At 44.2% G+C, this 115343-nt stretch carries 117 protein-coding genes, 1 other RNA gene and 3 other annotated features (2 of these 121 only partly in view); of the genes, 96 read left to right on the top strand and 22 right to left on the bottom strand.

Going from position 1 to position 115343, the window contains the following annotated elements; translation table 11 throughout:
- The 5 genes from tig to yihA all read left to right on the top strand — a co-directional run.
- Positions 1–544 carry the 3' portion of a trigger factor gene (tig, locus tag MHI44_RS04695; RefSeq protein WP_339175001.1) on the top strand. 731 nt of this gene lie to the left of the window's left edge, so 544 of the gene's 1275 nt are visible here — the last part of the coding sequence; its start codon lies off the left edge, out of view; it ends in the stop codon at positions 542–544.
- Positions 545–815: 271 nt separating this feature from the next.
- A complete protein-coding gene (gene clpX, locus MHI44_RS04690; RefSeq protein ID WP_003229613.1) occupies positions 816–2078 on the top strand; it encodes an ATP-dependent protease ATP-binding subunit ClpX in 1263 nt (420 codons plus the stop codon).
- 151 nt (positions 2079–2229) lie between these two features.
- Positions 2230–3888 (top strand): ATP-dependent protease LonB, encoded by a 1659-nt coding sequence (gene lonB, locus MHI44_RS04685; protein WP_004398923.1) that lies wholly within the window; start codon positions 2230–2232, stop codon positions 3886–3888.
- A 180-nt stretch (positions 3889–4068) separates the two neighbouring features.
- The gene (lon, locus tag MHI44_RS04680) at positions 4069–6393 is read left to right on the top strand and encodes an endopeptidase La (protein ID WP_003229618.1); all 2325 of its coding nucleotides are present in this window, start codon (positions 4069–4071) and stop codon (positions 6391–6393) included.
- Positions 6390–6977 carry a ribosome biogenesis GTP-binding protein YihA/YsxC gene (gene yihA / locus MHI44_RS04675; protein ID WP_003229621.1) on the top strand — a complete coding sequence of 196 codons (588 nt, stop codon included), beginning with the start codon at positions 6390–6392 and terminating at the stop codon, positions 6975–6977. Before lon ends, yihA begins: the two co-directional genes overlap by 4 nt.
- Positions 6978–6998: 21 nt before the next feature.
- On the opposite strand, the gene MHI44_RS04670 is transcribed toward yihA, so the two are convergent.
- Positions 6999–7496 carry a hypothetical protein gene (locus MHI44_RS04670; protein ID WP_014477563.1) on the bottom strand — a complete coding sequence of 166 codons (498 nt, stop codon included), beginning with the start codon at positions 7494–7496 and terminating at the stop codon, positions 6999–7001.
- Positions 7497–7725: 229 nt separating this feature from the next.
- Here MHI44_RS04670 and hemA point away from each other — a divergent pair, with 229 nt between their 5' ends.
- The 8 genes from hemA (at position 7726) to cotN (ending at position 16895) form a co-directional block, all read left to right on the top strand.
- Positions 7726–9093 carry a glutamyl-tRNA reductase gene (gene hemA / locus MHI44_RS04665; RefSeq protein WP_004399038.1) on the top strand — a complete coding sequence of 456 codons (1368 nt, stop codon included), beginning with the start codon at positions 7726–7728 and terminating at the stop codon, positions 9091–9093.
- 7 nt (positions 9094–9100) lie between these two features.
- Positions 9101–9931, top strand: coding sequence for a cytochrome c biogenesis protein (locus MHI44_RS04660; RefSeq protein ID WP_003222575.1), 831 nt, complete (start codon positions 9101–9103; stop codon positions 9929–9931).
- Positions 9932–9963: 32 nt separating this feature from the next.
- Positions 9964–10908: a hydroxymethylbilane synthase gene (gene hemC / locus MHI44_RS04655; protein ID WP_015251536.1), complete on the top strand. Its 945-nt coding sequence runs from the start codon at positions 9964–9966 to the stop codon at positions 10906–10908.
- Positions 10898–11686 (top strand): uroporphyrinogen-III synthase, encoded by a 789-nt coding sequence (gene hemD, locus MHI44_RS04650; protein WP_014477560.1) that lies wholly within the window; start codon positions 10898–10900, stop codon positions 11684–11686. Before hemC ends, hemD begins: the two co-directional genes overlap by 11 nt.
- Positions 11683–12657, top strand: a complete 975-nt coding sequence (gene hemB / locus MHI44_RS04645; RefSeq protein WP_339202985.1) for a porphobilinogen synthase — start codon at positions 11683–11685, stop codon at positions 12655–12657. The genes hemD and hemB overlap by 4 nt, the downstream gene beginning before the upstream one ends.
- Before the next feature lie 29 nt (positions 12658–12686).
- The gene (gene hemL, locus MHI44_RS04640) at positions 12687–13979 is read left to right on the top strand and encodes a glutamate-1-semialdehyde 2,1-aminomutase (protein ID WP_033882929.1); all 1293 of its coding nucleotides are present in this window, start codon (positions 12687–12689) and stop codon (positions 13977–13979) included.
- Positions 13980–14109: 130 nt separating this feature from the next.
- Positions 14110–15837: a spore coat morphogenetic protein SpoVID gene (gene spoVID, locus MHI44_RS04635; RefSeq protein ID WP_339202982.1), complete on the top strand. Its 1728-nt coding sequence runs from the start codon at positions 14110–14112 to the stop codon at positions 15835–15837.
- Positions 15838–15869: 32 nt separating this feature from the next.
- Positions 15870–16895, top strand: coding sequence for a spore coat protein CotN (gene cotN / locus MHI44_RS04630; protein ID WP_088467306.1), 1026 nt, complete (start codon positions 15870–15872; stop codon positions 16893–16895).
- An 18-nt stretch (positions 16896–16913) separates the two neighbouring features.
- Here cotN and MHI44_RS04625 read toward each other — a convergent pair whose 3' ends face one another.
- On the bottom strand, positions 16914–17105 hold the full coding sequence (locus tag MHI44_RS04625) for a hypothetical protein (RefSeq protein WP_003222590.1): 192 nt from the start codon (positions 17103–17105) through the stop codon (positions 16914–16916).
- A 165-nt stretch (positions 17106–17270) separates the two neighbouring features.
- Positions 17271–17493 (top strand) — a binding site (T-box leader).
- Positions 17494–17552: 59 nt separating this feature from the next.
- Here MHI44_RS04625 and valS point away from each other — a divergent pair.
- The 16 genes from valS to rpmA all read left to right on the top strand — a co-directional run bounded on the left by valS (position 17553) and on the right by rpmA (position 31979).
- On the top strand, positions 17553–20195 hold the full coding sequence (valS, locus tag MHI44_RS04620; protein ID WP_017697542.1) for a valine--tRNA ligase: 2643 nt from the start codon (positions 17553–17555) through the stop codon (positions 20193–20195).
- A 59-nt stretch (positions 20196–20254) separates the two neighbouring features.
- A complete protein-coding gene (locus tag MHI44_RS04615; protein ID WP_003229640.1) occupies positions 20255–21547 on the top strand; it encodes a folylpolyglutamate synthase/dihydrofolate synthase family protein in 1293 nt (430 codons plus the stop codon).
- Between the two features lie 139 nt (positions 21548–21686).
- On the top strand, positions 21687–22433 hold the full coding sequence (locus tag MHI44_RS04610; protein ID WP_339202980.1) for an A24 family peptidase: 747 nt from the start codon (positions 21687–21689) through the stop codon (positions 22431–22433).
- A 133-nt stretch (positions 22434–22566) separates the two neighbouring features.
- Entirely contained in the window at positions 22567–23565 is a 999-nt protein-coding gene (gene spoIIB, locus MHI44_RS04605) for a stage II sporulation protein SpoIIB (protein WP_181217306.1), read from the top strand.
- Between the two features lie 152 nt (positions 23566–23717).
- Positions 23718–24287: a Maf family nucleotide pyrophosphatase gene (locus MHI44_RS04600; protein ID WP_004398496.1), complete on the top strand. Its 570-nt coding sequence runs from the start codon at positions 23718–23720 to the stop codon at positions 24285–24287.
- A 36-nt stretch (positions 24288–24323) separates the two neighbouring features.
- A complete protein-coding gene (radC, locus tag MHI44_RS04595) occupies positions 24324–25019 on the top strand; it encodes a DNA repair protein RadC (protein ID WP_339202978.1) in 696 nt (231 codons plus the stop codon).
- 91 nt (positions 25020–25110) lie between these two features.
- Positions 25111–26124 carry a cell shape-determining protein MreB gene (gene mreB, locus MHI44_RS04590; RefSeq protein ID WP_003229650.1) on the top strand — a complete coding sequence of 338 codons (1014 nt, stop codon included), beginning with the start codon at positions 25111–25113 and terminating at the stop codon, positions 26122–26124.
- A 30-nt stretch (positions 26125–26154) separates the two neighbouring features.
- Positions 26155–27027 (top strand): rod shape-determining protein MreC, encoded by an 873-nt coding sequence (gene mreC / locus MHI44_RS04585; protein ID WP_003222609.1) that lies wholly within the window; start codon positions 26155–26157, stop codon positions 27025–27027.
- Positions 27024–27542, top strand: coding sequence for a rod shape-determining protein MreD (gene mreD, locus MHI44_RS04580; RefSeq protein WP_004398811.1), 519 nt, complete (start codon positions 27024–27026; stop codon positions 27540–27542). Before mreC ends, mreD begins: the two co-directional genes overlap by 4 nt.
- A 52-nt stretch (positions 27543–27594) precedes the next feature.
- Complete coding sequence (gene minC / locus MHI44_RS04575) at positions 27595–28275, top strand: septum site-determining protein MinC (RefSeq protein WP_017696329.1); 681 nt, start codon at positions 27595–27597, stop codon at positions 28273–28275.
- A gap of 1 nt (position 28276) precedes the next feature.
- A complete protein-coding gene (minD, locus tag MHI44_RS04570; RefSeq protein ID WP_004398624.1) occupies positions 28277–29083 on the top strand; it encodes a septum site-determining protein MinD in 807 nt (268 codons plus the stop codon).
- Positions 29084–29232: 149 nt separating this feature from the next.
- Positions 29233–30027, top strand: coding sequence for a stage IV sporulation protein SpoIVFA (spoIVFA, locus tag MHI44_RS04565; RefSeq protein ID WP_004398684.1), 795 nt, complete (start codon positions 29233–29235; stop codon positions 30025–30027).
- The gene (gene spoIVFB, locus MHI44_RS04560) at positions 30020–30886 is read left to right on the top strand and encodes a stage IV sporulation intramembrane metalloprotease SpoIVFB (RefSeq protein ID WP_014480452.1); all 867 of its coding nucleotides are present in this window, start codon (positions 30020–30022) and stop codon (positions 30884–30886) included. The genes spoIVFA and spoIVFB overlap by 8 nt, the downstream gene beginning before the upstream one ends.
- Before the next feature lie 57 nt (positions 30887–30943).
- Positions 30944–31019 (top strand) — a sequence feature (ribosomal protein L21 leader region).
- Between the two features lie 13 nt (positions 31020–31032).
- Complete coding sequence (rplU, locus tag MHI44_RS04555; protein WP_003229668.1) at positions 31033–31341, top strand: 50S ribosomal protein L21; 309 nt, start codon at positions 31033–31035, stop codon at positions 31339–31341.
- Between the two features lie 2 nt (positions 31342–31343).
- Entirely contained in the window at positions 31344–31682 is a 339-nt protein-coding gene (locus tag MHI44_RS04550; RefSeq protein WP_003229669.1) for a ribosomal-processing cysteine protease Prp, read from the top strand.
- 12 nt (positions 31683–31694) lie between these two features.
- The gene (gene rpmA / locus MHI44_RS04545) at positions 31695–31979 is read left to right on the top strand and encodes a 50S ribosomal protein L27 (protein ID WP_003222623.1); all 285 of its coding nucleotides are present in this window, start codon (positions 31695–31697) and stop codon (positions 31977–31979) included.
- Positions 31980–32099: 120 nt separating this feature from the next.
- Here rpmA and MHI44_RS04540 read toward each other — a convergent pair whose 3' ends face one another.
- The gene (locus MHI44_RS04540) at positions 32100–32222 is read right to left on the bottom strand and encodes a hypothetical protein (RefSeq protein ID WP_003229671.1); all 123 of its coding nucleotides are present in this window, start codon (positions 32220–32222) and stop codon (positions 32100–32102) included.
- A 77-nt stretch (positions 32223–32299) separates the two neighbouring features.
- Between MHI44_RS04540 and spo0B the strand changes: the two genes are divergently transcribed.
- From spo0B to pheA, 4 genes are read left to right on the top strand one after another with little or no spacing between them, the layout of a single operon-like run.
- On the top strand, positions 32300–32878 hold the full coding sequence (spo0B, locus tag MHI44_RS04535) for a sporulation initiation phosphotransferase Sop0B (RefSeq protein ID WP_004399131.1): 579 nt from the start codon (positions 32300–32302) through the stop codon (positions 32876–32878).
- Positions 32879–32911: 33 nt separating this feature from the next.
- Positions 32912–34198 carry a GTPase ObgE gene (gene obgE / locus MHI44_RS04530; RefSeq protein ID WP_003246161.1) on the top strand — a complete coding sequence of 429 codons (1287 nt, stop codon included), beginning with the start codon at positions 32912–32914 and terminating at the stop codon, positions 34196–34198.
- Positions 34199–34258: 60 nt separating this feature from the next.
- Positions 34259–34702: a transcriptional regulator ThrR gene (gene thrR / locus MHI44_RS04525; protein ID WP_003222630.1), complete on the top strand. Its 444-nt coding sequence runs from the start codon at positions 34259–34261 to the stop codon at positions 34700–34702.
- Between the two features lie 16 nt (positions 34703–34718).
- Positions 34719–35576 (top strand): prephenate dehydratase, encoded by an 858-nt coding sequence (gene pheA, locus MHI44_RS04520; protein WP_014477545.1) that lies wholly within the window; start codon positions 34719–34721, stop codon positions 35574–35576.
- A gap of 23 nt (positions 35577–35599) precedes the next feature.
- Here the strand turns inward: pheA and MHI44_RS04515 are convergent, their stop codons facing one another.
- Both MHI44_RS04515 and nifS read right to left on the bottom strand, forming a co-directional pair.
- On the bottom strand, positions 35600–36142 hold the full coding sequence (locus MHI44_RS04515; protein ID WP_004398582.1) for a transcription repressor NadR: 543 nt from the start codon (positions 36140–36142) through the stop codon (positions 35600–35602).
- A complete protein-coding gene (nifS, locus tag MHI44_RS04510; RefSeq protein ID WP_087614642.1) occupies positions 36102–37289 on the bottom strand; it encodes a cysteine desulfurase NifS in 1188 nt (395 codons plus the stop codon). Before nifS ends, MHI44_RS04515 begins: the two co-directional genes overlap by 41 nt.
- A 102-nt stretch (positions 37290–37391) precedes the next feature.
- Here nifS and nadB point away from each other — a divergent pair, with 102 nt between their 5' ends.
- From nadB to MHI44_RS04480, 6 genes are all read left to right on the top strand, one after another.
- On the top strand, positions 37392–38987 hold the full coding sequence (gene nadB, locus MHI44_RS04505) for an L-aspartate oxidase (RefSeq protein WP_088326654.1): 1596 nt from the start codon (positions 37392–37394) through the stop codon (positions 38985–38987).
- Entirely contained in the window at positions 38941–39810 is an 870-nt protein-coding gene (nadC, locus tag MHI44_RS04500) for a carboxylating nicotinate-nucleotide diphosphorylase (RefSeq protein WP_087614640.1), read from the top strand. The genes nadB and nadC overlap by 47 nt, the downstream gene beginning before the upstream one ends.
- On the top strand, positions 39797–40903 hold the full coding sequence (gene nadA, locus MHI44_RS04495) for a quinolinate synthase NadA (RefSeq protein ID WP_003229691.1): 1107 nt from the start codon (positions 39797–39799) through the stop codon (positions 40901–40903). The genes nadC and nadA overlap by 14 nt, the downstream gene beginning before the upstream one ends.
- 116 nt (positions 40904–41019) lie before the next feature.
- Positions 41020–42183 carry a spore coat assembly protein SafA gene (gene safA / locus MHI44_RS04490; protein ID WP_339202974.1) on the top strand — a complete coding sequence of 388 codons (1164 nt, stop codon included), beginning with the start codon at positions 41020–41022 and terminating at the stop codon, positions 42181–42183.
- Between the two features lie 147 nt (positions 42184–42330).
- Positions 42331–42927 carry a spore germination protein SgpA gene (gene sgpA, locus MHI44_RS04485; protein ID WP_003245996.1) on the top strand — a complete coding sequence of 199 codons (597 nt, stop codon included), beginning with the start codon at positions 42331–42333 and terminating at the stop codon, positions 42925–42927.
- Positions 42928–43029: 102 nt separating this feature from the next.
- Positions 43030–43752, top strand: a complete 723-nt coding sequence (locus tag MHI44_RS04480) for a YebC/PmpR family DNA-binding transcriptional regulator (protein ID WP_041339264.1) — start codon at positions 43030–43032, stop codon at positions 43750–43752.
- A gap of 40 nt (positions 43753–43792) precedes the next feature.
- Here MHI44_RS04480 and MHI44_RS04475 read toward each other — a convergent pair whose 3' ends face one another.
- From MHI44_RS04475 to MHI44_RS04465, 3 genes are all read right to left on the bottom strand, one after another.
- The gene (locus MHI44_RS04475; RefSeq protein WP_339202972.1) at positions 43793–45247 is read right to left on the bottom strand and encodes an alanine/glycine:cation symporter family protein; all 1455 of its coding nucleotides are present in this window, start codon (positions 45245–45247) and stop codon (positions 43793–43795) included.
- Between the two features lie 163 nt (positions 45248–45410).
- Positions 45411–45551: a hypothetical protein gene (locus MHI44_RS04470; protein WP_029727127.1), complete on the bottom strand. Its 141-nt coding sequence runs from the start codon at positions 45549–45551 to the stop codon at positions 45411–45413.
- Between the two features lie 6 nt (positions 45552–45557).
- A complete protein-coding gene (locus MHI44_RS04465; protein ID WP_339202970.1) occupies positions 45558–45848 on the bottom strand; it encodes a DUF5412 family protein in 291 nt (96 codons plus the stop codon).
- Positions 45849–45932: 84 nt separating this feature from the next.
- On the opposite strand from MHI44_RS04465, the gene MHI44_RS04460 reads away from it, so the two are divergent.
- Entirely contained in the window at positions 45933–46055 is a 123-nt protein-coding gene (locus MHI44_RS04460) for a hypothetical protein (RefSeq protein ID WP_003229707.1), read from the top strand.
- 45 nt (positions 46056–46100) lie between these two features.
- Here MHI44_RS04460 and MHI44_RS04455 read toward each other — a convergent pair whose 3' ends face one another.
- A complete protein-coding gene (locus tag MHI44_RS04455) occupies positions 46101–46748 on the bottom strand; it encodes a phosphotransferase (RefSeq protein ID WP_003246159.1) in 648 nt (215 codons plus the stop codon).
- A 237-nt stretch (positions 46749–46985) separates the two neighbouring features.
- Here MHI44_RS04455 and iolG point away from each other — a divergent pair, with 237 nt between their 5' ends.
- The 9 genes from iolG (at position 46986) to yajC (ending at position 54434) form a co-directional block, all read left to right on the top strand.
- Positions 46986–48011 carry an inositol 2-dehydrogenase gene (iolG, locus tag MHI44_RS04450; RefSeq protein WP_338730639.1) on the top strand — a complete coding sequence of 342 codons (1026 nt, stop codon included), beginning with the start codon at positions 46986–46988 and terminating at the stop codon, positions 48009–48011.
- 70 nt (positions 48012–48081) lie between these two features.
- A complete protein-coding gene (locus MHI44_RS04445; protein WP_003246197.1) occupies positions 48082–49389 on the top strand; it encodes an MFS transporter in 1308 nt (435 codons plus the stop codon).
- 47 nt (positions 49390–49436) lie between these two features.
- Positions 49437–49949: a sporulation cell-cell signaling protein BofC gene (bofC, locus tag MHI44_RS04440; protein WP_003229715.1), complete on the top strand. Its 513-nt coding sequence runs from the start codon at positions 49437–49439 to the stop codon at positions 49947–49949.
- A gap of 138 nt (positions 49950–50087) precedes the next feature.
- Entirely contained in the window at positions 50088–50693 is a 606-nt protein-coding gene (ruvA, locus tag MHI44_RS04435; RefSeq protein ID WP_003229717.1) for a Holliday junction branch migration protein RuvA, read from the top strand.
- Between the two features lie 10 nt (positions 50694–50703).
- Positions 50704–51708, top strand: coding sequence for a Holliday junction branch migration DNA helicase RuvB (gene ruvB, locus MHI44_RS04430; RefSeq protein ID WP_003229718.1), 1005 nt, complete (start codon positions 50704–50706; stop codon positions 51706–51708).
- Positions 51701–51901 carry a DUF2905 domain-containing protein gene (locus MHI44_RS04425; RefSeq protein ID WP_003222669.1) on the top strand — a complete coding sequence of 67 codons (201 nt, stop codon included), beginning with the start codon at positions 51701–51703 and terminating at the stop codon, positions 51899–51901. Before ruvB ends, MHI44_RS04425 begins: the two co-directional genes overlap by 8 nt.
- A 29-nt stretch (positions 51902–51930) precedes the next feature.
- Positions 51931–52959: a tRNA preQ1(34) S-adenosylmethionine ribosyltransferase-isomerase QueA gene (gene queA / locus MHI44_RS04420; RefSeq protein ID WP_003229723.1), complete on the top strand. Its 1029-nt coding sequence runs from the start codon at positions 51931–51933 to the stop codon at positions 52957–52959.
- Between the two features lie 26 nt (positions 52960–52985).
- On the top strand, positions 52986–54131 hold the full coding sequence (tgt, locus tag MHI44_RS04415) for a tRNA guanosine(34) transglycosylase Tgt (protein WP_003229725.1): 1146 nt from the start codon (positions 52986–52988) through the stop codon (positions 54129–54131).
- Between the two features lie 36 nt (positions 54132–54167).
- Positions 54168–54434: a preprotein translocase subunit YajC gene (gene yajC / locus MHI44_RS04410; protein WP_004398708.1), complete on the top strand. Its 267-nt coding sequence runs from the start codon at positions 54168–54170 to the stop codon at positions 54432–54434.
- Positions 54435–54490: 56 nt separating this feature from the next.
- Here yajC and MHI44_RS04405 read toward each other — a convergent pair whose 3' ends face one another.
- The gene (locus MHI44_RS04405; RefSeq protein ID WP_014477528.1) at positions 54491–54880 is read right to left on the bottom strand and encodes a TIGR04086 family membrane protein; all 390 of its coding nucleotides are present in this window, start codon (positions 54878–54880) and stop codon (positions 54491–54493) included.
- Between the two features lie 197 nt (positions 54881–55077).
- Between MHI44_RS04405 and MHI44_RS04400 the strand changes: the two genes are divergently transcribed.
- Entirely contained in the window at positions 55078–55734 is a 657-nt protein-coding gene (locus MHI44_RS04400) for a DUF421 domain-containing protein (RefSeq protein ID WP_339203520.1), read from the top strand.
- A gap of 3 nt (positions 55735–55737) precedes the next feature.
- Here the strand turns inward: MHI44_RS04400 and spoVB are convergent, their stop codons facing one another.
- Positions 55738–57294 carry a stage V sporulation protein B gene (gene spoVB / locus MHI44_RS04395; RefSeq protein ID WP_014480435.1) on the bottom strand — a complete coding sequence of 519 codons (1557 nt, stop codon included), beginning with the start codon at positions 57292–57294 and terminating at the stop codon, positions 55738–55740.
- Positions 57295–57409: 115 nt separating this feature from the next.
- Between spoVB and comN the strand changes: the two genes are divergently transcribed.
- The 8 genes from comN to dtd all read left to right on the top strand — a co-directional run bounded on the left by comN (position 57410) and on the right by dtd (position 66782).
- Positions 57410–57706 carry a post-transcriptional regulator ComN gene (comN, locus tag MHI44_RS04390; RefSeq protein ID WP_033882954.1) on the top strand — a complete coding sequence of 99 codons (297 nt, stop codon included), beginning with the start codon at positions 57410–57412 and terminating at the stop codon, positions 57704–57706.
- Between the two features lie 38 nt (positions 57707–57744).
- Entirely contained in the window at positions 57745–59958 is a 2214-nt protein-coding gene (gene secDF, locus MHI44_RS04385) for a protein translocase subunit SecDF (protein WP_003245970.1), read from the top strand.
- A 157-nt stretch (positions 59959–60115) separates the two neighbouring features.
- On the top strand, positions 60116–60613 hold the full coding sequence (locus MHI44_RS04380) for a cation:proton antiporter regulatory subunit (RefSeq protein ID WP_339202966.1): 498 nt from the start codon (positions 60116–60118) through the stop codon (positions 60611–60613).
- A 75-nt stretch (positions 60614–60688) separates the two neighbouring features.
- On the top strand, positions 60689–61012 hold the full coding sequence (locus MHI44_RS04375; RefSeq protein ID WP_003229740.1) for a lipopolysaccharide assembly LapA domain-containing protein: 324 nt from the start codon (positions 60689–60691) through the stop codon (positions 61010–61012).
- A gap of 66 nt (positions 61013–61078) precedes the next feature.
- The gene (recJ, locus tag MHI44_RS04370) at positions 61079–63439 is read left to right on the top strand and encodes a single-stranded-DNA-specific exonuclease RecJ (RefSeq protein ID WP_116316480.1); all 2361 of its coding nucleotides are present in this window, start codon (positions 61079–61081) and stop codon (positions 63437–63439) included.
- 5 nt (positions 63440–63444) lie between these two features.
- Positions 63445–63957, top strand: a complete 513-nt coding sequence (locus MHI44_RS04365; protein ID WP_033882959.1) for an adenine phosphoribosyltransferase — start codon at positions 63445–63447, stop codon at positions 63955–63957.
- A 167-nt stretch (positions 63958–64124) separates the two neighbouring features.
- Positions 64125–66329: a GTP diphosphokinase gene (relA, locus tag MHI44_RS04360; RefSeq protein WP_003229747.1), complete on the top strand. Its 2205-nt coding sequence runs from the start codon at positions 64125–64127 to the stop codon at positions 66327–66329.
- Positions 66330–66341: 12 nt separating this feature from the next.
- The gene (dtd, locus tag MHI44_RS04355) at positions 66342–66782 is read left to right on the top strand and encodes a D-aminoacyl-tRNA deacylase (protein WP_004398689.1); all 441 of its coding nucleotides are present in this window, start codon (positions 66342–66344) and stop codon (positions 66780–66782) included.
- Between the two features lie 26 nt (positions 66783–66808).
- Here dtd and MHI44_RS04350 read toward each other — a convergent pair whose 3' ends face one another.
- On the bottom strand, positions 66809–68365 hold the full coding sequence (locus tag MHI44_RS04350) for an SH3 domain-containing protein (protein ID WP_029727135.1): 1557 nt from the start codon (positions 68363–68365) through the stop codon (positions 66809–66811).
- Positions 68366–68497: 132 nt separating this feature from the next.
- Here MHI44_RS04350 and MHI44_RS04345 point away from each other — a divergent pair, with 132 nt between their 5' ends.
- The 5 genes from MHI44_RS04345 (at position 68498) to MHI44_RS04325 (ending at position 73216) form a co-directional block, all read left to right on the top strand.
- On the top strand, positions 68498–68668 hold the full coding sequence (locus MHI44_RS04345) for a YrzK family protein (RefSeq protein WP_004399157.1): 171 nt from the start codon (positions 68498–68500) through the stop codon (positions 68666–68668).
- Between the two features lie 59 nt (positions 68669–68727).
- Positions 68728–68960, top strand: a binding site (T-box leader).
- Between the two features lie 89 nt (positions 68961–69049).
- Entirely contained in the window at positions 69050–70324 is a 1275-nt protein-coding gene (gene hisS / locus MHI44_RS04340; protein ID WP_339202962.1) for a histidine--tRNA ligase, read from the top strand.
- Between the two features lie 13 nt (positions 70325–70337).
- Complete coding sequence (gene aspS, locus MHI44_RS04335; RefSeq protein WP_015251570.1) at positions 70338–72116, top strand: aspartate--tRNA ligase; 1779 nt, start codon at positions 70338–70340, stop codon at positions 72114–72116.
- Between the two features lie 60 nt (positions 72117–72176).
- Positions 72177–72369: non-coding RNA, 6S RNA (ssrS, locus tag MHI44_RS04330), on the top strand.
- 82 nt (positions 72370–72451) lie between these two features.
- The gene (locus MHI44_RS04325; protein WP_070547595.1) at positions 72452–73216 is read left to right on the top strand and encodes a tRNA threonylcarbamoyladenosine dehydratase; all 765 of its coding nucleotides are present in this window, start codon (positions 72452–72454) and stop codon (positions 73214–73216) included.
- Between the two features lie 39 nt (positions 73217–73255).
- Here the strand turns inward: MHI44_RS04325 and MHI44_RS04320 are convergent, their stop codons facing one another.
- A complete protein-coding gene (locus MHI44_RS04320) occupies positions 73256–74521 on the bottom strand; it encodes a replication-associated recombination protein A (RefSeq protein ID WP_015714437.1) in 1266 nt (421 codons plus the stop codon).
- Positions 74522–74723: 202 nt separating this feature from the next.
- Here MHI44_RS04320 and cymR point away from each other — a divergent pair, with 202 nt between their 5' ends.
- The 8 genes from cymR to MHI44_RS04280 all read left to right on the top strand — a co-directional run bounded on the left by cymR (position 74724) and on the right by MHI44_RS04280 (position 81507).
- A complete protein-coding gene (cymR, locus tag MHI44_RS04315) occupies positions 74724–75140 on the top strand; it encodes a cysteine metabolism transcriptional regulator CymR (protein ID WP_003225879.1) in 417 nt (138 codons plus the stop codon).
- An 18-nt stretch (positions 75141–75158) separates the two neighbouring features.
- On the top strand, positions 75159–76298 hold the full coding sequence (locus MHI44_RS04310) for a cysteine desulfurase family protein (protein ID WP_032722251.1): 1140 nt from the start codon (positions 75159–75161) through the stop codon (positions 76296–76298).
- Between the two features lie 30 nt (positions 76299–76328).
- On the top strand, positions 76329–77444 hold the full coding sequence (gene mnmA, locus MHI44_RS04305) for a tRNA 2-thiouridine(34) synthase MnmA (RefSeq protein ID WP_004398509.1): 1116 nt from the start codon (positions 76329–76331) through the stop codon (positions 77442–77444).
- 85 nt (positions 77445–77529) lie between these two features.
- Entirely contained in the window at positions 77530–78150 is a 621-nt protein-coding gene (locus tag MHI44_RS04300) for a tetratricopeptide repeat protein (RefSeq protein ID WP_202926392.1), read from the top strand.
- Positions 78151–78174: 24 nt separating this feature from the next.
- Positions 78175–80571, top strand: a complete 2397-nt coding sequence (locus tag MHI44_RS04295) for an ATP-dependent RecD-like DNA helicase (RefSeq protein ID WP_004398511.1) — start codon at positions 78175–78177, stop codon at positions 80569–80571.
- 55 nt (positions 80572–80626) lie between these two features.
- Positions 80627–81151, top strand: a complete 525-nt coding sequence (locus MHI44_RS04290) for a PRC-barrel domain-containing protein (RefSeq protein ID WP_129138188.1) — start codon at positions 80627–80629, stop codon at positions 81149–81151.
- 11 nt (positions 81152–81162) lie between these two features.
- Complete coding sequence (locus MHI44_RS04285) at positions 81163–81354, top strand: hypothetical protein (protein WP_003225893.1); 192 nt, start codon at positions 81163–81165, stop codon at positions 81352–81354.
- Between the two features lie 21 nt (positions 81355–81375).
- The gene (locus MHI44_RS04280; RefSeq protein WP_003229780.1) at positions 81376–81507 is read left to right on the top strand and encodes a YrzQ family protein; all 132 of its coding nucleotides are present in this window, start codon (positions 81376–81378) and stop codon (positions 81505–81507) included.
- A gap of 34 nt (positions 81508–81541) precedes the next feature.
- Here the strand turns inward: MHI44_RS04280 and MHI44_RS04275 are convergent, their stop codons facing one another.
- The 4 genes from MHI44_RS04275 to MHI44_RS04260 are packed head-to-tail and all read right to left on the bottom strand — an operon-like array spanning position 81542 to position 84497.
- Positions 81542–82198 carry an amino acid ABC transporter permease gene (locus MHI44_RS04275; protein ID WP_003229784.1) on the bottom strand — a complete coding sequence of 219 codons (657 nt, stop codon included), beginning with the start codon at positions 82196–82198 and terminating at the stop codon, positions 81542–81544.
- 16 nt (positions 82199–82214) lie between these two features.
- Positions 82215–82865, bottom strand: coding sequence for an amino acid ABC transporter permease (locus MHI44_RS04270; protein WP_029727139.1), 651 nt, complete (start codon positions 82863–82865; stop codon positions 82215–82217).
- 60 nt (positions 82866–82925) lie between these two features.
- Entirely contained in the window at positions 82926–83747 is an 822-nt protein-coding gene (gene glnH / locus MHI44_RS04265; protein WP_032722249.1) for a glutamine ABC transporter substrate-binding protein GlnH, read from the bottom strand.
- Positions 83748–83768: 21 nt separating this feature from the next.
- Entirely contained in the window at positions 83769–84497 is a 729-nt protein-coding gene (locus tag MHI44_RS04260) for an amino acid ABC transporter ATP-binding protein (RefSeq protein WP_003246180.1), read from the bottom strand.
- Between the two features lie 155 nt (positions 84498–84652).
- Between MHI44_RS04260 and MHI44_RS04255 the strand changes: the two genes are divergently transcribed.
- The 13 genes from MHI44_RS04255 to MHI44_RS04195 all read left to right on the top strand — a co-directional run bounded on the left by MHI44_RS04255 (position 84653) and on the right by MHI44_RS04195 (position 97935).
- Complete coding sequence (locus MHI44_RS04255; RefSeq protein WP_009967889.1) at positions 84653–85714, top strand: AI-2E family transporter; 1062 nt, start codon at positions 84653–84655, stop codon at positions 85712–85714.
- A gap of 330 nt (positions 85715–86044) precedes the next feature.
- Entirely contained in the window at positions 86045–88681 is a 2637-nt protein-coding gene (gene alaS / locus MHI44_RS04250; RefSeq protein ID WP_024573506.1) for an alanine--tRNA ligase, read from the top strand.
- Positions 88682–88765: 84 nt separating this feature from the next.
- Complete coding sequence (locus tag MHI44_RS04245; protein WP_003225903.1) at positions 88766–89032, top strand: IreB family regulatory phosphoprotein; 267 nt, start codon at positions 88766–88768, stop codon at positions 89030–89032.
- 7 nt (positions 89033–89039) lie between these two features.
- Positions 89040–89456 carry a Holliday junction resolvase RuvX gene (ruvX, locus tag MHI44_RS04240; RefSeq protein ID WP_003229795.1) on the top strand — a complete coding sequence of 139 codons (417 nt, stop codon included), beginning with the start codon at positions 89040–89042 and terminating at the stop codon, positions 89454–89456.
- A gap of 17 nt (positions 89457–89473) precedes the next feature.
- The gene (locus MHI44_RS04235; RefSeq protein WP_003246199.1) at positions 89474–89755 is read left to right on the top strand and encodes a DUF1292 domain-containing protein; all 282 of its coding nucleotides are present in this window, start codon (positions 89474–89476) and stop codon (positions 89753–89755) included.
- 130 nt (positions 89756–89885) lie between these two features.
- The gene (gene mltG / locus MHI44_RS04230) at positions 89886–90968 is read left to right on the top strand and encodes an endolytic transglycosylase MltG (RefSeq protein WP_015251577.1); all 1083 of its coding nucleotides are present in this window, start codon (positions 89886–89888) and stop codon (positions 90966–90968) included.
- 151 nt (positions 90969–91119) lie between these two features.
- Positions 91120–91773 (top strand): O-methyltransferase, encoded by a 654-nt coding sequence (locus tag MHI44_RS04225; protein WP_015251578.1) that lies wholly within the window; start codon positions 91120–91122, stop codon positions 91771–91773.
- 5 nt (positions 91774–91778) lie between these two features.
- Positions 91779–92708 (top strand): peptidase U32 family protein, encoded by a 930-nt coding sequence (locus tag MHI44_RS04220; RefSeq protein ID WP_004399094.1) that lies wholly within the window; start codon positions 91779–91781, stop codon positions 92706–92708.
- A gap of 18 nt (positions 92709–92726) precedes the next feature.
- Positions 92727–93995 (top strand): U32 family peptidase, encoded by a 1269-nt coding sequence (locus tag MHI44_RS04215; protein WP_003229802.1) that lies wholly within the window; start codon positions 92727–92729, stop codon positions 93993–93995.
- Between the two features lie 6 nt (positions 93996–94001).
- Positions 94002–94637, top strand: coding sequence for a uridine kinase (gene udk / locus MHI44_RS04210; protein ID WP_003225916.1), 636 nt, complete (start codon positions 94002–94004; stop codon positions 94635–94637).
- A 250-nt stretch (positions 94638–94887) separates the two neighbouring features.
- On the top strand, positions 94888–95361 hold the full coding sequence (gene greA / locus MHI44_RS04205) for a transcription elongation factor GreA (RefSeq protein ID WP_004399078.1): 474 nt from the start codon (positions 94888–94890) through the stop codon (positions 95359–95361).
- A gap of 53 nt (positions 95362–95414) precedes the next feature.
- Complete coding sequence (locus MHI44_RS04200) at positions 95415–97169, top strand: penicillin-binding protein 2 (RefSeq protein WP_339202954.1); 1755 nt, start codon at positions 95415–95417, stop codon at positions 97167–97169.
- Between the two features lie 64 nt (positions 97170–97233).
- On the top strand, positions 97234–97935 hold the full coding sequence (locus MHI44_RS04195) for a YrrS family protein (RefSeq protein WP_003246156.1): 702 nt from the start codon (positions 97234–97236) through the stop codon (positions 97933–97935).
- A 52-nt stretch (positions 97936–97987) separates the two neighbouring features.
- Here the strand turns inward: MHI44_RS04195 and MHI44_RS04190 are convergent, their stop codons facing one another.
- Positions 97988–98191 carry a YrzA family protein gene (locus MHI44_RS04190; protein ID WP_014477495.1) on the bottom strand — a complete coding sequence of 68 codons (204 nt, stop codon included), beginning with the start codon at positions 98189–98191 and terminating at the stop codon, positions 97988–97990.
- A 192-nt stretch (positions 98192–98383) separates the two neighbouring features.
- Between MHI44_RS04190 and MHI44_RS04185 the strand changes: the two genes are divergently transcribed.
- The 5 genes from MHI44_RS04185 to MHI44_RS04165 all read left to right on the top strand — a co-directional run bounded on the left by MHI44_RS04185 (position 98384) and on the right by MHI44_RS04165 (position 102183).
- A complete protein-coding gene (locus tag MHI44_RS04185; protein ID WP_003229807.1) occupies positions 98384–99025 on the top strand; it encodes a class I SAM-dependent methyltransferase in 642 nt (213 codons plus the stop codon).
- Between the two features lie 20 nt (positions 99026–99045).
- On the top strand, positions 99046–99741 hold the full coding sequence (gene mtnN / locus MHI44_RS04180) for a 5'-methylthioadenosine/S-adenosylhomocysteine nucleosidase (protein WP_339202952.1): 696 nt from the start codon (positions 99046–99048) through the stop codon (positions 99739–99741).
- Positions 99742–99805: 64 nt separating this feature from the next.
- Positions 99806–100729: an O-acetylserine dependent cystathionine beta-synthase gene (locus MHI44_RS04175; protein WP_003229809.1), complete on the top strand. Its 924-nt coding sequence runs from the start codon at positions 99806–99808 to the stop codon at positions 100727–100729.
- Between the two features lies 1 nt (position 100730).
- Positions 100731–101870 carry a bifunctional cystathionine gamma-lyase/homocysteine desulfhydrase gene (locus tag MHI44_RS04170; RefSeq protein WP_017696065.1) on the top strand — a complete coding sequence of 380 codons (1140 nt, stop codon included), beginning with the start codon at positions 100731–100733 and terminating at the stop codon, positions 101868–101870.
- An 82-nt stretch (positions 101871–101952) separates the two neighbouring features.
- Positions 101953–102183 (top strand): YrhC family protein, encoded by a 231-nt coding sequence (locus MHI44_RS04165; protein WP_003237358.1) that lies wholly within the window; start codon positions 101953–101955, stop codon positions 102181–102183.
- 35 nt (positions 102184–102218) lie between these two features.
- On the opposite strand, the gene MHI44_RS04160 is transcribed toward MHI44_RS04165, so the two are convergent.
- Together MHI44_RS04160 and fdhF are read right to left on the bottom strand one after the other, a co-directional pair.
- Complete coding sequence (locus MHI44_RS04160; protein WP_003246168.1) at positions 102219–102701, bottom strand: DUF1641 domain-containing protein; 483 nt, start codon at positions 102699–102701, stop codon at positions 102219–102221.
- Between the two features lie 18 nt (positions 102702–102719).
- Complete coding sequence (fdhF, locus tag MHI44_RS04155) at positions 102720–105662, bottom strand: formate dehydrogenase subunit alpha (RefSeq protein ID WP_010886582.1); 2943 nt, start codon at positions 105660–105662, stop codon at positions 102720–102722.
- 315 nt (positions 105663–105977) lie between these two features.
- Between fdhF and MHI44_RS04150 the strand changes: the two genes are divergently transcribed.
- The 7 genes from MHI44_RS04150 (at position 105978) to cypB (ending at position 112979) form a co-directional block, all read left to right on the top strand.
- Complete coding sequence (locus tag MHI44_RS04150; protein WP_004398508.1) at positions 105978–106346, top strand: DUF2294 domain-containing protein; 369 nt, start codon at positions 105978–105980, stop codon at positions 106344–106346.
- Between the two features lie 261 nt (positions 106347–106607).
- Positions 106608–107408 (top strand): formate/nitrite transporter family protein, encoded by an 801-nt coding sequence (locus MHI44_RS04145; RefSeq protein WP_029318168.1) that lies wholly within the window; start codon positions 106608–106610, stop codon positions 107406–107408.
- Between the two features lie 390 nt (positions 107409–107798).
- Positions 107799–107948 (top strand): YrzI family small protein, encoded by a 150-nt coding sequence (locus MHI44_RS04140; protein WP_004399102.1) that lies wholly within the window; start codon positions 107799–107801, stop codon positions 107946–107948.
- A gap of 156 nt (positions 107949–108104) precedes the next feature.
- Positions 108105–108263 (top strand): hypothetical protein, encoded by a 159-nt coding sequence (locus MHI44_RS04135; RefSeq protein WP_003229817.1) that lies wholly within the window; start codon positions 108105–108107, stop codon positions 108261–108263.
- A 187-nt stretch (positions 108264–108450) separates the two neighbouring features.
- The gene (locus tag MHI44_RS04130) at positions 108451–108993 is read left to right on the top strand and encodes a methyltransferase domain-containing protein (protein WP_086344132.1); all 543 of its coding nucleotides are present in this window, start codon (positions 108451–108453) and stop codon (positions 108991–108993) included.
- 221 nt (positions 108994–109214) lie between these two features.
- The gene (gene fatR, locus MHI44_RS04125; RefSeq protein WP_021480200.1) at positions 109215–109799 is read left to right on the top strand and encodes a transcriptional regulator FatR; all 585 of its coding nucleotides are present in this window, start codon (positions 109215–109217) and stop codon (positions 109797–109799) included.
- Positions 109800–109814: 15 nt separating this feature from the next.
- Positions 109815–112979, top strand: coding sequence for a bifunctional cytochrome P450/NADPH--P450 reductase CypB (gene cypB, locus MHI44_RS04120; RefSeq protein ID WP_339203517.1), 3165 nt, complete (start codon positions 109815–109817; stop codon positions 112977–112979).
- Positions 112980–113222: 243 nt separating this feature from the next.
- Here cypB and MHI44_RS04115 read toward each other — a convergent pair whose 3' ends face one another.
- Together MHI44_RS04115 and oatA are read right to left on the bottom strand one after the other, a co-directional pair.
- Positions 113223–113513, bottom strand: coding sequence for a YrhK family protein (locus tag MHI44_RS04115; RefSeq protein WP_029727149.1), 291 nt, complete (start codon positions 113511–113513; stop codon positions 113223–113225).
- Positions 113514–113646: 133 nt separating this feature from the next.
- Positions 113647–115343: the 3' portion of a peptidoglycan O-acetyltransferase OatA gene (gene oatA, locus MHI44_RS04110; protein WP_339202949.1), read on the bottom strand. 208 nt of this gene lie beyond the right edge of the window; the window shows 1697 of its 1905 coding nt (coding positions 209–1905); its start codon lies off the right edge, out of view — the gene reads right to left on this strand; it ends in the stop codon at positions 113647–113649.

The following is a 115343-nucleotide window of genomic DNA, read 5'->3' as shown; positions in this document are numbered from 1 at the left end:
GAAAGAGCTTCCTGAGCTTGACGATGAATTCGCAAAAGATATCGATGAAGAAGTGGAAACACTTGCTGAATTAACTGAAAAAACAAAGAAACGTCTAGAAGAAGCAAAAGAAAACGAAGCTGACGCTAAATTGCGTGAAGAGCTTGTTCTGAAAGCTTCTGAAAATGCTGAAATTGATGTTCCGCAAGCAATGGTCGACACTGAGCTTGACCGCATGCTGAAAGAATTCGAACAGCGTCTGCAAATGCAAGGCATGAACCTTGAGCTTTACACTCAATTCTCAGGTCAAGATGAAGCTGCGCTTAAAGAGCAAATGAAAGAAGATGCTGAAAAACGCGTAAAATCTAACCTGACTCTTGAGGCGATTGCGAAAGCGGAAAACCTTGAAGTATCAGATGAGGAAGTTGAAGCTGAGCTTACTAAAATGGCTGAAGCATACAACATGCCTGTTGAAAATATTAAACAAGCCATCGGTTCTACTGACGCGATGAAAGAAGATTTAAAAGTTCGCAAAGCAATTGATTTTCTTGTAGAAAACCGTTAATATGGTGCATAATAATAGTACTAATAAAACAGGGCGCGAATCATTCGTGCCTTGTTTTGTACAATTATGAGTTATCTCTTTTTCTTGGGGCAATATAGTTAATGCAGGGCTGTTTTTTGTCATACATATAGAATGTGCAAGTCAGAAACACATTGTTACCGTCTTTTTGGAAAGTATGGTAAAATGCAATACATACTCGTTCGTTTCAAGAATCATTTTCTTTTGCTCTGCCGGTAAAAGAAAAAGTGAGACAAGATTAAGGGGTGAAAGAATGTTTAAATTTAACGAGGAAAAAGGACAATTAAAATGCTCGTTCTGTGGAAAAACACAAGATCAGGTTCGTAAGCTTGTAGCTGGACCTGGTGTATATATATGTGACGAATGTATCGAACTCTGCACTGAAATTGTAGAGGAAGAACTCGGAACAGAAGAAGAAGTAGAATTTAAAGACGTACCAAAGCCTCAGGAAATTCGTGAAATTTTGAATGAATATGTCATCGGCCAAGATCAAGCGAAGAAATCACTTGCTGTTGCTGTGTATAACCACTATAAGCGCATTAACTCTAACAGTAAAGTTGATGATGTTGAGCTTTCAAAAAGTAATATTTCATTAATCGGCCCTACGGGAAGCGGTAAAACCCTTCTGGCGCAAACATTAGCTCGCATTTTAAATGTGCCGTTTGCGATTGCAGACGCTACATCTTTGACTGAAGCTGGATACGTGGGTGAAGATGTAGAGAATATTCTCTTGAAGCTCATCCAAGCTGCTGATTATGATGTGGAAAAAGCCGAAAAAGGCATTATCTATATTGATGAAATCGATAAAGTGGCTAGAAAATCTGAAAACCCGTCTATCACACGTGATGTGTCAGGTGAGGGTGTACAGCAGGCATTGCTTAAAATTCTTGAGGGTACAGTGGCAAGCGTGCCGCCTCAAGGTGGACGTAAGCATCCTCATCAAGAATTCATTCAAATTGACACAACAAATATTTTGTTCATTTGCGGCGGAGCTTTCGATGGTATCGAACAAATCATCAAACGCCGTTTAGGTCAAAAAGTGATTGGATTCGGTGCCGACAATAAAGCTGCTGATCTTGAGAAAGAAGATCTTCTTTCAAAAGTGCTTCCTGAAGATTTGCTCCGTTTCGGGTTAATTCCTGAATTTATCGGACGTCTTCCGGTTATTGCAAGCCTTGAAAAGCTTGACGAAGAAGCATTGGTTGCGATCTTAACAAAACCGAAAAACGCTCTTGTTAAGCAATTCAAGAAAATGCTTGAGCTTGACAACGTTGAGCTTGAGTTTGAAGAAGAAGCGCTTTCTGAAATTGCTAAAAAAGCAATTGAACGCAAGACTGGAGCACGCGGACTCCGTTCTATCATTGAAGGCATCATGCTTGATGTGATGTTTGAGCTGCCTTCTCGTGATGACATTGAAAAATGTGTAATTACCGGGGCAACTGTGACACACGGAGAGCCTCCGCGCCTCTTATTAAAAGACGGCACTGAGGTAAGCCAAGATAAAACATCTGCATAAAGATAAGCACAAACCTCCTGAGTGGTAACACTCAGGAGGTTTTTTTGCATGCAACTCTTCCGGAAAAACGTTTATTCCCGTCTTCTATGGGAGATACTAGCAATCAGAGGAATGAATTGGATACATAAATTGTTTTTCAGGAGGGACCACCATGAGTTGGACAGGGATCGCGTTATTTATTCAGCTGTTTTTTGGGATCATCATCGGTTTGTATTTTTGGAATTTGCTTAAAAATCAAAGGACACAAAAGGTCACGATAGATAAAGAATCAAAGAAGGAAATGGAGCAGCTTCGGAAAATGCGCGCTATCAGCTTGTCCGAGCCATTATCTGAGAAGGTCCGCCCCAAAAGCTTTAAAGATATCGTCGGACAGGAAGACGGCATTAAAGCATTAAAGGCTGCTTTATGCGGGCCAAATCCTCAGCATGTGATTGTCTATGGGCCACCGGGAGTTGGGAAAACGGCTGCTGCGCGGCTTGTGTTGGAAGAAGCAAAAAAACATAAACAATCACCGTTTAAAGAGCAGGCTGTCTTTGTGGAACTCGATGCGACAACAGCCCGTTTTGATGAAAGAGGAATTGCCGATCCGCTCATTGGCTCTGTCCATGACCCTATATACCAAGGGGCCGGAGCGATGGGACAGGCTGGGATTCCGCAGCCGAAGCAGGGAGCTGTCACCCATGCCCATGGCGGTGTGCTGTTTATTGATGAAATAGGGGAGCTGCATCCTATTCAAATGAATAAAATGCTGAAGGTGCTTGAGGACAGAAAAGTCTTTTTAGACAGTGCGTATTACAGTGAGGAAAATACACAAATTCCGAATCATATTCATGATATTTTTCAAAATGGGCTGCCGGCTGATTTTCGCTTGATTGGCGCGACCACGAGAATGCCAAACGAAATTCCGCCAGCTATTCGGTCCCGCTGTTTGGAGGTTTTTTTCCGCGAGCTTGAAAAGGACGAGCTGAAAACGGTTGCTAAAACAGCAGCTGATAAAATTGAAAAAAATATCTCCGAAGAAGGACTGGATCTTTTGACCAGCTACACGCGGAACGGGCGGGAAGCCGTCAATATGATTCAAATCGCAGCGGGGATGGCTGTAACGGAGAATCGGAAGGACATTACGATTGAGGATATTGAATGGGTCATTCACTCCAGTCAGCTTACTCCAAAGCACGAGCAAAAAATCGGTGTTGAACCACAGGTTGGCATTGTAAATGGGCTTGCAGTCTATGGGCCTAACAGCGGATCGCTTCTGGAAATCGAAGTGAGTGTAACCGCGGCTCAAGATAAAGGATCAATTAATATCACAGGAATAGCTGAAGAAGAAAGCATCGGCAGCCAATCAAAATCAATCAGACGAAAAAGCATGGCGAAGGGTTCGGTTGAAAATGTATTAACCGTGCTCCGGACAATGGGAATGAAGCCTTCTGATTATGATATTCACATCAATTTCCCAGGAGGGATTCCGATTGATGGGCCGTCAGCAGGCATTGCGATGGCGGCGGGGATTTTCTCGGCGATACACAAAATTCCTATTGACAATACCGTTGCGATGACGGGCGAAATCAGCCTGAACGGTCTTGTGAAACCCATCGGAGGCGTCATTCCGAAAATAAAAGCGGCCAAGCAGTCCGGTGCGAAAAAGGTGATTATCCCATATGAAAATCAGCAGGCGATCTTAAAGCAGATTGACGGGATCGAGATTATTGCAGTGAAGACGTTCCAGGAAGTGCTTGATGAAATTTTAGTGAATCCGCCAACGGAACAAAAACCGTTTCATATTGAAATCAATAAAGAATCCGTTTAAACCCTATTTTGATAATAGGGTTTTTTTCATGAAGGACATCTTTTCCTTTTTCATATCAGAAAGAAAGGGTATACTACGAGGAGACTGTTTTATAGAAAATGGAACCATGCCGTTTATTGTACAAGGATGAAAAAGTTGTATTATAATGGTTCATACTAAAGTCACGGAGGTGTCAGTCACATGGCAGAAGAATTAAAACGCAGCATCCCGCTCCTCCCTTTAAGAGGTTTATTAGTGTACCCGACGATGGTTTTGCATTTAGATGTAGGACGTGACAAGTCGGTTCAGGCTCTTGAACAGGCAATGATGCATGATCATATGATATTTTTAGCCACTCAGCAGGATATTTCGATAGACGAACCTGGTGAAGACGAGATTTTCACTGTCGGCACCTATACAAAAATTAAGCAAATGCTGAAGCTTCCGAACGGTACGATTCGTGTGTTGGTGGAGGGCCTCAAGCGCGCCCATATCGTCAAATACAATGAACACGAGGATTACACGTCGGTCGACATTCAACTTATTCATGAAGATGATTCAAAAGATACAGAAGACGAAGCATTGATGCGGACTTTGCTAGACCACTTTGATCAGTACATAAAAATTTCTAAAAAAATCTCGGCCGAAACGTACGCCGCGGTTACTGATATCGAAGAGCCGGGGAGAATGGCAGACATCGTTGCTTCTCATCTGCCCCTTAAACTAAAGGATAAGCAGGATATTTTAGAAACGGCTGATGTCAAAGACAGGCTGAACAAGGTCATTGATTTTATTAATAATGAAAAAGAAGTGCTGGAGATTGAGAAAAAAATCGGCCAGCGCGTCAAACGTTCGATGGAGCGTACGCAGAAGGAATACTACTTACGAGAACAAATGAAGGCGATCCAAAAAGAGCTTGGCGATAAAGAAGGCAAAACTGGCGAAGTTCAGACGCTGACGGAAAAAATCGAAGAAGCAGGCATGCCTGATCATGTGAAGGAAACAGCGCTTAAAGAATTGAACAGATATGAAAAAATTCCGTCAAGTTCTGCGGAAAGCTCCGTGATCCGCAACTATATCGACTGGCTGGTTGCTCTTCCGTGGACGGATGAAACAGATGATAAGCTTGATTTGAAAGAAGCAGGACGTCTCTTGGACGAAGAGCACCACGGGCTTGAAAAAGTAAAAGAACGTATTTTAGAATATTTGGCTGTCCAGAAGCTGACCAAATCTCTGAAAGGCCCGATTCTCTGTTTGGCAGGACCTCCAGGTGTCGGAAAAACGTCTTTAGCCAAATCAATTGCAAAAAGCTTGGGACGCAAATTCGTCAGAATCTCACTCGGAGGAGTACGGGATGAATCAGAGATACGCGGACACAGACGGACCTATGTCGGAGCAATGCCTGGACGTATTATTCAAGGGATGAAAAAAGCGGGCAAGCTGAATCCGGTCTTCTTATTAGACGAAATTGACAAAATGTCATCTGATTTTAGAGGAGACCCATCATCCGCTATGCTTGAAGTGCTTGATCCAGAGCAAAACAGCAGCTTCAGTGATCACTATATTGAAGAAACCTTTGATTTATCCAAAGTGCTGTTTATCGCAACGGCGAACAATTTGGCCACAATCCCGGGTCCGCTCAGAGACAGAATGGAAATTATTAATATCGCAGGCTACACAGAAATAGAAAAACTTGAAATCGTAAAGGATCACTTGCTTCCAAAGCAAATCAAAGAACACGGGCTGAAGAAAAGCAACCTGCAGCTGCGTGATCAGGCGATTCTTGATATTATCCGCTACTATACGAGAGAAGCTGGTGTGAGAAGCCTTGAACGCCAGCTTGCCGCGATTTGCCGTAAAGCTGCAAAAGCCATTGTTGCTGAAGAGCGAAAACGGATTACGGTTACTGAGAAGAACCTTCAAGACTTTATCGGAAAACGTATTTTCAGATATGGACAAGCTGAAACAGAGGATCAGGTTGGTGTAGTGACAGGGCTTGCTTATACAACCGTTGGCGGAGATACGCTGTCGATTGAAGTATCGCTTTCTCCGGGGAAAGGGAAATTAATCCTGACAGGAAAGCTCGGAGATGTTATGAGAGAGTCTGCTCAGGCTGCATTCAGCTATGTGCGATCCAAAACAGAAGAACTTGGCATTGAACCTGACTTTCATGAGAAGTATGATATTCATATACATGTACCAGAGGGTGCGGTGCCAAAAGATGGTCCGTCAGCCGGTATTACGATGGCAACAGCGCTTGTTTCTGCTTTAACGGGACGGGCGGTTTCGCGTGAAGTCGGCATGACTGGGGAAATCACGCTTCGCGGGCGCGTGCTGCCGATCGGCGGCTTAAAGGAAAAAGCGCTTGGCGCACATAGAGCGGGATTAACGACCATTATTGCGCCTAAAGATAATGAAAAAGATATAGAGGATATTCCGGAAAGCGTCAGGGAGGGGCTGACATTTATATTGGCGTCCCACTTAGACGAGGTTTTGGAACATGCCTTAGTAGGAGAGAAGAAATGAAAGTCACAAAGTCAGAAATCGTGATCAGTGCAGTAAAACCGGAACAGTACCCTGAAGGGGGGCTTCCGGAAATCGCATTGGCCGGAAGATCGAACGTAGGAAAATCGTCTTTTATCAATTCATTAATCAATCGCAAAAATCTTGCGAGAACGTCATCAAAGCCGGGAAAAACACAAACGCTTAATTTCTACATTATCAATGATGAGCTGCATTTTGTGGATGTGCCGGGCTACGGTTTTGCCAAAGTGTCAAAGTCTGAGCGTGAAGCATGGGGCAGAATGATTGAAACCTATATCACGACACGCGAGGAATTAAAAGCTGTGGTGCAGATCGTTGATTTGCGGCATGCGCCATCTAATGATGATGTACAGATGTATGAATTCTTAAAGTATTACGGCATTCCTGTTATTGTTATCGCTACAAAGGCGGATAAGATCCCGAAAGGCAAATGGGACAAACACGCAAAGGTTGTCCGACAAACATTAAATATTGATCCGGAAGACGAGCTGATTCTCTTTTCCTCAGAAACGAAAAAGGGAAAAGACGAAGCTTGGGGAGCGATCAAAAAAATGATAAACCGGTAGAGGATCCTCTACCGGTTTTATTTATCGTATAGATTTTTTTCGTTTTATCAATAATAACAATAAACTGATTCCAATAAAGACAAACGGCCAATACTCCTTCAGAAGCGCTGTTGGAATATGCGCAGACTCAAGCCATGCCATAATTTGTTTGAAAAAGTACAAAAACAGGGAAAAACAAATCATCGACACAGCTTCATATACATATTCTTTTTTTTGAACGGCTGAAACGAGAAGTGAGAAGCCGATCATAAAGAGGAGCATTTCAAAATCATCCGGCCACCATACCCATTTCGGCTTGGCAAAAAAGTGTAAACCGATCCCGAAGAGAAGTAAACCAATAAAAAAATGGGGTGTAACGGCTTCTTTTTTTCCTTGATATACAAAGGCTGCGCCTAACAGCATGAGGAGAACAGGCCATTGATCCTGCCCTGAAAACAGTTCGGCTTGACCGCTTTCTAGCCATGCATATACAGAAGCGGCAAGCAGCAGACAAGGGAATAAAATTGATTTTTGTTTCATGCATATCACCTTCTTGTTTTTTAGAGCTGATGTGTAGTAAATTTCTGCTGTTTTTGGTATTGTCAATAGGAATGCTTCTTTTCCCTGAAGCTTTTTCTAATATAGCATAAGAATTTTAAAATCTGTTCACATTTTGTGAAAGAAACTATGTTATAATTATTATAAATAATGAGTTCTATGTTAGAATGATTATAAATTAAGATTGGGTGTTGGGGGTGTAATTAGAGCGATGCATATACTTGTTGTGGGAGTAGATTATAAATCCGCCCCTATTGAGATACGTGAAAAAGTAAGTTTTCAGCCGAATGAGCTGGCGGAAGCAATGGTGCAGCTGAAAGAAGAGAAAAGCATTCTTGAAAACATCATTGTCTCAACCTGCAACCGCACTGAAATTTATGCGGTAGTCGACCAGCTTCATACCGGCCGTTATTATATAAAAAAGTTTTTAGCTGATTGGTTTCAATTAAGCAAAGAAGAGCTGTCACCGTTCTTAACGTTTTATGAGAGCGATGCCGCTGTTGAGCATTTATTCCGTGTAGCCTGCGGACTTGATTCTATGGTGATTGGCGAAACGCAGATTCTCGGACAGGTACGCGACAGCTTTAAAACAGCTCAGCAAGAAAAAACGATCGGGACTATTTTTAATGAGCTGTTTAAGCAGGCGGTTACAGTGGGCAAACGAACTCACGCCGAAACAGACATTGGCTCAAATGCGGTGTCAGTAAGCTATGCTGCAGTTGAACTTGCAAAAAAAATCTTCGGAAATCTTTCAAGCAAGCACATATTGATTCTCGGTGCGGGAAAAATGGGCGAGCTTGCTGCGGAAAACCTGCACGGACAGGGAATCGGCAAGGTCACTGTCATTAACCGAACATACTTGAAAGCGAAGGAGCTTGCAGACCGTTTCTCAGGTGAAGCGAGAAGCTTGAATCAGCTTGAAAGCGCGCTTGCGGAGGCTGATATTTTAATCAGTTCAACCGGTGCAAGTGAATTTGTCGTGTCCAAAGAGATGATGGAAAACGCGAATAAGCTTCGCAAGGGACGTCCGCTGTTTATGGTCGACATTGCCGTGCCTAGAGATCTTGATCCGGCGCTGAATGATCTTGAAGGTGTTTTTCTTTATGATATCGACGATCTGGAAGGCATTGTAGAAGCGAACATGAAAGAGCGGAGAGAAACAGCTGAAAAAGTTGAACTGTTAATTGAAGAAACCATTGTGGAATTTAAACAATGGATGAATACACTTGGTGTTGTGCCTGTTATTTCTGCATTGCGCGAAAAGGCGCTTGCCATCCAGTCAGAAACGATGGACAGCATTGAGCGTAAGCTGCCTCACTTAAGCACAAGAGAGAAAAAACTGTTGAACAAACACACCAAAAGTATTATTAACCAAATGCTTCGTGATCCGATTTTAAAGGTGAAAGAGCTTGCGGCAGATGCTGATTCTGAAGAAAAGCTCGCGTTGTTTATGCAGATTTTTGATATTGAAGAAGCTGCGGGCCGTCAAATGATGAAAACCGTTGAAAGCAGCCAGAAGGTCCACTCTTTTAAGAAGGCTGAATCAAAAGCGGGCTTTAGCCCACTTGTAAGTGAGTGAAAGCTGAATGATTGATACTGCAATGGCAAGACTTAATGAGGGGACAATCGTCATTTACGCGTTAAGTGTACTCTTTTATTTTATAGATTTTCTTCAACACAACCGGAAGGCTGGAAAAATGGCCTTCTGGTTGCTTTCTATTGTCTGGACTCTGCAAACCGTGTATTTGGCCTATTTTATGTGGGTGACGGGGCGGTTTCCGGTATTAAATGTGACAGAGGCACTTTATTTTTATGCCTGGGTGCTTGTCACGCTGTCACTTGTACTGACAAAGCTTTTACGTGTTGACTTTATCGTGTTTTTTACAAATGTTATAGGATTTTCTATGATCGCCATTCACACATTTTCACCGACAGAGCAGCAATCAGCTGCTTTTTCCGGGCAGCTTGTATCTGAGCTTTTGGTGATTCATATTACAATGGCGATTCTTTCATACGGCGCTTTTTCCCTTTCTTTCGTTTTTTCTGTGCTATATATGTTTCAATATCATCTGCTGAAAAAGAAAAAGTGGGGAAAATGGCTGTTGAGAATTGAAGATTTATCAAAGCTTGATTATATGGCGTATGTTTTAAATGTCATTGGGGTTCCGATGCTGCTGCTGAGTTTGATTCTCGGCGTCATTTGGGCGTATGTCTCACTAGAAACGCTGTATTGGTTTGACGCCAAAGTGCTTGGTTCGTTTGTCGTCCTGCTGCTGTACAGCTATTATCTTTATATCAGGCTGATTAAAGAACTGCAAGGAAAGGTCGCTGCACTGTGGAATACGGCTTGTTTTCTGGTGCTGATGATCAATTATTTCCTGCTTGGAAGCCTGTCGCAATTCCATTGGTTCAGTTAAACGATGTCCCAAGCAGATTCGGGAGGAAAGAAATGATGAGAACGATTAAAGTAGGTTCCAGACGGAGCAAACTCGCTATGACTCAAACAAAATGGGTTATTCAAAAACTGAAGGAAATCAATCCTTCGTTTGCTTTTGAAATTAAAGAGATTGTGACAAAGGGCGACCGGATTGTCGATGTTACACTCTCAAAAGTGGGTGGAAAAGGGCTGTTTGTCAAAGAAATTGAACAGGCGCTTTTAAACGAAGAGATTGATATGGCAGTGCACAGCATGAAGGACATGCCTGCTGTTTTGCCTGAAGGCCTTGTGATCGGCTGTATTCCTGAACGGGAAGACCCGCGTGATGCCCTTATTTCAAAGAATCGCGTAAAGCTTTCAGAAATGAAGGAAGGTGCTGTCATTGGCACAAGCAGTTTAAGAAGAAGCGCGCAGCTTTTGATTGAGCGCCCTGACCTTACAATTAAATGGATTAGAGGTAATATAGATACAAGACTTCAAAAGCTGGAAACAGAGGATTATGACGCGATTATTTTAGCGGCTGCCGGCCTTTCTAGAATGGGTTGGAAGCAAGATGTCGTAACCGAATTCCTTGAGCCTGAGCGCTGTTTGCCTGCTGTGGGGCAGGGAGCCCTGGCGATTGAGTGCCGAGAATCGGATGAAGAGCTGTTGGCGTTGTTTTCTCAGTTTACAGATGAATATACAAAACGGACTGTCTTAGCAGAACGTGCTTTTTTAAACGCGATGGAGGGCGGCTGCCAGGTTCCGATCGCGGGCTACTCCGTGTTAAATGGACAGGATGAAATTGAAATGACAGGTCTTGTCGCTTCACCTGACGGCAAAATCATTTTTAAAGAAACCGTCACCGGAAACGATCCGGAGGAAGTAGGAAAGCGCTGTGCCGCTCTTATGGCTGACAAAGGAGCAAAAGATTTAATTGATCGTGTAAAACGGGAGCTTGATGAGGATGGAAAATGATTTTCCGTTGAAAGGAAAAACAGTGCTTGTCACCCGGAATAAGGCACAGGCAACATCATTTCAGCAAAAAGTGGAGGCGCTTGGCGGTAAAGCGGTTTTAACCTCTTTGATTACGTTTCGCCGCGCTTTGCCGAATGATGTTGCGGAACAGGTAAGAGAGGATCTTGCCGCGCCAGGCTGGCTTGTTTTTACAAGTGTGAACGGGGCAGACTTCTTTTTTTCTTATCTGAAGGAAAATCAGCTTATTCTCCCTGCGCATAAAAAAATTGCAGCCGTCGGTGAAAAAACCGCCCGCCGTTTAAAAACGCATAACGTATCGGTTGATGTGATGCCACAGGAGTATATTGCTGAACAATTGGCTGACGCTCTTAAGCAGCATGCTGAACCGGGGGAGCCCATTACCGTGATGAAAGGGAATTTGTCACGTGATGTGATAAAACAAGAGCTTGTCCCGCTCGGTTTTGAAGTAAAGGAATGGGTTCTCTACGAAACGATTCCGGATGAAGAAGGCATTGAGGCACTGAAAGACGCTGCGGGTCAATATTCCTTTGACTATGTAACATTTACGAGTTCATCAACCGTACATACGTTTATGCATGTCTTGGGAGAAGAATTAAAAAAGTGGAAGGCGAATGGGACGGCCTGTATCAGCATTGGGCCTTTAACAAATGATGCCCTTCTGACGTACGGCATCACATCGCATACGCCTGATACATTTACAATAGATGGCATGCTTGAGTTAATGTGCAGCATGTCAAGAGAGGAAGAGAGAATATGAGTCAATCATTTAATAGACACCGCCGCCTGCGGACATCAAAAGCAATGAGGGAAATGGTAAAGGAAACACGTTTGCATCCATCAGATTTTATTTATCCGATTTTTGTCGTTGAAGGGCTGGAAGGCAAAAAAGCTGTTCCGTCAATGCCTGATGTTTACCATGTATCATTAGATTTATTGAAGGATGAAGTAGAGGAGCTGGTCAAACTGGGCATTCAATCTGTTATCGTGTTCGGCATCCCGGAAGAAAAAGATGATTGCGGAACACAAGCGTACCATGATCACGGAATTGTCCAAAAAGCCATCACAGAAATTAAAGAACACTTCCCTGAAATGGTTGTTGTCGCTGACACGTGCCTGTGTGAATATACAGACCACGGCCATTGCGGACTGGTCAAAGACGGGGTCATCCTCAATGATGAATCGCTGGAGCTTTTGGCGCAGACAGCTGTCAGCCAAGCGAAAGCAGGTGCGGATATCATTGCGCCATCAAACATGATGGACGGATTTGTTACAGTGATCAGAGAAGCACTTGATAAAGAAGGATTCGTCAATATTCCAATCATGTCTTACGCTGTGAAATATTCTAGCGAGTTTTACGGTCCGTTCCGTGATGCAGCAAACAGCACACCGCAATTCGGAGACCGCAAAACATATCAGATGGACCCTGCCAACCGTATGGAGGCACTCCGCGAAGCACAATCAGATGTCGAGGAAGGCGCGGACTTTTTGATTGTCAAACCTTCGCTTTCTTATATGGATATCATGCGTGACGTAAAAAATGAGTTTACTTTGCCGCTCGTCGCTTATAATGTAAGCGGAGAGTATTCAATGGTGAAGGCTGCAGCGCAGAACGGCTGGATCAAAGAAAAAGAAATTGTGTTGGAAATTTTGACAAGCATGAAGCGCGCGGGTGCCGACCTGATTATTACGTATCATGCGAAAGACACAGCGAAATGGCTTGCGGAGTAATTTTATTCAGTTGACAGGAGTTGAGGCAGATGAGAAGCTATGAAAAATCAAAAACGGCTTTTAAAGAAGCGCAAAAACTCATGCCGGGCGGTGTGAACAGTCCCGTTCGCGCATTTAAATCGGTAGACATGGACCCGATTTTTATGGAGCGCGGAAAAGGCTCGAAAATCTTTGATATTGACGGGAATGAATATATTGACTACGTCTTGTCATGGGGGCCTTTAATTTTAGGGCATACAAATGACCGCGTCGTAGAAAGCCTCAAAAAAGTGGCTGAATACGGGACAAGCTTCGGTGCTCCGACTGAAGTAGAAAATGAACTGGCTAAGCTCGTCATTGATCGTGTGCCATCTGTAGAAATTGTACGAATGGTAAGCTCCGGAACAGAGGCTACAATGAGTGCCCTCCGTTTGGCAAGGGGCTATACGGGCCGCAACAAGATTTTAAAATTTGAGGGCTGCTACCACGGACACGGCGATTCTCTCTTGATTAAAGCTGGTTCAGGTGTTGCCACTCTCGGTCTGCCTGACAGCCCGGGGGTGCCTGAAGGCATTGCGAAAAACACCATCACCGTTCCGTACAATGATTTAGAAAGTGTAAAGCTTGCTTTCCAGCAATTCGGTGAAGACATTGCAGGAGTCATTGTAGAGCCAGTTGCCGGAAATATGGGTGTTGTTCCGCCGCAAGAAGGTTTCCTGCAGGGTCTGCGTGATATCACTGAGCAGTACGGCTCCCTGCTGATTTTTGATGAAGTGATGACTGGCTTCCGGGTCGATTATAACTGCGCTCAAGGCTACTTCGGCGTAACGCCTGATCTGACTTGTTTAGGAAAAGTAATCGGGGGCGGACTTCCTGTCGGCGCTTATGGCGGAAAGGCAGAAATCATGGAGCAGATCGCTCCAAGCGGCCCGATCTATCAAGCTGGTACATTGTCAGGCAACCCGCTTGCGATGACGGCTGGCTTAGAGACATTGAAACAGCTGACACCTGATTCCTACAAGAAATTCATCAAAAAAGGCGACAGACTGGAAGAAGGAATTTCAAAAGCCGCCGAGGCTCATGGCATTCCGCATACCTTTAACCGTGCAGGTTCGATGATCGGTTTCTTCTTTACAAACGAACCAGTCATCAATTATGAAACGGCGAAATCATCTGATTTGAAGCTGTTCGCAAGCTATTATAAAGGGATGGCAAATGAAGGGGTATTCCTTCCGCCATCACAATTCGAAGGTCTTTTCCTCTCAACGGCCCATACTGATGAAGATATTGAAAACACAATCCAGGCAGCTGAGAAAGTATTTGCTGAGATCAGCCGCAGATAAGAGTGAAAACCGGTATCAAGGACTCCTTGTGCCGGTTTTTTCGTGCTCTGCCACTCATATTTTCTCCAGTTCATACATACACCTTTAGTGACATCTAATTTTAAGGATTAGATGAAAGGAGGATATGAACTTGCCGCAAAATCATCGATTGCAATTTTCTGTAGAAGAATCGATCTGTTTCCAAAAAGGACAGGAAGTTTCTGAACTGCTTTCTATTTCATTAGATCCTGATATTAGGGTTCAGGAAGTAAATGATTATGTATCAATCATAGGATCGCTTGAACTTACAGGTGAGTACAACATAGATCAAAACAAACATACCGAAGAGATTTATACAGATAAGCGGTTTGTTGAACAAGTCAGAAAGAGAGAGGATGGAAGTGCGGAACTGACTCACTGTTTTCCTGTGGATATTACCATTCCGAAAAATAAAGTGAGCCATTTACAGGATGTCTTCGTCTTTATTGACGCATTTGACTATCAATTGACGGATTCGCGCATTTTAACAATTCAAGCTGATTTAGCGATCGAAGGGCTTTTGGACGATACGCAAGACAAAGAGCCGGAGATACCTTTATATGAAGCTCCTGCGGCATTCAGGGAGGAAGAGCTTTCAGAGCCGCCGGCACATAGTGTAGTAGAAGAACCGGGTGCATCATCGGCAGAGGAAGCAGTTCTTCAGCATGAACCGCCAGCCGAACCGCCAGAACTTTTTATCTCGAAAGCGGGGCTCCGTGAAGAACTGGAGACAGAAAAAGCAGAATCTGAGCCGCCTGAATCGGTTGCTTCAGAACCAGAGGCCAGAGAAGATGTGAAAGAGGAAGAAGAGTCAGAAGAGCTTGCTGTGCCGGAAACGGAGGTTCGTGCTGAATCGGAAACAGAAGAATCTGAGCCAGAACCTGATCCTTCAGAAATAGAGATTCAAGAGATCGTTAAAGCAAAAAAAGAAACGGCAGAGCCGGCAGCTGCAATAGCGGATGTTCGTGAAGAAGCAGACTCTCCAGCGGAGACTGAGCTTCGTGAACACGCTGGAGCAGAAGAATCGCCTGCTTTGGAAGCTGAGCTTCATTCAGAGACTGTGATTGCAGAGGAAAAAGCGGAAACAACAGTGTCTCCTAATCATGAATATGCGCTGCGCCAAGAGGCTCAAAATGAAGAAGCAGCTCAATCGGATCAGGCTGATCCTGCGCTTTGCCAAGAAGAGGCGGAACCGGATGAAGCTTTGGAGAGTGTATCAGAGGCCGCTCTCTCCGTAGAAGATAGCAGAGAAACAGCTTCAGCTGTATATATGGAGAATGACAATGCCGATTTACATTTCCATTTCAATCAAAAAACAAGCTCGGAGGAGGCATCTCAAGAAGAATTGCCTGAACCGGCATACCGTACCTTCCTGCCTGAACAAGAAGAGGAGGATTCTTTTTATTCAGCGCCTAAGCTGCTGGAGGAGGAAGAACAAGAGGAAGAGAGCTTCGAAATTGAAGTGAGAAAAACACCATCACCTGAAGAGCCTAAGGAAGAAACACCTTTTCAATCCTTCCAACTGCCTGAATCTTCTGAGACTGAAAGGAAGGAAACGGATGCTGTTCCTAGGGTTGCTCCTGCTGCTGAAACGAAGGAACCTCAAACAAAGGAAAGTGATAATTCTCTTTATTTAACAAAACTCTTTACAAAAGAAGCGGATGAGTTTTCGAGAATGAAAATTTGTATTGTGCAGCAGGAAGATACGATCGAGCGTTTATGCGAACGGTATGAAATTACATCCCAGCAGCTGATCAGGATGAATTCTTTAGCCTTGGATGATGAATTAAAAGCAGGACAGATTCTCTATATTCCTCAATATAAAAATAGCCATGCGTAAACCGTAAGCGATCGGAAAATGTGGTGAATGAAATGGAAGATACCCAATCGGTTCTTCGGGAATACGGACTGACTGCTCAATTTATTGAGCCTGTCAGTCCTCTTGTTTGGAAAGTGTATACAGACTACGGTGTATTTGCCCTGAAAAAATTGAAAGAGGGTCGCGGCAAGCATTTTACAGATCATATGGTGGCGATTGAGGAAAAAGGCTTTCGTTCATTCGTTCCCGTTTACAGAACAAATAGCGGTGAGTTTTTCTCAGCAGGCATACAATACGGAGATACCTACTATTTAATGCCTTGGCTCCAATTTGACCAAGAGGAAGAACGGGATCAGAAACATGCTTATTTATTTAGAGAAACAGCCCGTCTTCACGAGAGAACCGAGCAGGAACTAAAGGTTAGACGTGATGAGATTGAACGTTATTACGGGCAAATGAAAAAAAAGTGGGAACAAGATAAAATTTTCTATGAGCAGTTTGTGGATAGAGCGGAGAAGGAATGGTACCTTTCTCCTTTTGAACTCCAGGCCATAACCTATTTTTCAGAAACCATTTCGGCGGTGAATTTTGCGCTGGAACGGCTGGAGGACTGGTATGAGTCGGCAAAGGAAAAGGACGTTTCAAGGGTTGTAATGAACCACGGCAGCCTGTCTATACACCATTTTCTGTATAATGATGCCGGGACCGGATATTTTACAAACTTCGAAAGAGCATCTGTCGGTCCGCCGCAAAACGACCTGCTCGGCTTTTATACAAAAATGTTCAGAGGCTTTCCGAAAGCTTGTCCGGAATGCGTCGAATGGTTTTATGGATATACGAAATCATTCCCTTTGCGTGAAGCGGAAGTCAGTCTTTTTCTCAGCTATATGGCATATCCAGCAGCCATGTACAAGGTGCTGAACGGTTATCAAACTGGGAAAAGACAGCATGAAAAAGAGGAATGTACACAATTATTAAAGGCTTATTGGCAAATGAAAAACATAGAGCCGTTTGTGATGAAAATTCATCAGATTGAACAAGAGAAAAAATTTCAGGCTGAAAACGAGTCCACGTCTTAATGGCGCGGACTTGTTTGTTTATATCCATTCTAAATGAAGGGCGCAAGCTAAAAAGATTAGGATTGCGAGCAGCAAAACATCAAAGGTTGTCGGAAAGAAAATGGTTCTGATTCCTTGAAAAATCGTAATGGGAATAATCACTTGTGCGGATACAAGCCGAATTTGCCTTACCCATGGCGGCAGCGAATAAGAGCTGAAACGTTTCTTCACGGTGCATCCTCCTCTACGCATTTACAAGCATCATATGTAAACTTGGGCAATAGGTGCCTGCCCATCTGTATAGAAAGCGGTGTTTTTGGAAAAGATGATTGACGAATCAAAAACACTTTTACTATAATAAAGAACATAAATAATGTATACAATGAGCTGATAAATACACCTGCTTAGAACGGGAAGAGTACAAAAAAGGCGCATGCAGAGAGAGAAGCCGTTTGCTGAAAGGCTTCTTATGTTGTCTGATTGGAAGGTCGCCCGGGAGCATAATTTCTTGAAAGAAGAGTAGAGAAATTCGGGAAACACCCGTTATCCGTTATAAGTGCATGAACTGATAGAGTTCATGAAAAAAGGTGGTACCGCGAAAGAGCTTTTCGTCCTTTTACAGGGATGAAGAGCTCTTTTTTCGTTCTCAGCCATTTTTAAACATGCTGGAGGGTTATGATGGAAACGAATGAACAAACAATGCCGACGAAATATGATCCGGCAGCGGTTGAAAAAGACCGATATGATTTTTGGCTAAAAGGCAAATTTTTTGAAGCGGGCAGTGACCAGACAAAAGAGCCATACTCTGTTGTCATTCCGCCGCCAAACGTAACAGGAAGACTTCACCTTGGCCACGCATGGGACACAACGCTGCAAGACATTGTAACAAGAATGAAACGCATGCAGGGCTATGATGTGCTGTGGCTTCCTGGCATGGACCACGCCGGCATCGCGACACAGGCTAAAGTAGAGGCGAAACTTCGTGAAGAAGGCAAATCCCGCTACGATTTAGGCCGTGAAAAATTCCTCGAAGAAACGTGGAAGTGGAAGGAAGAATATGCTGACTTTATTCGCAGCCAGTGGGCGAAATTAGGTCTTGGCCTAGATTATTCCCGTGAACGTTTTACGCTGGATGAAGGCTTGAGCAAAGCGGTAAGGGAAGTATTCGTTAAGCTTTATGAAAAAGGCCTGATCTACAGAGGCGAATATATTATTAACTGGGACCCAGCGACAAAAACAGCCCTATCCGACATTGAGGTGATTTACAAGGATGTTCAAGGCGCATTCTATCATATGAGCTATCCGCTTGCTGACGGTTCAGGCTCAATTGAAATTGCGACGACACGTCCTGAAACAATGCTCGGTGATACAGCTGTTGCCGTTCACCCTGAAGACGAGCGCTATAAACACCTTATCGGAAAAACGGTGATCCTGCCGATTGTAAATCGTGAAATTCCGATTGTCGGTGATGACTATGTTGATATGGAATTTGGTTCAGGTGCCGTGAAAATTACGCCTGCTCATGATCCGAACGACTTCGAGCTTGGCAACCGCCACAATTTAGAACGCATCCTTGTCATGAATGAAGATGGCACGATGAATGAAAATGCGCTCCAATATCAAGGTATGGATCGTTTTGAATGCCGCAAAAAGCTCGTGAAAGATTTACAGGAGGCGGGAGTTCTCTTCAAGATCGAGGATCATATGCACTCTGTCGGCCATAGTGAACGAAGCGGGGCTGTTGTGGAGCCTTATCTTTCTACACAATGGTTTGTGCGCATGCAGCCGCTTGCTGATGCAGCGATTGAGCTGCAAAAGAAAGAAGAAAAGGTCAACTTTGTGCCTGACCGTTTCGAAAAAACGTATTTACACTGGATGGAAAACATCCGCGACTGGTGTATCTCCCGTCAATTGTGGTGGGGCCATCGTATTCCTGCCTGGTATCATAAAGAAACAGGCGAGCTATATGTCGGGCTTGAAGCGCCGGAAGACAGCGAAAATTGGGAACAGGATACAGACGTACTGGATACATGGTTCAGTTCTGCGCTATGGCCTTTCTCCACAATGGGCTGGCCTGATGTAACGGCTGAAGACTTTAAACGCTACTATCCGACAGATGTTCTCGTGACAGGGTACGATATCATTTTCTTCTGGGTATCACGCATGATTTTCCAAGGCATTGAATTTACAGGCGAGCGCCCGTTCAAAGATGTTTTAATCCACGGCTTAATCCGTGACGAGCAAGGCCGGAAAATGAGTAAATCTCTTGGCAACGGTGTCGACCCGATGGATGTGATTGACAAGTACGGAGCCGATTCTCTGCGTTATTTCCTTGCGACTGGAAGCTCTCCTGGCCAGGATCTGCGCTTCAGCTATGAAAAAGTGGAATCGACCTGGAATTTTGCCAATAAAATTTGGAACGCCTCCCGTTTTGCATTAATGAATATGGATGGCATGACGTACGATGAACTTGATCTGTCAGGCGAAAAGTCAGTCGCTGACAAGTGGATTTTAACGCGATTAAATGAAACGATCGAGCACGTGACCCAGCTTGCTGATCGATATGAATTTGGTGAAGTAGGACGCCATTTATATAACTTTATTTGGGATGATTTCTGTGATTGGTATATTGAAATGGCGAAGCTACCGCTTTATGGAGAAGACGAAGCTGCCAAGAAAACTACCCGTTCCATCCTTGCTTACGTACTTGATCAAACGATGCGTCTGCTCCATCCGTTTATGCCATTCTTAACGGAGGAAATTTGGCAGCACCTTCCTCACCAAGGGGAATCGATTACAGTAAGTCAATGGCCTGTAGTAGTGCCGGAGCATACCGATACTGAAGCGGCAGCTGACATGAAGCTTCTTGTTGAGCTGATCCGTTCTGTGCGCAATATCCGCAGTGAAGTCAATACGCCAATGAGCAAGCAGGTTGAACTGTACATTAAAACAAGCACAGACGAAATAGCAGCCCGCCTCGAAGCGAACCGTTCATATGTTGAACGCTTTACGAATCCGAGCGTGCTTAAAATCGGCACCGATATTGAGGCTGTTGATAAGGCGATGACGGCCGTTGTCTCAGGAGCAGAGGTTATTCTTCCGCTTGAAGGCTTAATCAATATTGATGAAGAAATTGCCCGTCTGCAAAAAGAATTTGATAAACTGACAAAAGAAGTTGAGCGTGTCCAAAAGAAACTTGGAAATGAAGGATTTATGAAAAAAGCGCCTGCACACGTAATTGATGAAGAACGTGAAAAAGAAAAAGATTATGTGGCGAAGCGTGACGCTGTTCAAAAACGAATGGCTGAGCTGAAGGGTTAATGAAAAGCCGGGGCGGTTTCTAGAGAAACCGCCTTGTCTTATAAAAGAGGGGATTATCATTGTTTACTGCATATCAAGATGCGCGCAGTTGGATTCACGGGAGGCTGAAATTCGGGGTGAAGCCCGGACTTGGCCGAATGAAACAGCTGATGGCGCGGTTAGGACATCCTGAAAAAAAAATCCGAGCGTTCCACGTCGCAGGAACAAACGGTAAAGGATCAACTGTCGCTTTTATCCGTTCTATGCTGCAGGAAGCCGGATATACGGTTGGAACATTTACATCGCCTTATATTATTACGTTTAATGAACGGATCAGCGTAAACGGGATACCGATTTCAGATGAGGAATGGACAGCACTCGTCAATCAAATGAAACCGCACGTTGAAGCCCTTGATCAAACGGAATACGGACAGCCGACAGAATTTGAAATTATGACGGCCTGTGCATTTTTATATTTTGCAGAATTTCATAAGGTCGATTTTGTTATTTTTGAAACAGGTTTGGGCGGTAGATTCGATTCTACTAATGTGGTTGAACCGCTCTTAACTGTGATTACAAGCATCGGACACGATCATATGAACATTTTGGGAAACACCATTGAAGAAATTGCAGGAGAAAAGGCCGGCATTATTAAAGAAGGTATTCCAATCGTTACAGCAGTTACCCAGCCGGAAGCTTTACAGGTCATCCGCCATGAAGCCGAACGGCATGCTGCGCCGTTCCAGTCATTGCATGATGCATGTGTTATTTTCAATGAAGAGGCTCTGCCTGCAGGAGAACAGTTTTCATTCAAAACGGAAGAGAAATGCTATGAAGATATTCGGACATCTCTGATTGGCACCCATCAAAGACAAAATGCTGCTTTGTCCATTTTGGCTGCGGAGTGGCTCAATAAGGAGAATATCGCCCATATCAGTGACGAAGCGTTAAGGAGCGGGCTTGTGAAGGCTGCTTGGCCGGGACGGTTAGAGCTTGTTCAGGAACATCCTCCGGTATATTTAGACGGTGCGCATAACGAAGAAGGTGTCGAAAAGCTGGCGGAAACGATGAAGCAGCGTTTCGCCAATTCACGCATTTCTGTGGTGTTTAGCGCGTTAAAGGACAAACCGTATCAGAACATGATTAAAAGACTGGAAACCATTGCTCATGCGATTCATTTTGCTTCTTTTGATTTCCCGCGTGCTTCCCTTGCAAAAGATCTCTATGATGCAAGTGAAATCAGCAATAAAAGCTGGAGTGAAGATCCAGACGATGTGATCAAATTCATAGAAAGCAAAAAGGGCTCAAATGAAATTGTGCTGATTACCGGATCTCTTTACTTTATTTCTGACATTCGAAAAAGGTTGAAATAAAAGCATCCGGCTCCGGCAGAATCAAAAAAAAGATTCTGCCGTTTTTTTATGTGTAAAATTGAATATTCCCAATTGGAGCTCAGGATGCTCATTTTGCTACAATCCATACCAGAACTCAGTGAGTAAAGGTGTGTTGTCTATGCTATCCATTCTTTTTATCTTCGGGCTTATCCTTGGTTCTTTTTACTATACGGCCGGGTGCCGTATCCCCTTACATCTATCTATTATTGCGCCCCGTTCATCATGCCCGTTTTGCCGGCGGACATTAACTCCTGCAGAATTAATTCCCATCCTGTCATTCCTATTTCAAAAAGGTAAATGTAAAAGCTGCGGGCATAGGATTTCTTTTATGTATCCCGCAGCAGAGCTTGTGACAGCGTGTTTATTTGCTGCCGCAGGAATACGCTTTGGCACATCGCTGGAACTGTTTCCCGCTGTGGTGTTTATCTCTCTTCTCATTATTGTTGCAGTGACAGATATTCATTTTATGCTGATTCCAAATCGAATATTGATTTTCTTTCTTCCCTTTTTGGCGGCCGCGAGATTGATTTCTCCGCTTGATTCCTGGTATGCAGGCCTGCTAGGTGCGGCAGCCGGATTTCTATTTCTGGCTGTAATTGCCGCAATCACCCATGGGGGAGTAGGGAGAGGAGATATTAAATTATTTGCGGTGATTGGCTTTGTGCTTGGTGTGAAAATGCTGGCAGCTGCCTTTTTCTTTTCAGTTTTGATAGGTGCATTATATGGAGCGGCAGCTGTTCTAACTGGTAGGCTCGCTAAAAGGCAGCCGCTTCCCTTCGCCCCCGCTATAGCCGCAGGGAGCATTTTAGCCTATTTATACGGTGACTCTATCATTTCTTTTTATATCAAAATGGCATTGGGCTGACTGCTGAAAAATTTGACGAACGTTTTTTGGACAAGGCGACAAAAGTCTTGTTCTTTTTTTCTTTGCCTGTGCTAAAGTGTGTAGCATGAAAAGCCGACAAGAATGGTCAAGCAAATGAAGGGAGGAAGCGGAATTGAAAAAAAGAAAGAATAAAAAAAACAGTAAAGCCGCAGAAAAAGCCCTCAAGGTGACGATTAATGGAAAAGAAGAGACGGTTTACGAACAAGAGACGCCTGAGACAGAGGCGGATAAAAGCATGACATTTTCAAATTGGGAGGAAAAAAGACAGGCAGAACAAGAGGTTGCGGCATCCCAGGAACATCCTGATGAAGATGAATTCAATTGGGACTCCGAGGAGGACAAGGTGTTTAAAGAGGACCCTAAAGTTGTTCCTCCTTATCAAAAGAAAAAAACAAAGTCTTATGCAAAAGGAAAGACCGGGACTGCCAAACCAGTAAAAAGAGTGGCTGCGACGATTGCCTTCGCGGCTGTCATTGGCACTGGATTAGGGCTATTCGCGTTAAACATATCGGGGAATAAAGAAGCGTCAGCACCGGCCTCTTTAGAGGATTCTCTAGGCAGCCAAACGGCAAAAGCAGGGGATACTTCAACTGATAAACAAACTTCAGGCACAGAAAAACAAGCGGCGCAAACTGAAGGTACATACAAAACATACGCTGTACAAGCCGGAAAATTTTCAAATGAAAAGGGCGCCGAAACGTTAACAGAACAATTGACCGAAAAGGGTTATTCCGCCGTGTCACTGTCAAAGGATGACGGGTATACGTATGTTATTGCAGGCTTAGCAAGTGAAAAGGATGTCTCACAGCAGTTAGGACAGGTTTTAATCGACAGTGATTTTGAAGCCTGGGGAGGCAAGGAGCTTTCCTTATCAATAGAGTCAGATATGACAGATTCTTTTAAGGAAACAGCGGAGCTTGCAGCAAAGGCGATTCTCGGCGAAGACATTACAAAAGCGAGTGTAGAGAAAATAGAAAAGTCGCTTGGTGAAACAAAAGCGTCAGAAACAGGAGAGAAAAAAGCGATTTTGCAGGCTTTAAAGGAATTAGAGGATCCAAGTGCTGAAGCCGGGTGGAAGGCTCAGCAGGAGCTGTTAGCCGTCGTAAAATAAGAGATAGTGCCCTGAGCCTTCGTCCTTTAGTGACAGGCTTTTTTTATTTTGTCATGAAAAAGTTATTTTTCTGAAATTGTGACAAGCCTCGTGATTTGGTAGGATAAACGAGTATCTTTTTTTCTTAAGCAAACCCTGAAAGGATGACGAACATGACAAAACCGCTAATACTTGCATCACAATCTCCGCGCAGGAAAGAACTCCTCGATCTTCTCCAGCTGCCCTACTCCATTATTGTCAGTGAAGTAGAAGAAAAATTAAATCGAAACTTTTCACCAGAAGAAAACGTCCAATGGTTGGCAAAACAAAAAGCTAAGGCTGTAGCTGATCTCCACCCGCATGCAATCGTTATCGGTGCTGATACAATGGTATGCCTTGACGGCGAATGTCTTGGCAAACCGCAGGATCAAGAAGAAGCTGCTTCTATGCTGCGGAGGCTTTCAGGCCGAAGTCACTCAGTAATAACCGCGGTCAGCATTCAAGCTGAAAATCACAGCGAGACTTTTTATGATAAGACAGAAGTTGCGTTTTGGTCCCTCAGTGAAGAAGAGATTTGGACATATATTGAAACAAAAGAGCCGATGGATAAAGCAGGTGCATACGGCATCCAAGGAAGAGGCGCGCTTTTTGTAAAGAAAATAGACGGAGATTATTATTCAGTCATGGGCCTTCCTATATCAAAAACAATGAGAGCTCTTCGCCATTTTGATATAAGGGCATGACGGTTCTATAAACGGGAAGGGAAAGAAAAGGAGTGCTTGGTCATACACGATTTGCCATTAAAACTCAAAGATTTCCCAATGAAAGAAAAGCCAAGAGAACGGCTCCTGAAAGTCGGAGCCGAGAACTTAGCGAATCATGAACTTTTGGCTATATTATTGCGGACAGGGACTAAACACGAATCTGTTTTGGACCTGTCAAACAGGCTGCTGCGCTCATTTGACGGGCTGCGCCTGCTCAAGGAAGCATCGGTTGAAGAGCTGTCAAGCATCCCGGGAATCGGTATGGTAAAAGCGATTCAAATACTGGCAGCAGTTGAGCTTGGAAGCCGGATTCACAAAATAGCCAACGAAGAACATTTCGTTATTCGCTCCCCGGAAGACGGCGCTAATCTCGTCATGGAGGATATGCGCTTTTTAACCCAGGAGCATTTTGTCTGTTTATACTTAAATACAAAAAATCAAGTCATCCATAAACGCACCGTATTTATCGGAAGCCTGAATTCATCTATTGTCCACCCGCGAGAGGTGTTTAAAGAAGCGTTTAAACGATCTGCCGCTTCCTTTATCTGTGTTCATAATCATCCTTCTGGAGATCCGACGCCGAGCAGGGAGGATATTGAAGTGACAAGACGGCTGTTTGAATGCGGAAACCTGATTGGCATCGAGCTGCTTGACCATTTGGTGATCGGGGATAAAAAATTTGTGAGTTTAAAGGAAAAAGGATATTTGTAACACTTTTTTTTTCGTCGAATTAAGCTATAATAGAGTTTATGAGTTTTTCCCTTTAGGGTATTTTTGCTTTAAGAAAGGAAGATACATACATATGTTTGGAATTGGTGCTAGAGACCTTGGTATAGATCTTGGAACTGCGAATACGCTTGTTTTTGTAAAAGGAAAAGGAATTGTTGTGAGAGAGCCGTCAGTTGTCGCTTTGCAGACGGATACGAAATCGATTGTCGCTGTCGGAAATGATGCGAAAAATATGATTGGACGGACACCGGGCAACGTGGTGGCTCTTCGCCCGATGAAAGACGGCGTTATCGCTGATTATGAAACAACGGCGACGATGATGAAATATTACATCAATCAGGCCATAAAAAATAAAGGCATGTTTGCCAGAAAACCATATGTAATGGTATGTGTCCCATCAGGCATTACAGCTGTTGAAGAACGCGCTGTTATCGATGCGACAAGACAGGCGGGAGCGCGTGACGCGTATCCGATTGAAGAGCCTTTTGCCGCAGCAATCGGAGCCAATCTGCCAGTTTGGGAACCGACTGGAAGCATGGTTGTTGATATCGGGGGCGGTACGACAGAAGTTGCGATTATTTCCCTCGGAGGCATCGTAACGTCTCAGTCAATCCGTGTAGCCGGTGATGAGATGGATGACGCGATTATCAACTACATCAGAAAAACGTACAATCTGATGATCGGTGACCGTACGGCTGAAGCGATTAAAATGGAAATCGGATCTGCAGAAGCTCCTGAAGAATCCGACAACATGGAAATCCGCGGACGCGATTTGCTGACAGGTTTGCCGAAAACAATTGAAATTACAGGAAAAGAGATTTCTAACGCTTTGCGCGACACTGTATCTACAATTGTCGAAGCAGTGAAGAGCACACTCGAAAAAACACCGCCTGAGCTTGCAGCAGATATCATGGACAGAGGTATAGTGTTAACCGGCGGCGGAGCGCTTTTGCGCAATTTGGACAAAGTCATCAGCGAAGAAACAAAAATGCCGGTCCTTATCGCCGAAGATCCGCTTGATTGTGTAGCGATCGGAACAGGGAAAGCACTGGAGCACATCCATCTTTTCAAAGGGAAAACTAGATAATCGGGAGTTCAATAGAAGAGGTGTAACACGATGCCGAATAAGCGGTTAATGCTATTACTTCTGTGTATTATCATATTGGTGGCTATGATTGGATTTTCGCTGAAGGGCGGCCGCAATACCACCTGGCCTGAGAAAGTGATCGGCGATACGACGGGAGTATTTCAAAATATTTTTCATACGCCTGCCGAATTTTTTGCAGGAATATTTGAGAACATCAATGATTTAAAAAACACATACAAAGAAAACGAGCGTCTAAGAGAAAAACTTGACGGACAGACACAATATGAAGCCAAGCTTCAAGAGCTTGAAGAAGAAAACAAATCCTTGCGTGACGAGCTTGGCCATGTCAAATCGATTAAAGATTACAAGCCGATTTTAGCAACGGTCATCGCCAGAAGCCCTGATAATTGGGCGAAACAGGTCACCATTAACAAGGGGACTCAGCAAAACGTAGCGAAAGATATGGCCGTTACAAACGAAAAAGGCGCATTAATCGGCAAGATCAAAAGCTCCGGACTTAACAATTTTACGTCTACTGTTCAGCTTTTAAGCGATACTGACCGCAATAACAGAGTCGCGACAAAAATTTCCGGAAAAAAAGGCAGCAAAGGCTACGGCTTGATCGAAGGATATGACAAAGAGAAAAAACGTCTTAAGATGACAATTATTGAGCGTAAGGATAAACAAGACGTGAAAAAAGGCGATCTTATTGAAACATCAGGGACAGGCGGTGTTTTCCCAGAAGGGCTGACAATCGGTGAAGTGACTGATATCGAGTCAGATTCCTATGGACTAACGAAGGTTGCTTATGTAAAACCTGCGGCTGACCTTACAGATTTAAATAATGTGATCGTTGTAAACCGTGACGTGCCGACTGTCGATACAGAGGAGGAAGGATCGTGAAACGTTTCCTTCTCCCTTTCGTTATGATGCTTGTTTTTTCTGCGGAAAGCATTTTTACAGATTTGGTGCATTTTCCTTTCGTTACAGATGACCAAGTGCTCGCCCCGCGTTTTTTGATGCTTGTATTGATATTCATGTCGGCTTTTATCAACCAAAAACACGCGATGATTTACGGATTTATTTTTGGTTTTCTATATGACATGAACTATACAAGTCTATTAGGCGTTTACATGTTTGGTTTTGCAGGGCTATGCTATTTGGCTTCAAAAGCGTTTAAAGTGTTGCATACAAACGCATTTGTAGTGATATTGATAGCAGTTCTGGCTGTCTGTCTGCTCGAATTTTACGTATTCGGCATTCAGTCTTTGATTCATAAAGACATTATGACGTTTAACGGATTTGTGCTTGACCGGTTTATACCGACAATTTTATTAAATATTGCAGCAGCTCTTATTCTTGTTCTGCCATTTAGATTGTTTTTTATGAGTCTAAAGAAAGAATTGAGAGATGAGTAAAAAGGATTTTATCTTTTTTTGACGAAATGAGTATGTTGTTGAGGTGAATATTGTGAAGACCAAAAAGCAGCAATATGTAACAATAAAAGGAACAAAGAATGGACTAACATTGCATCTGGATGATGCGTGTTCTTTTGATGAGCTTCTCGATGGTCTTCAGAATATGCTGTCAATTGAACAATATACCGATGGAAAAGGCCAGAAAATCAGTGTTCATGTTAAGCTGGGAAATCGCCTTTTATATAAGGAGCAAGAGGAACAGCTAACCGAATTGATTGCGTCAAAGAAAGATTTGTTTGTTCATTCTATTGACAGTGAAGTCATTACTAAAAAAGAAGCACAGCAGATAAGAGAGGAAGCCGAAATTATTTCTGTTTCAAAAATTGTCCGTTCAGGCCAAGTGCTGCAGGTAAAAGGTGACTTGCTCCTGATCGGTGACGTGAATCCCGGCGGAACAGTCAAGGCCGGAGGGAACATTTTTGTTCTGGGCTCACTGAAGGGAATCGCGCATGCTGGATTTAATGGAAATAATCAAGCGGTCATCGCCGCCTCTGAAATGCTTCCGACACAATTAAGAATCAATCATGTGTTAAATCGCTCCCCAGACCACATTCAAAAAGGGAACGAAATGGAATGTGCTTATTTAGATACAGACGGAAATATGGTCATTGAACGCCTTCAACATTTGGCTCATTTAAGACCTGATCTAACAAGGCTTGAGGGAGGAATGTGAATTGGGTGAGGCTATCGTAATAACTTCGGGAAAAGGCGGAGTAGGTAAGACAACAACATCTGCGAACCTCGGTACCGCCTTAGCCATTTTAGGGAAGCGCGTATGCTTAGTAGATACTGATATAGGACTGCGCAACCTTGATGTTGTAATGGGTCTTGAAAATAGAATTATTTACGATCTGGTAGACGTTGTAGAGGGCAGATGCAAAATGCATCAGGCGCTCGTAAAAGACAAACGTTTCGATGATCTGCTCTATTTAATGCCCGCTGCTCAAACGAGCGATAAGACAGCTGTTGCTCCTGAACAAATTAAAAACATGGTCCAAGAGCTCAAACAGGAATTTGACTATGTCATCATAGACTGTCCTGCCGGAATCGAGCAAGGGTACAAAAATGCCGTTTCCGGAGCTGATAAAGCGATTGTGGTCACTACGCCTGAAATCTCAGCTGTTCGTGATGCTGACCGTATTATAGGACTGCTGGAGCAAGAGGAAAATATTGAACCGCCGCGGCTCGTTGTTAACAGAATCAGAAATCACCTGATGAAAAACGGTGACACGATGGATATCGACGAAATCGTACAGCATCTGTCGATCGATTTGCTCGGAATCGTGGCTGATGATGATGAAGTCATTAAAGCTTCCAATCATGGCGAACCGATTGCGATGGACCCTAAAAACCGCGCTTCCATTGCATATCGCAATATTGCCCGCCGCATCTTAGGTGAATCTGTTCCTTTACAGGTGCTTGAAGAGCAAAACAAAGGAATGATGGCTAAGATTAAGTCATTTTTCGGAGTAAGATCTTAATGTGATAGAATCAAAGAGAAGAATCTGACAAAGCATATGCTGTGTCAGGTTTTTTTTGTTTTTGCCTGCTTTGTTCTTGACTAAACCGAATATTTGCCATGGACAAGACATATGATGTACAAACCCAACGAATGCAAAGGATGATGGCAATGAGTCACAGAGCAGATGAAATCAGAAAACGATTAGAGAAAAGAAGAAAGCAGCTTTCCGGCTCAAAACGTTTCTCTACTCAGACAGTTTCTGAAAAGCAGAAACCCCCGTCCTGGGTGATGGTAACGGATCAGGAAAAACATGGAACACTTCCGGTTTATGAAGATAACATGCCAACATTCAACGGAAAACACCCATTGGTGAAAACAGATTCAATTATCCTGAAATGTCTTCTGTCGGCCTGCCTTGTTCTCGTTTCAGCTATAGCCTATAAAACAAACATTGGACCCGTCAGTCAGATTAAACCCGCTGTAGCCAAAACCTTTGAAACTGAATTTCAATTTGCCTCAGCAAGCCATTGGTTCGAAACCAAATTCGGAAATCCGCTTGCTTTCCTGGCTCCTGAACACAAAAATAAGGAACAGCAGATTGAAGTAGGCAAAGATCTGATCGCGCCTGCATCCGGGAAAGTACAGCAGGATTTTCAGGACAATGGGGAAGGAATTAAAGTCGAAACAAGCAGCGATAAGATTGATAGTGTAAAAGAAGGCTATGTGGTTGAAGTCAGCAAAGACAGCCAGACGGGACTGACGGTTAAGGTGCAGCATGCTGACAACACCTATAGTATCTATGGCGAGCTCAAAGATGTGGATGTTGCTTTATATGATTTTGTGGATAAAGGCAAAAAGCTCGGTTCGATTAAGCTTGATGATCATAATAAAGGGGTCTATTATTTTGCCATGAAAGACGGCGATAAATTTATTGATCCGATTCAGGTGATTTCATTTGAATAAATGGCTCGACCTTATCTTAAAGATCCATGTGCATCCTTTTCTTTGGATTATCGCGGCGCTGGGCTTGCTCACAGGCCATATGAAAGCATTATTTTGTCTGCTCCTGATTGTATTGATTCATGAGCTGGGGCATGCTGCTCTGGCTGTGTTTTTTTCTTGGAGAATCAAGCGTGTTTTTTTGCTGCCGTTTGGGGGAACGGTCGAAGTGGAAGAGCACGGGAATCGGCCGTTAAAGGAAGAGTTTGCGGTCATTATTGCCGGCCCTCTTCAGCACATCTGGCTTCAGTTTGCCGCCTGGATGCTTGCAGAAGTCTCAGTGATTCATCAGCATACCTTTGAACTCTTCACCTTTTATAATCTTTCTATCTTATTTGTCAATCTACTGCCGATCTGGCCGCTGGATGGAGGAAAACTGTTATTTTTGTTGTTTTCCAAACAGCTGCCTTTTCAAAAGGCTCACCGGCTTAATCTAAAAACGTCGCTCTGCTTCTGCCTGCTGCTCGGGTGCTGGGTTTTATTCGTGATTCCTCTGCAAATCAGCGCATGGGTTTTGTTTGTCTTTCTGGCTGTTTCCTTGTTTGAGGAATATCGGCAAAGGCACTATATCCATGTGAGATTTCTCCTCGAAAGGTATTACGGAAAAAACAGGGAGCTTGAGAAACTTCTGCCGCTGACAGTAAAGGCGGAGGATAAAGTCTATCATGTGATGGCCGAGTTCAAACGTGGCTGTAAGCATCCGATTATTATAGAAAAATCAGGCCAAAAGCTCAGCCAGCTTGACGAGAATGAAGTGCTGCACGCTTACTTTGCCGATAAGCGGACGAATTCTTCCATGGAGGAACTGCTTCTGCCCTACTAAAACTGATTGACAAACGCCTTGTATTTTGGTATATTTTTTAATGTTATGGATGTAGCACCATTGCTACAACCGCTCAGTACAGGTGTTAAGAGCTTTTACAGCCCCCTGGTATCTGGCGAGTCTTAGTCTAATAGGAGGTGCAGAGAATGTACGCAATCATTAAAACAGGCGGTAAACAAATCAAAGTTGAAGAAGGCCAAACTGTTTACATCGAAAAACTTGCTGCTGAAGCAGGTGAAACAGTTACTTTTGAAGACGTTTTGTTTGTTGGCGGAGACAACGTGAAAGTCGGCAACCCTACAGTTGAAGGCGCAACAGTAACGGCTAAAGTTGAAAAACAAGGCCGCGCGAAAAAAATCACTGTTTTCAGATACAAACCAAAGAAAAACGTTCATAAAAAACAAGGTCATCGTCAGCCTTACACTAAAGTGACGATCGAAAAAATCAACGCGTAAGCATGATTCAGGCAACAATCAGAAGGTCTCATGATAAAGGCATATTGTCTTTTGAAATGACGGGCCATGCGAATTTTGCTGAACATGGACAAGATCTTGTTTGTGCCGGAGTGACAGCCGTTGTGTTTGGGGCCGTTAACGCGGTCATTGTGCTCGCGGGCTTCGAGCCGCTTCTTGATATAGGGGAGGACGGGGGTTATTTTTATTTTGAATTCCCTGAATCTCTTGATCCAGAGGCACGCCAAAAAGCTCAGCTGCTGATTGAAGGCATGATTGTTTCGCTGGAGACAATCGAACGGGATTACAAAGACAACTTGCGTGTGACCACAAACATAATATAGGAGGTGAGCTACATGCTTAGATTAGATCTTCAGTTTTTCGCTTCTAAAAAAGGAGTAGGTTCTACAAAGAACGGACGTGACTCTGAGGCTAAACGTTTAGGTGCTAAACGTGCTGACGGTCAATTCGTAACAGGCGGTTCTATCCTTTACCGTCAACGCGGAACAAAAATTTACCCAGGTGAAAACGTGGGCCGCGGCGGAGATGACACTCTATTTGCGAAAATCGACGGAACTGTTAAATTCGAACGTTTCGGCCGTGACCGCAAAAAAGTGAGCGTATATCCTGTAGCTCAATAATGATTCAAAAAACTCCGGTCGATGATGACTGGAGTTTTTTTTGCAATATGCGGAGTAAACACCTAGAATGAAATGCAGAGTATGTGCGAGCAGACCCCGCCAAGAATGAGAATAAACATCTCAAACCCACTGGATATGTTCCCCAAGCAGTAATACATAAAATGTTCTGCCTGGCTGCAAATCAACCAAAGCCAGAAAAAAGGAACATGATATTTCTGGGAAAAACAATTGTTTTTCTAACAAAGCCTTCTCTGTTATAATTCATAATACACACTTATACAGACTCCTAAATAAGAAATTAAATGATTGGGAGTGCGAAAATGAAGGATGTTTCAAAAAATCAAGAAGAAAATATAAGCGACACGGCATTAACAAACGAACTGATTCATCTGCTTGGCCATTCCCGGCATGATTGGATGAATAAGCTGCAGCTGATTAAAGGAAACTTAAGCTTACAGAAGTATGACCGTGTCTTTGAAATGATTGAAGAAATGGTTATAGACGCAAAGCACGAATCAAAGCTCTCAAACCTGAAAACACCGCATTTGGCGTTTGATTTTCTTACGTTTAATTGGAAAACCCATTATATGACGCTTGAATATGAAGTTCTCGGAGAAATTAAGGATTTGTCGGCTTATGATCAAAAGCTGGCGAAACTGATGAGAAAGCTGTTTCATCTGTTTGATCAAGCAGTCAGCAGAGAGAGTGAAAATCATTTAACGGTTTCGCTTCAAACGGATCATCCTGACAGACAGCTGATTCTGTACCTTGATTTTCACGGCGCCTTTGCCGATCCATCTGCTTTTGATGATATTCGGCAGAATGGATATGAGGACGTTGATATCATGCGTTTTGAAATCACGAGTCACGAATGTCTGATTGAAATTGGGTTGGACTAGCGGAGTTTTTAACGGTTTAGAACGGAGGACATTATGTTTGTAGATCAGGTCAAAGTATATGTAAAAGGCGGCGACGGCGGCAACGGTATGGTTGCGTTTCGCCGTGAAAAATATGTGCCGAAAGGCGGCCCTGCCGGCGGTGACGGAGGAAAGGGAGGAGACGTCGTTTTTGAAGTAGATGAAGGTCTCCGCACCCTGATGGATTTTAGATACAAAAAACACTTTAAAGCGATTCGCGGCGAGCATGGCATGTCCAAAAACCAGCACGGGCGAAATGCTGATGATATGGTCATTAAAGTTCCGCCGGGCACCGTTGTGACAGACGATGATACAAAACAGGTCATTGCTGATTTAACAGAGCACGGACAGCGGGCTGTCATTGCAAGAGGCGGAAGAGGCGGAAGAGGAAATAGCCGCTTTGCTACACCGGCTAATCCCGCGCCTCAGCTTTCAGAAAACGGCGAGCCGGGAAAAGAACGCTACATTGTTCTTGAATTAAAAGTGCTTGCAGATGTCGGACTTGTCGGGTTCCCGAGTGTGGGAAAATCTACTTTGCTGTCTGTTGTCTCATCTGCAAAACCGAAAATTGCGGACTATCACTTTACAACGCTTGTCCCGAATCTCGGCATGGTTGAAACGGATGACGGACGCAGCTTTGTCATGGCTGATTTGCCGGGGCTGATTGAAGGCGCACACCAAGGCGTCGGACTGGGCCACCAGTTTTTGCGCCATATTGAACGGACGAGGGTTATTGTTCATGTCATTGACATGTCAGGCTTAGAAGGCCGTGATCCATATGATGATTATCTTACGATTAACCAGGAGCTGAGCGAGTACAATCTGCGTCTCACTGAGCGTCCGCAAATTATCGTTGCAAATAAAATGGACATGCCGGAGGCTGCGGAAAATCTCGAAGCCTTTAAAGAAAAGCTGACGGATGATTATCCGGTATTCCCGATCAGTGCGGTGACAAGAGAAGGTCTGCGTGAGCTTCTGTTTGAGGTTGCCAATCAGCTTGAGAACACACCGGAATTCCCGCTGTATGACGAGGAAGAGCTTACACAAAACCGTGTCATGTACACGATGGAAAATGAAGAAGTGCCATTTAACATTACACGCGATCCAGACGGTGTATTTGTGCTTTCAGGAGACAGCCTTGAGCGGTTATTCAAGATGACTGATTTCTCACGTGATGAATCGGTTAAACGGTTTGCAAGACAGATGCGCGGAATGGGTGTTGATGAAGCACTCAGAGAACGCGGAGCCAAGGATGGAGATATAATCAGGCTTCTGGAATTTGAATTTGAATTTATTGATTAATGAATGTTGGCTGAAAAGAGAGCCTGGTGCCAGGCTCTCTATTTTAAAGGGGGGATGCAAATGAAAGAGGAGACATTTTATCTTGTCCGTGAAGATGTATTGCCCGATGCAATGAGAAAAACATTAGAAGTCAAAAAGCTGCTTGATCGAAAAAAAGCAGATTCAGTAGCAGATGCCGTTCAAAAGGTCGATTTAAGCAGAAGTGCGTTTTATAAATACAGGGATGCTGTTTTTCCATTCTACACCATGGTAAAAGAACAAATTATCACACTTTTCTTTCATTTGGAGGATAGGTCAGGTGCGTTATCTCAGCTTCTTCAGGCGGTAGCTGATTCTGGAAGCAACGTTCTTTCCATTCACCAGACCATTCCGCTTCAAGGCAGAGCAAATGTGACACTGTCTATCAGTACGTCGGCAATGGAAGAAGACATTCATACATTAATGAATAAGCTCAGGAAGTTTGATTTTGTAGAAAAGGTTGAAATATTAGGTTCAGGTGCATAAGGGAGAGAAAATCGTCATGAAAGTCGGTTATTTAGGTCCAGCAGCTACATTTACACATCTAGCAGTCAGTTCTTGTTTTCAAAACGGCGCCGAACATGTTGCTTACCGCACCATTCCGGAGTGTATAGATGCAGCCGTTGCAGGCGAAGTTGATTTTGCTTTTGTTCCTTTGGAAAATGCATTAGAAGGATCTGTTAATCTAACAATAGACTATTTAATACATGAACAGCCCTTGCCAATCGTGGGTGAAATGACGTTGCCGATTCATCAGCACTTGCTCGTCCATCCCTCTAGAGAGAATGCATGGAAAGAGCTCGACAAAATTTACTCACATTCACACGCGATTGCGCAATGCCATAAATTTCTTCATCGACATTTTCCTTCGGTTCCATATGAATACGCCAATTCTACCGGGGCGGCAGCAAAGTTTGTCAGTGACCATCCCGAGCTGAATATCGGGGTCATTGCCAATGATATGGCAGCTTCTACATACGAATTAAAAATCGTGAAACGGGATATACAGGATTATAGGGACAATCATACAAGATTTGTTATCCTGTCTCCTGATGAAAACATATCTTTTGAAGTGAATTCAAAATTGAGCTCTAGGCCCAAAACGACCTTAATGGTCATGCTGCCGCAGGATGATCAGTCCGGGGCGCTGCATAGAGTGCTGTCTGCATTTTCTTGGAGAAATTTAAACTTGTCAAAAATTGAGTCACGTCCGACTAAAACCGGATTAGGCCATTATTTCTTTATTATTGATATTGAAAAAGCGTTTGATGATGTATTGATTCCAGGGGCCATGCAGGAGCTTGAAGCGCTCGGCTGCAAAGTGAAGCTCCTGGGTGCATACCAGTCTTACCAATTATAAAAAAGCCCTCTAGAGGGCTTTTTTTAGTCTTTAATTAAAATGCCGGCTTCTTCGAGGGCTTGGCAAGCTTGATCGATGCGATGTTCATCAGGTGCTGTCAGTGTATGCAGGTGCACGCCGTCGGTCAGCTGTGATAAGTAGGCAGCATTCGTAGAATTGATTTTTTTAATGAAATGGCTAACTTCCTTCCGGGTGCCTACTTGGATGGCTGCAGTTAAATCTCCATACACGGGATGCTCGATTTTTACGTCTTTTACTGTAACGCCTTCGTCGACGATGAGCTGCAGTTCCTCTTCTGTCCGTTCAGGACCGTGCAGACATGCTATGATTCTTTCTGCCTGCTGGTGCTGCTGAGCGGCTGCATCCATGTATACATATCCTTGGCTTGTGGCGATAATCGGTACATTTTTCGCTTTCAAGAGCGATATATCCTGTACAATAACCTGTCTTGAAACGTTCGCTTTTTTTGCGAGTTCTCCTCCTGTCAGCGGTGATTTAGATTCCTTCAGCCACAGAAGAAGCTGGTCACGCCTGTTGGCGCCCATTAGCTTTAATTCTTCGGTCAATATCAAATTCTCCTTTCTTTTGTTCCCAAAGCACTGTAAACATATGTAATAACTGTTCCAGCTGTTCAGCTGTTGTATGCCTGCCAAAAGAGATGCGGATAAATTGCAGAGCTTCTTGTTCGGTTTTTCTTAGTGCTTTCATTGTTTCAGACGGACCGTGGTAACCTGCAGAACAAGCGCTGCCGGTTGAAATGCAAATATTACTCCGATTACATTCTAACATAACATATTGTCCTTCAAATGAGTGAAAAAAACACCCTATAATATGCGGAAGACATTCTGCTTGCGAAGTGTCTGCCGCAAGGGTTACAGGGAGAGACCGAATACGGATTTGGTCTAGAAAGTATGTTCTTAATGCCTCATTGCGGGATATCTGTTTTTCCATTTCGCTTACGATCAATTCTGCAGCGGCAGTGAAGGCACCGATCCCGGGAACATTTACGGTGCCGGCTCTGAATCCGTATTCGTGAGTAGTCAGAGGATAAACGGGTTTCCAAGGGACATCCGGCCGGATATAGACCGCCCCTACTCCTTTAGGACCGTGGATTTTATGGCTGGACATTGAGAGTGCATCTACTCCCAGATTTTTTGTATTGATCGGGATCTTTCCAAACGTTTGAACAGCGTCGCAATGAAGAAGAATCCCCTTATTGTGCAGGTATGAAGACAGGTGTTGAATGGGCTGAATGATCCCGGTTTCAGAATTTGCATGCTGAATAGATACAAGGCCTGTTTCCGGCCGGATATGGGCTAGTAAGATTTCCTCGGTAATAAGCCCGTATTCATTCGGTTCAATGACTGTTACATCATATCCCTGCTGTTCCAAAAAAGCAGCGCAATTGTGAATGGACTGATGCTCCATGGCAGTCGTAATAAAATGTCTTTTCGTTTTTGGCAGGCCGTTTAGTAATGATTGAATGGCCAGAAAATTGGATTCAGTGCCGCCGCTTGTAAAATAGATGCCGCTTGCTTCTCCGCCAATGATGTTGGCGATTTTTTCACGGCAGTACTCCAGTATGTGCTTTGCTTTTCCTCCTGCATCATGCAGGCTGCTGGCATTTCCGTACATATCCATACTAAGCTTCTGATATACAGTAAGGGCTTCCTCACAAATAGGCGTTGTCGCTGCATAATCTAAATAAATCATCCGGTCTTCCTCCATCCGTTCTCCATAAAAAACTCTTGAGTTTATTTTATCCTTGTGTAAATATAGGTGTCAAGACAGGTGTAAACAACAGGAGGATGGCATATGTCTAAAAAGACGATTGCAGTCATCGGTTCAGGGGCGGCGGCACTTTCCTTAGCTGCAGCTTTCCCGCCCTCATACGAAGTGACTGTTATCACAAAAAAAAGCGTCAAAAACAGCAATTCTGTCTATGCACAAGGCGGGATTGCTGCGGCCTATGCAAAAGATGACTCGATTGAAGCCCATCTGGAGGATACGTTATACGCAGGGTGCGGCCATAATAATCTAGCTATTGCAGCAGACGTATTACATGATGGAAAAATGATGGTTCAAAGCCTATTGGAGCGTGGATTTCCATTCGACCGCAATGAGCGAGGCGGTGTTTGTCTTGGAAGAGAAGGGGCCCACTCATACAACCGCATATTTCATGCAGGCGGAGACGCAACAGGCAGGCTGCTTATCGATTATTTGCTCAAACGGATCAACAGCAAAATCAAGTTAATCGAGAATGAAACGGCAGCAGATTTGCTTATAGAGGACGGACGATGTATCGGCGTCATGACAAAAGACAGCAAAGGGCGGCTCAAGGTAAGGCACGCAGACGAAGTTGTGCTGGCTGCCGGCGGCTGTGGAAACCTGTTTCTTCACCATACGAATGATCTCACTGTCACAGGTGACGGTCTTTCTCTGGCTTACCGGGCCGGAGCGGAATTAACGGATTTGGAGTTTACTCAGTTTCACCCGACACTGCTTGTGAAAAATGGTGTTTCCTACGGGCTTGTTTCAGAAGCTGTCAGAGGGGAAGGCGGATGTTTAGTAGACGAAAACGGCCGCAGGATTATGGCTGAACGGCATCCTTTAGGTGACCTGGCTCCAAGAGATATTGTCTCACGGGTTATTCACGAAGAAATGGCAAAAGGAAATCGCGTTTATATAGACTTCAGTGCGATTTCTGATTTTGAAACGCGTTTCCCTACCATCACCGCTATTTGTGAAAAAGCAGGGATTGATATCCACAGCGGAAAAATTCCTGTTGCTCCGGGAATGCATTTCTTAATGGGAGGTGTTTCAGTTAATCGCTGGGGAGAAACAACAGTGCCGGGGCTTTATGCAATTGGCGAGACAGCATGCTCCGGTTTACATGGAGCAAACCGGCTTGCAAGCAATTCTTTATTGGAAGCGCTGGTATTTGGAAAAAGGGCAGCAGAGCATATTATCCAAAAACCGGTTTATAACAGGCAATATCAATCAGGGCTAGAAACCAGTGTCTTTTACAAGGTGCCGGATATAGAGGGGCATGAACTGCAAAGCAAAATGACAAGCCACATGTCTATTCTGCGGGAACAAAGCAGTTTGATTGAGCTTAGCATCTGGCTTCATACGCTGCCTTTTCAGGAAGTAAATGTGAAGGATATCACAATTCGGCAGATGGAACTTTCTCATCTATGGCAAACTGCAAAGCTGATGACGTTTTCTGCGCTTTTGCGGGAGGAAAGCAGAGGGGCTCACTTCCGCACCGATTTTCCTCATGCTGAGGTGAGCTGGCAAGGAAGACAAATTGTCCATACAAAAAAAGGAACGAAGATCAGAAAAAACGAGGGGATTTGGAACAATGAATCATTTACAGCTGAAAAAATTACTGAATCACTTTTTTCTTGAGGATATTGGGACAGGGGATCTTACATCGCAGTCTATTTTTGGAGAACAGAGCTGTGAAGCGGAGATTGTTGCAAAGTCAGTGGGTATTTTTGCAGGAGCAGCGATCATAAAAGAAGGCTTTTCGTTATTGGACGAAAATGTTCAAATCATTTTACACAAAAAAGATGGGGACATGTTGCATAAAGGTGAAGTGATTGCCGAGTTACACGGTCCCGCAGCTGCGCTCCTTTCAGGAGAGCGGGTCGTATTAAATCTTATTCAGAGGCTGTCAGGAATTGCGACAATGACAAGAGAGGCTGTTCGGTGTCTGGATGATGAACAGATTAAAATTTGTGACACGAGAAAAACAACACCGGGGCTCAGAATGCTGGAGAAATATGCTGTCAGAGCCGGCGGCGGGTATAATCATCGATTCGGTTTGTATGACGGCATCATGATTAAAGATAATCATATCGCAGCATGCGGCTCTATTTTAGAGGCGTGCAAAAAAGCCCGTCAGGCCGCAGGGCACATGGTAAATATCGAGGTGGAAATTGAAACGGAGGAACAGCTGCGGGAAGCAATTGCAGCTGGAGCGGATGTTATTATGTTTGACAACTGTCCGCCTGATACGGTCCGTCATTTTGCAAAGCTCACACCGGCTAATATAAAAACTGAAGCCTCTGGCGGGATTACGTTAGAATCTTTGCCTGCTTTTAAAGGGACGGGTGTGAATTATATTTCATTAGGATTTCTGACTCATTCCGTCAAAAGTTTAGATATCAGCATGGATGTTACGTTATCAAATGAATCTGTGGAGGAATGCTGTTATGTCAATTCTTGATGTGATCAAACAATCGAATGATATGATGCCCGAAAGTTATAAAGAACTATCGAGAAAGGATATGGAAACGCGCGTTGCCGCCATTAAGAAAAAGTTCGGCAGCAGGCTCTTTATACCAGGCCATCATTATCAAAAGGATGAAGTGATACAATTTGCTGACCAAACAGGCGACTCCCTGCAATTGGCCCAAGTAGCGGAAAAAAACAAAGAAGCGGATTATATCGTATTTTGCGGCGTTCACTTTATGGCAGAAACCGCCGATATGCTGACAAGCGAGCAGCAAACGGTCGTCCTGCCAGATATGAGAGCTGGATGTTCTATGGCTGACATGGCTGACATGCAGCAGACCAATAGGGCATGGAAGAAGCTTCAGCATATATTTGGAGATACGATCATACCTTTAACTTATGTGAACTCCACTGCGGAGATCAAGGCATTCGTCGGAAAGCATGGCGGAGCAACTGTAACTTCTTCGAATGCGAAAAAAGTGCTTGAATGGGCGTTTACACAGAAAAAAAGAATTTTATTTTTGCCTGATCAGCATTTAGGGAGAAATACGGCTTATGATCTGGGCATTGCGCTTGAAGATATGGCTGTGTGGGATCCGATGAAAGATGAATTAGTAGCTGAATCCGGGCATACGAATGTGAAAGTGATTTTGTGGAAAGGGCATTGCTCTGTTCACGAGAAATTCACCACTAAAAATATCCATGATATGAGAGAGCGAGACCCCGACATTCAGATCATTGTGCACCCGGAATGTTCACACGAAGTCGTGACACTAAGCGATGATAACGGATCAACGAAATATATTATCGACACAATCAACCAGGCTCCGGCGGGAAGCAAGTGGGCAATCGGGACAGAAATGAATCTTGTTCAGCGGATCATTCACGAGCATCCAGATAAACAAATCGAATCACTCAACCCTGACATGTGCCCTTGCCTGACAATGAACCGAATTGATTTGCCGCATTTGTTGTGGTCGCTGGAACAAATTGAAAAAGGAGAACCTTCAGGCGTCATCAAGGTGCCAAAAGCCATTCAGGAAGATGCACTCCTTGCTCTGAATCGAATGCTTTCGATCACGTAGATCAGAAATATTTTCCCTTCCTTTACTCATAACTTCTTTTGTTCAGGCATATGTTGTGAAGAAACATATTGTAATCACAGCTGAACTGTTCACGTTTTGCATAGGAGGGGAAAACGTTGAAAATCCATATCGTTCAAAAAGGCGATTCGCTCTGGAAAATAGCTGAAAAGTACGGAGTCGATGTTGAGGAAGTGAAAAAACTCAATACACAGCTTAGCAATCCAGACTTAATCATGCCTGGAATGAAAATAAAAGTGCCGTCAGAAGGAGTCCCGGTCAGAAAAGAGCCAAAAGCGGGCAAAAGTCCTGCGGCCGGGAGTGTGAAGCAAGAACATCCATATGCGAAAGAGAAGCCTAAATCCGTTGTCGATGTAGAAGACACAAAGCCGAAAGAAAAGAAGTCCATGCCGTATGTCCCGCCGATGCCTAATTTGCAGGAAAATGTGTACCCTGAAGCTGATGTGAACGATTATTATGATATGAAACAGCTTTTCCAGCCTTGGTCGCCTCCTAAACCGGAGGAGCCGAAAAAACATCATGACGGAAATATGGATCATATGTATCATATGCAAGACCAATTTCCACAACAGGAGGCTATGAGTAATATGGAAAATGCAAATTATCCGAATATGCCTAATATGCCAAAGGCGCCAGAGGTAGGCGGTGTAGAAGAGGAAAACGTTCATCACACAGTTCCGAATATGCCGATACCGGCTGTTCAGCCTTATTATCATTATCCGGCTCATTTCGTACCGTGTCCGGTGCCTGTTTCGCCAATTCTTCCAGGATCAGGATTATGCTATCCGTACTATCCGGCACAGGCTTATCCAATGCATCCGATGCATGGATACCAGCCAGGCTTTGTATCGCCTCAGTATGACCCGGGTTATGAAAACCAGCATCATGAAAACAGCCATCACGGACATTACGGTTCATACGGTGCGCCGCAATACGCATCTCCGGCTTATGGATCTCCGTATGGACATATGCCGTATGGCCCTTATTACGGCACTCCCCAAGTAATGGGAGCATATCAGCCTGCTGCGGCTCATGGTTACATGCCATACAAAGATCATGACGACTGCGGCTGTGACGGTGATCATCAGCCATATTTCTCTGCGCCTGGCCATTCGGGAATGGGAGCTTATGGAAGCCCTAATATGCCATATGGCACAGCTAACCCAAATCCAAACCCATATTCGGCAGGAGTTTCTATGCCAATGACGAACCAGCCTTCTGTAAACCAAATGTTTGGCCGTCCGGAAGAAGAAAATGAGTGATCGTTCGGAACGATGTAAATCGTTCCTTTTTTTGTTTTCAAGCAGATCACTGCCAAATGGAGAGAACTGACACGCTTAACATGCCCCCCATACGCACATGATAAAAGCGAGCAAACATGCTCAATTCGTCCACGGGGGGTTTTTCCATTGGGTAAAAAAATGACGATCGCTAGCCTGATTCTAATGACAGCCGGCTTAACAGCATGCGGAGCAAACGATAATGCTATGAATGATACGCGCAATAACGGCAATACCCGTCCAATCGGATATTATACAAATGAAAATGACGCCGATAGACAGGGAGACGGAATCGACCATGATGGTCCTGTTTCTGAATTAATGGAGGATCAGAACGACGGTAACCGAAACACCACGAATGTAAATAACCGTGACCGTGTTACTGCTGACGATCGTGTTCCTTTGGCAACTGACGGAACATATAACAACACGAATAACCGAAACATGAATCGGAATGCAGCGAACAACGGGTATGACAACCAAGAAAACAGAAGACTGGCTGCAAAAATTGCCAACCGTGTGAAACAAGTGAAAAACGTCAATGACACACAAGTTATGGTATCGGATGACCGAGTAGTTATCGCAGTCAAAAGCCACAGAGAGTTCACAAAGTCTGACAGAGATAATGTCGTAAAAGCAGCGCGCAACTATGCAAATGGCCGTGACGTCCAAGTATCAACAGATAAAGGGCTGTTCAGAAAACTTCATAAAATGAACAACCGCTAGGAAGGAAGGGCTGCCGGAAGTGATATTCGGCAGCCTTTTTCTTTGCATCAGCGAACATTTCCCATTAAAGTGTACATAGAAAATGTAAAAGAAGGTGAAAACATGGCAGGCCATTCCAAGTGGAAAAACATTCAAAAAAGAAAAAATGCACAGGATGCAAAGCGCGGCAAAATATTTATGAAGCTGGCAAAAGAAATCTATGTGGCAGCGAAAGAAGGCGGAGCGGATCCAGAAGCTAATTCAGCATTGCGTCTTGTCATCGAAAAAGCAAAAGGCGCCAATATGCCGAATGAAAATATAGATCGGGCCATTAAAAAAGCTGCGGGAGGCCAAGATGGAAGCAGCTATGAAGAAATCACCTATGAAGGCTACGGCCCTTCAGGGATTGCCGTCATGGTTGAATGCGTAACAGATAATAAAAACCGAACGGCGTCAAATGTGCGGACAGCCTTTAATAAAAATGGCGGAAGTCTGGGAGAAAGCGGATGTGTAGCCTTTTTATTTGAACGGAAGGGTTTCATTACGATAGACCGCACTGAACGGCAAATAGAAGAAGATGAGCTCATGCTTGATGTGCTTGAAGCAGGAGGAGAAGAGCTGCGAATTGAAGAAGACCTATATGAGGTTTTCACAGAGCCTGAGCATTTTGAAGAGGTGAAAACAGCCCTCGAATCGAAATATCCAATTTCTTCGGCGGAGGTGACCATGCTTCCCAATACCTATGCAGATGCCGATGATCAGGCTGTTGAGAAGCTGGAAACATTAATAGACATCCTTGAAGATGACGATGATGTTCAAGAAGTGTATACAAACTATCGCTCATAAAAAACCGGCACGAGGTCATATCGGGCCGGTTTTAGTATGTTCAGGAGACACGTTCACTATCATGAGTGTATTCTTTCTCCCAGAAATCAGCGTTTTTGATACCCAGCGCTTTTGGATCAAAGACCGGGTCTAAGCCCTGCTTCTTTTGGCGCTCATAATCCTTTAAAGCAAGAAGCGCCGGCTTGGCCAGCAGCACAATGGCAATGACGTTCAGCCATACCATAATGCCAAGCCCTGCATCCCCTAATGCCCAAGCAAGTGAAGCTGTTTTCACAGTACCATAGAATGTGGCGGCTAAAATAATCAGTTTTAAGCCAAGCATTGCCCATTTGCTTTCTCTGCCTCGTGCTAAATAGGCGATATTTGTTTCTGCGATGTAGTAATACGCCATAATTGTTGTAAAAGCGAAGAAGAATAAAGCGATGGCAACAAAGCCTGCACCGAATCCGGGAAGAACACTGTCAATTGCCGCTTGTGTGAAACCAGGTCCTGCTTCTACGCCTTTAAGCTGATGAACGATAAAGGAACCATCTGCAGCCTGGGTATTGTACATGCCGGTAAACAAGATCATGAAAGCTGTAGCGGAACATACAAACAAGGTGTCAATATAAACAGAAAATGCCTGAACCAGTCCCTGCTTGACCGGATGAGAAACCTCTGCAGCGGCTGCCGGATGCGGGCCTGTTCCCTGGCCGGCTTCGTTTGAGTAAATGCCACGTTTAACGCCCCAGGAAATCGCCATGCCGATCAAGCCGCCAAAAGCGGAATCCAATGCAAAGGCGCTTTTGAATATTAATGAGAGCACAGCAGGTAATTCAGACACATTCATGACAATAATAATCAAAGACAGCAGGATATATCCAATGGCCATAAATGGAACAATCATTTGCGCCGCATTGGCAATTCGTTTGACGCCGCCAAAAATAATAAACCCTAATAATAAAACCAGACCGCACCCTGTGACGAAAGGAGAGATGCCGAATGCATTTTGGATCCCAGCCGCAATGGAGTTGGACTGTACGCCTGGCATTAGAAAGGCCATCGCAATAAGGGCAGCAGCGGCAAATAAGACGGCAAACCACTTAATGCCTAAGCCTTTTTCTATATAATAAGCAGGGCCGCCCCGATATTGACCGTCTTGTTTCACTTTGTAAATTTGAGCAAGTGTTGATTCTACAAAGGCACTCGCCGCACCGATAAAGGCAATCGCCCACATCCAGAACACCGCACCGGGTCCGCCGAATGCAATTGCTGTCGCCACTCCCGCGATGTTTCCTGTGCCCACACGGCCGGACAGCGCAATCGATAACGCTTGGAAAGATGAAACGCCGGCTTCAGAGCTCTTGCCTTTGAACATCTGAACAATCATTTCTTTTAAATGTCGGACTTGTAAAAAACGGGTCATAATTGAAAAGGCGAATCCAATTCCCAATAAAATATAAATGACGGGCGTACTCCATAAGACCGCATTCAAACTAGCAACAAAATCTGCCATCAAGCTTCCCCCTCACTTCAAATTCGAATACATGTATAAAAAGGATTTTGGTCTAATCGAACTATTTCTACAATCGATTTGTCACATTATATGACCTGTAATTAACAATAAGAAGAGGAAGGGAAAAAGAAAAAACGCGGCGTATCGACTACGCTGCGTTTTTCTACAGAGGCAAACTTATGGCAATTGTTATAAAATCCTTCAGCAACAAATAGCCTAGTTCAGTCAAACCGTATATAAAGGATAAAGCAATCACAAAATGATTGAAATGCTTGTCATCATTTGTTCCGTTCATCTTATTCATGTTTCATCACCTCACTGACGCCTGCGGCGGTTCTTCACGGATCCAATGATCATCTTTTCGCCAATCATACGTTTCACCAGTATCAAGATGTAAAGTCTGATTGCCGATTTTCACTGTATTGTGATTGATCCACGTCACTGCTGGGCGGCTGTCCGGGTAATTCCAGTAGATTGTTCTCTTGACAAGTGTTTTTTCATTTACAAGTTCACCTCTGGCTGCATCTAAGCTCAAGGTGTTTTCGGTCTTAATGTGACTCTCTCCCTTTTTTTCTCTCATTTTACTATATATCGGATTCATATGATCTTTACATTTCTTTAAAATTACCTTAATAAAGCAATGATAAGATGAAATAAAGCCAATAAAGGGTGAGGGGAGACAGAAATGGAAAAAACGTATTGTCATTCCGGCGAGAAGGACCCAGAAGCGGTCTACTTAACTGTGAGAGGCTATCGAATTAAGCTGTCGCCTGAACAAATGAAACTGATTTCTGCCGTCAGAAAGTAAAAAATACATGATAAAGGCAGCCGCTTGTGCGGCTGCCTTTTTGATTTAAGAATATTTTCTTTTCCGCTGTGCGAAATGCTTTTGAAACCAATCTTTCTTATATAAAAATGCGATGATCTCCAGCCAAAAACCCGGAATCTTTTTGGGGAATATCGGTTTTTTGTAGAGTGCATGATATGCGGATTTTAAGTCGTCCCACTGCGTGCATGTTTTTGTCTGCTCAAATCTCGCAACATCAATCACCCGCACCGCCCCGGTTTCTGTCAATATCAGATTCCGCAAATGAATATCTGACGGGTTCAGTCCGGCTGCCCGGGCGTCAGAAAGCGCTTCTTCAACCTGCTGAATCATGTCATCACTGATTGCAATGCCTTTCTTCAGACAGTTATAAAAGGTTTCACCTTTAATATATTCCATGAGAATAAATGAATCGCCAGTTTCGTAAATGTCAGGATAGAATGCGGACCCGGCTAATTTTTCATAGATCGCTGCTTCTTTGACTGCTGTCGCTTGATATTCCGGAAAAAATACTTTCAGCGCCATTTTTCGACCGCCTTCTGTTAAGGCAAACACATAGGCGCTTCTTCCCTTGCCGATTAGTGTTAATTCCTCGGATTTCTCTTTGACTTTATCAAATCTGCTGTTCTTGCGGTATATGACGGTATGGGCCAGTGCCTCTGCTTTTGTCAGCATTTCATTCACCTTCTTTGCTCTATTTTATGCAGCTGTTTATAGGAAAATCATAAACTGTTCAGGAAAAAGAGCCTAATTCTAGTGTATCTGGTCTTGAAGAAGAAGGCTACTTATAAGCATGAATTGTGATAAAAGAGACATAGAACGTTTAATTTCCATTCTTGAAAAGCGCTTACAAATGGGATAGTATTAATTTTAAATAAAGCGCTTTCGTGAATGATCAAGGGGGAAGAAGCCATGACAAAACAGATTGTGACAGGGATTATCGGTGCAGGCCGCATCGGCAAACTTCATGTTCAAAATATAAGCCGGATTCCTCACATGAAAATAAAAGCAGTCTCTGACATTCAGGCAAGCCGTATAAAAAGCTGGGCCGACAGTCATCAGATTGAATACATAACCTCTGATTATCGTGATTTATTACATGATCCTGATATTGATGCTATTTTTATTTGCTCTCCTACAGCCGTACATGCACAGATGATCAAAGAAGCAGCCGAGGCGAAAAAGCATATATTTTGTGAGAAGCCCGTTAGTTTCTCTCTGGAAGAAACGAGTGAAGCGCTTGCGGCTGTCCGGAAACACGGGGTAACACTTCAAGTCGGATTTAACCGCCGCTTTGATCCTCATTTTAAGAAAATCAAAACGATTGTTGAAAATGGTGAAATTGGTACACCTCATTTATTAAAAATCACGTCCCGTGACCCAGAACCCCCGAATATAGATTATGTCCGTACGTCAGGCGGATTGTTTATGGATATGTCGATCCATGATTTTGATATGGCCAGATATATTATGGGAAGCGAAGTGACGGAAGTGTATGCCAAAGGGGCGGCTTTGGTGAATCCTTCTTTTGCGGAGCTGGGTGATATTGATACAGCTGTTATTACACTGACTTTTGAAAACGGTGCCATGGCTGTGATTGATAACAGCCGCCAAGCTGTGTACGGATATGACCAGCGGGTTGAGGTTTTCGGGACGAAAGGCTCTGCAGCGGCTGACAATAGCAGGCCGACAACGGTTGAGGTGTCAACAGCTGATTTTGTGATGAAGGATAAACCGCATTTCTTTTTCCTTGAACGCTATAAGGATTCATATGAGGAGGAGATTCTCCGTTTTGCAGAAGCGATCGGCACAAACCAGGAGACTCCCTGCACCGGCAATGACGGTTTACAGGCCGGAAGGATCGCCAGAGCAGCACAGCAATCGCTTGCTTTTGGCATGCCTGTCAGCATTGAGCACACTGAAAAAATCGCTTTTTAATCTAACAGGATTACAATTCAGCAAGCTTGGGTATATACTCCATTGATACTTTAAGTAGGCGGTGGAGAAAATGAATACAGTACATGCTAAAGGAAATGTTTTGAACAAAATCGGAATTCCTTCTCACATGGTTTGGGGTTATATTGGCGTTGTCATCTTTATGGTTGGAGACGGCCTCGAACAAGGCTGGCTGTCTCCTTTTCTCGTTGATCATGGTCTCAGTATGCAGCAATCCGCATCGTTATTTACCATGTACGGCATTGCTGTCACCATCTCAGCTTGGCTTTCAGGAACGTTTGTCCAAACTTGGGGGCCGAGAAAAACGATGACTGTCGGATTGCTTGCATTTATCCTCGGTTCGGCCGCTTTTATCGGCTGGGCGATTCCTCATATGTATTATCCGGCTCTCTTGGGCAGCTATGCTCTTAGAGGCTTGGGATATCCGCTGTTTGCATACTCTTTTCTCGTATGGGTGTCATACAGCACCTCTCAAAATATTCTCGGCAAAGCCGTCGGCTGGTTTTGGTTTATGTTTACGTGCGGCCTTAACGTGCTGGGCCCGTTCTATTCCAGCTATGCAGTTCCGGCCTTTGGAGAAATCAATACGCTTTGGAGCGCTTTACTGTTTGTGGCGGCAGGCGGAATTCTTGCCTTATTTTTTAACAAAGATAAATTTACTCCGATACAAAAACAAGATCAGCCGAAATGGAAAGAACTGTCGAAGGCATTTACGATTATGTTTGAAAACCCTAAGGTAGGCATCGGCGGAGTGGTCAAGACGATTAATGCGATAGGACAATTTGGATTTGCCATCTTTCTTCCTACTTATTTAGCACGATACGGGTATTCGGTTTCGGAATGGCTGCAAATATGGGGGACGCTGTTTTTTGTGAATATTGTGTTTAATATCATTTTCGGTGCAGTCGGAGATAAACTTGGCTGGCGCAATACGGTCATGTGGTTTGGCGGTGTCGGATGCGGTATTTTTACGCTGGCGCTGTATTACACGCCTCAGCTGATCGGGCATCAGTATTGGGTGCTCATGATTATCGCCTGCTGCTACGGCGCGGCTTTAGCAGGGTACGTTCCATTAAGCGCGCTTTTGCCGACGCTTGCACCTGATAATAAAGGTGCTGCCATGTCAGTGTTGAATTTGGGATCTGGTTTATGTGCGTTTATCGCGCCGGGCATCGTGAGTCTTTTCATTGGGCCGCTCGGTGCAGGCGGCGTGATTTGGATCTTTGCGGCATTGTATTTTTTCAGTGCCTTTCTGACGCGATTCTTGACAATTTCTGAGCAAAGCACAGATGTGTATACGGAGGAACGGTTTGTCAGGGAAAATGTGCAGACAAATTTTGATAAAACGGTTAAGCAGTAGCCTCTTTGGTCAAACTAATCATAAACGTGTGCAAAGAGGTGTAGAGGGTGAAACGATTCAGCACGGCGTATCTTTTGCTGGGCATTCTTTGCTCAGCGGCAGTATTTTTAATAGGAGCTCCTTCCCGCGCACTTGGCGCGGAAGTGGAGCACTATGAGCCGCTGCAGGTGCATGTGCAGCTTGAAAAGGTGTATTTGGACGGCGATGTCAGCATTGAGCATAAGCATGAAAAAGTGTTTTCTATGGATGATTTTTGGGCAGCTTATGCCGGATGGACGCTTGTGGAACAAAAAAAGGGATATGTGCTCTTCCGGAAGCAAATGGACGATATTTCTCCGCTCAGCAAGGTCAACGGGTATATCGGTGTATCGGATAATGGAGTGATTTCTACTTTTCATGGGCGGCCTGAGCCAGCTTCCGAACCAATTCAGTCTTTTTTTCAAATTGATTTAGAAAGGCTGGAAAGCCATATGCAAAAAAATCTGCTGAAAGGCATTCCATTTCGGACAAAAGCGGAGTTTGAGGATGTCATCGAACATATGAAGACATACAGCGGGTAACGTCCGCTGATTGAAGACATGTATTCATGTCTTTTTTTTCGTGAAAGAATGAGAGAGAAGCGAACATATGTTAACTTTTCTATAAGACTTTGGCTGTTTTTATGGTACAATGAAGAACAGTCAAAGAGGTGAATTTGCGTGATTGAATTTGTTAAAGGGACGATTGATTATGTATCTCCCCAATATATTGTCATAGAGAACGGCGGCATCGGCTATCAGATTTTCACGCCGAATCCGTTTATATATAAGGAGAGAAGCCAGGAAACGATTTTTACATACCATCATATCAGAGAGGATGCTTTTTCGCTTTACGGTTTTTCAACAAGAGAGGAGAAGGCGCTCTTTACAAAGCTGTTAAACGTGACCGGAATTGGCCCGAAAGGAGCACTTGCCATCTTGGGCTCGGGTGATCCCGGAGCGGTCATCCAAGCAATTGAAAATGAAGATGAAGCTTTTTTGGTCAAGTTTCCTGGAGTAGGAAAGAAAACCGCACGCCAGATTATTCTAGATTTAAAAGGAAAGCTGGCAGATGTTGTGCCTGAAATGATTGAAAATCTGTTTAATCATGAAGAAAGGCTTGAAAAGCAAACAGCGGAAACGGCTCTTGAAGAAGCACTTGAAGCCCTCAGGGTTCTCGGATATGCTGAAAAAGAAATCAAAAAGGTGCTTCCTCACCTTAAAGAAGAAATTGGGCTGACAACAGACCAATATGTGAAAAAAGCATTACAAAAACTATTAAAGTAAGGTGATGTTCATGGATGAACGGCTCGTCTCAAGTGAAGCAGACAACCATGAATCAGTGATAGAGCAAAGCCTGAGGCCGCAAAATCTGGCACAGTATATCGGGCAGCATAAGGTAAAAGAAAATTTGCGCGTGTTTATAGATGCGGCGAAAATGAGACAGGAGACGCTGGATCATGTTCTTCTGTACGGGCCGCCCGGACTCGGAAAAACAACGCTTGCTTCGATTGTTGCTAATGAAATGGGAGTGGAATTGCGGACGACATCAGGGCCTGCGATTGAAAGGCCTGGTGATTTGGCTGCTATATTAACGGCGCTGGAACCGGGAGATGTATTATTTATTGATGAAATACATAGGCTGCACAGATCGATCGAAGAGGTGCTTTATCCTGCAATGGAAGACTTTTGCCTGGACATTGTGATTGGCAAAGGCCCATCTGCCCGCTCGGTTCGCCTCGACCTTCCGCCTTTTACGCTGGTGGGAGCCACGACGAGGGTGGGGCTTTTGACGGCTCCTTTAAGAGACAGATTCGGCGTAATGTCTCGCCTTGAGTACTATACACAAGAAGAACTGGCGGATATTGTCACAAGAACCGCTGATGTATTCGAGGTTGAGATTGATAAACCGTCGGCTCTTGAAATTGCAAGAAGATCGAGAGGGACGCCCCGCGTGGCGAACCGCCTGCTGAGAAGGGTGCGCGATTTCGCCCAAGTGCTGGGTGACAGCAGGATTACGGAAGACATTTCTCAGAATGCGCTGGAGCGGCTTCAGGTTGACCGCCTCGGTTTGGATCATATTGATCATAAGCTGCTGATGGGCATGATCGAAAAATTCAACGGCGGCCCAGTAGGCCTTGATACGATTTCAGCTACCATCGGCGAGGAATCGCATACGATTGAAGACGTATATGAACCATATCTGCTGCAAATTGGATTTATACAAAGAACGCCGCGTGGAAGGATCGTGACACCGGCCGTTTATCATCATTTCCAAATGGAGGCTCCCCGATATGACTGAATTTCCTAAGATCATTATGATTCTTGGTGCTGTTTTGCTTATTATCGGAGCAGTTTTGCATTTTGTCGGCAAGATGCCGGGAGATATTTTTGTAAAAAAAGGAAATGTCACGTTTTTCTTCCCGGTTGTCACTTGTATTATTATAAGTGTGGTATTATCAATTTTGCTTAATCTTTTTGGCAGAATGAAATAACAAAAGACTAGAATAAAGGTGAAATCATCATGAAAGTCGATTTATTTGATTTTGAACTACCAGAACGTTTAATTGCACAAGTACCGTTGGAGCAGCGTGATGCTTCAAGGCTGATGGTGCTCGATAAACATACAGGAGAGCTTACTGACAGCTCGTTTAAACACATTATCAGCTTCTTTAACGAAGGCGATTGTCTAGTCCTGAACAATACCCGGGTACTGCCTGCGCGGTTATTCGGCACAAAAGAGGATACCGGCGCGAAAGTGGAACTTCTTTTGTTGAAACAGGAAACCGGTGATAAATGGGAAACACTTGCCAAACCGGCGAAACGGGTGAAAAAAGGAACTGTTGTCACATTTGGAGACGGAAGATTGAAGGCAATCTGCACGGAAGAGCTTGAGCACGGCGGCAGAAAGATGGAATTTCAATATGACGGTATTTTCTACGAGGTGCTTGAATCCCTTGGAGAGATGCCGCTCCCTCCATATATCAAAGAACAGCTTGATGACAAAGAGCGCTACCAGACAGTGTATTCAAAAGAAATCGGCTCTGCTGCTGCGCCTACAGCTGGCCTTCACTTCACGGAAGAAATCTTACAGCAGCTGAAAGACAAAGGCGTGCAAATTGAGTTCATCACACTGCACGTAGGCCTTGGAACGTTTCGCCCTGTGAGTGCCGATGAAGTGGAAGAGCATAATATGCATGCAGAGTTTTATCAAATGTCAGAAGAAACGGCTGCAGCCTTAAACAAAGTAAGAGAAAATGGCGGTCGGATCATTTCTGTCGGCACGACCTCGACACGCACGCTTGAGACGATTGCCGGGGAACATGACGGGCAATTTAAAGCATCAAGCGGCTGGACATCTATTTTTATTTATCCGGGCTATGAATTTAAAGCCATTGACGGAATGATTACAAACTTCCATTTGCCGAAATCGTCATTGATTATGCTGGTCAGCGCGCTTGCTGGAAGAGAAAACATTCTGCGTGCCTATAACCATGCAGTGGAAGAGGAATACCGTTTCTTCAGCTTCGGAGACGCGATGCTGATTATATAATTTGAGAACAGGAGGCCTCATCAAAAGTGGCTGAACAACCAATACGCTATGAATTTATAAAAGAATGCAAACAAACAGGAGCGCGGCTGGGCAAAGTGCATACGCCTCACGGCTCCTTCGAAACGCCGGTTTTTATGCCGGTCGGCACACTGGCGACAGTCAAAACAATGTCGCCTGAAGAGCTGAAAGCAATGGATGCAGGCATCATTTTGAGCAACACTTATCATCTATGGCTTCGTCCGGGCCAAGACATTGTCAAAGAAGCGGGCGGGCTCCATAAATTTATGAACTGGGACCGCGCAATTTTAACAGATTCAGGCGGTTTTCAGGTCTTTTCTTTAAGCAAGTTTCGTAATATAGAGGAAGAGGGTGTCCATTTCCGCAATCATCTAAATGGAGACAAGCTGTTTTTATCTCCGGAAAAAGCGATGGAGATCCAAAACGCACTCGGCTCTGATATTATGATGGCGTTTGACGAATGCCCGCCATACCCGGCGGAGTACGACTACATGAAGAGGTCAGTTGAACGGACAAGCCGCTGGGCGGAACGCTGCCTGAATGCCCACAATCGTCAGGATGAACAAGGGCTGTTTGGTATTGTACAAGGCGGAGAATATGAAGATCTGCGGACACAAAGTGCGAAGGACTTGATTTCGCTTGATTTTCCGGGATATGCTATAGGCGGATTGTCTGTAGGTGAACCGAAGGATGTCATGAACCGTGTACTCGAATTCACAACACCGCTCTTGCCGAAGGATAAACCGAGATATCTGATGGGAGTAGGTTCTCCGGACGCACTGATCGACGGAGCGATCCGCGGGGTCGATATGTTTGACTGTGTGCTGCCTACACGGATTGCAAGAAACGGCACAGTGTTTACTGCTGAAGGACGACTCAATATGAAAAATGCGAAATTTGAAAGAGACTTCCGTCCGATTGATGAAGAGTGTGATTGCTATACATGTAAAAACTACACTCGCGCGTACATTAGGCACTTGATTCGCTGCAATGAAACATTCGGCCTTCGATTAACAACTTACCATAACCTTCATTTTCTGTTACACTTAATGGAGCAGGTAAGACAGGCTATTCGCGAGGATCGTCTGGGTGATTTCAGAGAAGAGTTCTTTGAGCGTTACGGCTATAACAAGCCAAATGCGAAAAGCTTCTAAATAAACATAACAGGCTTACAGAAAGGGGTGAAAATGATGACTGGCACTTTAGGTACATTGGTTCCTATTATTTTAATGTTTGCGGTCCTTTACTTCTTGCTGATTCGTCCTCAGCAAAAGCAGCAAAAGGCTGTACGCCAAATGCAAGAGGAACTGAAAAAAGGCGATTCAGTAGTGACAATCGGGGGATTGCACGGTACTGTTGACTCTATCGACGAAAGCAAAGTCGTAATTAAGACTGGTGATAACACACGTCTTACGTTCGACCGCCGCGCGATCAGAGAAGTTTCTGCTGCTGAATAACAGCAGGAGCTATACATAGCAAACAAAAAAGAGCGGGCAAGTGAGCCCGCTCTTTTTTATGTGGAAGACCTGTTTCCCCTCATGTTCACGCCGAAAATTCCGCCCAGCATGCACACCCCTAAAAATCCCAGATGGAAGATCAGCTGTTCTGCTGTAAATGTCTTTCCGAATCCTAAATACTGAAACAATAAGATAATCAGAGAAAAACTTATGGCAGTCAATGCTCCAATCATCCAGCCTCTTTCCTTGCCTTTCCCGCCTGAAATGAACCCGCCGATAAATAAAGAGAGAAATGAGATAGCTGTGATCAGCCAGTTAAATGATGATTCTTCCAGCGAGGTTGCGGTCAATAAAAGTGAAACCGCCAAACTTGTCAGGAGCATGGCTGAAAATATGGCGATTAAGCCGTAAAGAATGCCTTTTCCAACTTGTTTCGTCTCCTCCATGATTGTCTCCTTTCTGCCTGTATTAAAAGGCTTCTGTTCTTTTTGCACAAAGCCGTCAGACATGCTGATGGCTCGTCTTTGTAAAAATGTATTCCCTTATCCCATGAATTAGACGTAAAAGCTTTGTGAAATGCAATCGGTTTTTCTTACATAAATTGATCATTTTGTTGCAACCTATAATGAGTTGGAGGTGCATGATGGAAGAGCTTCTCATTATTGCGTTTCGCACAGTCGTATTGTATTTTGTGATATTGATCATTTTTCGTCTCATGGGCAAACGGGAGATCGGAGAGCTTAGTATTTTAGATCTCGTTGTCTTTATCATGATGGCTGAAATTGCCGTTTTAGCCATAGAAAACGTAGACGATCATCTATTTCATACCATTTTGCCAATGCTTGTATTAATGATCATTCAAGTGACTTTGGCATACTTTTCTTTAAAAAACCGAAAAGTCCGCCAGCTTCTTGACGGTAAGCCGACCATAATTATCAAATATGGAAAAATTGACGAAGACGCCATGAAATCACAGCGTTATAATTTTGATGATTTAATGGTTCAGCTCAGAGAAAATAGCATCGACAGAGTAGCTGACGTATCATTTGCTATTTTAGAGCCGTCGGGCAAACTGACTATTGTTAAGAAAGAAAACAGCGGAGAGCATCGGCAGCTCGAAATGCCGCTCATTATAGACGGCTTCATTCAAACAGAAAACCTGTCCAGAATCAGTAAAGATAGAAAATGGCTGCTTGAAAGTTTGCAAAAACACGGATACACAAATCCTTCAGATATTTCATTTTGCTCGTTTACAGACGGAGAATTATTTATTGACGAAAAAGATGGGCACCGCACGTGACTATTATCGGATGATCAGACGTCCGATAATGGGAATGCGGCGAAGCTCATCTTTTTTAATTAAACGGAAAACGAGCAGGAGGATCATATAAATGGCGGCGCTCACCGCAATCCATCCGGCTAGATTGACAGCCTCAGATGCTCCAAAGCTTATATAATGTTTGATGGCGGAGCTGATGAATCCGCAAATTACAATAACAGCGAAGCTGAGCGCGTACTCCTTGATTTTGATGCTGATCGGCAGCACTTTGCTTACGGTTGCTGCGTGCAATAGCGTGACGAGCACCATGCCTGTCACAATGGCTAATGCCGCGCCCATAATGCCAAGAGAAGGCCTTGTGGCAAGGACAAAAATAAGGCCTGTTTTGACTAGCGCTCCGATTAAGCTGTTCATCATCGCAGCTCCTGCCAAATTAAGCGCCTGCAGAACAGCTTGAAGCGGGCCTTGAAAATAATAAAGCAGAAAAAACGGGGCCATCACTTTTATAAATACAGCTGCGCCTGAAGAACCATACATCACTCTCATCAGCTCATCCGCAAATACAAATAAAATAACAACTGAAATGCCTCCGCTGAGCAGACAGAGACGCATCGCCTGTTCCAAGCGGTATTCCACCACCTGCAATTTTTTCTGCTCCATTCCTTCACTGATCGCAGGAACAAGCGCGGTCGACAAAGAATATGTAATAAAGCTGGGCAGAGTCAGCAGCGTCATGGCAAAGCCGGTCAGTTCCCCGTATTGCTTTGTTGCGGCAACTGTTGCCACACCGGCGATGGCAAGGCTTTGAGCGACGACGATTGGCTCGAAAAACCAAGAGAGGTTTCCGATAAAGCGGCTCCCGGTTGTTGGAAGGGACACGCTCATTAATTGGGTAAAGGTTTGTTTTCCGTTTTTAATTGACTGGAAAAAATGCTTTCTGATTTTAATTGTCTTTTTATACTTAAAGCAAACGAATAAATAAAGAAGTGATGCCAGCTCCCCTGCCACCGAGGATAGCATTGCCCCCGCTGCTGCATATTCAATTCCGTAAGGGAGAAAAATCGTCGTGCAGACAGCCACGAGTGAAATGCGGACAACCTGTTCAAGGACTTGTGACATAGCAAGCGGGTTCATATTCTGTTTTCCTTGAAAGTATCCCCTCAGCACACTCGATATAGCAATAATCGGCACAACCGGCGTAATGGCCAAGAGCGGATACAGTGTTCGCTTATCTGTCAGCATCGTTTCAGCCATAACCGGGGCGAAAAACAGAAACAGCGGTGTAAAGATGAGGCTGAGCACTCCCGTAATGGTCAGAGACATGACTAAAATATTTTTCGTTTTTTGATGATCTCCCCGCGCACTGGCTTCAGCGACTAGCTTGCTGATCGCGACCGGCAGACCGAATTGAGTTAATGTAGTGGCCAAGAAGAAGGTAGGCGCTGCCATCATGTAAAGCCCGACTCCTTCTTCACCGATAAAACGGGCGATAACCACCCGGTTGACAAACCCGAGCATTCTTGTAACCATTCCTGCTGCGATAAGGATAAGAGTGCCCTTTAAAAACGTCTGTTTCGCCATTTTTACCCCCTGCCTTCTCAAACTACCTGGAATCATATACAATAAAGATATGCGTATATGTCGTCCAAGCATGACAAGTCTTCTTGAAAAACAATAAAAAAGGAGCGTGGAATTCGTGGAGAAGCATCCAGCCGATCTATATAAAGACCACGTCAGGCCGTTTCTTTACAGCAAACTGGAAGAGTTTAAGATTCTCGGGTATGATGATGTTGAACTCGAAAGTTTGTGGTCATACTTAACAGATAAGAAGTGGAAAAAGAAAACGGGACTGAGCATTTATGAACTGGCGAGTGATATTTTATCAGTGAAAATTGGCGAATTTATGAACTATGCAACCGTTGAGTCATTTAAAACGTCTAATTGGCTGGGCAGTGAAGAGGGCCAGGAAGCATTGGAAGAACTGCTGAGATAGCAGGTTGATTCGCACAGGTTTAAGGGAGGATATACATAATGAAAAAAGGACGCTTGATTGCGTTTTTCCTTTTCGTTCTATTGATCGGCACGGGCTTGGGCTACTTTACGAAGCCTGCCGCTAACAATATTACGTTAGGGTTGGATTTGCAAGGCGGATTTGAGGTGCTGTATGATGTACAGCCTGTAAAAAAAGGTGACAAAATCACAAAAGACGTTCTGGTCAGCACAGTAGAGGCATTGAACCGCCGGGCCAATGTTCTCGGTGTCAGCGAACCGAACATCCAAATTGAAGGGAATAACCGGATTCGCGTTCAGCTCGCTGGTGTGACAAACCAAAACAGAGCGCGTGAAATTTTGGCGACTGAAGCGCAGCTTTCTTTCAGAGATGCAAATGATAAGGAACTGTTAAACGGTGCTGATCTAGTCGAAAACGGCGCTAAACAAACTTATGATAGCACAACAAATGAGCCAATTGTCACGATTAAGCTGAAAGACGCTGATAAATTTGGTGAAGTGACCAAGAAGGTCATGAAAATGGCGCCAAACAACCAGCTTGTCATTTGGCTGGATTATGATAAAGGTGATTCCTTTAAGAAAGAAGTTCAAAAAGAGCATCCTAAATTTGTATCCGCTCCAAATGTAAGTCAGGAACTAAATACAACTGATGTAAAAATTGAAGGTCATTTCACAGCTCAAGAAGCGAAAGATTTAGCCAGCATTTTAAACGCAGGCGCACTTCCTGTGAAACTGACTGAAAAGTATTCGACATCAGTAGGCGCGCAATTCGGCCAGCAGGCTCTCCATGATACGGTGTTTGCCGGTATTGTCGGTATCGCAATTATTTTCTTATTTATGCTTTTCTATTACCGTCTGCCGGGATTAATCGCGGTGATTACGCTGTCTGTTTATATCTACATTACACTCCAGATCTTTGACTGGATGAATGCCGTACTCACGCTTCCGGGAATTGCCGCTCTCATTTTAGGTGTCGGGATGGCTGTTGACGCCAACATTATTACCTATGAGCGGATTAAAGAAGAGCTCAAGCTAGGAAAGTCAGTCCGCTCTGCCTTCCGTTCAGGAAACAGACGGTCATTTGCGACGATTTTTGATGCGAATATTACAACCATTATTGCAGCGGTTGTGCTCTTTATCTTTGGGACAAGCTCTGTTAAAGGGTTTGCGACAATGCTGATCCTATCGATTTTGACAAGCTTTATCACTGCCGTTTTCTTATCGAGATTTCTCCTCGCTCTCCTTGTGGAAAGCAGATGGCTTGATCGGAAAAAAGGCTGGTTTGGTGTCAATAAGAAACATATCATGGATATTCAGGATACGGATGAAAATACAGAGCCGCATACGCCATTCCAAAAATGGGATTTCACGAGCAAACGCAAATACTTCTTTATTTTCTCCAGTGCGGTCACGGTTGCCGGGATTATTATCCTGCTTGTGTTCAGGCTGAATCTTGGCATTGACTTTGCAAGCGGTGCACGGATTGAAGTGCAAAGCGACCATAAGCTGACGACAGAGCAAGTTGAGAAGGACTTTGAATCTCTGGGTATGGACCCTGATACTGTAGTTCTGTCAGGCGAAAAGAGCAATATCGGTGTTGCCCGCTTTGTCGGGGTGCCAGATAAAGAAACCATAGCAAAAGTAAAAACGTATTTTAAAGACAAATACGGGTCTGATCCAAATGTCAGCACAGTTTCACCGACAGTGGGTAAGGAGCTGGCAAGAAATGCGCTGTACGCAGTTGCTATAGCTTCTATTGGCATCATTATTTACGTTTCAATCCGATTCGAATACAAAATGGCGATTGCTGCCATCGCCTCATTGCTATATGACGCATTCTTTATCGTCACGTTCTTCAGTATTACAAGGCTTGAGGTAGATGTTACGTTCATCGCGGCCATCTTGACGATAATCGGGTATTCCATTAACGATACAATCGTTACATTTGACAGGGTCCGCGAGCATATGAAAAAGCGTAAGCCGAAAACCTTTGCCGATCTGAACCATATTGTAAACCTGAGCCTGCAGCAAACCTTTACACGTTCAATTAACACTGTATTAACTGTTGTGATTGTTGTTGTGACATTGCTGATCTTTGGAGCATCTTCTATTACTAACTTCTCAATTGCTTTATTGGTCGGGCTGTTAACAGGCGTTTATTCTTCTCTATACATTGCCGCACAAATTTGGCTTGCATGGAAAGGAAGAGAACTGAAAAAAGATTCGGCGCAATAAAAAATATCAGGCTGTCCTCTGCAGGGCAGCCTGTTTTTTGAAGTTGCATTGAACTTAAAATAGACATTTGCTATAATGACATACGCTTACATTTAAACATATATATGGTGTTAAAAGTGTTTATGACTGGTTTTCAGATATGTAGGAGGGTTTATATATGAGGGTTCGCGAATCAGAGCTGCCGGGCATAGGACAAAAAGTTGAAATGATTACTAGAAACCGTGATAAAATTTCAATTATCATTCATCATGACGGACGGAGAGAGCTTTACTATTTTGACCAAAACGACCATGAGGAATGTGTTGCCTCCGTGCAGTTTGATGACGCTGAAGCAAGGCAAATGTCTGCAATTCTTGGCGGAATGGCATATAAACCGAAAGCATTAGAACAGGTCGAGTCAGCCCTTGATGATTTGATTATAGAGTGGTGTAAAGCAGAGGCTGGAGCGCCTGCCATTCATCAGACGATTGGTGATTTGAATGTGGGTCAGGAATATCATGTGACGGTCATTGCAATTGTTAAAAAGAATCAGGATAAACAACTGAATCCGAGCTCTGAAACAGTCATTGACGAAGGCGATACACTTGTGATTTCCGGTGAGGGAACCGGACTGAAGAGGCTGATCCAGGAAAAATTAACAGCAAAGGGATCTTAACCCAGTGTTAAGCCATGTTTAAAACCAGTCTTGATGGGGAAAGTTACCTCAATAAGAAGTTTGGGGGAAAAGAGAATGAATAAACAATGGACCATTATTTTCGCACTTATTTTCACCTTAATTGTCGCTATTTTCGCAGTCATTAATGTTCGATCCGTAGAAGTTGATTACCTGTTTGGAAGATCAGAATGGCCGCTCATTCTTGTTATTTTGGGCTCAGTTTTAATGGGAGCGCTGATCGTATTTTCTGTCGGCATTTTTCAGGTAATGAAATTGAAGCGGGAAATAAAAACCTTGCGGAAAGAAAATAGAACAGCAATACATAAACAAGAGGATACTCATCTTGCTGATCAGACTGACACACAGGATGCATCAGCCATGATTGAGAAAAAAGACTAGTTTTCGAATATTATTTGAAACCCCTCAGCCTGCTCTAGTATAATAGGGTGGTTGAGGGGTGAATTTATGTTAGCGTCAAAAATGCGATGGGAAATCCAGCGACCAGATCAGGATAAGGTCAAATCACTCACAGAACAATTGCATATAACACCTCTTGTTGCGTCCCTGCTTGTAAAAAGAGGCTTTGATACGGCAGAAAGCGCTAGGCTGTTTTTACATACAAAGGATGCCGATTTTTATGATCCTTTTGAAATGAAAGGCATGAAAGAAGCGGCAGATCGAATAAAACAGGCGATTTCACAACAAGAAAAGATTATGATATATGGCGATTATGACGCCGATGGGGTTACAAGTACGTCAGTAATGCTTCACACGCTGCAAAAACTGTCGGCTCAAGTTGATTTTTATATACCTGACCGTTTTAAAGAAGGATATGGACCTAATGAACAGGCGTTTCGTTCGATTAAAGAACGGGGCTTCTCTTTGATCATTACGGTTGATACAGGAATTGCCGCTGTGCATGAAGCGAAGGTGGCAAAGGAACTCGGACTGGATGTCATCATTACCGATCATCATGAACCGGGACCGGAGCTTCCGGATGTCCATGCGATCGTCCACCCGAAGCAGCCTGGCTGCACTTACCCGTTTAAAGAGCTTGCCGGGGTTGGAGTCGCGTTTAAGCTTGCCCACGCTTTATTGGGTGAACTTCCTGATGAACTGCTTGACCTGGCGGCTATCGGCACCATTGCCGATCTAGTCCCGCTGCATGACGAAAACAGATTAATTGCAACACTAGGACTTGAAAGGCTTCGACGGACAAATCGGCTCGGCTTAAAAGAGCTGATTAAGCTGTCAGGCGGAGACATCGGAGAAGCGAACGAAGAAACTGTCGGATTTCAGCTCGCACCAAGGCTGAATGCCGTCGGAAGAATCGAACAGGCAGATCCCGCTGTTCATTTGCTTATGTCAGAGGATTCGTTTGAAGCGGAAGAGCTTGCCGCAGAAATTGACCAGCTGAACAAAGAGCGCCAAAAAATGGTCAGCAAAATGACGGATGAAGCGATTGAAATGGTTGAACAGCAAGGGCTCGATCAAACTGCAATTGTCGTGGCCAAAGCCGGATGGAACCCGGGAGTCGTCGGGATTGTGGCTTCAAAGCTTGTGGACCGTTTCTACCGACCGGCCATTGTTCTTGGCATTGATGAAGAAAAGGGAATCGCTAAAGGTTCGGCCCGAAGCATCAGAGGATTTAATTTATTTGAGAGCCTTTCTGAATGCAGAGATATTCTTCCTCATTTCGGCGGCCATCCAATGGCTGCGGGGATGACGCTGAAAGCCGAAGATGTGCCGGATTTGCGAAGCAGGCTGAATGAAATAGCGGACAATACGCTTACGGAAGAGGATTTTATTCCCGTACAGGAAGTCGACCTTGTCTGCGGCGTCGAAGACATTACAGTTGAAAGCATCGCAGAAATGAACATGCTGTCTCCTTTTGGCATGCTGAACCCGAAACCGCACGTTCTCGTAGAAAACGCAGTACTGGAAGATGTCCGCAAGATAGGGGCAAATAAAACTCATGTCAAAATGACGATCAGAAACGAGTCGTCCCAGCTTGATTGCGTCGGTTTTAATAAAGGCGAGCTTGAAGAAGGCATCGTACCGGGTTCAAGAATTTCTATTGTCGGTGAGATGTCAATCAACGAATGGAACAATCGAAAAAAGCCGCAGCTTATGATAAAGGATGCCGCTGTTTCTGAATGGCAGCTGTTTGATTTAAGGGGAAAACGGACGTGGGAAGACACAGTTTCCGTCCTTCCATCTGCTAAACGGGCCATTGTCTCTTTCAAAGAAGACTCAACAACATTACTTCAAACTGAAGACCTTCGCCGAGAAGTGCACGTCATCAGTTCTAAAGATCAAGCAAAGGCGTTTGACCTCGATGGTGCATATATTGTATTACTGGATCCGCCGCCTTCGCTGGACATGCTCGCACGTTTGCTGGAAGGCAAGGCGCCCGAGCGGATATATTTTATTTTTCTCAATCATGAGGACCACTTTTTATCAACTTTTCCCGCAAGAGACCACTTTAAATGGTATTATGCGTTCTTGCTGAAAAGAGGCGCTTTTGACGTGAAAAAACACGGTTCAGAGCTTGCAAAACATAAAGGCTGGTCCGTTGAAACAATCAATTTCATGACAAAGGTGTTTTTTGATCTCGGTTTTGTTAAAATAGAGAATGGTGTGCTGTCTGTTGTGAGCGGAGCAAAGAAACGCGACTTAACAGACTCACAAACATATCAGGCGAAACAGCAGCTGATGGAACTGGATCAAAAGCTGAATTATTCTTCTGCTGAAGAGCTGAAGGAATGGCTGAATAAGCTGATGAAACAAGATTCAGAGGCTTATGAAAGTACGAGGAGGACATAAAACAGATGGATTTAAAACAATACGTAACAATTGTACCGGATTACCCGAAAGAGGGCGTGCAATTTAAAGATATTACGACACTGATGGATAAAGGCGATGTATACCGCTATGCCACAGATCAAATTGTTGAATATGCGAAAGAAAAGCAAATTGATTTGGTCGTTGGCCCTGAAGCGCGCGGCTTTATTATCGGCTGTCCCGTTGCTTACGCGCTTGGCGTAGGTTTTGCGCCGGTCCGCAAAGAAGGCAAGTTGCCTCGTGAAGTAATCAAAGTGGATTATGGCTTGGAATATGGAAAAGACGTATTAACGATCCACAAAGATGCGATTAAGCCTGGTCAGCGTGTGCTTATTACAGATGACCTGCTTGCGACAGGCGGCACAATTGAAGCGACAATCCAACTTGTTGAAGAACTTGGCGGCGTTGTTGCTGGTATCGCTTTCTTAATCGAGCTTTCTTACCTTGACGGCAGAAATAAGCTCGAAGATTACGACATCTTAACATTGATGAAATACTAAGGATAACCGCATAACGAAAAAGCACTCCATGTCAGGGTGCTTTTTTCCTATTGTTTTGCATTTATTTTATATAATATTTGGCTATTTGAACTTCTGCTCTTTACATCTTTCGTTTTTTTCTTGATAATAAACTACAATACAGTTTACATTTTAAAAAAGGTGATTCCATGGCGAACGAACAAGTATTGACTGCCGAGCAAGTTATAGATAAAGCGCGCAGCTATCTATCTGATGAGCATATCGCATTTGTCGAAAAAGCATATCTGTACGCTGAAGATGCTCATCGCGAGCAATACCGCAAATCGGGCGAGCCATATATTATTCATCCGATTCAGGTTGCGGGGATACTCGTTGATCTTGAAATGGACCCTTCCACAATCGCGGGCGGATTTTTGCACGATGTCGTGGAAGATACAGATGTGACGCTCGATGACCTGAAAGAAGCATTTTCCGAAGAAGTGGCAATGCTTGTAGACGGCGTAACGAAACTCGGCAAAATTAAATATAAATCTCAAGAGGAACAGCAGGCGGAAAATCATCGCAAAATGTTTGTCGCTATGGCTCAAGATATCAGGGTCATATTGATCAAGCTGGCGGATCGTCTTCACAATATGCGGACACTGAAACATCTGCCTCAGGAAAAACAGCGGAGAATCTCCAATGAAACGCTGGAAATTTTTGCTCCTTTGGCGCATCGTCTCGGGATTTCAAAAATTAAGTGGGAATTGGAAGATACGGCGCTCCGTTATTTGAACCCTCAGCAATATTACAGAATTGTCAACCTCATGAAGAAGAAACGTGCAGAACGTGAGCTTTATGTCGATGAGGTTGTCAATGAAGTGAAGAAACGTGTCGAAGAAGTAAATATCAAGGCTGACTTCTCGGGACGTCCGAAACATATTTACAGCATTTATCGAAAAATGGTGCTGCAAAACAAGCAATTCAATGAAATTTACGATTTGCTGGCTGTCCGTATTCTTGTGAATAGCATAAAAGACTGCTACGCGGTGCTTGGCATCATTCACACATGCTGGAAACCGATGCCCGGCAGATTCAAAGATTATATCGCAATGCCGAAGCCGAATATGTATCAATCGCTTCATACAACGGTTATTGGGCCTAAAGGCGATCCGCTTGAAGTGCAGATCCGCACCTTTGAAATGCATGAAATAGCGGAATACGGGGTTGCGGCTCACTGGGCTTATAAAGAAGGGAAAGCAGCCAATGAAGGTGCAACCTTTGAGAAAAAGCTTTCTTGGTTCCGTGAAATTTTAGAATTTCAAAATGAATCGACAGATGCAGAAGAATTTATGGAATCGCTCAAAATTGATTTGTTCTCTGATATGGTGTATGTCTTTACGCCAAAAGGAGATGTAATCGAGCTTCCGTCCGGTTCTGTTCCGATTGACTTTTCTTACCGGATTCACTCTGAAATCGGCAATAAAACAATCGGTGCCAAAGTAAACGGAAAAATGGTTACGCTTGACCATAAGCTTCGGACAGGTGATATCGTTGAAATTCTCACCTCTAAGCATTCCTACGGCCCGAGCCAGGATTGGGTGAAGCTTGCCCAAACATCCCAAGCGAAGCATAAAATCCGTCAATTCTTTAAGAAACAGCGGCGTGAAGAAAATGTCGAAAAAGGCCGTGAGCTGGTCGAAAAAGAAATTAAAAACCTGGATTTTGAATTGAAGGATGTTTTAACGCCGGAGAATATTCAAAAGGTTGCTGACAAATTTAATTTCTCAAATGAAGAGGATATGTACGCGGCGGTCGGTTACAACGGCATTACGGCTCTGCAGGTGGCGAACCGCCTAACAGAAAAAGAGAGAAAGCAGCGCGATCAGGAAGAACAGGAAAAGATCGTTCAGGAAGTCACTGGGGAACCTAAGCCATACCCGCAAGGAAGAAAACGGGAAGCTGGCGTTCGTGTCAAGGGCATCGACAACCTCCTTGTCCGTTTATCAAAATGCTGCAATCCTGTGCCAGGTGATGATATTGTCGGCTTTATCACAAAAGGCAGAGGGGTTTCGGTCCATCGCGAAGACTGTCCGAATGTCAAAACGAATGAAGCCCAAGAGCGGCTGATCCCGGTAGAGTGGGAGCATGAGTCACAAGTTCAAAAGCGCAAGGAATACAATGTTGAGATAGAGATTCTTGGGTATGACCGCCGCGGATTGCTGAACGAGGTGCTCCAGGCAGTGAATGAAACGAAAACAAATATTTCATCTGTCTCTGGCAAATCGGATCGCAATAAAGTGGCAACCATCCATATGGCGATTTTTATCCAGAATATCAATCACTTGCACAAAGTCGTCGAGCGTATTAAACAGATTAGAGATATCTACTCTGTGCGCCGCGTCATGAACTAAAGGGGTTAGAAAATGAGATTAGTTGTTCAGCGAGTAACAGAAGCAAGCGTTACAGTGGACGAAGAGGTTGTCGGCCAAATTGGACAAGGCCTTATGGTGCTGGTCGGCATCACTCACGATGATACAGAAGATGATGCAGCTTATTTAGCCGATAAAGTTGTCAATCTCCGTATTTTCGATGACAGTGAAGGGAAAATGAATCTGTCTCTTGTAGATATAGGAGGAGAGATTTTATCCGTCTCACAGTTTACGCTTTATGGAGATACGAAAAAAGGGCGCCGGCCGAACTACATGAACGCGGCCAAACCTGATAAAGCTTTAGGTCTTTATGAAAAATGGAATGACCTGCTTCGTGAAAAAGGAATCAAAGTGGAGACCGGAACGTTTGGAGCAATGATGGATGTTCAGCTTACAAACTCCGGACCGGTCACGCTCATTATGGATTCAAAATAAAAAAAGCTGCCAAAAGGCAGCTTTTTTTATTGGAAGTATTTCTCTAATCCGCTTTCGATCCCATCTGTTACTTTTTCTTGGTATGAATTGCTATGTACAATGGCTTCTTCCTGCGGATGGCTTACATATCCCAGCTCGTACAGCATAGCGGGCTGTCTGTTTTCCCGGAGCACATAATAATCTCCGAATAATACGCCGCGGTCTGGAATGGAAGAACGCTTCACCACTTCTGAGTGGACATCTGATGCGAGTTCCTGATCTTTGGCAGGACTGTAGTAATATGCTGTACTGCCTCTTGTAGAGGTATCCGCATAGCTGTCATAATGAATGCTGATAAAGGCGTCAGCGTTACGGTAGTGAGAGGTAGAGACCCGTGACTGCAGGCTGACAAAGGTATCATCCTGGCGTGTCACATATACATCCGCTCCAGCCGATCTAAGTTTGCTGGCGAGCAGTTTTGCCGTTTTGATCGTCAGGTTTTTCTCGAATTTCCCCGAATACCCGATCGTTCCGCTGTCTTTTCCTCCATGTCCCGGGTCAACAATAATCGTTTTATTGTTTAGAGAGCCGTTTCCAGACGGGGAATCAGAGACTGGCGGTTCACCTGCTTCTTCTGCGCTTTTAGACGTTTGGACCACCCAATTGGCTACATAAGCAGTCTGCCCGTTATCAAGCTTTATTTCATACCAGCTTCCCTTTGAACCGGTAATGGTGTATGAATCTCCTTTGGCAGCGCGCTCAACGATCGAAGCTGATGTTGACGCATCACTTCTTAGATTCGTTCCTCCGTACATGATATAGGCTTTTTTAGCGGAGGATGAACTGCCGGCATTTGCTGAATCATCAGCTGGAACAGAACTAGTCAAAAGGTAATGGCTTGCAACCCAGCCTTTTAGCCCGTTCACCTCAATGTGAGCCCAGCCATTTTTCTCGTTGAGAACCGTCAGTTTCGTTCCGCGATCAAGTTTTGTTATAATTGCCGCGTCATGTGAGGCGGAGGCTCTTACATTTAGCGAAGAAACACCGACTGTGCCCGTCGTTGACGCACCGGAATCCTCGGTTTGGTCACTCTCATCAGACGCTGAACTGCTGCCTCCTGATGTGACATATTCAGATGATACCCACCCGGTGGCACTGTGATAGGATATCTTGATCCAGCCCGAATCTTTATCAATGACAGATGCTTGGCTGCCTTGCGGGAATTTGCCGATGACTTCGTAGGAAGTGCCCGGGCCGCTTCTCATCCGCAGATCGGGGTCTGTTGATGTCACAGTGTCACTGCTTCCTGAGGAGCTTGTGCTGGCCTGGTCTTCCTTTGTAATAAGCCAGGAGACTACCCAGCCCTTTTCTCCGGAACCAAGCTGTATCTGCACCCAGTCTCCATCTTCCTTTAAAATTGGATAGCGTTCTCCCTTTTTTACTTCCGCTGTAATGCCGTAGCTAAGCCCAGGGCCGCTTCTGACGTTCATTTCATCTGTTGCGATGACCGCTTCTCCTTGAGCAGCTGTAACGGATGAAAAGGTCGGGAATAGCGCTGCGGTGAAAATAATACATACAATAAGGACAAAGTATTTCTTGTTCATTGTGTCCTCCTTTCTGATGATCATTAAAAAAGCATTCTTGTTTAATATCGTAAAGTCCTTTCTGATTTTTAAATAAAAATAAAATGATTTGTTTATACTAAGCGTAAATACAATCAAAAAGGTGTGCAAATCATGAAATATCATCCAAAAATGGGACGTGCATTTCACGACGGTGAAGCGAATCTGCATTACAGCGATCACGCAGATCCCGATACGACTGGTTATCTTACGGAAACAGCATCTGAATTTGGTCTTATGTCCAAAGAAGCAGCGCTGAGGAAAAACAACCGGAATAAAGCTTGACAGAGAACCCCAATCCCATTATTATAATAGAAATTGAGTACATAGCAAATGATGAAAGATTCGAACCAATAATGGAGAAGAGTAGGTCAGATTGCATGATTAGAGAGGAACCCGCCCTAGGCTGAAAGCGGATCCCATTGCGTCTTTCTCGAAACAACACTCCGGAGGTTTCCTGCTGAACGCGTGAATAACGCCATTAGGCAGTGAACGTGAACCTGCGTTAAAGGATCGAGCGGGAATATGAACGTATTCCAACTAGGGTGGCACCACGGGTATAACTCTCGTCCCTACTATCATGTATAGTAGGGGCGGGAGTTTTTTTCATTTTCATCATTAACGATCATTGGATATTTTATAAGGAATACATAAGGAGGTCTACCTATGGGATATAACATTCCGAGAGGAACACAGGATATTCTGCCTGGAGAATCAGATCGCTGGCAGTATGTTGAACAAATTATGAGAGACATTTGCCGCACTTATCAATATAAAGAAATCCGCACACCGATTTTTGAGCATACAGAACTGTTTGCCAGAGGCGTCGGAGAATCAACGGATATCGTACAAAAAGAAATGTATACCTTCGAGGACCGCAAAGGCAGAAGCCTGACGCTTCGTCCGGAGGGAACAGCTGCTGCGGTTCGCGCCTTTAATGAAAACAAGCTGTTCGCAAATCCTGTACAGCCGACAAAGCTTTATTATGTCGGGCCGATGTTCCGTTATGAACGTCCTCAGACGGGCCGTTACCGCCAGTTTTATCAGTTTGGAATTGAAGCGATTGGTTCGAAAGACCCTGCAATCGACGCTGAAGTAATGGCGCTTGCGATGAGTATTTATGAAAAAGCAGGTTTAGAAAACGTTAAGCTTGTCATAAACAGTCTCGGCGATCAAGATAGCCGCAAAAGCTACAGAGAAGCGCTCGTGAAACACTTCGAGCCTCGCATCGAAGAATTTTGTTCAGACTGCCAGTCCCGACTGCACACGAACCCGCTTAGAATCTTGGACTGCAAAAAAGACCGAGATCATGAGCTGATGAAATCAGCGCCTTCAATTTTGACGTATTTAAACGATGAATCGGCCGCTTATTTTGACAAAGTGAAACAATACTTAAATGATCTTGGCATTTCGTATGAAATCGATCCGAACCTTGTGAGAGGGCTGGATTATTACAACCACACCGCATTTGAAATTATGAGCAATGCGGAGGGCTTTGGCGCGATTACGACACTTGCCGGCGGCGGACGCTACGACGGGCTTGTCGAACAGATCGGCGGACCTGAAGCACCGGGCATCGGATTTGCGATGAGCATCGAACGCTTGCTTGCCGCAATTGATGCTGAAAAAAGAGAGCTGCCTGTTGATAAGGGAATCGACTGCTATATCGTCACACTCGGCGAAAAAGCAAAGGATTATTCTGTTTCATTGGTGTACAAACTGAGAGAAGCAGGCATTTCCAGTGAAATCGATTATGAAAATAAGAAAATGAAAGGCCAGTTTAAAACAGCTGATCGCTTAAATGCCAGATTTATTGGGATTTTGGGTGAAGATGAGCTTGCCCAAAACAAAATCAATGTAAAGGATGCACAGACTGGCGAACAGATTGAAGTGGCACTTGATGAATTTATACATGTGATGAAGGCAAACCAAAAGGGATAAGGAGTGAAACGCATTGTTTGGAAGAACATATTATTGCGGTGATATAACTGAAAAAGCAATTGGCGAATCTGTAACGCTGAAAGGCTGGGTCCAAAAAAGACGAGACCTCGGCGGATTGATTTTTATTGACTTGCGTGACCGTACGGGAATTGTTCAAGTCGTTTTTAACCCTGATGTGTCAAAAGAAGCGCTTGCTGTTGCGGAAGGCATCAGAAATGAATACGTGCTTGATATTCAAGGAAAAGTGGTGGCGCGTGAAGAGGGAACAGTTAATCCGAATTTGAAAACAGGCGCGATCGAAATACATGCTGATGGAGTGAACGTATTAAATGCTGCAAAGACACCCCCATTTGCGATTTCTGATCAAGCTGAAGAAGTGTCAGAGGACGTTCGTTTAAAACACCGTTACTTAGATTTGCGCAGACCGGCTATGTTCCAGACGATGCAGCTGCGCCATAACGTGACGAAAGCTGTTCGCAGCTTTTTAGATGAAAATGGGTTTCTTGATATTGAAACGCCGATTTTAACAGGAAGCACGCCTGAAGGCGCACGTGACTACTTGGTGCCGAGCCGTGTGCACGAAGGTGAGTTCTACGCGCTGCCGCAGTCCCCGCAGCTATTTAAACAGCTTCTGATGGTATCAGGCATTGAACGATATTATCAAATTGCCCGCTGTTTCCGCGATGAAGACTTGCGTGCGGACCGCCAGCCTGAGTTTACGCAAATTGATATTGAAATGTCCTTTATGAGCCAGGAAGACATTATGTCATTGGCTGAGGAGATGATGGCAAAGGTTATGCGTGAAACAAAAGGTGAGGAACTTAAGCTTCCTCTTCCTCGAATGACGTATGACGAAGCAATGAACAAGTACGGGTCTGATAAACCGGATACGCGTTTTGACATGCTTTTGACGGATGTGTCTGACATTGTAAAGGATACGGAATTTAAAGTGTTCTCATCAGCTGTAGCAAACGGCGGCGTGGTCAAAGCCATCAATGTAAAAGGCGGTGCCGGCGATTACTCCAGAAAAGACATCGACGCTCTTGGCGCTTTTGCTGCAAACTACGGGGCAAAAGGGCTTGCCTGGGTGAAGGTTGAGGCAGACGGAGTGAAAGGCCCGATCGCTAAATTCTTTGATGAAGAAAAGCAGTCTAAGCTGATTGAAGCACTTGATGCTGCTGAAGGTGATTTGCTGCTGTTCGGAGCGGATCAATTCGAAGTTGTGGCCGCATCACTCGGCGCCCTGCGCTTAAAGCTTGGGAAAGAGCGCGGGCTGATTGACGAAAAATTGTTCAATTTCTTATGGGTCATCGACTGGCCGCTATTAGAGCATGATCCGGAAGAAGGCCGTTTTTACGCAGCGCACCATCCGTTCACAATGCCTGTCCGCGAAGACCTTGAGCTGATTGAAACAGCGCCTGAAGACATGAAAGCACAAGCTTATGACCTCGTCTTAAACGGCTATGAGCTTGGCGGCGGTTCAATCCGTATTTTCGAAAAGGATATTCAGGAAAAAATGTTTGCGCTTCTCGGCTTCTCACCAGAAGAAGCGGCTGAACAGTTCGGATTCCTGCTGGAAGCATTTGAATACGGCGCTCCTCCGCACGGCGGAATCGCACTTGGCTTAGACCGTCTCGTTATGCTTCTCGCTGGACGTACGAACCTGAGAGATACGATTGCATTCCCGAAAACGGCAAGTGCAAGCTGCCTGATGACAGAAGCGCCAGGCGAAGTAAGCGACGCCCAGCTTGACGAGCTTCATCTTTCTATCAAGAAAAAAGTTAAGAACTGAATGTGCAGTTCGATTCTTGAAAATCAAAATCGTCTGTGATATGATTTTGACAAGTTAAATAAAGTCCTGATGTGTTAGTTGTACACCTAGTTTTGACCGAACATTTTTTTGATTTGGGAGCCCGCATTTTTAAATGGCGTACATGCCTCTTTTCATTCGGTAAAGAGGACTTACAAGATTTAAAAGAGGGCACCCACCTGCTGAGAGCGGGTTCAAAACAAAGGAAAGCTGCAACGGCACTATTGGGACTTTATTTTTTGTGCGCAGAAAAAACGGCTGCTCATGGATCAGCCATTTTATAGATGAAACCAGAATACGAATGTGGAGTGAGGTTCTTGTTACACCAGTTTTCACGCAATGAATTAGCTATCGGAAAAGAAGGCCTTGAAACGCTGAAAAACAGCACAGTTGCTGTGCTTGGAGTCGGGGGAGTCGGATCGTTCGCGGCGGAAGCTCTCGCGCGGTCAGGCGTCGGCCGCATTCTGCTTGTCGACAAAGATGATGTCGACATTACAAATGTAAACCGTCAGCTTCACGCGCTGCTTTCAACTGTCGGACAGCCGAAAGTTGATTTAATGAAGGCGCGGATCGCAGACATTAACCCGAAGTGCGAAGTGATCGCGTTAAAAATGTTCTATACGGAGGAAACGTATGAGCAATTTTTTGACTATGATCTTGACTATGTCATTGATGCGTCAGACACCATTTGTTATAAAATACATTTAATGAAAGAATGTCTAAAACGGGATATTCCGCTCATCTCCAGCATGGGTGCTGCAAATAAAACGGATCCGACACGCTTCCAAATCGCTGATATCTCAAAAACGCACACTGATCCAATTGCGAAGGTCGTCCGTACGAAATTACGCAAGGAGGGTATCAAAAAAGGCGTCCAAGTGATTTTCTCTGATGAAAGCCCGATTGTCATTCGGGAAGATGTCAGAAAAGAAGTGGGAAATGACGAAGCGAAAATCCGTAAAGCAAAAATGCCGCCTTCCTCTAATGCTTTTGTGCCGTCAGTTGCAGGTTTGATTATGGGCGGCCATGTTGTCATGGATCTTTTGAAAGACATTGAGATCAAACGTGTGAAGGATAAATAATGCATAAAAACAGCCTTGATGATCAAGGCTGTTTTTGTTTTATTTTCTTTTCATTAATTTATCGTACACCTGCTTTAAGGCGGATTCGAATTTTCCAGTCTGTTTCGGCTTATAGTATTGCTTATTTTTCAGAGGATCAGGGAGGTATTGTTGTTCGACCCAACCGTTGTCGTAATTGTGCGGGTATTTATAGTCGATTCCTCTTCCTAATTCCTGAGCTCCTTTATAATGCGCGTCTTTTAAATGCTTCGGGACATCACCAATTTTTCCGGCTCTGATATCTGCCAGGGCCTCATCGATTGCCAGAATGGCAGAGTTTGATTTCGGTGAGAGGCAAAGCTCAATAACTGCGTTGGCCAGCGGGATTCGCGCTTCAGGAAACCCGACTCGCTCAGCGGTCTGAATAGCATTCAGCACTCTAGGACCGGCTTGCGGGCTTGCTAAACCGATATCTTCATAGGCGATAACAAGCAATCGTCTTGCGATGCTCTCCAGATCACCGGCTTCAATTAATCTAGCCAAATAGTGAAGAGCAGCGTTGGCATCAGAGCCGCGGATCGATTTTTGAAAAGCGGACAGTACATCATAATGCGCGTCACCATCTTTATCGTGAGAAAAGCTTTTTTTCTGCAAGCATTCTTCCGCGGTTTCTAATGTAATGTGAATTTCACCGTCTGCTGACTCCTTCGTTGACAACACGGCAAGCTCAAGCGCATTTAAAGCGGAGCGGACATCTCCTCCGCATCCGTGGGCAAAATGCTCCATCGCCTGATCATCAATGGATACAGAATAGGTGCCAAGGCCCCGATGCTCATCATGGAGCGCACGTTCCAGTGCCTGTTTAATCAGATCAGGTGTTAACGGTTCAAGCTCAAAAATCTGGGTCCGGCTTCTGATCGCCGGATTAATGGCATGATACGGGTTAGCCGTCGTTGCTCCGATCAAAATGATCATTCCGTTTTCTAAATAGGGTAATAGAAAATCCTGTTTTCCTTTATCCAGCCTGTGGACTTCATCCAGAATCAAAATCACTTGGCCGGACATCTTGGCTTCCTGAGCTACGATTTCCATATCTTTTTTATTGTTAATGACAGCATTCAGCTTTCGAAAAGCAATACTTGTTGAACCGGCGATTGCTGTTGCGATTGATGTTTTTCCAATTCCGGGCGGCCCGTACAAAATCATGGATGACAAATGTTTTGCCTGGACCATTCTGCCAATAATTTTATCTTCAGCCACCAGATGCTGCTGGCCGATAATATCCTCTATTTTTGTAGGACGCATCCGATATGCCAATGGCTTCATCTATCATCTCTCCTTACTTAATTACAGGGTAACGGAAAACCGTACATTAGAAAAGGGTAAAGGCCCCTTTCCTTCTGCCTCAATGAAAATTCGCTGAAGGTATGTTATAATAACAGTTGGTCTATAAGATAATAAACGGACGAAACATATAGAAATTACCATTATAAATGTGGAAAATCATGAAATAACAGAGGTGTTCATGTTGAAAATATCAACTAAGGGAAGATACGGGCTCACCATTATGATCGAGCTTGCAAAAAAGCACGGTGAAGGCCCGACTTCATTAAAAAGCATCGCACAGACGAATAATTTGTCCGAGCATTATTTGGAGCAGCTGGTATCGCCGCTCAGAAATGCCGGTTTAGTGAAAAGCATCAGAGGCGCATATGGCGGATATGTATTAGGCAGTGAGCCGGATGCCATTACCGCGGGAGATATTATCCGTGTGCTTGAGGGGCCGATCAGCCCTGTTGAAGTGCTGGAAGATGAGGAGCCTGCCAAGCGTGAGCTCTGGATTCGCATCCGGGATGCTGTAAAAGAGGTTTTGGACAGTACAACATTAGAGGATCTTGCCAGCTATACAGACGGAGAGCAAGAAGCTTATATGTTCTATATTTAGATCAGAGGTGTAAACATAATGGAACGGATTTATTTAGATCATGCCGCAACGTCTCCGATGGATGAGCGCGTGCTGGAAAAAATGATACCGCACTTCTCCGGCAGTTTCGGTAATCCCTCCAGTATTCATTCATTTGGCAGAGAATCTCGAAAATGGGTGGATGAAGCAAGAGCGCAGATCGCAGCAGAAATCGGAGCGGCAGAGCAGGAGATCATTTTTACAAGCGGGGGAACGGAAGCTGATAACTTGGCGATCATGGGAACCGCACTTGCAAGAAAAGATCTTGGCAGACATATCATCACAACAAAAATTGAGCATCACGCCGTGCTTCACACATGTGAAAAACTTGAGGAAGACGGATTTGACATAACGTATCTGGACGTTGACCAAAATGGAAGAGTCAGTGCAAAACAGGTGAAAGAAGCACTGCGTGATGATACAATCCTTGTGACAGTGATGTATGGAAATAATGAAGTTGGAACAGTGCAGCCGATCGAAGAAATCGGTGAGCTGTTAAAGGAACACAAAGCTTATTTTCATACCGATGCTGTTCAGGCATTCGGGTTGCTGCCAATTGACGTGAAAAACAGCCATATTGACCTTCTGTCTGTTTCCGGGCACAAGCTCAACGGGCCAAAAGGGACAGGCTTTTTATATGCTAGTAAAGATGTGAAGCTTTCACCCCTTTTATTCGGAGGAGAGCAAGAAAGAAAACGCCGTGCCGGAACGGAAAATGTTCCAGGCATTGTCGGGCTGAAAGAAGCGATCAAGCTGTCAAGTGAAGAACGTGACGAAAAAAACGAGAAGTATCAATCTTTTAAAGCAATCTTTGCCGACACGCTTAGAGATGCAGGTGTGGCATTCGAGGTCAACGGGGACAAAGAGCATAGTCTGCCGCATGTTCTGAATCTTTATTTCCCCGGTGTGTCAGTGGAAGCGCTGCTGGTTAATCTTGATATGGCTGGTGTCGCTGTCTCCAGCGGTTCAGCGTGCACGGCCGGTTCAGTCCTGCCGTCACATGTTCTGACTGCTATGTTCGGCGAAGAGAGTGACCGGCTGACGTCCTCTATTCGAATCAGCTTCGGCCTCGGCAATACGGCTGAGCAAGTGAAAACTGCTGCCAAACATGTGGCCGACGTTGTCAAACGGCTGACATAATAAGGCGGCGTAGTAATTGGAGTGAATGAAATGGAAAAACGGCCGGAGGATACAAGAGTCGTCGTCGGCATGTCCGGCGGAGTAGACTCATCTGTGGCGGCCCTGCTGTTAAAAGAACAGGGCTATGATGTAATCGGAATCTTTATGAAAAACTGGGATGATACGGACGAAAACGGTTTTTGCACGGCGACAGAGGATTATGAAGATGTGATCCGCGTCTGCAACCAAATCGGAATTCCGTATTATGCCGTAAACTTTGAAAAGCAATATTATGAGAAGGTATTTCAATACTTCCTTGATGAATATAAAGCAGGCAGAACACCAAACCCGGATGTATTGTGCAACAAAGAAATTAAATTCAAGGCCTTTTTGGAGCATGCATTGTCACTTGGCGCCGACTATTTAGCGACTGGCCACTATGCAAGAGTAGACAGAAGCGGCGGAAAAGTCAGAATGCTGCGCGGCATTGATGAAAACAAGGATCAAACGTACTTCCTGAATCAGCTGACAGAAGATACGCTGAGCAAAGTCATGTTCCCGATCGGCGAACTTCAAAAAAGCCGTGTGCGTGAAATTGCCAAAGAAGCAGAACTTGCAACAGCGACGAAAAAAGACAGTACAGGCATCTGCTTTATCGGCGAACGCAACTTCAAAACGTTTCTCAGCCAATATCTCCCTGCACAGCCTGGCGATATGATGACGATGGACGGCGAAGTAAAAGGCCGCCACGACGGGTTGATGTACTATACGATCGGACAGCGTCACGGCCTTGGCATCGGCGGAAGCGGCGAGCCGTGGTTTGCGGTAGGCAAAGATCTTGAAAAGAACATCCTCTACGTAGATCAAGGGTTCCATAACCCGCTTTTATATTCCGACAAAATCACAGCAACAAATATCAGCTGGGTACGTTCGGATATCATGAAGGGCGAAGAGATTTCCTGCACGGCTAAATTCCGTTACCGCCAAGAGGATCATAAAGTAACAGTGCGCATGACTGGCGAAGGTGAAGCGGAAGTCATCTTTGATGAACAAGTCCGCGCTGTAACGCCGGGACAAGCCGTTGTCTTCTATGACGGCGAAGAATGCCTTGGCGGCGGGACAATTGATGATGTGTACAAAGACGGAACAAAATTGTGGTACGTATAAAAGATGAAAAACCTCAACACTGAGTTGGGGTTTTTTAATGAAAGGAAGATGATCGGTGGATTATAATCAACTCGGTATAGAGGCGATGCAGGAAGGCGATTACGAGAAAGCGGCAGAGGCATTTACAAAAGCGATTGAAGAAAATAAAGAAGACGCGATTCCGTATATCAATTTTGCCAACCTGCTTTCATCCGTAAACGAGCTGGAACGTGCGCTTGCGTTTTATGATAAAGCGCTTGAATTAGACAATAGCGCAGCCACTGCTTATTATGGAGCAGGAAATGTCTATGTTGTAAAAGAAATGTACAAAGAAGCCAAAGACATGTTTGAAAAAGCGCTTCGTGCGGGGATGGAAAACGGCGACCTGTTTTACATGCTCGGAACGGTGCTTGTCAAGCTCGAACAGCCTAAGCTTGCACTGCCATATTTACAAAGAGCAGTCGAACTGAATGAAAACGATACGGAAGCGCGTTTTCAATTCGGGATGTGCTTAGCCAACGAGGGCATGCTGGACGAAGCGCTCAGCCAATTCGCAGCTGTGACAGAGCAAGACCCGGGGCATGCAGATGCATTTTATAATGCCGGTGTCGCTTATGCTTATAAAGAAAACCGAGAAAAAGCGCTGGAAATGCTGGACAAGGCAATCGATATCCAGCCAGATCATATGCTTGCGCTTCATGCTAAAAAACTGATTGATCCATCATAACAGGCACAGGAGGAGGGACAGCTCGTGCAGCAGCATCCGGATCAGCTTAAACTGGAGGAAGAGCCCTATTTAAAAGGGACAGTCAACACAGTCATCTATCATAATGACACCAATTTATATACGGTTCTGAAAGTGAAAGTCACAGAGACCTCCGAAGCCATTGAAGATAAAGCCGTATCCGTGACGGGCTACTTCCCTGCGCTTCAAGAAGAAGAGACCTACACGTTTTACGGAAAGATCGTAACCCATCCAAAATTCGGGCTCCAATTTCAGGCGGAGCATTTCAAAAAGGAGATTCCAACGACTAAGGAAGGCATCATTCAATATTTATCGAGTGATTTATTCGAGGGGATCGGCAAAAAAACAGCTGAAGAAATTGTGAAAAAGCTGGGCGACAGCGCCATTAATAAAATATTGGCTGATGCTTCAGTGCTTTATGATGTTCCCAGACTCTCAAAAAAGAAAGCAGACACGCTGGCTGGCGCATTGCAGCGGCATCAGGGACTGGAGCAAATCATGATTTCCTTGAATCAGTTTGGCTTTGGCCCGCAGCTGTCTATGAAAATCTATCAAGCCTATGAATCCGAGACGCTTGAAAAGATTCAGGAAAATCCTTATCAGCTTGTGAAGGATGTAGAAGGCATCGGGTTTGGAAAAGCGGATGAGCTGGGCAGCAGAATGGGTCTTTCGGGTAATCATCCTGAGCGGGTAAAAGCTGCTATTTTGTACACGCTTGAAACGACTTGTCTGTCAGAGGGGCACACGTACATAGAAACGGAACAGCTGATCATCGACACTCAATCACTGTTAAACCAGTCAGCAAGGGAAGGGCAGCGCATTACAGAAATGGATGCCGCTAACGCAATTATTGCCCTTGGAGAAAATAAAGACATTGTCATAGAAGATGGCCGCTGTTATTTTCCTTCGCTGTTTTACGCAGAACAAAACGTTGCAAAGCGTGTGAAACATATCGCTAGCCAAACCGAATATGAGAACCAGTTTCCCGAATCAGAGTTTTTGCTCGCGTTGGGAGAACTGGAAGAACGGATGGACGTTCAGTATGCCCCCAGCCAGAAGGAAGCGATTCAAAAAGCCCTTTCCTCGCCGATGCTTCTTTTAACAGGCGGCCCGGGAACAGGGAAAACGACGGTAATCAGAGGGATTGTCGAGCTCTACGGAGAGCTTCACGGTGTGTCACTAGATCCGTCAGCTTATAAAAAGGATGAAGCTTTTCCGATTGTTTTGGCCGCTCCGACAGGGAGAGCAGCAAAACGGATGAGTGAATCAACGGGACTCCCTGCAGTTACGATACACAGGCTGCTTGGCTGGAACGGCGCTGAAGGCTTTACTCATACAGAGGATCAGCCGATCGAAGGGAAGCTGTTAATTATCGATGAAGCCAGTATGCTTGATATATGGCTGGCGAATCATTTGTTCAAGGCGATCCCTGATCATATACAAATCATCATTGTCGGAGACGAAGACCAGCTGCCATCCGTGGGTCCGGGACAAGTGCTCAGAGACCTGCTGGCATCCCAGGTGATTCCGACTGTGAGACTGACAGACATCTATCGCCAGGCGGAGGGGTCATCAATCGTCGAGCTTGCCCACCAGATGAAAAATGGATTGCTGCCGAATAATTTGACTGCCCCGACAAAGGACCGTTCCTTTATTCGCTGCGGCGGGTCGCAAATCAAAGAAGTAGTTGAGAAGGTTGTCGCCAATGCATTGAAAAAAGGCTATACAGCAAAGGACATTCAGGTCCTCGCTCCGATGTACAGAGGAAAAGCCGGCATTAATGAATTGAATGTGATGCTGCAGGACATTTTAAATCCTCCTAAAGAAAAACGGAGAGAATTGAAGTTCGGGGATGTTGTCTACAGAACCGGAGATAAAATTTTGCAGCTTGTCAATCAGCCGGAAAACAATGTGTTCAACGGAGATATTGGCGAAATCACGTCGATATTTTATGCAAAGGAAAATACAGAAAAAGAAGACATGGCCGTCGTTTCTTTTGATGGCAATGAAATGACGTTTACGAAAAAAGATTTTAATCAATTTACCCATGCGTATTGCTGTTCTATTCATAAATCGCAGGGAAGTGAATTTCCGATTGTGGTTTTGCCTGTTGTGAAAGGCTATTATAGAATGCTCAGAAGAAACCTTCTTTATACCGCGATTACAAGAGCGAAGAAATTTCTCATTTTATGCGGGGAAGAGGAGGCGCTGGAGTGGGGCGTGAAAAATAATGATGCAACTGTCAGACAGACCTCCTTGAAAAACAGGCTGTCCGTACAGGTTGAGGAAATGGATGCCGAGCTTGAGGCTTTGCAAAAAGAGCTCCCGTTCAGCGTACACGACGCCAACATTGGCATGGAAGGCATTACACCATTCGATTTTATGAAAGAAGAACAGCAATAAAATGCTCCCGTGTAAGCGGGAGTTTTTTCATTTGCAGTGGAATTGATTTCATCGTATGAGTCTAAGGCGCAAAGCAAAACCTAAGCCTGTTCAACAAAAGGTGGTTGATCACACTTTGAGAACATGCCATGAAGTAGAAGGATTCCCAGTATACTCAGAACGAACTTCTAGTTATCTTGGGACAATTTCCGATATTTGTTTTTCTCTGAAAGGAGATTGTCTTGGGTTTATTCTTGCACAAAAACGCTTTTTGCATCATCATCATGCGCTATTACGGGCGTGTGATATCTCTTCCATTCTTGATGACCGCATATTGGCTTCGGTCAGTTCAGAACAGCTTTTGCCTCTTCCGAAATTATGCTTCACATACGAGCAGATGAAGATGAAGCTTGTGAAATCGCAAGAGGGCGATATATTGGGAATGCTGGAAGATGTATACTTTTGTTTGGACAGGGGCATAATCGTAGCATATGAACTTTCGGACGGTTTCTTTTCTGACCTGGCGGGAAGCAAGCGCCAGATCCAAAGAGCGGATTCGCTTGTCGAGGTGCGGAAAGACGAGATCGTTCTGAACGGATAGAGGTGTGAGGTATGCTTATATGCCCGAATTGCAAAAGTAAGGATATCGGCAAAATCGGCGTGAACCAATATTATTGCTGGGGCTGTTTTATTGAACTGACAGTGGCGAAAGGGAAGATTGCAACTCATCAGGTGGAAGAAGACGGAACGTTAAGCAGCTTGGATGATTTGTTTTCTGAGGATGAACGCAGCATCAATTTTTAATCATGAAAGGAGATGCGCAGGATGAATCGGACGATGACTTCTCTTTTGGCAATGGGTGCCGGAGCTCTCGTGTACCGAATGGCGACTCAATCTGACATGCTGAATAATCGAAGCATGAAGCGGATGAGAAGAAGAATTACGAAAATGTTTTAATGCAAAAAGGATACTCTCCAAAGAGTATCCTTTTCTATGTTTGCCGGACCTCGAGGCGTCTTGCTGCGAGTGAAAGGCTGTAGTTGACTGCGAAATACATAAGGGCCGCAAGTAAAAAGATCGGGAAAAAATAACTGCCGTCAGCGCTTTGGCCGTTAATAATTTGCGCGTTGTGAATCAGTTCAGGCAGGGCGATCACAACAGCGAGCGATGTATCTTTTAATAAAGAAATAAACTGGCTTACGATGGGCGGAACCATGCGGCGAAGCGCTTGCGGCATAACGATAAAGAACAGGGTCTGTGTATAGCTCAGCCCGGAGGAGCGCGCCGCTTCAATTTGTCCTTTGTCAATTGATTTCAGTCCGCTTCGGATAATTTCAGATAGCATAGCGGATTCAAAAATCGTTAGTGCTGTAATTGCAGCAGCTGTAATTTCAAGCTTAATCCCAATTTCCGGAAGGGCAAAAAACGTAAAGAAAATAATTAACAGCAAGGGGAGGTTTCTGATCGTTTCAACGAGAACTGCAATCAATTGAGAAAGAACGGGAACTTTCGCATAACGCAGGGTGCCTGCGATTAAACCGAAGAAAAAGCTCAGAATGATGGAGATGAAAGCAACGTACAAGGTGACGAGAAAGCCATCCCATAAAAACGCTAAATGCTCCTGTGAATAAGCACCGATGAAATCCAATGTAACTCACTCCTTATCAATAGCTTTTTTCCAGCCGTTTTTCCAGATAGTTAACACCGATGCTAAGCGGAATCGTCAGCACTAAGTAAAAAAGCGCCACGAAAATATAAACATCAAATACAACGAGTGTGCTCGACGAGACTAAATCAGCCTGGTACATAAGATCCAATCCGGCCACAACCCCAAGAATCGAAGAGTTTTTGACTAAGTTTAAAAATTGATTGCCTAAAGGCGGAATGACGATTTTGATTGCCTGCGGCAAAATGATATGGAGCATGGCTTGGCTGTAGGTAAAGCCTGACGAGCGTGCCGCTTCCATCTGCCCTTTTGAAACAGACTGGATGCCTGCTCTGATGGCTTCAGCGATAAACGCAGAGGTATAAATGGTGAGAGCAACCGTTCCCGCTTGAAAACCGTCAAGCCTCAGGCCTGCGTTTGGAAGTCCGAAATAGAAAACAAAGGTAATTAAAAGAAGAGGGATGTTGCGGATGAATTCTACATATGCGGTCCCGAACCATTGCAGCGGCTTAAAGACTGTTATTCTCATAACCGCTACAGCAACGCCGAGGACAAAACTGCCGGCCAGCGCGATAACACTTGCGAGCAAGGTATGGTAAAAACCGTCCATATACATGCCGAAGTTATCGAAAAGAATTGACACATTCATCTGCCTATTCACTCCTTATCAAATTGGGATGAGCATCGCCTGCTCATCCCGGGATGGTTGTTATTCAGCTGGGTCTTCTTTGATCCATTTTTTATAAATTTCATCGTATCTGCCATCCGACTTCATCTTTTTAAGTGAAGCGTTGATTTCTTTCGCGAGAGCAGATTGCCCTTTTTTCACGGCGATCCCGTAAGGCTCATCTGTAAAAGGCTTTCCTGTTAATTGATAATTTTTATTTTCATCAGCCATTCCATATAAAATCGCATTATCTGTGGTGAGGGCATCGCCTTGCCCCGATTTAAGGGCTGTAAAGGCTTCTGCGTAGTTTTCAAATTCTAAAACAGATGCTTCAGGCGCCTTTTCACGAATGTTTTGAGAGGAGGTGGAGCCTTTTACTGCAAGAACTTTTGAGCCTTTGCCAAGATTCTCGACACTCTTGATTTTGCTGCCTTTTTTCACGAGCAGCGATTGCCCGGCCTCGAAATAGACATCAGAAAAGTCAACTTCCTTTTTTCGTTCTTCAGTGATCGTCATTGTGGCGACAATGGCGTCGATATCCCCGTTTTGCAGCATAGGAATCCTTGTTTTTGAGGTGACCTCTTTAAATTCAGCTTTTTTCTCATCACCTAAAATGTCTTTAGCGATTTGTTTGGCAATATCAATATCAAAACCCTCAATCTCACCTGAGCTTGGATTTTTAAGACCGAACAGTCGAGTGTCCGTTTTTACGCCGAAGACAATTTTGTCATTGTCTTTAATGGCGGCTAGCGTATCTTTTTTGCTCTCCTTTGAGGCTTCTCCGTTTGATCCCTTGCTGCCGCAAGCGGCAAGCAAGATGACAGCGAATAAAGAAATCAATGCTAAAGAAAAAATCTTTTTCATACAAGCTCCCCCATTTCTGTTTTAATGATTTAAAATACGGCTTAAGAATAAGCGGGCCCGTTCTTCCTTCGGGTTCGCGTAAAATTCAGCCGGCACTGCTTCTTCTAAAATTTTTCCTTCGTCAATGAAGACAATCCGATCGGCAACTTCTTTGGCAAACCCCATTTCGTGTGTCACGACAACCATTGTCATGCCTTCTTTGGCGAGTGTTTTCATGACATCCAGCACCTCACCGATCATTTCAGGATCAAGTGCTGATGTCGGCTCGTCAAACAGCATGACCTCCGGCTTCATCGCCAGTCCTCTTGCGATGGCAACACGCTGCTGCTGCCCGCCGGAAAGCTGGGAAGGATAGGCGTCAGCCTTGTCTGGGATGCCGACTTTTTCAAGATAGTACCGCGCCGTTTCCTTTGCTTGTTCAGGTGATTGTCTAAGCACTTTTACCGGAGCCAGCATGATGTTCTGCAGCACTGTTTTATGCGGATATAAATGAAAGTGCTGAAACACCATCCCGATATTTTGCCGCACTTGATTGATATCAGTTTTTCTGTCGTTAATGGCGGTGCCGTTTACTGTAAGCACTCCCTCATTGATCGACTCAAGTCTGTTGATGCATCTGAGCAATGTGCTTTTACCGGAACCGGATGGGCCGATGATAACAACGACTTCACCTTTTTCGATTTGAAGATTAATTTGTTTTAACACGTGAAAATCTCCGTAATGCTTGTTTACATTTTGAAATGTGATCATCGCAATCCTCCTATCAGAAAATTTGACCAAAAAGTAAATGATCAAACTTTTCTGAAAATTAAAAGTGAAAAAATGTCCATGACTTCTGACTGACTAAAGAAACATAAAGAATAATTCCTTGTAAACCTCAAAAGATATAGGTGAGGTGAAAGCAGATGCTCCAAAAACCGGTGCAGCTTTTGTTGTGGGTGGCTATTTGTTTGCTGGTTCTGTTAACAGTCTATGTCTTTTTTATGCTTGATATGTTATGGTCACCCTTTTGGCTCGTCATAAAAACGATCTTTATTCCCTTGATCATTTCTATTTTTATATCTTATTTATTGCTTCCGGTCACAGAATGGCTGCATGGCAAAGGATTGCCTAGGACTTTGAGCATCTTGGTCATTTATGTTCTTTTTTTTGGCGGGATTGGCTGGGCGTTGTATAAAGGGGTGCCTGTTTTAATCGTGCAGCTGACGGATCTGTCAGAAAATATACCCATGTTTGCCGAAACGTATAACGGGCTTCTTCTTCATGTGCATAACCATACGGATGACTGGCCTGATGGTATGCATCACCGTATAGATAAAATGATCCGCCAGACGGAGGCGTTTTTTGCGGGAACGATCGAGGGTGCGATCAGCGGGATCCGCAATGTGCTTGATTACTTCTTAATTGCTGCAACAATCCCTTTTCTCGTGTTTTATATGGTGAAGGACATTGAGTTAATGAAAAAGACAGTATGGTACTTGACTCCGAAGTCGTGGAGAAAGCGGGGCAGCGCCTTTTTGCGGGATGTGGATGATTCGCTTGGCGATTATATCCGCGGCCAGCTTTTGGTCTGCTTGATTCTTGGCGTGATTGCAGGCATTTCGTTCTGGGTATTTGGGCTTCCATATCCGCTGATACTTGGCCTTATCTCTGGAGTAACGAATGTCATCCCGTATTTTGGCCCTTTCATCGGAGCTGTTCCTGCGTTGTTAATTGCGATGACGATCTCAGTCAAGGCGGTTCTTGTTGTGGTGATTACGGTGTTTATTCTGCAGTTTATGGAAGGGAATATCCTCAGTCCGTTCATTGTCGGCAGAAGCCTTAAAATGCATCCGGTCGTTATCATGCTTGCACTCCTTGCCGGAGGGGAGCTTGCGGGAATCGTCGGGATGATTCTGGCTGTTCCTGCGACGGCTGTTTTAAAAGTAATGATGATCCATTTTTTGCGGATGAGGACGGAGCATTGACATCGGCGTGCCGCTTGTCTATAATTTCTCGTAGAATACATACGAATCTCGAGTGACGGATCTGAGTACGCCGAAGCCCTGTTAAAGAGAGAAGCTCCATAAGCTGAAAGGAGCTTTATCAGAAGATCGGAGGAAGCTAATCCTGAGTGCAGTTAATCACTGCCGCTTATCCTGCGTTACAGGGTTAAAGGTGACGGGCGAATGAATGCCCGTAATCAGGGTGGTACCGCGAGACAGCTCTCGTCCCTGTGTAAACGTTGGTTTGCATAGGGGGAGGGCTTTTTTGCTGTCACTGAAGAGAATTTCGATTTTTATAGAGGAGGAAATACAATGAAACACTTAACTTCTGCGGAAGTGCGTCAAATGTTTTTGGATTTCTTTAAAGAAAAAGGACATGCGGTAGAGCCAAGCGCGTCATTAGTGCCTCATGAGGATCCTTCACTGCTTTGGATCAACAGCGGTGTTGCGACGCTGAAAAAATATTTTGACGGCCGTGTCGTGCCGGAAAATCCAAGAATCGTAAACGCTCAAAAAGCGATCAGAACAAACGATATAGAAAATGTAGGTAAAACTGCGCGCCATCACACTTTCTTTGAAATGCTCGGAAACTTTTCCATCGGCGATTATTTCAAAGAAGAAGCCATTACATGGGCTTGGGAGTTTTTAACGAGCGACAAGTGGATTGGCTTCGACAAAGAGCTTCTCTCTGTTACGGTTCATCCTGAAGATGAAGAGGCATATGAGTTTTGGGCGAAAAAAATCGGTATTCCTGAAGAAAGAATTATCCGTCTGGAAGGGAACTTCTGGGATATCGGTGAAGGGCCGAGCGGACCGAATACGGAAATCTTTTACGACCGCGGTGAAGCATACGGTAATGATCCAGAAGATCCGGAGCTTTACCCAGGCGGGGAAAACGACCGTTACCTGGAAGTATGGAACCTTGTGTTCTCAGAGTTCAACCATAACCCTGACGGCACGTACACACCGCTTCCAAAGAAAAACATTGATACAGGCATGGGTCTTGAAAGAATGGTATCTGTCATCCAGAATGTTCCGACAAACTTTGACACCGATTTGTTTATTCCGATCATTAAAGCAACAGAATCGATTTCTGGTGAAACATATGGCAAAGACAATGTGAAAGACACTGCGTTTAAAGTGATTGCTGACCATATCAGAACGGTTGCCTTTGCTGTCAGTGACGGTGCGCTGCCGTCAAATGAAGGCCGCGGCTATGTATTAAGACGCTTATTACGCCGTGCCGTGCGTTATGCCAAAACGATCAACATCCATCGTCCGTTCATGTTTGATTTAGTGCCGGTTGTCGCAGAAATCATGGCTGATTTCTATCCTGAAGTGAAAGAGAAAGCGGATTTCATCGCAAAAGTCATTAAAACCGAGGAAGAACGCTTCCATGAGACCCTAAATGAAGGGCTTGCGATCCTGTCAGAAATGATCAAAAAAGAAAAAGACAAGGGCAGCAGCGTTATCTCAGGTGCTGATGTGTTTAAACTGTATGATACGTATGGATTCCCGGTTGAATTGACTGAAGAATACGCAGAAGACGAGAACATGACGGTTGACCATGAGGGCTTTGAGGAGGAAATGAACCAGCAGCGTGAACGGGCAAGAAACGCCCGCCAGGATGTCGGCAGCATGCAGGTGCAGGGCGGCGCACTGCGCGACGTGACAGTTGAAAGCACATTTGTCGGCTACTCTCAAACCAAAGCTGATGCCAATATCATTGTGCTTCTTCAGGACGGCCAATTAATCGAAGAGGCTCATGAAGGAGAAAGCGTTCAAATCATTCTTGATGAAACACCGTTCTATGCAGAAAGCGGCGGCCAAATCGGCGACAAAGGCTATCTCCGAAGCGAGCAGGCAGTTGTAAGAATTAAAGATGTTCAAAAAGCGCCGAACGGCCAGCATGTGCATGAAGGTGTTGTGGAGAGCGGCACTGTTCAAAAAGGCCTGCATGTTACTGCTGAAGTTGAAGACCATATGAGAAGCGGCGTCATTAAAAACCACACGGCAACGCATTTATTGCATCAGGCTCTAAAAGATGTTCTTGGAACTCATGTCAATCAGGCGGGCTCTCTTGTAACGGAAAACCGTCTTCGTTTTGACTTCTCGCACTTTGGCCAAGTGACAAAAGAAGAGCTTGAACAAATTGAAAGAATCGTAAACGAAAAGATCTGGGCGAGCATCCCGGTCAGCATTGATTTGAAACCGATCGCTGAAGCAAAAGAAATGGGTGCGATGGCACTGTTCGGCGAGAAATATGGCGATATTGTCCGTGTCGTTCAAGTTGGAGATTACAGCTTAGAGCTGTGCGGCGGCTGCCATGTCAGAAATACAGCAGAAATCGGCTTGTTTAAAATCGTTTCTGAATCTGGAATCGGCGCAGGCACAAGACGGATTGAAGCTGTAACGGGACAAGGCGCTTACGTCGAAATGAACAGCCAGATTTCTGTATTGAAGCAGACCGCTGACGAGCTGAAAACAAATATCAAAGAAGTGCCGAAACGGGTCGCGGCTCTGCAGGCTGAACTGAAGGAAGCACAAAGAGAAAATGAATCTCTTCTTGCAAAACTAGGCAACGTGGAAGCAGGAGCAATCCTGTCGAAAGTAAAAGAAGTTGACGGCGTAAACGTGCTTGCGGCAAAAGTGAATGCAAAAGACATGAATCATCTCCGCACTATGGTCGATGAACTCAAAGCAAAGCTTGGCTCTGCGGTGATCGTGCTTGGTGCGGTACAAAACGATAAAGTTAATATCTCTGCCGGAGTCACAAAGGACCTCATTGAGAAAGGCCTTCACGCCGGCAAGCTGGTTAAACAAGCTGCGGAAGTTTGCGGCGGAGGCGGCGGAGGCCGTCCGGACATGGCGCAGGCAGGCGGCAAACAGCCGGAAAAATTAGAAGAAGCCTTGGCTTCTGTAGAAGATTGGGTGAAATCCGTTTTATAATTCGCCCATGTAGTGTAGAATGATGGTAAGATTAGGACCCCAGGCTGAACTTTGCCTGCGAATTTGGGAAAGAGGTGCAAAACGGTGAGCTCGTTTGATAAAACGATGAAATTTAATTTCTCCGATGATTCTGCTGAGACTAACGTAAATGAGGTGCTGATTACAGTGTATGACGCGCTTCAGGAAAAGGGCTACAATCCAATCAACCAGATTGTCGGATACTTGCTGTCAGGTGATCCCGCTTATATTCCTAGGCATCGTGACGCTCGCAATTTAATTCGCAAACTTGAAAGAGACGAATTAATCGAGGAATTGGTAAAGTCTTATTTAGAACAGCATAAAGAGGCGTAAATAAAGAATGAGAATATTAGGACTCGATTTAGGAACCAAAACACTCGGTGTAGCTCTGAGCGATGAAATGGGCTGGACTGCTCAAGGCATTGAGACCATAAAGATAAATGAAGCAGAAGGCGATTATGGTTTATCCCGTTTATCTGAACTGATAAAGGACTATACTATAGATAAAATCGTGCTCGGCTTTCCTAAGAACATGAACGGAACAGTCGGCCCGAGAGGCGAAGCCAGCCAAACATTTGCGAAAGTGCTTGAAACAACGTACAATGTTCCTGTTGTGCTGTGGGACGAGCGTCTTACCACAATGGCGGCTGAAAAAATGCTGATTGCAGCTGACGTCAGCAGGCAAAAACGAAAAAAAGTCATTGATAAAATGGCGGCTGTTATGATTTTACAAGGATATCTTGACAGCTTAAATTAAAGCCAGAGGTGAAGAAAATGGAACACGGCGAAAAAAATATTACAATTGTTGACGATCAAGGAAATGAACAGCTTTGTGAAGTGCTGTTTACATTTGAAAATGAAGAGTTTGGCAAATCTTATGTCTTGTACTATCCAATCGAATCAAAAGATGACGAAGAAGTAGAAATTCTTGCTTCCAGCTTCACGCCAAACGAAGACGGTGAAAACGGTGAGCTATTCCCGATTGAAACTGACGAAGAATGGGATATGATCGAAGAAACACTAAACACATTCTTAGCGGACGAAGACGAAGAGTAAAACATCGCGCCAAACCAAAGCCGGAGCTATACTGCTCCGGCTTTTTTCTGCTTTATGCAGGCCTCTTTTTGTAATAAATTGCCGAAATACAATGAATCATGTAGTATAAGAGCTGATGGGAGGAGACCTAATGTATATCAATCAGCAAAAAAAATCGTTTTTTAATAAAAAAAGAATCATACTGTCTTCCATTGTTGTGCTGTTTCTCATCATTGGCGGGGCATTTTTATATGGGAAATCATTGCTTGAACCTGTTGAAAAAGACAGTAAAACGACAGTTAATATTAACATTCCGAGCGGTTCGTCTGTTTCAGCCATCGCATCGATATTAAAGAAAAATGATGTCATAAAAAGCGAGAAGGCGTTTCAGTACTATGTGAAATATAAAGGTGCTTCCGGGTTTCAGGCCGGATTCTACCATCTGAATAAAGGTATGGATTTAGATGCCATTATTCAGAAGCTGACAAGCGGGGCTACAGGCTACGCTTTTCAAATCACAGTGACTGAGGGAGCACAGCTGACCCAAATCGCGTCTGCTATTGCTGATGAAACAAAATACTCTAAAAAACAAGTCATAGCGAAGCTGGACGATGAAACATTTATCAATCAGCTGAAGAAAGAATTCCCGGACACTGTGACAAATGATGTTTTCAATAAAAACATTAAGCACCCGCTTGAAGGGTACCTATTCCCGGCTACATACCCTTTTAACGATCCGGACACATCACTTGAAGACATTATCAAGGCAATGATTAAGCAGACAAATTCTTATGTGGAAACATATAAATCAGAAATGAAGAAAAACAAACTTTCTGTGCATAAGCTGCTGACGATGGCTTCTTTGATAGAAGAAGAAGCGACTGAAAAAGCCGACCGCCACAAAATTGCGAGCGTCTTTTATAACCGCCTGAAAAAGAAAATGCCGCTCCAAACAGATCCGACCGTGCTGTACGCGGCAGGCAAGCATAAAGATCGGGTTCTTTATAAGGATCTGGAAATCGATTCACCATACAATACGTATAAAAACACAGGGCTGACGCCAGGGCCGATTGCCAATGCGGGCATGTCGTCATGGGAAGCGGCGCTGCATCCGGATAAAACGGACTATCTGTATTTCTTGGCCAAATCAAATGGTGAGGTCGTATTTACAAAAACGCTAAAAGAGCATAATAAAGCAAAAGAAAAATACATTTCCTCAAAAAATGAGAAATAAAAGGAGAGCAAAAAGCTCTCCTTTTGTTCGCTTTCCGCAAGGTTTTATGATAAAATATATCGGGTTGTTTACCGATGTATCATGATGTATTCAGAGAGTGTCCTGCGCATAAGACTGGGGCACTCCTTTTTAGAACGGGAGGCTGTTTGTAGTGACTGACCGGTATGAACAAATAAATGACTATATAGAAGCATTATTAAAGCCTCGGCCGGATAACGTGAAGAAGCTTGAAGCATATGCAGAAGAACATCATGTCCCGATCATGGAAAAAGCGGGCATGGAGGTGCTGCTTCAAATTTTGTCTGTGAAACAGCCGAAAAAAATACTAGAAATTGGAACGGCCATTGGTTATTCAGCCATTCGAATGGCGCTGGAGCTGCCGTCTGCTGAAATATATACAATTGAACGCAATGAGAAACGGCATGAAGAAGCGGTAAACAATATCAAGGAATTTCAGCTTGATGACCGGATTCATGTTTTTTACGGAGATGCGCTTGAATTAGCCGACGCCGTTCATGTAACCGCGCCTTACGATGTCATTTTTATTGACGCTGCAAAAGGTCAGTATCAAAACTTTTTTCATTTATATGAACCGATGCTTTCACCGGACGGGGTGGTTATAACAGACAACGTGCTGTTTAAAGGTCTGGTGGCAGAGGATTACAGCAAAATAGAACCGAAGAGAAGGCGCAGGCTTGTAGCAAAAATTGATGAATATAATCATTGGCTGATGAATCATCCGGATTATCAAACTGCGATTATTCCTGTCGGGGACGGACTTGCGATTAGTAAAAAGAAGAGGTGAACGTCATGAAAAAACCAGAGCTCTTAGTGACGCCGACAAGTACAGCGGACATTTTGCCGCTCATACAGGCTGGGGCAACTGCGTTTTTAGTTGGGGAACAGAGATACGGCTTGAGATTAGCCGGAGAATTTTCTCGTGAAGATGTAACAAAAGCCGTAGAGATTGCTCACAAAGAAGGGGCAAAAGTATACGTTGCTGTAAATGCAATTTTCCATAATGATAAAGTGGGTGAGCTTGGCGAATATCTGGCTTTCTTAGCAGAAGCCGGTGTCGATGCAGCGGTATTCGGCGATCCTGCCGTGCTGATGGCTGCCCGTGAATCTGCGCCTGATCTGAAGCTTCATTGGAGCACAGAAACGACAGGCACCAACTATTATACATGCAACTACTGGGGACGCAAGGGTGCGGCGCGTTCTGTGCTTGCCAGAGAATTAAACATGGACAGCATTGTTGAGATTAAAGAAAATGCTGAAGTCGAAATTGAAATCCAGGTGCATGGAATGACGTGCATGTTCCAATCGAAGCGTTCTTTGATTGGAAACTATTTTGAATATCAGGGCAAAGTCATGGACATTGAAAGAAAGAAAAAAGAATCAGGCATGTTTTTACACGATAAAGAACGCGATAATAAATATCCGATTTTCGAAGATGAAAACGGCACTCACATCATGAGCCCGAACGATGTGTGCATCATTGATGAGCTCGAGGAATTGATAGATGCCGGAATTGATTCTTTCAAAATCGATGGTGTTTTGAAAATGCCTGAATACCTAATAGAAGTCACCAAAATGTACAGAGAAGCAATTGATTTGTGCGTGGAAAACCGTGACGAATACGAAGCGAAAAAAGAAGACTGGATCGAACGCATTGAAAGCATCCAGCCAGTAAACAGAAAAATTGATACCGGATTCTTCTTCAAGGAAACGGTTTATTAATCAAAAGGAGGTTAAGCTATGACTGCCGTAAATGATAAAATATCCACAATCGTTAATGGAAAGCGTGTGATTACGAAAAAGCCGGAGCTTCTCGCACCTGCGGGTAATCTTGAAAAGCTGAAAATCGCTGTTCATTACGGAGCGGACGCGGTCTTTATCGGGGGACAGGAATACGGGCTGCGCTCGAATGCCGATAACTTTACGATCGAAGAAATTGCAGAAGGCGTTGAATTCGCAAAGAAATATGGCGCGAAGATCTACGTAACAACGAATATTTTCGCTCATAATGAAAACATGGACGGGCTTGAAGACTATTTAAAAGCGCTTGGAGACGCCAACGTTGCCGGTATTATTGTGGCAGATCCGCTTATTATTGAAACATGCCGCAGAGTGGCGCCGAATGTTGAGGTTCACTTGAGCACACAGCAGTCTCTTTCAAACTGGAAGGCTGTCCAGTTCTGGAAGGAAGAAGGTCTCGACCGCGTCGTGCTGGCACGTGAAACTAGCGCTCTTGAAATCAGAGAAATGAAAGAAAAGGTAGATATCGAAATCGAATCCTTCATTCATGGCGCAATGTGTATTGCATATTCCGGCCGCTGCGTGCTGAGCAATCACATGACAGCGCGGGATTCCAACCGCGGAGGCTGCTGCCAGTCATGCCGCTGGGATTATGATCTCTACCAAACAGACGGTGCCAACGCCGTTGCTTTGTATGGTGAAGAAGATGCACCATTTGCGATGAGCCCGAAAGATTTGAAGCTGATTGAATCCATTCCAAAAATGATTGAAATGGGGATCGACAGCTTAAAGATTGAAGGCCGCATGAAATCCATTCATTATGTAGCAACTGTTGTCAGCGTATACCGCAAAGTAATCGATGCTTATTGCGCTGATCCAGAAAACTTTGTGATTCAAAAAGAATGGCTTGAAGAGCTTGATAAGTGCGCCAACAGGGACACTGCGACAGCTTTCTTTGAAGGAACGCCAGGCTATGAAGAGCAAATGTTCGGCGAACACGCCAAGAAAACGACATATGATTTTGTCGGCTTAGTGCTGAATTATGATGAAGATACACAAATGGTCACGCTTCAGCAGCGCAATTTCTTCAAAAAAGGCGACGAAGTGGAATTTTTCGGACCAGAAATCGAAAACTTTACACATACGATTGAAACCATTTGGGACGAAGACGGAAATGAGCTAGATGCTGCCCGCCATCCCCTGCAAATTGTCAAATTCAAACTAGACAAAAAGATTTATCCGAGCAACATGATGAGAAAGGGGAAGTAACAGCCCATGGGTAAGAATCCAGTAGTCATTGGAATCGCAGGAGGTTCCGGTTCAGGAAAAACGAGTGTCACACGGTCCATTTATGAACAGTTTAAAGGACACTCAATTTTAATGATCCAGCAGGACCTTTATTATAAAGACCAAAGCCATCTTCCGTTTGAAGAAAGGCTGAACACAAACTATGATCATCCGCTTGCGTTTGATAATGACTATTTAATCGAGCATATTCAAGATCTATTGAATTACCGCCCGATTGAAAAGCCGATTTATGACTATAAGCTTCACACACGTTCAGAAGAAACGGTTCACGTAGAGCCAAAGGATGTTATTATCCTTGAAGGCATTCTTGTTCTTGAAGACAAAAGGCTTCGTGATCTGATGGATATCAAGCTTTATGTTGATACGGACGCTGACTTGCGTATCATCAGACGGATTATGAGAGATATTAATGAGCGCGGACGCTCTATTGATTCTGTCATTGAACAATATGTGTCAGTGGTCCGTCCGATGCATAACCAATTCGTCGAGCCGACGAAACGATACGCTGATATTATTATCCCGGAAGGCGGTCAGAATCACGTCGCAATTGATCTGATGGTCACAAAAATTCAAACCATTCTTGAACAAAACGCGATTTTGTAATACCATAGCATAGACATAAATAACTCTGACCATATTATGTATAGGCAGGAAGGGAATGTGCGAATTCCCTTCTTTCCCTGTTTATAAACGCGAAATATTTGCAGAACGACACGATTCAGTTTAAGATAAACAGTACCTATATGGGAGAGAAGAACGAGGACTGCCCTGTGTTCTCATTCTTGTATTTTTTAGTTTATGCTCTCATACATAATCGAAGATGTTGAGGGACAACCAGAAGGAGTGAAGGGACATGGCACAAGAGAAAGTTTTTCCTATGACTGCAGAAGGAAAACAAAAACTTGAACAAGAATTAGAATATTTGAAAACGGTTAAACGAAAAGAAGTAGTAGAGCGAATCAAAATTGCGAGAAGCTTCGGAGACCTTTCCGAGAACTCTGAATACGATTCAGCGAAAGAAGAGCAGGCATTTGTAGAGGGCCGCGTGACGACTCTTGAAAATATGATTCGCAATGCGAAAATCATTGAAGATGACGGCGGCTCTAACGTTGTCGGTTTGGGTAAAACCGTCACTTTCGTCGAACTGCCTGACGGTGATGAAGAATCATATACGATCGTCGGAAGCGCAGAAGCTGACCCGTTTGAAGGGAAAATCTCAAACGATTCACCGATCGCAAAAAGCCTCTTGGGCAAAAAAGTAGATGAAGAAGTCACAGTACAAACACCGGGCGGAGAAATGCTCGTGAAAATTGTGAAAATTTCATAATATCTGTTTAGCAGCGAAACACCTCGTCCACAATGTGGGTGAGGTGTTTTTTTATGAAGATATCGAAACGAATGAAGCTGGCAGTCATCGTTTTTTTGATTGTATTTTTTCTGCTTCTGCTGAGGCTTGCAGAAATCCAGCTGTTTTTCACAGAATCATTTTCTAAAAAGAAAATTAATTTGATTCAAGAAAGCGTGAAACAGCGGACGGAGGAAGTGCTCATTTCAGATGGAAGAGGCTCTTTTTTAGATCGAAACGGGCGGGCGCTGACAGGACAAAGCGAGCCTGCGGTTGTTTTGTTCCCTTTTCTGCTGACGCAGGATTGGCCGATCAAAAAAGTTGCGGACATCCTCGGCATGTCTGAAGATGATTTGCGCCAGACACTAGGTCAGGCAAAAAAACCGGTCATTTTGCAGCAAAAGAAAATCAAAACACTTTCAAAACAATCTATCTCAAAAATCAATTCTTTGAAATATCCCGGCATTTACGGCGTATATATGGAGAATGAAGACAAGCCCAGCCTTGCTTCACATACGATAGGGAGCACGAACCAAGATCCGGCGCTGCTTCGCAAGAAATATCCTGACAAGGAGAGCCTTCCGATTACAACAGAAATCGGAACAACCGGTTTAGAACGGACATTTGACGAGTTTTTGCTTCCGGAACAAGACACAAAGCTTTTATATCATGTGGACGGAAAAGGAAACCCTTTGTTTGGCATGGACGTCAAATATACAGCTGAAGCCAATACATTTTATCCGCTCCAGGTCAAAACAACGATCGATCAAAGCATTCAAAAAGCGATGGAGGAGGTATTGGATGAACAGGGGCTGAAAAAGGGAGGAGCTGTGCTGCTGGACATCGAAAATAGCAGTGTTCTGGGAATTGTAAGCAAACCAGATGCGGATGTGTCCCGACAAAACACACTTCAAAATTATATGCTGACGCCAATCTATCCCGGATCAGTTTTTAAAACAGTCATTGCCGCAGCTGCAATCGAAAATAATATGGTGAAGCCTAGTCAAACCTTTAATTGCAATTTAAACCTGTACGGGGAACCGGGGGACGACAAAGGAACCTTGTCTTTTGATGAAAGTTTTGCCCAAAGCTGTAATTACACATTTACGAGTCTTGCAGAACAATTAATGAAAAAAGACAGCTCGGTTATTGAAGATATGTCCGAGAAGCTGGCTCTCACTGATCGGGCAGGCTGGGAGGGAAAACTGTACCACGAAACCGATTTCCGCCAGCTGTATAACGAAAAAAGCGGCGTGATTTGGGGGGATGAAAAAGACAAATCAGTCAAAAAAGCCATTGCGCAAACAGCAATCGGGCAGAAAAATGTAAAGGTAACGCCGCTGGAGGTAGCCAATATGATGGCGACAATCGCCCGCGGCGGAGAAAAACGGCAGGTGAAAATTGCCGAACAAATTGAGTATAAGAACGGCACAACGCTCGTTACGTTTAAGGATCAGAAGCTCAAAGGGGAAACGATAGACAAATATACGTCACAGCAGCTTCAAAAAATACTGCGGCGGGTAGTAGAATCTCCTTCCGGAACGGGCAGAAGGTTTCAAGATCTTCCGTATACTGTAGCAGGGAAGTCGGGCACAGCCCAGACAGGCAAGCTTTCAAAAGAGAAGGAAACGCTCTATGAAAAATGGTTTGCCGGATATTTTCCCGCGGATAAGCCGAAATACGCTCTGGTTGTTTTACACGTGGATACACCGGGAGATAAGGCTCTGACAAATTCGGTGTTTTATGATATTGTTAAAAAAGTACACGAAATTGAAATCAATCAGAAATAGAACAACTTCTCAGCACATGTTAAAATATATGCTGAGCCAAGAGGGATAAAGGAGTGCAGAATTATTGAGCAATAATCAATCTCGTTATGAAAATCGTGATAAACGCAGAAAAGCCAATTTAGTGCTTAACATTTTAATCGCAATCGTATCCATACTAATTGTCGTAGTAGCAGCGAATCTCTTCATTAACAGTCCTTCTAGCAAAGATGTCAGCAAGGATTCTGAAACGGCGCAAAAACAGGAATCTCCGGCTTCAGGAAAGACGGAAAAGAAATCGGATGAGGATATAAAAGACAGCAAGAAAGATACATCTGACAGCGAAAAGGATTCTGAGAAGTCTTCTGACTCTGATTCCAAAAAAGATGATTCTTCTTCTAAAAAAGATGACTCTGATTCAGATTCAAGCTCAGATTCAGCCGGTGACGGGCTTAAAGATGCAAAAGTAACAGAAGGCGGCTCATCGAGCGATGTGGAAAAAACGTATGAAAATCCTGACTGGAAAGCAGTCGGAACTGAGCAGACTGGCGAGCATGCCGCTACTTATGATTCAAGCTCACAAGACTGGGCTGAGATGCTGAAAGCCATTTCATACGCAACTGGTGTCTCAACAGATAACATGACGGTGCTCTGGCTTGGAAATAACGGCAGCCCTCAGGATGCCAAAGGCAAGATTTTGGACAAGGCGACTGGGAATAAATATCAAGTGACGATTACATGGGTCGATGAAAAAGGCTGGAAGCCGACAAAAGTAGAAAAGCTAAAATAAACAAAAGCTAAAATAAACAAAAGCAGCCGGGTTAAAACCGGCTGCTTTTGTTTTAGGCTTCAGCTGCGAAATGAACCACCGCGCTGTACAATATTCTTCCTTCTGCCACAGCAGTTTGGTGTGAAACAGATTTCACCCGGAGCATGATGGCTTTATTGTTTTCAATTTGTGTATTGATTTTCTTTTCAAGCTCCTGCAATGAAGCCGCTTCAAAAAATTCCACTTTGTCTTTAATCAGATCTAATTGAAAATTCATGTCTTGACCCTCCAGCTTTCACAAGTCATATGAAGTATAAGCTTTTTTGCGGTCAATGCGCAATATGAGATGGCATAAAATACACAAAGTGTTTTAGTACCTGCTTTTCAGAAGATGTGGTATTATAGGAACTGTTCCATCATTAATCCATAGTATACTTATAGGAATTATTAAATATGGAGTGTGACAAATATGGGCCGTGAATTTATCCCTCTCTTTGAAGATTGGGCAGCAACTTATGATCAAACAGTACAAGGTTTAGATATTCAGTATAAAGAAGCGTTCAGAGGCTACGATCATATCCTTGATGCCATCGTCAGAAAATCTGGAACGCATGTGTTAGAATTTGGCCCGGGGACCGGGAATTTGACAGCTAAGCTGCTCGATGCAGGCAAAACTGTATTTGGAATCGAACCTTCTCCAGCAATGCGTAAACTGGCTTCTGACAAGCTCTCAGGCAGGACGGAAATCGTTGATGGAGACTTCCTGACATTCCCTGAGCCGCCATTTCAGGCTGATACGATTGTCAGTTCATATGCTTTTCATCATTTGACTGACGAAGAAAAGCGGGCTGCCATAAAGCAATATGGCAAATACCTTCACTTGCATGATAAAATAGTGTTTGCCGATACCGTCTTTGAAAATGCGCAAGCGTATCAACAGGCTATCGATAAAGCCCGTTCTCAAGGCTTTTATCAGCTTGCAAATGATTTAGAGACAGAGCATTATCCTACATTGGATGCGTTGAAAGAAATGTTTACAGCTGAAGGTTTTGCAGTCCGATTCACTCAGCAAAACGACTTCGTGTGGATAATGGAGGCGATCAAACGGTAAAGTGAAGGGAATGTGAATAGATGAGACTAGCAGTCATCGGAGCAATGGAAGAGGAAGTTACCATCTTAAGAAACAAACTTGAAAATGCAAAAACAGAAACGATCGCACACTGTGAATTTACAACAGGCGAATATGAAGGAACTGAAGTGATTCTTTTAAAATCAGGAATTGGAAAAGTAAATGCTGCTATCAGCACGACGCTTCTGCTTGACCGTTACAAGCCTGATTATGTCATTAACACAGGCTCAGCCGGCGGATTTCATCATACATTGAATGTAGGGGATGTCGTCATTTCCACTGACGTTCGCCACCATGATGTAGACGTAACGGCTTTTGACTATGAATACGGCCAAGTGCCGGGTCTTCCGGCTGCTTATGCGGCGGATGAAAAGCTGATCAGCATCACTGAAGAAGCGGTATCTGAACTCGATGGCATTCAGGTTGCAAAAGGAACGATTGCAACAGGCGATTCTTTCATGAACGATCCGAAGCGGGTTGAAGAGGTGCATGCGAGATTTTCTGATCTGTACGCGGTTGAAATGGAGGCTGCGGCAGTGGCTCAAGTATGCCATCAATTTAAAACGCCGTTTGTCGTCATCAGAGCGTTATCAGATATCGCAGGCAAAGAATCACATGTTTCATTTGACCAATTTTTAGAGCAGGCGGCTGTTCATTCAACAGAGCTTGTGTTAAAGGTGATCAAACGAATTCATTAAAACGGGGAGAACGTTCTCCTCCGTTTTTCTCTAAAAACAACCTCTATTAAGGAGGAGGACATATATGACAGTGATTACGGACATTACCGAGCTGATTGGGAATACACCGCTTCTCCGCTTGAAGAACTTTGATGTTCCAGAAGGAGTCGCGGTGTATGCCAAGCTTGAAATGATGAATCCAGGGGGAAGCATCAAAGACAGACTGGGAGATATGCTGATTCGTGACGCGCTCGATTCAGGCAAAGTGAAACCCGGCGGAGTGATTATAGAAGCTACGGCAGGCAATACAGGGATCGGCCTTGCGTTAAGTGCCAGAAAATATGGGCTGAAAGCGATTTTCTGTGTCCCTGAACATTTCAGCAGAGAGAAACAGCAAATTATGCAAGCGCTTGGCGCATCAATCATTCATACACCGCGTCAAGACGGAATGCAGGGAGCCATTCAAAAAGCCATTCAGCTGGAGACTGAAATTGAAAATTCTTATTGCGTTTTGCAATTTAAAAACCGAGTAAATCCATCGACTTACTATAAGACGCTTGGACCTGAAATGTGGGAAGCGCTTGACGGGAATATTCATACATTTGTCGCAGGGGCAGGATCAGGAGGCACATTCGCAGGGACAGCTTCCTTCTTAAAAGAAAAAAATCCAGCAGTCAAAACGGTGATTGTTGAACCGGTGGGCTCGATTTTAAACGGAGGAGAGCCCCACGCTCATAAAACAGAGGGCATCGGCATGGAGTTTATCCCCGATTATATGGATAAGAGCCATTTTGACGAGATCTACACCGTAACAGATGAGAATGCGTTTAGACTTGTGAAAGAAGCGGCAGAAAAAGAAGGCCTGCTGATCGGAAGCTCTTCAGGTGCAGCGCTTTATGCGGCATTGGAGGAAGCGAAAAAAGCATCCGCTGGAACTAACATTGTCACAGTATTTCCTGACAGCAGCGATCGATATATCAGCAAACAAATATACGAAGGAGGCATCTGATATGAAGAAAAAAACATTGATGATACATGGCGGAATCACAGGTGATGAGAAAACAGGCGCAGTTTCCGTGCCGATTTATCAAGTAAGCACGTACAAGCAGCCGAAAGCAGGGCAGCATACAGGCTACGAGTATTCAAGAACGGCCAATCCGACTCGAACCGCTCTCGAAGCACTTGTGACAGAACTGGAAAGCGGGGAAGCAGGCTATGCGTTCAGCTCAGGAATGGCTGCCATTACAGCGGTTATGATGCTGTTTAACAGCGGAGATCATGTCGTGTTGACTGATGATGTGTACGGCGGAACATATCGCGTGATGACAAAGGTGCTTAACCGTCTTGGCATTGAATCAACATTTGTTGATACGAGCAGCAGGGAAGAAGTTGAAAAAGCGATTCGCCCTAATACAAAAGCAATTTATATTGAAACACCGACAAACCCGTTGCTCAAAATCACCGACCTGACGCTCATGGCTGATATCGCAAAAAAAGCGGGTGTTCTGCTTATCGTAGACAATACCTTTAATACTCCTTATTTTCAACAGCCGCTTACTTTAGGCGCTGATATCGTACTGCACAGTGCGACAAAATATCTTGGCGGACACAGTGATGTCGTCGGAGGTTTAGTTGTGACAGCTTCGAAAGAGCTTGGAGAAGAGCTGCATTTTGTGCAAAACTCCACAGGCGGCGTGCTCGGCCCTCAAGATTCCTGGCTGTTAATGAGAGGAATCAAAACGTTGGGACTCAGAATGGAAGCGATCGATCAAAATGCGCGGAAAATCGCAAGCTTTCTTGAGAATCACCCTGCTGTCCAAACGTTATATTACCCTGGTTCTTCAAATCATCCCGGACATGAGCTTGCAAAAACGCAAGGATCGGGCTTCGGCGGCATGATCTCCTTTGATATTGGCAGTGAAGAACGGGTTGATGCGTTTTTAGGAAATCTGAAACTGTTTACCATTGCTGAAAGCCTGGGGGCGGTTGAAAGCTTAATTTCTGTTCCGGCAAGAATGACACATGCCTCTATTCCGAGAGAACGCCGGCTTGAGCTCGGCATTACGGACGGCTTGATCAGAATTTCTGTAGGAATTGAAGATGCGGAAGACTTGTTGGAAGATATCGGCCAAGCGCTTGAAAATATATAACAAATGGATAGAATTACTTTCTCTGTAAGCCGCCGGATTATATTATAATAGTCGTATACTATGAATCTGGCAGGTGATTCTTTTGAACAAAAATAGAATGAAATCTTTAAAAGAAGACTACAAGCATTTTGCTTTTACATTGCTTGCAGTCAGCACTTTTTTATATATAGGCGCAGTTCTCCCTGATCAAGGCTTAACATTAGGCCAGAAATCGACGATGTTTTTAGCGGATTGCGTATTTTTAGCCGGTGCCTTCTTTTGCGCTGACCGTTCACTTATTTACAAGAAGCGTCTGGAAGAAGCCGACGAATAAAAAAACAGCCATCATCAGAGATGGCTGTTTTTCTGTTATTGTTCTCGAAGTTCTTTTCCCATGCCTTTTAAAAACTGAAGGCCGAACCCGACGGCTCTGTTGATGTCAGGATCGTTCATTGCTTTTAACAGGTCGAGAATCCCGACTTTCTTGTCTTCTTTTAAAAAGCTTTGTGCCTGTTCAGTCCCAGCCATTACGCTTTCTAAAAGCTTTGCTGTAAACTCAGGATCGGCTTTTGTCAATGCGCCTCCGGCGGCCATCATCGTGTTGATGAGGTTGGTGACAGGCTCGCGGGAAACTTGGCCAAGCGCAATCTTGGCAATGTCTTCCTTCGCTCTGAGCATGCTTGTTGCCGCATCAAAAATTCCAAGATCATTGAGTTCATTCATTAACGTCATCGTTTTAGAGACGGCGTCCTCATTTTCCGCCAGCAGCTCTTTCAGTTCTTCTATTTTTTCAAGCTTAATTTGCTCAGCTGTTTTTGTTTCTTTTTTGATCGTCGTAATCGGAGTGGCCATTCGTTTTCCTCCTATCGTTTAATCAGTCAGATGTACATAGCCAGGGCGGTTCCATTTTCTTTCTGCTTCGACTCCGTTTTGCGGATGCCGTTTTTTGTTGCGCGGATTTGTTTTTGGAAGCGGCGCTGTTTCACAGCCGCCAAGCACTTCCATGCGGACCTTTGTCTGTTTATAAGCAGGCGTGTTCGTCCGTTTATCAGCTGCAGGGCCCGTCAAGAAGTTAATCGCTGACTCCTTGTCTGTCGAGTTCATTGGCAAATAGAGTTCATTTTTCCGTACCCGGTCTGTGATCAGCGCGTTCAATTTGACTGCTCCGAACGGAGAAACGAGCCGTACAAGCGAACCGTCACAAACACCTCGCTCTTGTGCAAGCTCAGGTGAGATCTCAACGAATACATTCGGCACTTTCGCTTGGATGCCTTTCGATTTATTTGTCATGTTTCCTTCGTGGAAATGCTCCAGCATCCGGCCGTTATTGATATGAAGGTCATATTCCTCCGGAAATGCCGCTGGCTCGGTCCAATCAGAAAGGGCAAAGCGGGCTTTTTTGTCAGGGAAATTAAATCCGTCTTCATACAGAAGCGGTGTGCTTTCACCTGTGAAGCTGCCCCATAGGAAGCTGTTCCAGCCTTCAAGCACCTCATAGCTTGCTTTGGCAAACAGAGGAGAAAGACTCGCCATTTCAGAGAAAATGTCACTTGGATGGCTGTAATTCCAATTCGCTCCTAAACGGTTTGCCACCTCTTGAATAATCCACCAGTCCGGTTTTGCGTCACCAAGCGTCGGAAGCGCCTGATACAATCGCTGGACACGGCGTTCTGTGTTGGTAAATGTTCCGTCTTTTTCAAGTGAAGGAGTGGCCGGCAAGACGACATCAGCATATTGAGCTGTTCTTGACAGGAAGATGTCCTGTACCACGAAGAAATCAAGGCTTGATAAAATATCATGCACATGGTTCGCGTTTGAATCGACCAGTGCCATATCCTCACCGACAAGATACATAGCTTTCATTTTTCCTTCTTCAATGGCATGAAGCATTTGAATATTATCTAAACCAGGCTTTCCATCAATCTCGACACCATATGCCTCTTCAAATTTAGCGCGTGCTTTGTCATCTGTAATATGCTGATATCCCGGCAGCCAGCCAGGCAATGTTCCCATATCACATGCGCCTTGCACGTTATTGTGTCCGCGCAGAGGATAAGCGCCGGCACCTGGACGGCGATAGTTGCCCGTAGCGAGAAGCAGGTTTGAAATGGCTGCTGATGTATCAGAACCGCCTGTATTTTGTGTGACACCCATTCCCCAAAGGACACAAGTGCCGTCAGCATCACGAATCATTTCAGCAATTTGAATGATGTTTTCTTTTGAAAGGCCTGTGATGCGTTCTGCATAATCAAGCGTATACGTTTTAAGGGTTTCTTTATAATCTTCAAAGTAATTGACGTTCTCATCAATAAACGCCTGATCGTGCCAGCCTTGGTCGATCATATATTTCGTAACAGCCATCAGCCAAACTTGGTCTGTGCCTTGTTTAGGGCTGATGAACAGATCAGATCGCTCAGCCATCTCATTTTTACGCAGGTCAGCAACAATCAGTTTTTGACCGTGGAGCTTGTGTGCCCGTTTGACGCGTGTTGCGAGCACTGGGTGTCCTTCCGCCGGATTGGCACCGACAATTATGACCAGGCCTGCTTTGGCAATATCTTTAATCGTGCCGGCGTCACCGCCCATGCCGACAGTGCGGAACAATCCGTCTGTAGCAGGAGACTGGCAGTAGCGTGAGCAGTTATCGACGTTGTTTGTTTCAAATACCTGACGCGCTAGTTTTTGAATGACGTAGTTTTCTTCATTCGTAATTTTAGAAGAAGAAATAAACCCTACAGAGCCTTTACCGTACTGCTCTTTAATTGATCCTAATCTGCTTGCGACAAGATCGAGGGCTTCTTCCCAAGAAGATTCCACAAAGGCTCCGTTTTTACGGATTAAAGGCTTTGTGATCCGCTCTTTTGAATTGACAAAATCCCAGCCGAATTTCCCTTTGACACATGTGGAAATTGCGTTAACCGGAGCATCAGAAACAGGCTGGATCTTTAAAATATCCCGTCCTTTTGTCCATACTTCAAATGAACATCCGACACCGCAGAACGTACATACAGTTTTCGTTTTCTTCGTTCTCGTTTCACGCATTGCCGCTTCGACTTCAGAAATGGCAAAAATGCTGCCATACCCCGGTTCAACATTTTTCACGAGATCAATCATCGGTTCCATGACGTCCTCTTTAATGCCTGTCATAAAACCAGCCTGCCCGAGCATTGATTTTTCCATCAGTGCATTACATGGACATACTGTTACACACTGACCGCAGCTGACACAGGAAGATTCATTGATCGGAACTCCCTCATCCCAAATGACGCGAGGGCGTTCGCGTTCCCAGTCGATTGAGAGTGTTTCATTTACCTGAAGGTTTTGACAGACCTCAACACACTGGCCGCAGGCAATACATTGGTTTGGATCATAGCGGTAAAAAGGATGAGACATATCAACCGCGCAAGAAGGATCTTCTTTTGGCGTGTATGGGTATTTTTGATGCTCGATCCCCATCATTTCCGCTGTATTATGCAGCGTACAGTTTCCATTGTTGTTATCGCAAACTGTACAATACAGCAAATGATTTTCAAGAAGGCGGTCCATCGCTTCGGTTTGCGCTTCTTTCACTCGATTTCCTGAAAGATCAATAGACATCCCGTTTTCTGCAACCGTCGCGCATGAACGAACCAGCTTGCCGTTTGCCTCTACTATGCAAGTATCACAAGTTTGAATCGGGTCAACCTCTGGTACGTGGCAAATCTGCGGGTACTCAATTCCGTTTTCATTTAAAATATCTAAAATTGTGGCCCCTGCTCGTGCTTGAATTTCTGTTCCGTCTACACGGACACTGATCGACTTAACGTCCATCATATTCATATTCCCCTCCATCTTTCTTTCAAGAAGTCAAAAAAAGCCATGTATAGATACACCTGCCCTTAATTCTAAGAAGGTGTAAACACACATGGCGGAATAGTTCACTAGCAAGTCTTACTAACAGACCAATCCTTGATTTTTATAAAACGATAGACTCATAACAAGATCCTATTACAAATCCATCAACACTGCTTTTATTATAATGTGATATTTATTATAATACAATATGGCAGGAAAATTTTAACCAAGTGAAATGTCCTGAGGGGAACCGGGAAAAGCCTTTATAAGGCAATATCGGAAGGGGTAATCAGCATGTCTAAAAAAATTCATGAATTCAATGATATTATTCGAAAACTTCGCAAAGAATTGTTCGGAAAAGGGCCTGAGAGAATTCATACTGTATTTGTAGAAAACATGGCAGTTTCAACACTATACGGAAATCTGAGTGCAAGCGAGCAGTTTATTGCCCGCACGCCTGAAGGAAGAGAGATGGTACATGCGGCCCGGACAAGCCTAATTCAAGACCTTTATTCCAAACAAACACCGGAAGGAATGGAGGAACTTATGGGAGCTAAGCTAGTCCATTTGTTTTCTGATATTAAAATTGAGGAAAACATCGCTGTATCTGTATTTGTTTTTGACCGAAAAATAGATGAGCAAAAAGAAGCTCTGCAAAGCTAGTATATTTGTCATTGACACAAATTTGTCACATTTGATATGATGTTGCTACAGTTATAGAAGGCTAAAGCAATGGAATGTATGCACGAACTGTATATATTCTCTTTCAATATCTTCATACTGCTTGATATTGTTGTATGGGTATGCATACAAGTTAGGCAGCATTCAAACGCCTGGTTTGACACAGGTTATTTGAGTGCTGCCTTTTTTATTGCCTTTCTTGCATAACTGTGAGAAAAGAAGAAGTAATGGAGGCGTTTAATTATGGCTTTTCGAAAACCGGATGAAATAGCGGAAGCAACAATTGAAGCAGGAATGAAAAAAATAAAGCTCCCGCTGCCGTCACTGCTTGTGCTGGGGTTTTTAGGCGGTGCATTTATCGCGCTTGGGTATTTGCTTGATATCAGGGTAATCGGCGATCTTCCGAAAGAATGGGGGAGCCTGTCCAGTTTGATTGGTGCAGCAGTATTTCCAGTCGGCCTGATCCTTGTCGTACTCGCTGGCGCTGAACTGATCACAGGCAATATGATGTCAGTTGCGATGGCGTTATTTTCGAGAAAAATATCAGTAAAAGAGTTAGCGATTAACTGGGGAATCGTCACAATTATGAACTTAATCGGCGCATTGTTTGTTGCGTACTTTTTCGGGCATTTGGTTGGATTGACTGAAACAGGTCCTTATTTAGAAAAAACGATTGCCGTTGCCCAAGGAAAGCTTGATATGAGCTTTGGCAAGGTTCTCATTTCCGCCATCGGCTGTAACTGGCTTGTATGTCTTGCAGTGTGGCTTTCTTTCGGCGCCCAAGACGCAGCAGGAAAAATCCTTGGCATCTGGTTCCCAATCATGGCTTTTGTGGCTATCGGATTTCAGCACGTTGTCGCCAACATGTTTGTGATTCCTGCTGCCATTTTTGCAGGCTCATTCACGTGGGGGCAGTTCATCGGAAACATCATTCCGGCTTTTATCGGTAATGTCATCGGCGGAGCTGTATTTGTCGGTCTCATTTATTTTATTGCATATCATAAGAAAGACCGCTCCAGAAAAGAAATGAAGCAGGTGTCATGACCAACGGGCAAATCCATTCGATGATTTGCACAATTTCCGTCCATTTTTAGAAAAAGATGTTTACAAAATGGAATTTGGTGGATATACTTACAAAGTAAGAAAAAAAGCAAAGGAGGCTGAACCAAAATGACAATGAGACAACGACGTCAACCTGTACGTGATACACATGTAAAAGTTCATGGTTTATTCAGCCTGTGGAAGAGTTCGTGTCCTTCCTTAACCGATGCTTATCGCACGCATTAAATTCGGAATAGTCGGACATACGCAACTCCCCGCAGGCAGTAGAGGCATTGGTGTCTTCTTTTGTCTGCGGTTTTTATTTGCCCGCGGCAGAAGGGGTGTGCCGCGGGTTATTTCGCTTGATGCGGACTTTGAAAGGGGGTGAGCGATATGACGATTAACCTATTCTTTTTAACGTTAACGATTAAAAAACGGTTTAAAAGCCTGGAAGAATTCGAAAGAGAACAGCAGATTGAGCAGATTTATGATGAAATGAAAGAGTCTCAGTTAAAGCATCTTTATTTAACAAACTGGCGCTAAAAGCAACGAAAAAAACTGAAGGGGGAATGGCATATGCTTAGAATGGAACTATTGATGCATTATACTATGGAGAAGGACCAAGTTTAGCGAAACAGCTGTCAAGAAAATGCCTGCCTGCATACAATAAATCAACGTTACTGTGAGGCAGGTGATGGCATGATGAACGATTATCAAAAAAGGCTGCCGTCGATTGGCCATGGTTATGCGTCCATGCCGCATTCCTTCAAACATGGTTATGGAAATCCATTCCGACAGCAGAGGCTGATGGCAATGCAGCAGCAAAGGCTGTATGTATTCCCTTATCATTGGCATTAGAAAGAGGGCAGAAAACATTTTGTTTTCTGCTTTTTTTGCGGAAAAAAATGAAAAAGTTTAGTTCTATTGAAACATTTTTCAATACATTGCCGTCTAGTTGATACCTTCCTTCACTTTTAGAATGAAGATGATGTTTATTTTTTTAAGATAATAAATAAACATAGGAAACCAAAAGCAGGTGTTTAAAATGCTAGAAAATAGACTCTATAAACGATCAGATTTTTGGAAATTATTTTCTCGGAAATATAAGCTAACCAAAACAATTGAGCATATGATGATTGACTCTATAGATATACAAGAAAATGACAGAATTTTAGAAATTGGAATTGGAAACGGAACTGTCTTTAAAAGCATAACCAAGAAACTAGAAAAGGGAAGCCTAAAAAGCATTGATCCTTCAAAACGAAAGGTAAGACAGATATTACGTGCGAATCGAAAGAACATGGGGAACGGGGAGGTTTTTCATGGCTATCCAGAGGACATTCCCTTTGATGACCGTACCTTTAATAAAGTCTTTTCTTTACATACGGTTCAGAGCTGCACCGATATTAGGCTGGCATTAAGAGAAATTTACAGGGTGCTTCAAATTGACGGCCGGTTTTATATCAGTATTGACACAAATACCGGTGAAAAAGAGAAAACGTATATTCAACTGCTGAAAGACCAGCATTTCAGGGATCTTTCTGTTATTAGGCGTGATTCCTGTCTATGTATTGTGGCTGTTAAATAAAAAATTTCTCGGGAAATATATCCAAGATCCTCGCATTAGGATTTGGGTATATTTTCTTAATTTTTTATTTTTTGCATATACTTTATATTAAAAAAAGTTTTTTTCATATAAACTTATAACAGAAGAAAGAACAAAGAGGTGATTTCAGACAGGGCAGACATTCTTTATGAACAATAGGAATGAATATTCATTCCGCAAACGAATCGGAGGTTGTAGATTACATGTTATCCGCATCCAGCAGTAAATACGACATGATTATGAAAGCGTCGGTCTCACTTTTTACGGAAAGGGGTTTTGACGCTACCACTATTCCTATGATAGCTGAACGTGCTCATGTAGGGACAGGAACGATCTATCGTTATTTTGACAGCAAAGAAACACTCGTTAACGTACTGTTTCAAGAAAGCATCCAGCGATTTACGGAAAAACTGAAGCAAGACGTTTCAGAATTGCCTGTCAGAGAAGGCTTTCACCACGTATTTTGCTGTCTCGTTCAGTTTACGAAAGAGAGCGACTATGCGCTTTTTTTTCTTGAAACCAAAAAAGATGCTCATTACTTAAATCATACAAGCAAAAAAATGATAGAAAATCTGACTCAAATGCTTGATGACTATTTTAATAAGGGAAAAGCGGAAGGCGTGATTCGCAGCCTGCCCTCTAATGTGTTAATTGCGATTGTATTAGGGGCGTTTCTCAAGATATATCAGCTCGTTCAAACAGGTGATATAGAGATGGACACTGATTTAATTACTGAATTGGAACAATGCTGCTGGGACGCCATTAAGCTTCATTCATCACAAAAATAGGAAAGGGAGATGTTAATGAAACAGGCAAGCGCAATACCTCAGCCCAAAACATACGGACCTTTAAAAAATCTTCCGCATCTGGAAAAAGAACAGCTTTCTCAATCCTTATGGCGGATAGCTGATGAATTGGGACCGATTTTCCGTTTTGATTTTCCGGGAGTATCCAGTGTTTTTGTCTCGGGCCACAATCTTGTGGCTGAAGTGTGTGATGAAAAACGCTTTGACAAGAACCTTGGCAAAGGCTTGCAAAAGGTGCGTGAGTTCGGGGGAGATGGCTTATTTACAAGCTGGACGCACGAACCGAACTGGCAAAAAGCCCACCGCATTTTGCTGCCGAGTTTTAGTCAAAAAGCGATGAAAGGCTATCATTCTATGATGCTGGATATCGCAACCCAGCTGATTCAAAAATGGAGCCGGTTAAACCCTAATGAAGAAATTGATGTAGCGGACGATATGACACGTCTGACGCTTGATACGATTGGGTTATGCGGGTTTAACTATCGATTCAACAGCTTTTACCGTGATTCACAGCATCCGTTTATCACCAGTATGCTCCGTGCCTTAAAAGAGGCGATGAATCAATCGAAAAGACTGGGCCTGCAAGATAAAATGATGGTGAAAACGAAGCTGCAGTTCCAAAAGGATATAGAAGTCATGAACTCCCTGGTCGATAGAATGATAGCGGAGCGAAAGGCGAATCCGGATGAAAACATCAAGGATCTCTTGTCTCTCATGCTTTATGCCAAGGATCCAGTAACCGGTGAAACGCTGGATGATGAAAACATAAGGTATCAAATCATCACATTTTTAATTGCTGGACATGAGACAACAAGCGGGTTGCTTTCCTTTGCGATTTATTGTCTGCTTACACATCCGGAAAAACTGAAAAAAGCTCAGGAGGAAGCGGATTGCGTGTTAACGGATGACACGCCTGAATATAAACAAATCCAGCAGCTCAAATACATTCGGATGGTTTTAAATGAAACCCTCAGACTGTATCCAACAGCTCCGGCTTTTTCTCTATATGCGAAGGAGGATACTGTTCTAGGCGGGGAATATCCGATCAGCAAAGGGCAGCCAGTCACTGTTTTAATTCCAAAACTGCACCGGGATCAAAACGCTTGGGGACCGGATGCGGAAGATTTCCGTCCGGAACGGTTTGAGGATCCTTCAAGTATCCCTCACCATGCGTATAAGCCGTTTGGAAATGGGCAGCGCGCTTGTATTGGCATGCAGTTTGCTCTTCAAGAAGCGACAATGGTTCTCGGTCTTGTATTAAAGCATTTTGAATTGATAAACCATACTGGCTACGAACTAAAAATCAAAGAAGCATTAACGATCAAGCCGGATGATTTTAAAATTACTGTGAAACCGCGGAAAACAGCGGCAATCAATGTACAGAGAAAAGAACAGGCAGACATCAAAGCAGAAACAAAGCCAAAAGAAACCAAACCTAAACACGGCACACCTTTACTCGTTCTTTACGGTTCAAACCTTGGGACAGCTGAGGGAATAGCCGGTGAACTGGTTGCTCAAGGCTGCCAGATGGGCTTTACAGCTGAAACGGCTCCGCTTGATGATTATATCGGCAAGCTCCCTGAAGAAGGGGCAGTCGTCATTGTAACGGCTTCTTATAATGGGGCGCCGCCTGATAATGCTGCCGGCTTTGTAGAGTGGCTGAAAGAGCTTGAGGAAGGCCAATTGAAAGGTGTTTCCTATGCGGTATTCGGCTGCGGGAACCGGAGCTGGGCCAGCACGTATCAGCGGATTCCCCGCCTGATTGATGACATGATGAAAGCAAAGGGGGCATCGCGTTTAACAGCGATTGGGGAAGGTGACGCCGCCGATGATTTTGAAAGCCATCGCGAGTCTTGGGAAAACCGCTTCTGGAAGGAAACGATGGACGCATTTGATATTAACGAATTAGCCCAGAAAGAAGACAGGTCTTCATTATCGATTACTTTTCTCAGTGAAGCGACGGAAACGCCGGTTGCTAAAGCATATGGCGCGTTTGAAGGGATTGTGTTAGAGAATCGAGAACTCCAGACAGCTGCCAGCACGCGTTCAACCCGCCATATTGAATTGGAAATTCCGGCTGGTAAAACATATAAAGAAGGCGATCATATCGGAATCCTGCCGAAGAACAGCAGGGAGCTTGTTCAGCGGGTTCTCAGCCGATTCGGTTTGCAGTCCAATCATGTGATAAAAGTAAGCGGAAGCGCTCATATGGCTCATCTGCCGATGGATCGGCCAATCAAAGTAGTGGATTTATTGTCGTCCTATGTAGAGCTGCAGGAACCGGCATCAAGGCTTCAGCTTCGGGAGCTGGCCTCTTATACAGTTTGTCCGCCGCATCAAAAAGAGCTGGAACAGCTCGTTTCAGATGATGGCATTTACAAAGAGCAGGTACTTGCAAAACGTCTTACCATGCTTGATTTTTTAGAGGATTATCCTGCCTGCGAAATGCCGTTTGAACGGTTTTTAGCACTTTTGCCATCACTAAAACCGAGATACTATTCCATTTCAAGCTCACCGAAAGTTCATGCAAATATCGTGAGCATGACGGTAGGAGTTGTGAAAGCCTCAGCATGGAGCGGCCGAGGTGAATACCGGGGTGTTGCCTCTAATTACTTAGCAGAATTGAATACAGGTGATGCAGCAGCCTGCTTCATTCGTACACCGCAGTCCGGATTCCAGATGCCGGATGAGCCTGAAACGCCTATGATTATGATCGGGCCGGGCACAGGAATTGCACCATTCAGGGGCTTTATTCAGGCAAGATCGGTTTTGAAGAAGGAAGGAAGCACCCTTGGTGAAGCACTTTTATACTTCGGCTGCCGCCGCCCGGACCATGACGACCTTTACAGAGAAGAGCTGGATCAAGCGGAACAGGACGGTTTGGTCACAATCCGCCGATGCTACTCGCGCGTCGAAAACGAACCAAAAGGATATGTCCAGCACTTGCTCAAGCAAGATACGCAGAAATTGATGACACTCATTGAAAAAGGGGCTCATATTTACGTATGCGGTGATGGATCGCAAATGGCTCCTGATGTAGAGAAAACTTTGCGATTGGCGTATGAAGCTGAAAAAGGAGCAAGTCAGGAAGAATCAGCTGAATGGCTGCAAAAGCTGCAAGATCAAAGACGTTATGTGAAAGACGTTTGGACAGGAATGTAAAATATAAAATCCCGCCAATCTGATTGGCGGGATTGCTTTGCATATGAGAAAACCGGCACGATAATGAAATCTACTGAAAAGGATGTTATAGGGAGTATCGCGCCGGCCTTATTATTCATATCGTCATGCAGAGGCAAAAGTTTAGTTCTTTTTACCTTATTTTTAAAAATAAATAGTCTAAAAGTCTTGTTTTCGATTTTCAACTCAGGCTTTTGGCATTTTGTTCTTTCTTATTCCTTAAGATCAGTCATCTGTTGAAGATTGATGCTTGAATTGCCGTTCCACATGTTTACGGTAATGAAGGTCATGAATCAGCCGAATGGTCGGCCTGATTAACAGCAGCAAGCTTCCGACCGCAAACAGCCATATCCCTGCCGACTTTAAACGGTCATAGAAAAAGAAAAAGCTTCCAACGAGGAACAAAGCACCGATGATAAAATCGTTTACTGTATAAAGAACCTTATATCGTTTTTTGAAAAAAAGCTCATATCGTTTCAGCTCTTTTTGGATGTCATGTTCTTCATTTCCTTTCATTATCATCCCTCCATTCAATTTTGGCTTACCCTTACGTAAACGGCATGTAAACATAAGGGCTGCCTTGCTGAAAGAAGACATAATCAACGATCAGAAACTAAAGTAAAAAAGTGATCCGTATAGGATCTCTTTTTTACGATTTCATCGCCTGAACAATAAGAGCAGTCAAAGCTTTTGCCCCTTTAGGAACCAAGTGAACACCATCAGGGGTAAAATATTCCGGATGCCGAAGGGCTTCTGTATGCCAGTCAACTAACGTAACATGTTGATGTGCGCTTGCCTGGCGCTGTAAAGACTCATTAACCTTGCTTTCCCATTGGCGGGGAACCCGTGTATTGACAAGATAGATATGAGCTTTTGAGAAAGATTGAAGCAGTTGTTCGATTTGGCTGTTTGTAAAGTAGCCATTGGTTCCAAGCTCAATGATAACAGCCTTGTTCGGCTGATTAAAAGACTTGTATTCCCTTGTGAGTTCCAAAGCTTGAGACATTTGTCTCCCCACCTTTCCATCAATCGTCACATTTGAAAATGACTGACGCAGATGTGAAGAAATATCAAGCATGACGGAATCTCCTATAGCTAAAACTTCTTTCGCAGTGTCTGCTGGTTTTTTCTGCTGTTGGGATTGCGTGTCTTTCTTTTTATGAGTCTCTTGCCCACTATCTTTGTTTTCCTTTTGACCCTGATTGGAATCTGTTGTCTTTTGTTCAGGATTGTGTTTTTTATCTGCTGCAGCGTTCTTTTTATCCCCAGAAGCCTGGCTGGTGTCAGCATTTGTTTCTTGTGAGCTATAGGTCCATTTGGTAGGGTGCTTTTGCTCGCCGGCTAGCCCTGACAGCCCGCCTGCAAAAATAAGTATAGCGAAAATGATGAAACCAATTGACATTTTGCTGATGACAGATGTCGTTTTCCATTCCTTGATTCTATGTATAAAAACACGGCGGAAAAATGACCTAAATCCCTGTGTCCGTATCGGCTTCTCAATAAAATGGTAGGAAAGCTCGGCAAGTATACATGTCACAATGACCTTTAGCACGATATGCCAAAAAACAGGGTTTCCGATTTCTTGAACTGGCGTGCTTAACACAATAACAGGGTAGTGCCAAAGATAAATTCCGTAAGACCTCGTTCCAAGCCACCGAAGCGGCCTCCATGAAAGCAGATTGCCTAAAAAGCTGCTCGGATGGCAAACACATGCAATAAGGATTGCGGCAGTCACGCTAATGAATAGCATTCCGCCTCTGTAAAGAAAAGGCTCGTATTCATCTGTGAAATAGACACACAACACTAAAATACAAAATGCCGAAAATTCAGTGGCGTGCAAAGTGTGCTTCAGTTTGCTAGGCAGCCTGTTGGAAGACAGCCTTTTCATCGGCCATACCAAAGCCAAGGCACATCCGATGAGAAGTTCAAACGAACGAGTGTCTGTGCCATAGTAAACGCGGCTCGGATCTCCGCCAGGTTCATACAGTACGCTCATCATCACGGCTGAACAAAGCGCAAGCAATGATATCACCGCAGCCAATCTGGCGCGGCTTTTCATTATGTACATTCCAACAACTAAAAACATCGGCCATATGATATAAAATTGTTCTTCAATCGCCAGTGACCAAAGGTTTTTTAGAGGTGATGGGGAACCGAAACTATCAAAATATGATAGCTTGTGAAAAATAAACCACCAATTGCTCATATAAAAGAGAGAAGAGATCGCATCTCCACGTACAGTGTGTAATAGTTCTCGATCAAACAATACGACCCACACAACAGTGGAAAAGATCATAAGGTAAGCCGCTGGCATAAGCCGCCGAATGCGGCGCACCCAAAAATCCC

This window comes from Bacillus sp. FSL K6-1366 (assembly GCF_037976695.1).
Taxonomy (GTDB): Bacteria; Bacillota; Bacilli; order Bacillales; family Bacillaceae; genus Bacillus; species Bacillus subtilis.
The sequence above is the reverse complement of the archived record's forward strand: the minus strand, read 5'-3'. Positions and strand labels throughout refer to the sequence as shown.

Bases quoted from the DNA above. Each gene is read 5' to 3' on its own strand.
- MHI44_RS04470 (WP_029727127.1), bottom strand. From the start codon at position 45,551: ATGAATAAGATGAACGGAACAAATGATGACAAGCATTTCAATCATTTT.
- MHI44_RS04610 (WP_339202980.1), top strand. From the start codon at position 21,687: ATGCTATCCATTCTTTTTATCTTCGGGCTTATCCTTGGTTCTTTTTAC.
- MHI44_RS04350 (WP_029727135.1), bottom strand. From the start codon at position 68,365: ATGAACAAGAAATACTTTGTCCTTATTGTATGTATTATTTTCACCGCA.
- rpmA (WP_003222623.1), top strand. From the start codon at position 31,695: ATGCTTAGATTAGATCTTCAGTTTTTCGCTTCTAAAAAAGGAGTAGGT.
- MHI44_RS04215 (WP_003229802.1), top strand. From the start codon at position 92,727: ATGACTGCCGTAAATGATAAAATATCCACAATCGTTAATGGAAAGCGT.
- hemB (WP_339202985.1), top strand. From the start codon at position 11,683: ATGAGTCAATCATTTAATAGACACCGCCGCCTGCGGACATCAAAAGCA.
- MHI44_RS04365 (WP_033882959.1), top strand. From the start codon at position 63,445: ATGGATTTAAAACAATACGTAACAATTGTACCGGATTACCCGAAAGAG.
- MHI44_RS04550 (WP_003229669.1), top strand. From the start codon at position 31,344: ATGATTCAGGCAACAATCAGAAGGTCTCATGATAAAGGCATATTGTCT.
- MHI44_RS04285 (WP_003225893.1), top strand. From the start codon at position 81,163: ATGCTTATATGCCCGAATTGCAAAAGTAAGGATATCGGCAAAATCGGC.
- MHI44_RS04220 (WP_004399094.1), top strand. From the start codon at position 91,779: ATGAAAAAACCAGAGCTCTTAGTGACGCCGACAAGTACAGCGGACATT.
- fatR (WP_021480200.1), top strand. From the start codon at position 109,215: ATGTTATCCGCATCCAGCAGTAAATACGACATGATTATGAAAGCGTCG.
- yajC (WP_004398708.1), top strand. From the start codon at position 54,168: ATGACTGGCACTTTAGGTACATTGGTTCCTATTATTTTAATGTTTGCG.
- mnmA (WP_004398509.1), top strand. From the start codon at position 76,329: ATGGAAAAACGGCCGGAGGATACAAGAGTCGTCGTCGGCATGTCCGGC.
- cypB (WP_339203517.1), top strand. From the start codon at position 109,815: ATGAAACAGGCAAGCGCAATACCTCAGCCCAAAACATACGGACCTTTA.
- MHI44_RS04425 (WP_003222669.1), top strand. From the start codon at position 51,701: ATGACTGAATTTCCTAAGATCATTATGATTCTTGGTGCTGTTTTGCTT.
- nadA (WP_003229691.1), top strand. From the start codon at position 39,797: ATGTCAATTCTTGATGTGATCAAACAATCGAATGATATGATGCCCGAA.
- hemA (WP_004399038.1), top strand. From the start codon at position 7,726: ATGCATATACTTGTTGTGGGAGTAGATTATAAATCCGCCCCTATTGAG.
- MHI44_RS04600 (WP_004398496.1), top strand. From the start codon at position 23,718: ATGACAAAACCGCTAATACTTGCATCACAATCTCCGCGCAGGAAAGAA.
- MHI44_RS04270 (WP_029727139.1), bottom strand. From the start codon at position 82,865: ATGAATGTGTCAATTCTTTTCGATAACTTCGGCATGTATATGGACGGT.
- yihA (WP_003229621.1), top strand. From the start codon at position 6,390: ATGAAAGTCACAAAGTCAGAAATCGTGATCAGTGCAGTAAAACCGGAA.
- MHI44_RS04160 (WP_003246168.1), bottom strand. From the start codon at position 102,701: ATGGCCACTCCGATTACGACGATCAAAAAAGAAACAAAAACAGCTGAG.
- hemL (WP_033882929.1), top strand. From the start codon at position 12,687: ATGAGAAGCTATGAAAAATCAAAAACGGCTTTTAAAGAAGCGCAAAAA.
- MHI44_RS04475 (WP_339202972.1), bottom strand. From the start codon at position 45,247: ATGGCAGATTTTGTTGCTAGTTTGAATGCGGTCTTATGGAGTACGCCC.
- lonB (WP_004398923.1), top strand. From the start codon at position 2,230: ATGAGTTGGACAGGGATCGCGTTATTTATTCAGCTGTTTTTTGGGATC.
- MHI44_RS04300 (WP_202926392.1), top strand. From the start codon at position 77,530: ATGCAGGAAGGCGATTACGAGAAAGCGGCAGAGGCATTTACAAAAGCG.
- MHI44_RS04200 (WP_339202954.1), top strand. From the start codon at position 95,415: ATGAAGATATCGAAACGAATGAAGCTGGCAGTCATCGTTTTTTTGATT.
- nifS (WP_087614642.1), bottom strand. From the start codon at position 37,289: ATGATTTATTTAGATTATGCAGCGACAACGCCTATTTGTGAGGAAGCC.
- hemD (WP_014477560.1), top strand. From the start codon at position 10,898: ATGGAAAATGATTTTCCGTTGAAAGGAAAAACAGTGCTTGTCACCCGG.
- MHI44_RS04280 (WP_003229780.1), top strand. From the start codon at position 81,376: ATGAATCGGACGATGACTTCTCTTTTGGCAATGGGTGCCGGAGCTCTC.
- MHI44_RS04185 (WP_003229807.1), top strand. From the start codon at position 98,384: ATGGGCCGTGAATTTATCCCTCTCTTTGAAGATTGGGCAGCAACTTAT.
- MHI44_RS04460 (WP_003229707.1), top strand. From the start codon at position 45,933: ATGGAAAAAACGTATTGTCATTCCGGCGAGAAGGACCCAGAAGCGGTC.
- nadC (WP_087614640.1), top strand. From the start codon at position 38,941: ATGAATCATTTACAGCTGAAAAAATTACTGAATCACTTTTTTCTTGAG.
- cotN (WP_088467306.1), top strand. From the start codon at position 15,870: ATGGAAGATACCCAATCGGTTCTTCGGGAATACGGACTGACTGCTCAA.
- MHI44_RS04235 (WP_003246199.1), top strand. From the start codon at position 89,474: ATGGAACACGGCGAAAAAAATATTACAATTGTTGACGATCAAGGAAAT.
- MHI44_RS04345 (WP_004399157.1), top strand. From the start codon at position 68,498: ATGAAATATCATCCAAAAATGGGACGTGCATTTCACGACGGTGAAGCG.
- MHI44_RS04115 (WP_029727149.1), bottom strand. From the start codon at position 113,513: ATGAAAGGAAATGAAGAACATGACATCCAAAAAGAGCTGAAACGATAT.
- hisS (WP_339202962.1), top strand. From the start codon at position 69,050: ATGGGATATAACATTCCGAGAGGAACACAGGATATTCTGCCTGGAGAA.
- MHI44_RS04310 (WP_032722251.1), top strand. From the start codon at position 75,159: ATGGAACGGATTTATTTAGATCATGCCGCAACGTCTCCGATGGATGAG.
- rplU (WP_003229668.1), top strand. From the start codon at position 31,033: ATGTACGCAATCATTAAAACAGGCGGTAAACAAATCAAAGTTGAAGAA.
- MHI44_RS04130 (WP_086344132.1), top strand. From the start codon at position 108,451: ATGCTAGAAAATAGACTCTATAAACGATCAGATTTTTGGAAATTATTT.
- MHI44_RS04480 (WP_041339264.1), top strand. From the start codon at position 43,030: ATGGCAGGCCATTCCAAGTGGAAAAACATTCAAAAAAGAAAAAATGCA.
- MHI44_RS04380 (WP_339202966.1), top strand. From the start codon at position 60,116: ATGAGGGTTCGCGAATCAGAGCTGCCGGGCATAGGACAAAAAGTTGAA.
- queA (WP_003229723.1), top strand. From the start codon at position 51,931: ATGAAAGTCGATTTATTTGATTTTGAACTACCAGAACGTTTAATTGCA.
- clpX (WP_003229613.1), top strand. From the start codon at position 816: ATGTTTAAATTTAACGAGGAAAAAGGACAATTAAAATGCTCGTTCTGT.
- udk (WP_003225916.1), top strand. From the start codon at position 94,002: ATGGGTAAGAATCCAGTAGTCATTGGAATCGCAGGAGGTTCCGGTTCA.
- MHI44_RS04175 (WP_003229809.1), top strand. From the start codon at position 99,806: ATGACAGTGATTACGGACATTACCGAGCTGATTGGGAATACACCGCTT.
- MHI44_RS04150 (WP_004398508.1), top strand. From the start codon at position 105,978: ATGTCTAAAAAAATTCATGAATTCAATGATATTATTCGAAAACTTCGC.
- MHI44_RS04660 (WP_003222575.1), top strand. From the start codon at position 9,101: ATGATTGATACTGCAATGGCAAGACTTAATGAGGGGACAATCGTCATT.
- MHI44_RS04260 (WP_003246180.1), bottom strand. From the start codon at position 84,497: ATGATCACATTTCAAAATGTAAACAAGCATTACGGAGATTTTCACGTG.
- MHI44_RS04670 (WP_014477563.1), bottom strand. From the start codon at position 7,496: ATGAAACAAAAATCAATTTTATTCCCTTGTCTGCTGCTTGCCGCTTCT.
- MHI44_RS04320 (WP_015714437.1), bottom strand. From the start codon at position 74,521: ATGAAGCCATTGGCATATCGGATGCGTCCTACAAAAATAGAGGATATT.
- lon (WP_003229618.1), top strand. From the start codon at position 4,069: ATGGCAGAAGAATTAAAACGCAGCATCCCGCTCCTCCCTTTAAGAGGT.
- mreC (WP_003222609.1), top strand. From the start codon at position 26,155: ATGCCGAATAAGCGGTTAATGCTATTACTTCTGTGTATTATCATATTG.
- fdhF (WP_010886582.1), bottom strand. From the start codon at position 105,662: ATGATGGACGTTAAGTCGATCAGTGTCCGTGTAGACGGAACAGAAATT.
- ruvX (WP_003229795.1), top strand. From the start codon at position 89,040: ATGAGAATATTAGGACTCGATTTAGGAACCAAAACACTCGGTGTAGCT.
- spo0B (WP_004399131.1), top strand. From the start codon at position 32,300: ATGAAGGATGTTTCAAAAAATCAAGAAGAAAATATAAGCGACACGGCA.
- mltG (WP_015251577.1), top strand. From the start codon at position 89,886: ATGTATATCAATCAGCAAAAAAAATCGTTTTTTAATAAAAAAAGAATC.
- MHI44_RS04405 (WP_014477528.1), bottom strand. From the start codon at position 54,880: ATGGAGGAGACGAAACAAGTTGGAAAAGGCATTCTTTACGGCTTAATC.
- relA (WP_003229747.1), top strand. From the start codon at position 64,125: ATGGCGAACGAACAAGTATTGACTGCCGAGCAAGTTATAGATAAAGCG.
- MHI44_RS04255 (WP_009967889.1), top strand. From the start codon at position 84,653: ATGCTCCAAAAACCGGTGCAGCTTTTGTTGTGGGTGGCTATTTGTTTG.
- MHI44_RS04375 (WP_003229740.1), top strand. From the start codon at position 60,689: ATGAATAAACAATGGACCATTATTTTCGCACTTATTTTCACCTTAATT.
- greA (WP_004399078.1), top strand. From the start codon at position 94,888: ATGGCACAAGAGAAAGTTTTTCCTATGACTGCAGAAGGAAAACAAAAA.
- iolG (WP_338730639.1), top strand. From the start codon at position 46,986: ATGACAAAACAGATTGTGACAGGGATTATCGGTGCAGGCCGCATCGGC.
- MHI44_RS04170 (WP_017696065.1), top strand. From the start codon at position 100,731: ATGAAGAAAAAAACATTGATGATACATGGCGGAATCACAGGTGATGAG.
- nadB (WP_088326654.1), top strand. From the start codon at position 37,392: ATGTCTAAAAAGACGATTGCAGTCATCGGTTCAGGGGCGGCGGCACTT.
- MHI44_RS04465 (WP_339202970.1), bottom strand. From the start codon at position 45,848: ATGAATCCGATATATAGTAAAATGAGAGAAAAAAAGGGAGAGAGTCAC.
- secDF (WP_003245970.1), top strand. From the start codon at position 57,745: ATGAAAAAAGGACGCTTGATTGCGTTTTTCCTTTTCGTTCTATTGATC.
- MHI44_RS04135 (WP_003229817.1), top strand. From the start codon at position 108,105: ATGATGAACGATTATCAAAAAAGGCTGCCGTCGATTGGCCATGGTTAT.
- pheA (WP_014477545.1), top strand. From the start codon at position 34,719: ATGAAAGTCGGTTATTTAGGTCCAGCAGCTACATTTACACATCTAGCA.
- hemC (WP_015251536.1), top strand. From the start codon at position 9,964: ATGATGAGAACGATTAAAGTAGGTTCCAGACGGAGCAAACTCGCTATG.
- mreB (WP_003229650.1), top strand. From the start codon at position 25,111: ATGTTTGGAATTGGTGCTAGAGACCTTGGTATAGATCTTGGAACTGCG.
- MHI44_RS04290 (WP_129138188.1), top strand. From the start codon at position 80,627: ATGAGTCTAAGGCGCAAAGCAAAACCTAAGCCTGTTCAACAAAAGGTG.
- valS (WP_017697542.1), top strand. From the start codon at position 17,553: ATGGAAACGAATGAACAAACAATGCCGACGAAATATGATCCGGCAGCG.
- MHI44_RS04400 (WP_339203520.1), top strand. From the start codon at position 55,078: ATGGAAGAGCTTCTCATTATTGCGTTTCGCACAGTCGTATTGTATTTT.
- MHI44_RS04145 (WP_029318168.1), top strand. From the start codon at position 106,608: ATGGCTTTTCGAAAACCGGATGAAATAGCGGAAGCAACAATTGAAGCA.
- dtd (WP_004398689.1), top strand. From the start codon at position 66,342: ATGAGATTAGTTGTTCAGCGAGTAACAGAAGCAAGCGTTACAGTGGAC.
- MHI44_RS04140 (WP_004399102.1), top strand. From the start codon at position 107,799: ATGACGATTAACCTATTCTTTTTAACGTTAACGATTAAAAAACGGTTT.
- obgE (WP_003246161.1), top strand. From the start codon at position 32,912: ATGTTTGTAGATCAGGTCAAAGTATATGTAAAAGGCGGCGACGGCGGC.
- mtnN (WP_339202952.1), top strand. From the start codon at position 99,046: ATGAGACTAGCAGTCATCGGAGCAATGGAAGAGGAAGTTACCATCTTA.
- MHI44_RS04190 (WP_014477495.1), bottom strand. From the start codon at position 98,191: ATGAATTTTCAATTAGATCTGATTAAAGACAAAGTGGAATTTTTTGAA.
- spoVB (WP_014480435.1), bottom strand. From the start codon at position 57,294: ATGGCGAAACAGACGTTTTTAAAGGGCACTCTTATCCTTATCGCAGCA.
- MHI44_RS04455 (WP_003246159.1), bottom strand. From the start codon at position 46,748: ATGCTGACAAAAGCAGAGGCACTGGCCCATACCGTCATATACCGCAAG.
- ruvB (WP_003229718.1), top strand. From the start codon at position 50,704: ATGGATGAACGGCTCGTCTCAAGTGAAGCAGACAACCATGAATCAGTG.
- alaS (WP_024573506.1), top strand. From the start codon at position 86,045: ATGAAACACTTAACTTCTGCGGAAGTGCGTCAAATGTTTTTGGATTTC.
- glnH (WP_032722249.1), bottom strand. From the start codon at position 83,747: ATGAAAAAGATTTTTTCTTTAGCATTGATTTCTTTATTCGCTGTCATC.
- thrR (WP_003222630.1), top strand. From the start codon at position 34,259: ATGAAAGAGGAGACATTTTATCTTGTCCGTGAAGATGTATTGCCCGAT.
- spoIVFA (WP_004398684.1), top strand. From the start codon at position 29,233: ATGAGTCACAGAGCAGATGAAATCAGAAAACGATTAGAGAAAAGAAGA.
- MHI44_RS04445 (WP_003246197.1), top strand. From the start codon at position 48,082: ATGAATACAGTACATGCTAAAGGAAATGTTTTGAACAAAATCGGAATT.
- recJ (WP_116316480.1), top strand. From the start codon at position 61,079: ATGTTAGCGTCAAAAATGCGATGGGAAATCCAGCGACCAGATCAGGAT.